This window comes from Arthrobacter sp. 1088 (genome assembly GCF_031455315.1).
Taxonomy (GTDB): domain Bacteria; phylum Actinomycetota; class Actinomycetes; order Actinomycetales; family Micrococcaceae; genus Arthrobacter.
The window spans coordinates 1-82,802 of the sequence record NZ_JAVDSM010000017.1 but is presented as its reverse complement, the minus strand read 5'-3'; the positions used below and the strand labels follow the sequence as shown (position 1 = coordinate 82,802).

Sequence of the window (82,802 nt, the reverse complement as noted above, 5' to 3'; positions counted from 1 at the left end):
CGAGTGGCTCCATGCCTACAATCACCACCGAGCCCACACTGCCCTCAAGGGTCAGACACCGGCCAGCCGCGTCACCAACCTCTCAGGTCAATACACCTAGCCCGGGTTCCCCGTTCAATCCGGCGTATCGGGATGCAGGAATCCACGAAATGGGCATCCTCGTGTTAGTGTCTTTGTCGCTGTTACGGAGAAAAGCGAAACACTGTTTCTCCGAATCACCCTGCGCGGGTGGCGGAATGGCAGACGCGCTAGCTTGAGGTGCTAGTCCTCGAAAGGGGGTGGGGGTTCAAGTCCCCCTCCGCGCACAGGAAACCCCTGGAAGATCGCTGATCTTCCAGGGGTTTTGTCGTTTCCCGGCTTTGATTGGAGGCTCCGGTCAAGAGCCGGGCCGCGGCGCGAACATGATGATCCCGACGCCCACAATGCAGAGCACTGCGCCAACCACGTCCCAGCGGTCCGGCCGGAAACCATCGACGAGCATTCCCCATGCGAGGGAACCGACAATGAAGACCCCTCCGTACGCGGCGAGGACGCGGCCGAAGTGGGCGTCGGGTTGGAACGCCGCGACAAAGCCGTAGATGCCCAACACCACCACCCCGAGACCGGCCCACCACCAGGCCTTTCCCTCACGGACCGACTGCCAGATGAGCCAGGCGCCACCTATCTCTGCGACGGCGGCAAGAATGAAGAGGATGGTGGACTTCAGGACGGTCATGCTCCCAGTATTCACGGTCGCTGGACTCAGTTATCCACATACGTCGATTGGCAGGTTCCGGTCGTGGATTCCACCGAATAGCTTTGAGTGCAGGAGATGCACTAAGATATTGAAGTCTGTGTTGCGCCCTCCTTCCGAGTCTTCGGCGGGGGAGCGAGCCACAGCATCGCAAATGAACCTCCTGTTACGGAAATACCGTAACCGCTTAGCCCAAAGGAGGTGGGTTCACATATGCGTCCTTACGAATTGATGGTAATCATCGACCCCGAGGTCGAAGAGCGTACCGTAGAGCCGTCGCTTCAGAAGTTCCTCAATGTCATCACCACCGATGGTGGAACCATCGAAAAGGTTGACATCTGGGGCCGTCGCCGTCTGGCATACGACATCAAGAAGAAGTCCGAAGGTATCTACGCAGTGGTGAACTTCACCGCTGAGCCGGCTACCGCCAAGGAACTTGACCGCCAGCTGTCTCTTAACGAGACGATCATGCGCACCAAGATCATCCGCCCCGAAGACCAGAAGGTCGTTGCTGAGTAATCAGCCCCTTCCAGATCTTTACACCGCAGGAACGAACAAGGAGGCAGTAGATGGCAGGCGAAACGACTATTACGGTCATCGGTAATCTCACCAATGACCCGGAGCTGCGGTTCACCCCGTCTGGCTCAGCAGTAGCGAACTTCACCATCGCTTCTACTCCCCGGACCTTTGACCGTCAGTCGAATGAGTGGAAGGACGGGGAAACCCTGTTCCTCCGCGCTTCCGTCTGGCGCGAAGCTGCCGAGAACGTGGCCGAGTCCCTCACCAAGGGCATGCGCGTCATTGTTTCCGGCCGTTTGAAGAGCCGTTCCTACGAAACCAAGGAAGGCGAGAAGCGCACCGTTATCGAGCTTGAGGTCGATGAAATCGGCCCGAGCCTGCGTTACGCAAACGCCAAAGTCAACCGTACCCAGCGCTCCGGTGGCCAGTTCGGCGCCGGAAACGGTGGCCAGGGTGGCTTCGGTGGCGGTAACGCCGGTGGCTTTGGAGGAGGCGCTGCAGCTGGTGCAAGCCAGGGCGGCAACTCCGGTGGAAACTGGGGCGGCAACCAGCCCGCACAGCAGGATGACCCCTGGGCTACGCCCGGTGTCAGCAATGCAGGCGGCTGGGGCAACGGCCCGGATTCCGAACCTCCCTTCTAAACACCAAGAAAAAGTCCGACGCCGGAACCCGCCGGGACTGCCGCAAGGCACCCGGGCGACTACCGCCGTCGAACACCACCATCCCGTGGATCAATATCCACGGGCTCCATAGAAAAGGAGCTCCACGATGGCTAAGGCTGAACTCCGTAAGCCCAAACCAAAGTCCAACCCCTTGAAGGCCGCTGACATCACTGTCATCGACTACAAGGACGTAGCACTGCTGCGCAAGTTCATCTCCGACCGCGGAAAGATCCGTGCTCGTCGCGTTACTGGCGTTACCGTTCAGGAACAGCGCAAGATCGCCCAGGCAATCAAGAACGCCCGCGAAGTTGCTCTGCTGCCTTACTCCGGCGCTGGCCGCGGCTAAGGGAAGGGATTAACTAACATGGCAAAGCTCATTCTGACCCACGAAGTAACCGGTCTCGGTGCTGCTGGCGACGTTGTCGAGGTCAAGGACGGTTACGCACGTAACTTCCTGCTGCCCCGCGGCTTCGCTCTGACCTGGACCAAGGGTGGCGAGAAGCAGGTTGAGTCCATCAAGGCTGCCCGCGCTGCTCGTGCCCACGCTTCTGTTGAAGCTGCACAGGCACAGGCTCAGGCTCTGTCCTCCAAGAAGGTCAAGCTTGAGGTGAAGGCCGGCGAGTCCGGTCGTCTCTTCGGCACTGTCAAGCCTGCTGATGTCGCTGCTGCTGTTGAGGCCGCTGGCCTTGGCGCCATCGACAAGCGCAACGTTGAACTGCCGAACCACATCAAGTCTGTCGGTTCGTACCAGGCCAACGTTCGCCTGCACGAGGATGTTTCCGCTGTTATCGACCTCGAGGTCGTAGCAGGGAAGTAGTCTCTGACTGCTAAGAAGGACCCCCGTCACCGGTTTCCGGTGGTGGGGGTCCTTTTGCTTTCGAGGTCGGCGTGTGGAGCTCCGACATGACGTGTTGGTAGCCCGTCCTGATCATTTCTGCGAGGACCTCACGGTCCACGTCGTCCAGCCGGTTGATGTACAAACATGCAGCCCCGGTCTTGTGTTTGCCCAATTCAGGAAGCAGTCGATCGGCGTCGGGACCGTACGTGAGGCCATAAAGTGCCAGGTTTGCCTTGCGCGGTGAGAATCCGACGGCGGCGGAGTCACCTTCGCGTCCACTCTCGTATTTGTAGTGGTAGCTGCCGAATCCGACGATCGTCGGCCCCCACATGACGCCTTCCTTTCCAGTGATCTCCTGCATCATCCGCCGCAGCTCCAACCCGTCGGCGCGCCGGCCGGGGTGCTCCACCGCGGACAGGAATTCATCCACGGACATGCCCGTGGGCTGGGTCTTGTTCTCTGCCATGGTCGTAGTTTCGCAGACACGCGGTTGGCCGGCCACCCAGTGATAGCCTGCAGCGGTGACTTCAGAATCCTTGCGTATCCGCCCCTTCCACCAGGTCGACGTCTTCTCGGCCCAGCCGTATCGCGGTAATCCCCTCGCAGTTGTGGTTGATGCAGAGGGACTGAGCAGCGAGACAATGCAGCACTTCGCCAACTGGACCAACCTTTCCGAGACCACCTTCCTTCTTCCTCCCACGGATCCGCGTGCCGATTACCGTGTGCGCATCTTTACTGGCAGCGAGGAGTTCCCGTTCGCCGGGCACCCAACCCTCGGTTCCGCCCACACCTGGCTGCAGGCCGGTGGAGAGCCCAAGACGGATGGCGTGCTGGTGCAGGAATGCGGCGCAGGTTTGGTTCGAGTGAAGCACGACGCCGGAAGGCTGGCTTTCGCTGCACCACCACTGACCCGCTTCGAAGCAGTGGACGCTGCCGTTCGTTCCCAGCTGGCAGCCGGTCTGAGGCTTTCGGAGGACGCCTTGCTGGACGCATCATGGCTGGTAAATGGCCCGGAGTGGGTTGGTGTCCTGCTTGAGTCTGCAGAACAGGTCCTGGCGATCGAACCGGATCTCGTGGCGATGGGTGACCTCAAGGTCGGGGTGATCGGCCCACACGAGCCTGGGTCCGACGTCGACTTTGAAGTGCGCACGTTCATTCCGGGCGACGCCATGGTGGAAGATCCCGTGACCGGAAGTTTCAACGCCGGTGCAGCGCAGTGGCTGATCGGCACGGGGCGGGCACCTGATGAATACGTGGCGGCGCAGGGCACTGCCTTGGGCAGGGCGGGGCGCATCCATGTGAAGGCTGAGGACGGTGACATCTGGATCGGAGGGGCATCGGCTACGTGCATCCAGGGCACCGTGCTGCTCTAGCCCCCCAAGTAGGTAGCAGCTGATGCCCTTATGAACGCTCAAAACGGCATCATCTGCTACCTACAACTTGGGGGATGGATTGGCGTCCCCCCGGGCGAGCGTTTAGCGTGAGACTTATGTCAGCATCCGATGCTTCCGCGAAGGCCAACGGCAACCCTTTGCTTGTCCTTGGCAAGATCACGTCCATCCTGGACGCCTTCTCCCTGTCGAAGCCGGTGCTGCAGCTGAGCGACATTCGTGAGCACACGGGGATGCCGACCTCCACGGTGCAGCGTCTCGTCACCAACCTGACGTCCCAAGGATTCCTGGACCGGGAAGGCGACGCGTACCGCATTGGCATGCGGATGGCGTATTGGGCAGCTCCGGCCACCCGTGGCATGGAAGTGGTTGACATTCTAAGCCCGCTGCTCAAGACGTTGCGCGATACTACCGGTGAGACTGCGTGCTTCTTCAAAGCAGAACAGCACTACCGCGTTTGCGTCGCCATGGCAGATACCCGTCACGCGCTCCGGCGCGAGATGCACCTTGGCAAGATCATCCCGCTTCATGCGGGTTCGGCGGGAAGGGTCCTGCTTGCTTGGTCTCCTGAACTGATGGAGGCTGTCCTTCAGGACCCGTTGGAGCCGATCACGGACTACACCATCACCAGTTCCGAGGAATTGGAGACAGCAGTCAAGAAGACGCGGGCGGATGGCTTTGCTATTACCGTGGGGGAGCGGGAAGACGGTGCCTCCGGGCTATCGGCGCCTGTGTTCGATTCAGCTGCTGCCCTGGTGGGAGCAGTCACCATCAGCGGCCCGACGCTGCGGATGCCGCTGGAGACGTGCCAGGCGTGGGTGGAACCTTTGCTCGCAACAGCGGAACACATGACCAGACTCATCGGCGGGCGGTTCCCGGGGGAGTCGTAAGGGCTATTAAGAGCTAACGGGTAGTAACCAAACGGGCGTACACGCAAGGAGCACATTATGCATTCTGCACGGAATTTTGAATCGATCGCCATTATTTTCAATCCCAACAGCACAGGTGATGCACCCGAACTGGCTGAGCAATTACAGGTCAAGCTGAAGGACATGCTCTCCTACGCCCCAGAGATTACCCTGCAGCCTACTGAACACGCTGGACATGCCGTTGAGCTGGCCAGGACGGCGGCGGCAAAGGGAGGCGACGTCCTGGTTGTCTCCGTGAGTGGTGACGGTGGCTATAACGAGGTTGTCAACGGAGTAATGCAGGCCGGGAACCCGCAAGCCGTGTGTGCGGTCATGGCCGCGGGCAACGCCAACGATCACCGTCGGATCACGGGAACCAAGCCACTGGAAGAAGCTATTGTTGAGGGCCACGTCCGGAAGATTGACCTCTTGAGCATTCACACAGGCCAAAAAGAAGGCCAGCCTTTGGAATATGCGCATTCCTATATCGGATTTGGTCTCACACCTGTTGTGGCCACCGAGCTCGAAAAGGGCAGCAAGGGAGCCCTGACTGAAATGGTCTCCGTCATTAAGACGTTTTCAAAATTCGAGCCATTCGCCATCCGCACATCCGATGGCAAACGCAGGAAATTCGACAGCCTGGTTTTCGCCAACATCCCCGAAATGGCCAAGTACGCCACACTCAGCGAGGCCGAAGATCACCCCTCTGACGGAAAATTCGAAGTCATCGTCTTTCCACACATGCCCAAATGGCGTGTGCTGCTGACAGCCCTCCGCGCAACCACCCAGGGCCTGGGCGATCAGCCGAGCGTGAGCAGCTACGAATTCACTACGCTCAAACCCTTGCCGTACCAGATGGATGGTGAAGTGAAGACAGTGGAAGCCAATGTGAAAGTCAGGGTGGAATGCGCTCCGGCCGCCCTGGCTACGGTGGGCTAAGGCCAGCTTCACTGGGCTGCAAGATCGGCTACATGGATTCGGCGGTCTACTCGTTCATAGTGAGTCTCTGGAACGTGTTCTGCTCGTCCGGTTCTTAGGCAAGAATCGCCGTTCAATGCGTATGAAATTCTACGTGTTGCCATCGATCAAATCTCAACGCTGCGGCACTAACGGTCAAGCTGGCCCGACATGCCATTCGAGCGCATAGGCCGCACTTCCAGCGCGGCCTATGTCTGCCGGTTCTTGAGGGAAACTCCGGCTCGATGATGCCGCAAAAAAATTCTCCTCGATCCTGGGTAATGAGAACTGCGTCACGTTTCCGTGTGCGCGCACACCTAGTAGGTGTCGGCACGTCAGTGTTGGCCTGGTGACGCGGGCGGAGTGAGGCAGTGACGGCCGTATTCTATTGTGCGAAAACTTATATAGGGAATTTAGGTAGTCACGAGTGGCGGGGGTACACGGCGTCCTACAACTTTGGTGGAGGAATGCGGTACTTCTACAGCCACGGTGAAACCATGGCTTGGAACACGTGGTCAAGCTCCTATAACCAGTACTCGACTATTCCAGGGAAAGTCCAGAACCCATGATTTCGGAGCGGCAAATGAAACGTCTGTTGAAAACCCGAACCACAACTGTCCTTTTAGGAGCAATTCTTCTCGGCGGTGCCGGAATCGGAGTTGCCAGCGCTACATCCCAGCCCACAGTCACACCCGAAGTATCGCCCCAATCGCCCGCCGTCGTGTTGAGTGACGCCCCCTTCGAGAAAAATGCCGCTGGACAAACGTATGGGCTTCCAACTGAGGTCGAGGGGGTTTCCGTTGAACCGGACCTGATTCGGGCCTATGCAACCAACGATCGAATTGGGTACGTCAAGAACAGCGAACGAAAAGTAGCAAGTGGCGATCCGTCGCTATTCAAGTCGCCAGAAGAAGCATTGCATTGGCAGGCAAACCGACCGAAGGGTCCGGTGAGTATCCCAGTCTACGACCTCGACGGCGTCACGGTCATAGGTGAGTTCGTCTTCTCAGAGGGGACCGTCACTTCGAGTACTGACAAATAGATAAGGCGGGATTGAACGGCTCACCCCGGAGCGCAGCCAGCTTCGGGGTGACGTCTGTCCTTCCGGCAATCGACATCAAGCGAACCCTCACTTTCCACCGCAGGCCGCCGTCACGAAGTCGTAGATACGCCCACGTAATTCATTCGGTGCTGCAACTTTCAGCACGCCTTCCCGTGCGCCCACCGAAATCCTTAGCGGCAACAGCGTTCCCACCTTATCCTCGGCCACTGCATGCGGGTCGCATCGCGCCGGACGGATCGTCAAGGGTAACTCCCTCATGGCCGCGTCAGAGGCTATCGTGATGTCGCGGGGCCAGGGATCCGCAGGCGATTCGGCCAGCAGGGTGGTTCCCTCGATGGACTTGATCATGAGCTTTTGGGGCGACTGACCGGGGGTGCTCACAGGGGTGATGACAAGACGCACGACGGCGGTGCGGCCATCCGGGGCCACCTCAAGGGCGGGGTCCAAGACGATGGCGGCTACGGAGGCAGCATCGGCTCCCAAACACAGCTCGTCGCTGTTCCGGGGCAGGACGTTGAACGGATCCCGCGCCTCAACCGAGGTTTCCGCGGGTCCCTTAGCTGGTTCCGAATATTGAACGACGGCCGTGACTTGTCCAGTGGGCGACTGCCTGCAATGCGGAGCAGGCAAAGCGGCGGGAAGGCTCTTGGGCTGCCGGGGTGGTAGCTCCAGGACGCCGGTTGTTGGCTCCCAGATGATGTCTTTCCCAAACAACGGGGAAGTCAGCCGCACACCACTCACGGTAAGGGGAGTGTCTGTGGTGTTGGTGAGCTGAATGAGGATTGCTTGCTTGCCGTATTGGTCGCGGGACTGATTGACCTCCACGGCGATGGGCTGATCGCTGGAGGTGGCTGGCGGTTCCTGGTGGGGGACACCGTCACATGACGCCAGAGGCAGCACGGACACCAGAGCTACGCATGCCGCCCAGTAACGCCACTCCCTGATGACCATGCCAACAGTGTAGGCGGGCTATGGCAGTCAATTTGTAAGCATGCTTAGCTTAGTCTCACCACAGATGCCGAAGGCACACAGAAGGGAAATCCATGTCCACCGTTACCCAGCTGTTCAACACAACTGCCGCCGACGTCTGGAATGTCATCGCCGATGGCTGGCTCTACTCCGGGTGGGTAGTTGGCGCCTCAAGGATTCGTGCGGTGGATGATCATTGGCCACAGGTCGGTTCAAAGCTGCATCACTCTGTGGGAGCCTGGCCGCTCCTGCTCAACGACAGCACCAGCGTCACCGCCGTGGAACCTGGACGGAGCCTGGAACTTTTAGCCCGTGGCTGGCCCGTAGGTGAAGCAAAAGTGCGTATTACCTTGAAGGATCTGGGTGGCAACCAGTGCCGCGTTTCCATGGCTGAGGACGCCACCCGGGGCCCGGGAAAGGTGGTGCCGAAGGTGCTCCGGGATCCTATCATCACCGTCCGCAACCGCGAGACACTAAAACGGCTGGAGTTGATGGCAGCCGGCGGAGCGGGGAAGCCAAGCTAGAGCCTTGCGACGGCCAGCCCGGCAGCCCGCATCGCCTCGGCATCAGTCGCTACCAACAGACGCAACCTCAGCTGCCGTAAACGTGCCCTTGAAACTGTCCGGGGCAACCAGAATGCTCATGCTCTGGCGAGAGGGTTGACGGCGTGCAGTGGCAGGTTGCCCTCGGCGATAGCGATCGCGTTGAGGGCGCTGAGCCTGGCCATTTCGGCGCGGACAGGGACGGTTGCGCTGCCGACGTGTGGCAGGAGAACCGTGTTGGGCAGGTCGGCGAGTCCGGGCGAGAGGCGGGGCTCGTCCTCAAACACATCCAAACCAGCCCCGGCGATGACGCCGTTGCGGAGGGCCTCCACGAGAGCAGCTTCGTCCACCACGGGACCTCGGGCTGTGTTGATGAGGATGGAGTCGGGCTTCATCCCTGCCAGAACATCGGCGTTTACCAGGTGTCGGGTCTGTTCGTTCAGCGGAACATGCAAGGAGAGGAAGTCGCTGCGCTTCACCAGCTCGAGCCAAGGCACTTGCCGGACCTTTCCTGCGAACTCGCCGAGTTCCTGGTCGGAGACCGGACGGTCGCCGGGTGGCCGTGGGGCGAAGAGCACTTCGATGCCGAAACCCAGGGCCCGCCGGGCTACGGCGCGGGCGATCCTGCCGAAACCAGCCAGGCCCAGGACGGCGCCTGAGACGTCCCGCCCGAGCATGAACTCCGGTTCCCATCCGAGGAACTTTCCTTCGCGGACAACCCTGTCGGCTTCCACCACGCGGCGCGCAGTACCGAGGATGAGCAGCATGGTGATATCCGCCGTCGCGTCGGTCAGGACGCCGGGTGTATTGCCAACGAGGATGCCGTGCCGGGTGGCGGCTTCGACGTCGATGTTGTTGTAGCCTACGGCGTAGTTTGAAACGCCTTTCACCCGCGCCCCGGCCAGCAGTGGCTCGTCGATGACGTCTCGTAATTGAGTGAGGACAACGTCGTAGTCTCCCGAAGCGCACAAGCTTGAAAGTGTTGCGTAATCAGGCGGCTGGGGAAGGACCGTGACCTGGCCGGCGTCGGAGAGCAATTGCAGACCGGGCTCAGGGATGGCCGTAGTGACAAGGAAGTGGTTGCCCACGGTTAGTCGCTTCCTGTGGAGGACGGGATGACCCAGTCGAAAGCCGCAGCCCGGGAGCGCGCGCCTTGGGCAGCCTTTGAGCGGTTGGGCTCGCCCAGCTCGGCAAGCAGCTTCTCTGACAGGACCACGAGTTCGCCAAACACGTCCGGCGTGAGCCATTCGGGACGTGTGGCGAACAGGATGTCCTCGCTGGAGGTGTTGCCGCTGGCGCCGGGCGCGAACGGGCAACCGCCCAGGCCGCCCAAAGCGCCGTCCACCATAGCGGCGCCCGCCTGGATTGCAGCGAGGGTGTTGGCCACGCCCAAGCCCCAGGTGTCGTGACCGTGATAGACGATCCGCCGGGCAGGGGATTCATCCCGTACCCGCGTGATCAGGCTGGAAACCTGGGCGGGAACGGCCTGCCCCAGGGTGTCGCAAATGACGATGTCCGTGGTGCCCTCGGCCCGGGGATCGTTGGCGATCGAAAGGATCCGCTCCTCCGGAACGTAGCCCTCGAAAGGACAGGTGAAGGACGTTGCGATGCAGAGTTGTATCTGGCCTCCGACTGCCCGGGCGTACTCAACCGCCTCGGGCAAAGCCGCCAGGCTTTCGTCCGTGGTGCGGCCAATGTTCGCCTTGTTATGTGAATTGGAAGCAGACAGGCAGTATTGGAAATTCCGTGCGCCCGCAGCTGATGCCTTGGCAACGTGGCCGGGTGTCGCTACCCAGATCCAGCACTTTTCCAGTTCCTCGGGAGTGAGTGCCTGGACTACTTCCAAGGTGTTCGCCATGGTGGGGACCAGGTCAGCCCGGGCCATGGATCCCAGCTCAATGGCCGGCACGCCCAGCCGCAGTAACTCCCGCACAGTTTCGATCTTCTGCTCAGTGGGCAGGAGTTTGCCGGTGAGCTGAAGCCCGTCCCTCAGGGTGACGTCCCGCAGGATGGTGTTGCCCAGAGTGTTGCCCAGTGTTGTGGCAAGGGGGCTTTCAAAGCTGGTCATGGTCGGAGAGCCTCCTCGCGGCCCGAAGCCGCATCGATTTGCGCAGCATCCAAGTGAAGGAGCCCGCCAAGGATTTCTTCAGTGTTTTCGCCGAGGTCCGGTCCCAGATTGCGGATGGGCAGGGACTGGTCTCCGATCACGGGAACGATGCCCGGGAAACCTACCCCCGGAAGGATCTCCTCGCCAGTGGAAACGTCGAACTTCTGGATCATGTTGCGGGCCGCGTACTGGCTGTCCGTGCTGATGTCCGCGGCTGTGTAGATGGGACCAGCCGGAACCCCAGCGGCATCAAGGGCTGCCAAAGCTTCAGGAGCTGTCAGCTGCGCGGACCATTCGCCGATGGCTTGGTCCAGTTCCTCGCGGCGTGCCCAGCGTCCTGCATTGCTCTGCAGCTCCGGGTCCTTGGCGAGGTCCGCCCGGCCGATGGTTTCCATGTACCGCTGGTAAATGGAGTCCCCGTTGCCGGCCACCACAATGCTGGCACCGTCCTTGCAGACATAGGCGTTGGAGGGAGCGATCCCTTCCATTCGGCCGCCGACCCGCTGCCGGTCCACGCCATAGGCCTGGTAATCCGGAATGAGCGATTCCATCATGGAGAACATCGCCTCGTTCAGCGCGACGTCGATGATGCGCTCGGTGAGCGGCACAGCGCCAGCCGAGTCCCGGCGTCGTGCTTCACGCTGGTACAGGCTCATCATGGAGCCGAAGGCGGCGTAAAGGCCCGCGATCGAGTCTCCGATGGAGACGCCCACGCGGACGGGCGCGCGGTCCGGATCGCCCACCAGGTTGCGGAACCCGCTATACGCCTCGGCGACGGCGGCAAAACCGGGCCGCTCGGACAGTGGCCCCGTCTGCCCAAAGGCAGAGATGCGGGTGACGATGAGGTCCGGATTGGCCTGATTGAGGACTTCGGGGCCGAGGCCCCACTTTTCCAGCGTTCCAGGACGGAAGTTCTCCAGCAGGATGTCGCATTTTGCAACGAGCGCCAGCACGGCCTGCCTGCCCGCTTCCGTTCGGAGATCCAGGACCACTGACTTCTTGTTGCGGTTCAGCGTGCGGTAGAGCATCGACGTGTTGCCCTTGTGGAGGCGCCAATTGCGGAGCTCGTCTCCGGTGCCTGGACGCTCGACCTTGATGACTTCAGCACCGAAATCGGCGAGCAGCCTGCCAGCCGTGGGAGCGGCGATGTAATTGCCGAGCTCGAGGACTCGAACGCCGTCCAATGGGGCGATTGTTTGGTGTGTCATGGTCTTCTCTCGTGCGTGCTTCGTGATGGGACGGTTGGCGGGGCGGTCAGAACAGCAGGCTCAAGGGCAGGATCAGCAAGATCGCGACCACCGAGGCTACCGAAACTCCCACGGTGACCGATTTCAATGCACCCCTCACACTCTGGCCCAAAAGGGACTGCAGGAGCCAGAACGTGTTGCTGGTGACGTGAACCATGAAGAGCGATCCGGCGCCGGCTGCGAGGGCGAGCAGTACTGGATCCAGGCCGATCGCGGGAGCGATGGGTGCCAGCAGGCCGGCTGCCGTAATGGCGGACAGGGTGACAGACCCGACGGCGATGTGCAGCACTGCGGCGATGGCCCAGACCACCAGCAAGGGGGCGACGGTGCTCGCTGAGAAGAAGCCACCAAGGATATCGCCGAGGCCGGCGGCCTTTACCGTGGCCGCCAGGGATCCGCCCACACCGGTGAGGATCAGGATCTGGCCGCTTTCCTTGAAGCCGACAGTGATGGCCTCCTCAACCTTCTTCTGCCCGATGGATGCACGGGTGACAAGGCACGTACCAATGAGTCCGATGAGAAGGGCGATGACGGGTTCGCCAAGCAATTGGAGCCAGGGCAGATCAATCTTGAAAATCTGCAGGATGGCTCCGGCGCCGATGAGGATCAGGGAAGTCAGGAGCGGTGCAAAGAGCATGATCAGCGGCTTCTCTTTGCTCTCGCGTTCGGCAACAGCCACTGCAGCGCCGGTTGGCTTCGTGTTGGAGCCGACTGCGGACTTGCCGGCGGTATTTGTTGCGGGGAGGGGGCCGCTGGTGGGCTCCTCGCCCTCGCTGTCTTCCTCGGCCACGAAGGTGTGGTCCTCGTCCTTGGTTTCATTCCAGAAACCGCGGCGGAAGAGGAACGTCATGATGGCAATGGAAATGATGATGGTCGGAATAACCAGCAACAGGCCGAAGAGCAGCATCTTGCCGAGTGGAACGTTGAGGAGGCCTGCCAAGGCCAGCGAGGCTACGCCCGGAACCGTAAAGACAATGCCGCATTCCAGGGCGATGGCCATGGCGGTTGCCATGCGGGCTGTACCCAGCTTTCCGATTTTCGGGGCGAGTTTGCGGGCCAGCGGGGCTGAGATGACGAGCAGGACGTCAAGGAAGATGGACTGGAGGAGTGTGCCTATTGCCAGGCCCATCGTGTAAGGCAGGCGTTTCGGGCCAAAAGTCTTGAGCAGATGCTCCACAAGGCGCCGGATGGCGCCACTCTGATTGAGGATGGAGCCCATTAAGACGCCGAAGGCGATGAGCAGGCCGACGTCCACCATGATCTCACCGAAGCCGGAGGTGATGGTTTTGACGGTCTCTTCGACGCCGAGGCCGACGGCCAGGCCCAGGTATACGGAGGCGATGACCAGGGAGATGACGGGGTTGACTCTGAAGCGGACGATCAGCACGACGGCGGCCAAGACCGCTACAGCTGTGTTGATCAGAACAGCAATGTCTGACATGGGGGAATCCGATCGTTGGGCCTTCCACTCTGAAGGCTTGGAATTGATGCGCGCCGTGAGACAGGCCACATCACTGATCCCATATTATGAGTTTAAACTCATATTGCAAGCCTCTTCGACAAATTAGACTGAGCCAATTGGGTGGCCGGTCCTTCATGATCCAGCCCCGCAGACTTAGCATGGTCCACAGGTACACCAACTGGGGGAGTGTGTAATGGGGCCATTGGAATCGACTCAAGCCAACGTGACTGGCGGGGCAACAGCCCGGACGGATGAGGGAGGTGGTTCCCCTTTAGGTCCCGGTTCCAGGGCAGCTGTGCAGGCCAAACGACGGCGTCCTGCCCGAGTGAGGAAACTCGACCTCGCCATCATTCTGATCTTGGTCATCCTGCTTGCCCTGTCGGCCACTCCTTGGCCCTCCGCCATGTTGATTCGCAGTGTTTTTGAGCGCGGAGCGCAGTCCACCATTGACGAGATGGCGCCCTACGTCCCGGACACTCCGTTGGAGGAGCGGGCCGGTGTCGTTTATAAGCCCGGTTCTACTTTCGATGTTTTCAGTCCTGCCGGCACTACCGAGGCGCTCCCGACGATCGTCTGGATCCATGGCGGTGCGTGGATCTCGGGGGCTCAAGGCGATGTGGAACCCTATCTTCGGATTCTTGCTGCCGAGGGCTACACGACCATTGGGGTGAGCTACCCGATCGCGCCGGAGGCCGTCTACCCCACCGCGATACGGGACATCAACGATGCGCTCGGCTACATCAAAGCGCACGCCAGTGAATTGAACGTGGACACCACCCGGATTGTTCTGGCTGGCGATTCAGCAGGCGCGCAGTTGGCCAGCCAAATGACCACTCTCACTGTTAACCCCGAGTATGCCAACCTGATGGGGATCCAGCCCGCGCTCCAGAAATCGGACCTCGCGGCCACCATCCTGCATTGCGGTGTGTATGACCTGCGGGCCATGGCCGACCTCAATGGCCTGGTTGCGTGGGGCTTCAAAACCTCGCTGTGGGCCTACACCGGAACGAAGGACTGGTCCTCCACATATGCGGGCAGCACCATGTCCACCATTGATTTTGTAACCAAGGATTTCCCGCCGACCTTCATCAGCGGCGGCAACGGCGATGGTCTGACGTGGCTTCAGTCGGTTCCCTACAGCAATCGCCTGAAGGAAGCGGGTGTTCCGGTGACCGAATTGTTTTGGGCCGCGGACCACGATCCCGAACTGCCGCATGAGTACCAGTTCCACTTGAACTTCGCCGAGGCGCGCGATGCCAGGGACAAGACCTTCGACTTCCTGTCCACGCACGCCGCCAGGTCGAAGTGAGCTAAATGTGGGGAAGAGTGGAGTACGGCCGGCTTGGGAGGTGTCCCGCTGACCATGGCCGAACCGGGGGTTCCAGTGGAATCTCCCCGCGACCGTCGCGGATCACCAACGCCACCGTGCCTATCGCCGCGGCAAGGGAAGCCGCACCCAACAAGACCAGGACAACAACAAAAGCCATAGACATCGCCATGCACCTCTAGCCTTAATTTTACCGTCGTTCGTCGCTCGACGTCCGGATGGGACCTGGCTCTTCAGCTGGGGAAGCCCTGACCGTACCTATGGGAATACTTCGTGATGCTCCCTCGTTCACTCATTTAGATGCATATGCATGTAAGCTGGGAATGAACGAGCAACAGGAGAATGCCATGGAAACCCGCCGCATCACCGTCCTTTCCGCCGGACTCGGCGTCCCGTCGTCGAGCCGCCTGCTGGCGGACCAACTGGCCGCCTCCGCCGAGCGGCAGTTGCGCGCGGCAGGATATGAGGTGAGGATTGACGTCGTCGAGCTGCGGGACCTGGCGGTGGACATCGCCAACAACTTCGTGACCGGCTATGCCGCGCCCCGCCTCGCAGAAGTGATCGCCGGCGTCGAGGATTCAGACGGAATCATCGCCGTCAGTCCCGTTTTCAGCGCGTCCTATAGCGGCCTCTTCAAGTCGTTCATCGACGTCCTGGACCCCAAGTCCCTCGACGGCAAAGCCGTACTGCTTGGCGCCACAGGCGGCACCGACCGCCACCAGATGGTCCTGGACTACGCCATGCGGCCGCTGTTCAGCTACCTCAGGACCCGCACGGCTGCCACCGGCGTCTTCGCCGGGCCCCAGGACTGGGGAAACGACGACGGCGGCTCGCCCCTCTCAGCGCGAGTGGACCGGGCGGCCGGCGAACTCGTGCAACTGCTCAGTGGCGCCCAGCCGGGCCGCAAGGCCCCGGCGCTGGAGTCACTGCCCTTCGAACAGCTGCTGGCCGGCATTTCAGCCGGCAGGTAGTCCGAACTTTTCACCGGGTCCGATCGTTGGGCCAAGCATGAAGTGTCCTGTGGATTCCATTGACCTGGTGATGAGCGAACGAAGCGGCGTGGAGATTGACTATTGCCCGCAATGCCGGGGTGTATGGCTGGACCGCGGTGAGCTGGACAAGATCATTGATCGCGTCGCTGCCGACTCCATGCCGGCCCCTGCGAGGCAGGCGCCGGCCCCGCCGCACCCTCCGATCGCACCGCCGCCCGTCTACAACCCCTTTGAATCGCGGCCCCAACAACCCCGCTACGATGACCGCGGCGATCGACGCGACTATGACCGCCGGGATTATGAGCGCAGGGGTGACTATGACCGTCGCGACGAATATGGCCGTAAACGCAAGAAGAAGGAAGGCTTCCTGGGAGACCTTTTCGATTTCTAGCCGCCGTTAGTCTTCCAGGAGCTCGATGAATTCACGGGCCTGTTTGATGGTGATGTCCGAGTGGCGTGTCAGTGCCAATGCTGCGCCCTCCACATCACCGCTTTTTGCCAAGGTACGGATCCGTCCGTAGATCTCGTCGTTGAGCATGTTGCTGCTCACTTCGCGCGTTACATCGCCCTTGCTGACTATTGCCCGGTACCGGTACGGGAAGCGCTCGGGCTCGTCGTCGTCGTCCGACAGGAGATCCTTGGGCTGCGCCTCCGGCGTGAAGGGCTGGGGGTGTGCGGCCAGAGCGCCCACGGCGTCGCGTGATGCCCGTAGACCCTCACCGGTGGCCTGCAGATACAGCTTGATCGCTGCCATGCCCTGGCCCTGGGCAATAAGCGAGTAGAGCCGCCTGTGCTGTTCCTCGTTCAGCTTCGCCGCCGATTCTTTCGCCAACTGCACTGGATCCTTGGGTGGGTTGGCCGCAGCGGCGCCGGCCTTGGTCTCGGCCGAACGCTTGCTGAAGGAACGCATAAGCAGCAGTACGCCCGCAATGACCGCGATCAAAATTACGAGCGGGATAAACAAGGAATCCATGGCGTTGTCAGAGCCGATCTACGTAGTTCTTAGCAGTGAGTAAGTCTGAATGGGTTGCCTGGCGGAAGACCTTGATGGCTTCGATCTTGCGCCCGCTGCGGACCAGGTTCTGCAAGTCGAAGGCGAGCTGGGGATTGAGCTGGCCATTGGGAAGCACCGCTGGCTGGTGCCCGCTTTGGGCGCCGGCCGTCCTGGCTGCTTGAGCCTGATGAGCAGCGCGGCTTTGTTCCGTCTGCTGGGTGTGCTGGGCCTCGTTCTGGCTTGGCTTGGTGGAAGCCTCGATTTTGGCGCGGGCAGCAAGGGCCGCCTGAACCTGGGAGGCTTGGTGCGCTGCGGACCGGGCCGCAAGTTCGTGTTGATAACGCTCGGCATCCGAAAGGCCTGTGTCGCGCGGTTTGAAAGCCGCTGAAAGCGCCCACAGCAGGCCCAGGAGGACAATTAGCGGAAGGGCAATCATCAGCACGTCACCAAAGTTCATCCCCATGCTTAGAGCTTATGCCAGAACTTGGTTATCCACAGCACATTCCATTCCCGGCATAGACTTCTGAGAGGACAGTGTCAAATTAGGGCCCTCTTTGTAAGACGCATCACATTTGCGGCATGTTTAGCATGGATTTTGGGCTACGACGACCAGCCGGCCGTGCCGGGTCTGTGGATGATTTTCCACCAAAACTTTCTTTGCTCCACAGGCTGTGATGAGTGTTTCCGCAGGTCAGAAGCTAGTTGCCGCAAAAAGAATTTCTCTATCCACAGGGTAACGCACAGACTGTGCACAACGTGGGGGCGGTATTCCACAGGTTATCCACATGTGGGCTTGACAGTGGACTTTGCGCCCGGACTGCGCACCGCTAACGTGGCTCGGGTACCTGTTTCAGTATGGAATTTGCCCTCTCAGTGACCTTCAGGCAGCCGCGCGCAAACGTGCTTGGGGAGACTTCTGTGGATAAGTTGTGGAAATTGGGGAAAGCCGAAAATTGTCGGACCCCCATGGATATAACAGGAGCACTCGGCTGGTCCGGAGGCTCGGGCAATCCATCCCAGGTACACCTGCGCTTTACGCACCACTGAGGACTAACTCTCTGCAGCGGTACACAAATGGAGGACGGCTTTGTCAGTTACGCACTTGGACTCAATCGAGGGCGCACGCGCTTCGGACTCGAGCCGGAAACCTCCGCAGGACATCCCCGCTGAGCAGTCAGTCCTTGGCGGCATGATGTTGTCCAAGGACGCAATCGCAGACGTCGTCGAAATTGTCCGTGGCCACGACTTCTACCGTCCCGCCCACGAGACCATTTACGAGTCGATCATTGACCTCTACGGCCGCGGCGAACCTGCCGACGCAGTTACGGTCTCCGATGAGCTGACCAAGCGCGGAGAGATCAACAGGATCGGCGGACCGGCCTACCTGCACGAGCTCATCCAAACCGTTCCCACAGCCGCCAACGCAGGCTATTACGCCGAGATCGTGGCAGAGCGCGCAGTGTTGCGCCGACTCGTGAACGCCGGCACCAAGATCGTCCAGATGGGCTACGGCCAGGACGGCGAAGTGGAAGACCTCGTCAACCAGGCACAGGCCGAGGTCTACGCGGTTGCTGAAAAGCGTACTGCCGAAGACTACGTGGCGTTGAAGGACGTCATGGAGTCCACCGTGGACGAGATCGAAGCTTCCGGGCATCGCGGCGAAGGCATGGTTGGCGTTCCCACCGGTTTCTATGAGCTCGACGAACTGACCCATGGACTCCACCCGGGCCAGATGATCGTTATCGCTGCCCGCCCTGCCGTCGGTAAGTCCACGTTCGCGTTGGACTTCGCCCGCTCCGCCGCTATCAAGAACAACCTGGCCACAGTCATGTTCTCCCTCGAAATGGGCAGGAACGAGATCGCGATGCGCCTGCTTTCCGCCGAAGCGACCATCGGACTGCAGGACCTTCGTAAGGGCACGATCAAGGACGAGCAGTGGTCCAAGATCGCCACCACCATGGGCCGAATGAACGATGCCCCGCTCTTCATTGACGACAGCCCCAATATGTCGCTCATGGAAATCAGGGCAAAGTGCCGCCGGCTGAAGCAGCAGCATGACCTCAAACTCGTGATCCTCGACTACCTCCAGCTCATGAGCTCGGGCAAGAAAGTGGAGTCCCGCCAGCAGGAAGTCTCCGAGTTCTCGCGTGCCCTCAAGCTGCTCGCCAAGGAACTTCAGGTCCCCGTCATTGCGCTGTCGCAGCTGAACCGTGGTTCCGAGCAGCGCCAGGACAAGCGCCCCATGGTCTCCGACCTCCGTGAATCCGGCTCCATCGAGCAGGATGCCGACATGGTCATCCTGCTCCACAGGGAAGACGTCTACGATAAAGAATCGCCGCGTGCAGGCGAAGCCGACATCCTCATCGCCAAGCACCGTAACGGCCCCACGAAGGACATCGTCGTGGCGTTCCAGGGTCACTACTCGCGTTTCGCCAACATGGCTGGCGATGCCGGTGGTGGCGGCGGGTTCTAGCTGCAGTCGCGGGGCCCCGGCGGGCTGGTCAGGGCCGGGGAAGCACCAGCAGGTACCCGGCGGGGAGCGCACTGCTCCAGCGTCGCGGCTCCCGGACCACGAATTGTGTCGCCAGCTGATCCGGGGTCAGCAGGCTGTTGGGGGCTGGCGATGGCCCCCACTGCCCGCTCCCATACGGATACAGCGGATCCAGCACGCGTACTCCAGTCACCGGAAATTCAGGGAACTGGGCAGGATCGCCGAGTGACTCGAATCCGCTCATTACCCAGGCGTGGCGACCACTCCACATGACCAGCCCCACCGGGCGGCCCGTACTGGCCATGGCCCGCGCTGCAGCCTGCAGCGCATCCTCGTAGTCGGCAATGCTGACAACTTCGTAGGGGCCCATCCTCACCGCGGTCAGCACTGCTGCCCAACCGAACGGGTTGGCGCCGTTGAATGAATCGGAAGACCTCATTCGCGCCATGTCCCATAGCTCGCTCTGCTGGGCGCGGCCGGCCCAGGTACCGCCGCCGGTGTCATCGATGAGATTGTGCATCATCTGTATGCTCGCCGCTACGCACCAGTCGAACGTGTACTGCGGTACGAAGTCGCCCTGTTGGTAGAGGTTAAGGGAGTACGGCTGAGGCGTCGCGACTGGTGCCGGGAGAGGTGCCGGGACTGGTGCCGGCACCGAAGTCGGGCTGGGGGACGCCGGCGGGGGTGCTTGAGTGGCGAGGGCGACTTCCCCTCCGGCTGCATGCGCGGAGTCGGCTGGTTGCGTCGACTCGACTGGCGGCGGCTGGTCGGAGGCGGCCTCGTCCACGCCGTTCGCGGACGAACAGCCTGAAAGGAGGACGGCCAGGGAGAAGAACCAAGCCAGGAGACGGGCGCGGGCACCGGTCATGGTTCAGTTTAGCGCGAGGCAGGAGCGCCCCGAAGGCCTAGCAGCCCTCGAAGTCGCTCAGAACCCTGACCTTCGCGGCCGAGCCGGATTCGGGATCGAACGCGTAGCCGATCCATTCCTTGGCGAGCCGACGCGCCAGCTCCACGCCCACAACGCGCTGGCCCATGGTGAGGACCTGGCAGTCGTTGGACAGGATGGATCGCTCCACGGAGAAGGAGTCGTGAGCAGCGGTAGCCCGGATGCCCGGAACCTTGTTGGCGGCGATGGCCACGCCGATCCCTGTGCCGCAGAACAGGATGGCCCGATCGGCCTTGCCGTCGCGGATCATTTCACCGGCCGCGATGCCCACGTACGGGTAGGGCTTGGTGAAGTCCTCGTCCGCACGGTTCACGCCGATGTCGATAACCTCAGCGATCCGGGAGTCCTCCCTAAGGTCGGCCAGGATCCGGTCCTTGTAATCAACGCCTGCTTCGTCGGCGCCCACAATGATGCGCATGTGATTCTCCTAGTTGCTTGCTGCGAAGTTGCCTGCAGTGGCGGGAACTGCGGTGAAATGCGGCCCGACGGCGGCAAACACCATGGCGAGCGACGTCGCCCCTGGATCCGGCGTGCCGATGCTCTTCTCGGCCAGCGGCCTGGCGCGGCCCTTCAACGGACGGAGTTCTGCCGTGGCCGCAGCTGCCTTGGAAGAGACGTCAGCCGCGGAAGCCCAGGCCTCCTCGGCCATGGATCCGGCGGCAACGGAGGCCGCGAAGGTCGAAGCGAACGGCAGCAGGGCATCCACCATGGTCTTGTCGCCAACATCCGCCTTGCCAAGGCTGGTGATGCGGTCCGCGAAGGCGCGAACAGATTCGGAGAGGACTACCGGCGTCGGGGATTCTGCGTCTCCCAGCCGCTCGCCAAAGGCGCGCAGTCCGGCACCCCACAGGACTCCCGACGTACCGCCGGCCTTGTCGGCCCAGGCGTCTCCGGCAGCAATGAGCAAGGAGCCAGCACCGGCTCCACGTGCATAAGCAACAGATGCCGCTGCGAGGGCTGCCGCGGATCCGCGGACCATGCCGCGTCCGTGGTCGCCGTCGCCAGCGATTGCGTCCATGTCGCCCAGTTTTGTTTCGGAGTCCCGCAACAGGGCGGCAGTAGCGTCCAGGGCGGAGAGGCATTGCCCAGCGTATTCGCGCGATTCGCTGGTGGAGGAGTAGTCAACGGCGTTAGTGGCAGAAGCGTCGACGCCCGGGTCTTCGAACGAAGCAGCCTCGAAGCCAACAGCCCCACGACGGTACGCCGGCGTCAGCGCGGGAGCGGTCCAGTACTGCTCAAGTTCGTCATCCAGACACGTGAGCGTCAGCGAAGCGCCGGCCATGTCCAGGCTGGTCACCAGTTCGCCGACCTCCGGCATGACCAGCGTGTAGCCAGCCTCGCGGAGGAGGGGAGCCACAGTGCGCCAGAGAACGAACAGTTCCTCGTGCTTCGTTGAACCCAATCCATTGAGGATCACGGCCAGCCGCGTTGAACCGGACCCGGGCGTTTCTGCCAGCACGCGCTTCACCAGCTCCTGGCCAAGTTCGACGGCGGACGGCAGCTCGGTATCGAATAGTCCAGGCTCGCCGTGGATACCAAGGCCAAGGCCCATCTGTCCCTCCGGAAGCTTGAACAATGGCTGGTCGGCGCCAGGGAAGGTGCAACCACTGAATGCCGTGCCGATGGTCCTGGTAAGGCTGTTGGCCTTGCGTCCCACGCGGACCACCGACGCGAGGTCGAGCCCGGATTCGGCAGCTGCACCCATGACCTTGAAGACCACGAAGTCCCCGGCAATACCGCGCCGCTTCTCGATTTCCTCGGGGGAGGCGCTGGCGATGTCGTCCGTGACCAGCACGTTTTCCGCCGGGATGCCTTCGGCGTTCAAGCGTTCGCTGGCCATGCCGAAGTTCATGACATCCCCGGCGTAGTTGCCGTAAGTGAAGACGACGCCGGCTCCGGAGTTGGCAGCCTTGGCCACGGAGTATGCCTGTTGGGTGGAGGGCGAAGTGAAGATGTTGCCCACCACGGCGCCGTCAGCGAAACCCGGTCCGATGATGCCTGCGAAGGCCGGGTAGTGTCCGGAGCCGCCGCCGGTAATGACGGCGACCTTCGGTGCTGCCGGGCGGTTCCGGCGGACTGCGCCGCCTTCTACCTGGCGGACGAGGTCCGAGTGGGCGTCACAGAAACCGGCGAGGGCTTCGTCAGCGAAGTCGGCGGGATCGTTGAAGATTCTGGTCATGGTGGGTCCTGGGTTTCCTTCGAGCAGCTCGAATTAGTGGATGTGGCTGCCGCCGTTGATGTCGATGGTGGTGCCCGTCAGGTACGCGGAGTCCTCGGAGGAGAGGAACGTGATGACGGCGGCAACTTCCTCGGTGGTGGCGTTGCGGCCCAAGGGGATGCCTGCGTTGATGGCAGCTTCCTGCTCTTCGGTGCTGCCGACGCGGATGTTGGTGTCCACGGCGCCGGGGGTGATGGCGTTGACGGTCACACCGGTCTCGCCGATTTCGCGGGCAAGTGCCTTGGTGAAGCCGAGGATGGCGGCCTTGGCCGCGGAGTAGGGAACCTTGCCGAACACGCCGCCGCCGCGCTGGGCGGAGACCGAGGACATGTTGACGATGCGGCCCCAGCCGTTGGCGATCATGTCCGGAAGGAATGCCTTGGTGACGAGGTATGTACCGGTCGCGTTGACGTCCATGACCTTGTGCCACAGCTCGAGGGTGGTCTCCAGGAACGGGATGGGCGAGGTGATGCCGGCGATGTTGGCAAGGGCGCCCACGGGCGGGAGGTTCCCGGCGGCAACTTCCGCGGCGACGGCTGCCTGGGCTGCGGTGACGGAGGCTTCGTTGGCCACGTCGATTTCGTAGCCGAACGCGGGGACGTTGAATTCGTTGGCTATATCGGCGGCAACCTTGGCGGACTTCTCGCCGTCGAGGTCCAGAATGACGATGCCCCAGCCTTGGTTGGCGTAGCGGCGGGCGGTGGTCAGGCCGATGCCGCGATCGGAGGTAGCTCCGGTGAGGACGGCGGTGCGCTGGATGGTGGTCATGGTGCTCCTTGAATGGTGGTTGGTGGAAAAAGTTCAGATGAGGTCTGTGATGTAATTGGCAGCTTTGGCTGCGGCTGCCGGGCGTTCATCATGGGTGACGTCCCTGGTTTCGAGCTCCAGGGAGAAGTGGCCGGTGTAGCCAACTTCCCGCAGGGCTGCGAGTCCGGCAGGGAAGTCGGCCTTGCCATTGCCGATGCTGAGGTTGATGTTCCCCGGTTCGTTTTCCGTGGCGGGCACAGCGTCCCGTAAGTGGACGTGTTTGATGCTGGCGGAGAAACGATTGACGAAGTCCAGGGGGTCGCCTCCGGAGGCGACGATGTGGCTGAAGTCCATGACGATTCCGACGTCGGAGCCCGCCAGGCGGTCGGCGAGCAGTTGGGCGCGCTCCGTGTTCCAGCACAACCGGTAGTAGTGCAGGGATTCGGTCCACAGCTCGACGCCGAACTCTTTGGCGCGGGCAGACGCGTGGATCAGTTGAGCTGCCACAGCGTCGATGTCCTCTTCCAAGCTCTTCACCGGGTCATGGTCGATCGCGCCGCACGGCAGGACCAGAGCCTTCGCGCCGGTCTTTGCCGCCAAGGCGAGCAGCATCTCCAGGTGCCGATCGCGCGCTTCCTGCGCACCGCCGTCGAGCAATGCGTTCAGGTCCCCGACGTCGCCGTTTACCGAGCGGACCCGCAGGCCCGCGTTATTGACGACGGCGGCGACCGTCTCGACTGCCTCAGCGTCCAGTACGTAGGGCACGTGGTCGCAAACGCCGGGCAGCGCGCCAAGGTCGATTTCTTCGAAGCCGAGGGCGCCCATGGCTTTCAGGGCAGTCGCCAAATCCTGGTGTCGGAAGCTGATGGAAGAACAGCCCAGTCGGTGATGGAACATCGTCGTTGATCCTCAAGTTAGGGCCCTCGCCGGAGAAGGCCTTAGTGATGGAGACCACGTTAGCCGGGTTGACTGTTGACAGTCAACCTTTGAAGTTGACTGTTGACATTGCTGGTGTCCTCCGTCACAGTTGACGTATTATGTTGACTGTCGACAGTGAAGTTGCCTAAGAAGCGCCTCACTCTTCGAAAGGGAAATACACAAATGAGCAATGAAGCTCTGACCATGCGTGGTCCGGTTCATGGAACCAAGGAAGCAAAGCGCGTTGCCGTCGGTTCGGGCGTTGGCGCAGTCATCGAAACCTACGATTTCATCGGTTTCGGCACCGCCGCTGCACTGTACTTCGGTACAGCGTTCTTCCCGGGCGCCGACCCGGTGACTGGCACCCTGGCCTCCTTCGCGACCCTCGGCGTCGGCTTCGCTGCCCGTCCGTTGGGTGGCATCATCGGTGGCCACCTCGGCGACAAGCTCGGCCGCAAGCCGGTCCTGGTGGCTTCGCTCATCCTGATGGGCCTGGCAACCTTCGCTATCGGCCTTCTGCCCACCTACCAGCAGGTGGGCCTCCTGGCTCCCGCGCTCCTGGTGATCGTACGGGTCATCCAAGGCCTGGCCTTCGGTGCCGAGTGGGGCGGCGCAATCCTCATGAGTTACGAGCACGCACCGTGGCGAAAGAAGGGCCAGTTCACGGGAATCGTGCAGGCCGGCTTCCCGGTTGGCCTGTTGCTCGCAAACCTCGTCTTCCTCAGCAGCGTGGGACTCGGCAGCGAATGGGCCTGGCGCGTACCGTTCCTCGCAAGCATCGTGCTGGTTGCCGTGGGCCTCATCATCCGCTCCAAGGTTCCCGAGTCCCCGGTCTTTGAGGACGTCAAATCCAAGGGCGACATCGTGAAGTCTCCCATCGTGGATGTCATCAAGACCGACTGGCGCAACATTGTCCGGGGCATCGGCCTCCGTATTGCCGAAACCGCCGGTTACGCAGTGTCCGTGACCTACATGATTTCCTACCTTCACACCAACAAGCTGGCGGACAAGACTGAAACCCTGGTGGCGCTCTGCGTGGCAGCCGGCATCGGTATCTTCGCCACCAACTTCTGGGGCAAACTGACGGACCGCGTTGGTCGCCGTCCTGTTTACATCTGGTCCACCGCGTTCGCCGTCGTCTTCGGAATCCCGATGTTCATGCTGGTCAACACGGGCCTGTTCCTGCTGATCATCGCGACAATCGTCGTCGCTTACGCCGTGTGCCAGAATTCCCTCGCCGGAGCCCAGGGAGCATGGTTCCCCGAACTCTTCCAGGCCAAGACCCGCTCATCCGGAGCTTCGCTGTCATACCAGATCTCCGCCATGGTCTCCGGCTTCACCCCCTTCATCACCACCCTGCTGTTCGTCAGCATGGGCTGGATGGGACCGGCGCTGCTGTTCAGCTTCTATGCAGCCATCGGCCTGTGGGCAGCACTCATCACCCGGGAAACCTGGGGCAAGCGTGAGCGTGCGCTCGCCGAAGAAGCCGCCAGCAAAACTCCCCAGACGGTAAACGCCTAAGCAGCCATCGACGTCGGGCGCGTACTCCCCATCGGCGCGCGCCCGGCTCCGAAAGGAAACCAGTGACTCTCTCATCAGTTGAAACAGCCACGGCCGCTCCCGCGGCCGAGCGGGTAGAGCGCATCCGTGCCGCCGCCTACCGCATCCGCCACCACGCCCTGACCATGGGCGAGGTCCAAGGCCAGGGTTACGTTGGCCAGGCCCTCGGCGCGGCTGACATGCTGGCTGCCGTCTACGCCGACCAGCTGACATACCGTGCCGACGACCCGCACTGGGAGGGACGCGACCGCTTCCTTCTCTCCACGGGTCACTACGCAATCGGCCACTACGCAGCATTGGCCGAAGCCGGAATCGTACCTGTCGCTGAGCTCGAAACGTACGGCTCCGACGATTCCCGCCTCCCAATGTCCGGGATGTCCACCTACACGCCCGGCATGGAGATCTCCGGCGGTTCGCTGGGACACGGCCTGACGATCGCCGTCGGAATGGCTTTGGGCCTGCGTCTTCAGGGCTCCGCGTCCCGCGTGATCAACTTCCTCTCCGATGGTGAGCTGGATGAGGGCTCCACGTGGGAGGCCGCCATGGGCGCGCACCACCACCAGCTCGGGAACCTCACCGCCATGGTGGACATCAACGCCCTGCAAGCCGACGGCGCCACGGATACCGTGCTGCGCACCGAGCCGGTCACCGAAAAGTGGGAAGCGTTCGGTTGGTACACGCAGCGGGTGGACGGGAACGACGTCGGTGCGCTGCTGGCAGCGTTCGACAACATCAGTTCGCAGTCAGCTGCTGTCGGGCGGCCATCAGTGATCCTCTGCGACACCAAAGTTGGGCGCGGCGTGCCGCTCTTGGAAACCCGCGAAAAGGCGCACTTCATGCGCATTGAAGAACACGAATGGCAGATCTGCCGCGAGCAGCTGACCGCAGGATACGAAGGGACGGCTTCCGTATGAGCACAGTTACGACGGCGGCGGGTGTGGCGGGTTCGGCCGGCCTGGCTGGTTCGGCGGGTTCGCCGGGTTCGCCGGCCAAGCCGAAGCTGAAGACCTCGGCCATGATCGCGTCCTTCGCGGACCCCGGCCAGAAGACGACTTCGGCGCCGTTTGGGCACGCGCTCGTCAAGGCAGCTGAGGCTGACTCCAGGATTGTTGGACTCACCGCCGATCTTGGCAAGTACACGGACATGCACATCTTCGCCAAGGCCTTTCCGGACCGGTTCTTCCAAATGGGCATGGCGGAGCAGCTACTCTTCGGAGCCGCAGCAGGCATGGCGGAGACGGGGCTGATTCCGTTCGCGTCTACGTATTCGGTGTTCGCGGCCCGCCGCGCGTACGACTTCCTGTGCTTGGACATCGCCGAGCCGAACCTTAACGTCAACATTGTTGGTGGGCTTCCCGGCCTGACCACAGGGTACGGGCCGAGCCACCAGGCCACCGAGGACATGGCGATCTTCCGCGGCATGCCCAACCTGACCATCGTGGATCCCTGCGACTCGGTGGACATTGAGCAGGCTGTCCCGCAGCTTGCGGCCTCGGACGGGCCAACGTACCTGCGCTTGCTGCGCGGCAACGTGCCCACCGTCCTGGATGAGTACGATTACTCGTTCGAGCTCGGCAAGGCCAAGGTCCTGCGAGGCGGCAACGACGTCGTGTTCGTATCCTCCGGCCTGATGACCATGCGTGCCCTGCAGGCTGCAGATGCGCTTGCTAAGCACAACGTGGATGTCGCCGTGGTGCACACGCCCACCATCAAGCCGTTCGACTCCCACACCGTGTTGGCCGAGCTGAACACCGACCGCCTGGCCGTCACGCTGGAAAACCACACGGTTGTTGGCGGTCTGTTCGAAACCGTTGCATCCGCCGTCGTAACCGCCGGTCTCGGCAAGCGCGTGGTTCCCATCGCGCTTCCGGACCAATTCCTCGACGCCGGTGCATTGCCAACGCTGCACGAGCGGTACGGGCTGTCTGTTGACCGGATCGTGGCGAAGGTGCTGGCTGAATTGGGCTGAAGTCTTGTTCGGACAGCGGTGCGGGATCGGCAATTACTGCCGGTCCCGCACCGCTGCCCGTAGTATCAACAGTTAACACCGGACTGTTAGCAGTCGCCAATAGAATTTGAGGACACACACGATGGCCGTCACCGCATCCCTGCTGGGACTGGAGAAGAAGAGCCTGCGCGAGCAGGCACTCGCCGCTCTGCGTAGTGCGATCACCAGCGGTGAGCTTGAGCCTGGGCGGCACCTCGTGGAAACCGAACTGTCTGAAATGCTCCAAATCAGCCGAGGCACACTCCGGGAAGCCCTGCGCCAACTGGAGCAGGAAGGCCTGGTCTCCGCCGGTGCCCGGGGTCGGCTTTCCGTGCGGCACCTCGACGTCAAGGAGATTCGCGACATCTTCGCGGTTCGAGGAGTCCTTGAATCACTCGCCGCCCGCACCCTGAGCGAGATGCCGGACAAGGAGACCGCGCTCGCGGAACTGCGTGCCGCCGTCGACAATATGGACAAGGCAGCGAAGGCATCCTTGGAGGAACGGATCGAATCCGACCTCGAATTCCACCGCACGCTCTGCCGCCTGTCCGGAAACGAGACACTGCTGCACTCGTGGGAATCCCTGGAGGGCTCCATCCGGATGTCCATCATGTTTGCCGGGTTGGAGCGCGCCACCCGGAACATGAGCGTCGGCCGGCATCACGACATTGTCGCTGCGATCGAAACCGGTAATGCCGCGAAGGCGCGGGAGACCATCATTTCGCACATGGATGGTGCGGCGGAGAATCTGGTGGGGTAGGGATAGCCACGGCTGGCGCCTGGTGCGCCGCGGCGCTTCGGTGGGAAGGTGCCCGCCGATGGAAAGATGCCCGCCGTTCCTCCGCTGCCGGGTGTGCCGCTGCGCCTATTTTGAACAGGTGACTCTGATTAGGGTGTCAGGTTAGGGGCTAAGACACCGTTCGTGGGGTGTCAGAGAATTGCGGTTTGGATCCTTGCCTGACGTCCTATCGAGGCGTGGCCGACGTCAGGTTGGGGTGTGGTGGTCCAGGCTGTTAGGCGGGCGGCGCCCCCCGCACCTAACTCCGCCGTCGTGCAACATCAGGCGATTGACAGTGTGCTGGCGAGGTCAAGGTCCGAGGGTCCGCCGGTTGCACCAGCATCTGCGAGCAGCGTTGCACCGAAAACTGCACTCCAGAAGGTTCGGGTGTCACGACCGGCACCGCTGGGACTCGTCCATCCGCGCTCGTTCATGACCCGGTCAAGGTACCGTTCCGATTGCCGGAAGAGGAGCGCAAGCAGCAGCCGGATGTGTTCTCGCTGCCCATCATCGCTTCCAGTCGCGGACAAGGCCCGGACAACGAGCACTGACGACGGCATTGACAGGGCGGTCCTTGCAAGAATCTGCCGGAACATTTGAGCGGACCCGGCACGCCGGCCTGCAGCCTGCAGGCGCATGGTGTCACGCAGGAACAGGCTGAATGCTGCGTCCAGCATCAGGCGGTCCTTCGAGCCGTAGTGATGCGTGATCTGGTTCGGATAAACACCAGCAGCGCGTGCGATCTCGCCTACAGTGACCGCCCTGGCGCCGCTTTCCAGCAGTTCTGCCGTGGCCGCGAGGATCTTGGCCCGCGTCGCTTGACCCCGCCTGGCTTGGGGGCCATCTGATGTGATCGCCATATTTCGATTGTACGTGATACAAATAGACTTGTTTAGCATACAAGAAGGGGTGCGTGTGGAAATTTCAGTTACGGGCTACGGTGCGGTGTCCCCGTTTGGGCATGGCGTGCGGGCGCTCTGGGAAGCGTTGCTTGGAGGAAAGTCCGGCGTACGAGTGCTACAGCAAGTAGGGCCGCTGTGGGAGCAACTTCCGGTTCGCGTTGGGGCTGAGGCGGCCCTTGATGCAGACGCAGCCCTCGGGCGGGTCCGCGCCAAGCAACTGGACCGCAGCCAGCAGCTCGCGCTCGTTGCCGCCGGCGAGGCTTGGGCAGATGCTGGGGCTCCCGAGGTCGAAGGCGACCGTCTGGCTGTTGTGGTGGGAACGGGCGTCGGCGGGATTGGAACTGTTCTGGGTGCTCACGACCGTATGGGCACATCCGGTTCGCGCCGAGTCTCACCACGTACAGTGCCGATGCTCATGGCAAACGGGGCCGCTGCCCAGATCAGCATTGCCTTCGGAGCCCGCGCCGGGGCCTACACTCCGGTTTCAGCTTGCGCGTCCGGGGCCGAGGCGATCGCGACAGCGGCGAGGCTCATCGTTACCGGCGAGGCCGATGTTGTTATTGCCGGTGGAACCGAGGCAGCCGTCACGCCGGTGACGCTGGCCGCATTTGCGCAATCGCAAGCCCTGGCCAAGCTCGGTGACCATGACCCCACAACGCTCTCGCGGCCGTTCGACGTCAATCGTCGCGGGTTCGTGCTCGGTGAGGGTTCCGGAATCGTCATTCTGGAACGCGCAGACCATGCCGCCGCCCGGTCGCACCGCTCCCGCGCCACGCTCGCCGGATGGGGTATCACCTCCGACGCCTCCCACATCACGACCCCATTGGCCGACGGCAGTGAGCAGGAGCGTGCCATGACAGCAGCGATCCGGATGGCGAAACTGACCGGAGCCGACATCGACCACGTCAACGCGCACGCGACAAGCACGCCCGTAGGCGACGTCGGAGAGGCCCATGCAATCGCTCGGGCAGTCGGAAGCAGACCGCTGGTCACAGCACCGAAGAGCGCGATCGGGCACATGTTTGGCGCAGCCGGGGCCGTTGAATCGATCCTCACTATCAAGGCACTTGAGACCGGCTTGGTACCGCCGACCCTAAACCTCGAGGAATTGGATGCGGAGGTGAACCTTGACGTCGTTACCGGCAAGGCCCGTCCGGCGAGGCTTCGAGCGGCGCTCAACAATTCTTTCGGCTTCGGCGGCCACAACGCCTCACTGGTGTTCACCGTGAACTGACACTCCCTACCGGCTGGCTCCTCACTACCGCTACCGAGTCCGAGTCGACACACTTTCGCCTGTGGCAAGCCCACTGCTTTACGCAGGGTGGCAAGCATGACATGGCCCGGTCAGTGGTTTCCTTCGAAGGGGGCGTTGATGCTCTCGGCTGGACTCCTGTCGTAACGAACCCCGCAGTCGTTGAGAGTGTCCCGGTTCCGGGTACCGGTCTGGCGTATTTCCGGTCGATGCACCAACGTTTCCATAGCTCCAGAGTGGAGCAGCCGGGCGGGCTACGATATGCGAGATCGCGGACGTTCGGGTACGTGCGAAGAACCTCAGGAAGAAGATAGGTTTCGGTACACGGGCTGGAATAAGAGCGAGTTCCTAGGTATTCGGTCTATTCCCGTGGCGTCCGCGTCTCTTACATGCTAAGGCTGCCCCTGAAATCAGAGTCTCTATGTCAGCGTTTGATGGTTTTCATGGTGAACCGGGAGCTGACTTTCTGGATGCCGCGGAGGGTGAGAACACGGTTGCTCAGGAACTCTTCGTACGCTTCCAAGTCAGCGACGGCGATTCGCACAAAGTAGTCAGGCGACCCGAAGAGCCGGTGTAGTTCGATGACTTCGTCAAAGGCCGCAAGTGCGTCCTCGAAGGCATGGACGCTGTCCTTGTCGAATTGGAGCAGGTCGACATCAAGGATGACCTCGAAGCCGCGATCGATTGCTGCGGGATTAATCCTCGCGCTGTATCCCTGGATGGTTCCTAAGGCTTCGAGTCGCTGTACGCGGCGCAGGCATGGCCCGGGAGTCAGGTTGACCTGATCCGCGAGGTCCACATTCGAGATCCGTCCGTCTCTCTGGAGGACTTTGACTATTGCTCGATCAATGGAATCCATATAGATATATTGCTCTATGAGGCCTGTGGCTTGCAATCTTTGCAATCTTAGGGTGCAGCTGCCGTGGAAAAATTATGGGGTGAAAGAACCAATGCTCCTGTCGGACGCCGGACCGACATCAACGAACCGCGGTGAAGTGGCCAAAGGTCTCAAGGACTCCCTTGCCGCAGGCTTGGGCATGTTTCCGCTGGGCGTCGCTTTCGGACTCATGGTCATGCAGTCCGGATTGCCCTGGTGGGTTGCGCCGGCCTTATCGATTGCCGGATTCGCAGGTTCCTTGGAATTGCTGCTGATCGGGATGATGCTGACCGCAACACCCTTAGCTACCATCGCCTTGACGACCTTCTTGGTCAATTTCCGCCATGTCTTCTACGCCTTTTCCTTCCCGTTGCACATCGTCCGGAACCCAGCGGCCAAGTTCTATTCGGTCTACGCATTGATCGACGAGGCCTACGCCGTCACTGCAGCCTCATCCGATACTTGGACATCTAGGCGACTGTTGTCCATGCAGCTGGCGTTCCAAAGCTATTGGGTCGGAGGTGGACTCGCTGGGGTTCTCCTCGCGGCACTGCTTCCTGGCCACATTCAAGGTCTGGAGTTTGCCCTGTGCGCACTGTTTGTGACGCTGACCCTGGACGCGGCGGAGTCCCACAAGCACATCCCCTCGGTTCTCCTGGCGGGCCTAAGTTTCACCGTGTCACTGTTGCTAGTTCCTGACCAGTCTCTTTTTGTCGCCTTGTTGTTGTTCCTGACCGCATTGATGGTCCGCTACGCCATTGGCCGACGACGCGCCAAAGTGGGAGGCGACCGTGCCTGAAGTCAGCTACATCCTCGCCGTCCTCGCTATTGTCTTCACCATCACCTTCGCCCTCAGGGCCCTTCCGTTTGCGGCGCTTACGTCCCTCCGGGAATCGGGACTGGTGAAAGTTCTGTCGCGGTGGATGCCGGTCGGCATCCTGGGCATCCTCGCCGCATCCACGCTTCGTACAACCATCATTGCCGACCCGACGCACTCGCTGGTGGCACTGGCGGCGGTCTGTACGACGGCGGTCACCCACCTTCTCTGCGGCCGCCGGACTTTGGTGAGCGTCGGCGTCGGCACGTGCTGTTACGTGCTGCTGGTGAACCTCTTCTGACGAATCCGGACTTAGTTCGTGCCTGCGGCCGGTTAATGAATGCCACGCCGGTTCACGCCTAGGTTCGAGGGGCTCGGGCCCAACGTTCCGGGGTTCCGATGTGGTGGTGATGCAGGTGGCAGGCGGACCCGCAGTGGAACAGCCGCCAGAGCGCATGTTCCGAAAGACATCTTGCGGTACCGGATTGTGTTTTTCCACATATCGAACCTGACGTGACGGGGAGCACATAATCGATACAGGCGCTGGTCGGACCTGACCGGTGACACTGTAGAAAGGGTGAGACGCAAGACCGGCAAGGACTTCGACGAACATTTCGTGCAATGGCGCATGGGCTCTGGATTTTGCGCTCGGCATCGCGAATGCCGGGACGCGGCACGCCAGGATTTCCCTCCCGCGCCAGACCACAACGTGTCTGCTCCGGACTTTCCTCAGTGGCCCTCACGTGGCGGCTCACCGCGCCTTCCCTACTTCGACAACATTCCGAGGAGTCCCATGCCTTCCGACGCTTCCCTGTTTGACCCCATCGCGCTCGGCGCCTTCAAGCTGCCCAACCGTTTGGTGATGGCTCCGCTCACGCGGACCCGCTCCCGCGCCGACGGTCGCCCTGGTCCGAAGGCCGAGCTCTACTACTCCCAGCGTTCCAGCGCCGGGATGATCATCTCCGAGGGGACCTGCATCTCGCCCCAAGGTGTGGGCAATCCCGGAGTCCCGGGACTTTGGACCGACGAGCAGGTTGAGGCTTGGAAGCCAATCTCGGATGCGGTACACACCGGGGGAGCCGTTTTCGTTGCCCAGCTCTGGCACACCGGCAGGGCATCGCACCCGACGGTTCAGCCAAATGGTGAGACGCCGGTTGGGCCGTCGGCTATAGCGGTATCGGGTCTGGGCTATGCACGTGATGGCTGGGTGCCGTTCGTCACGCCCCGTGAACTGGAGATCTCAGAGATCCCAGCCATTGTCGCCGACTACGGCAGGGCCGCCGAGAACGCAATCCGTGCCGGATTCGATGGTGTTGAACTGCATTCGGCCAACGGATACCTCATCGACCAGTTCCTACAGGACAACGCCAACCACCGCACCGACGAATATGGCGGCTCGATCCCGAACCGCGCACGCCTTCTCTTGGAGGTAGTCGAAGAATTGATCAACCGGGTCGGAGCAGACCGGGTTGGCGTCAGGCTGTCGCCCAGCAGCCCATTCCAGGACATGGCCGACTCAAACCCACAGGAACTTTTCAATTACGTCCTTCGCGCTTTGGAGCCCCTGGGACTTGCCTATGTGCACCTGATTGAACCGGGCATTTCCGGCTACCAGAGCAGCAACAGGCCGGCAGAGGCTATCAACAGCGAATGGGTCCGCCAACGCTACAGCGGTGCGCTCATCGTTGCTGGCGGTTACAACAAGGAGTCTGCCACGAACGTCCTCGCCGCCGGCAACGCCGACGCGGTCGCCTTTGGCCGCGATTTCATCGCCAACCCTGACCTTCCGCGCCGCCTTGCCGAGGACGCACCGCTAAACGAAGCCGACCCGGAAACGTTCTACGGACGCACCGACGAAGGCTACATCGACTACCCGGAACTGGCGGGATAGCCGCGCGGCGGTACTGCCCCCAGGCCCCAGCAATCACCACCTAACGCAAAGTTCCTTGCGGCTGGTCAGGAAGCCGCAGCAGCATACTGCTGCCATTCTGGCCGGCCGCCGATGTCCGGAGGAGCGATCACAGAGCGCTCCGTCCCATCGGCCAAGAGGTCCCCACTCGTGGCCTCTGCGAGAACGACGGATAAATATCACTCGTCAATGACTGACTAGAAGGAGAGCACCATGTTCAGTCGGAAGAAGCCTACGACGAAAAGCCCCGGATCCAGCAAGCCAGAGTGTAAACATGCCGTGGCGGACAACGTGAAGCAAAAAACCTTTCGCGGCATTGACGACCTGGTCGCGTCGCCTTGGATAGGCCTGTATTTCAGGCACGAATTTGCCTTGCACCATAGTCACGAATTGCTGGAACAACCCGAAGCGGCACTGCGCCCTGCCGCCTGACCGGCACCAGACTTCTTCAGTCAGATAACCGACGGCTCTACAGCCGTCGGTTATCTGCGTCTATCCGCTACTCAATGAACCAATTGCCAAGATTTATGTTCCTTGGCACATACCGGAGGCGCTCAGTGTATTTTCGGGCCCATCGTTCAACTGTGATTTTGATCGCATACTCGAATGCAACACCTGTTCCGGTCGTAGGGGGAACCGTTCGGGACAGGTATCCAATTCGCATCTTCATCGAATGTGCGTAAGTACTGCAGTAAGGAACAAGGACGTTGGCTGTACTGGAGGTTAAAGGGCTCGCCAAAAGATACGGCGATGCCATCGCTTTGCGCGACGCTGCCCTAAGTCTGGAAGCCGGCGAGGTTCATGGCCTCGTCGGCGAGAACGGAGCGGGAAAGTCCACACTCGTCAAAGCCCTGTCGGGCATGCTCACCCCCAACGCCGGCAACGTTACCGTCGGCGGGGAGGACATGAAGCTGGGTGTCCTGGCGGCATCCCGGAATGCCGGGATCAGGACCGCTTTTCAGGAACTGTCGTTGCTTCCCAGCCTGACGGTGGCGGAGAACCTGATGTTCTCCGAGCTGCCGACGCGCGGCGGCGTCGTGCCGCGGAAGCTCGTTGAGGCGCGGGCCGCCGAAATTTTGGCGCGATGGGACGTCCACGATATCGATCCCGGGGCGTTGGCCAGCCAGTTGCCCCTGAGTGCGCAACAAAGGTTGGAAATAGTCCGGGCCCTGAACCCGGAGCCGAGAATCCTCATCCTCGATGAGCCGACGGCCTCGCTGCCGCAGACGGACTGGCTCTTCGGCCAAGTCCTTGCGGCCAAGGCCCGGGGCGCCGCGATCCTTTACATCTCCCACAAGCTTGCCGAGATCGAGGAACTGTGCGATCGCGGCAGCATCATGCGCAACGGCCAGATCGTCGGAGGCTTCACGCGGGATAGCTTCGACCACGACTCGCTGATTTCACAAATGATCGGCCGTTCCATCGAAGTGGCCTTCCCTCCGGTGCTCGGAACCTTGGACGCTACCGCCGCACCACTGCTTGAGGTAGTGGACGCAGTCGTGGAGCAGCGACTGCGTGGTGTCTCTTTGAATGTCCGCCCTGGGGAAATTGTGGGCGTTGCCGGTCTGGAAGGGCAGGGGCAGAAGGAACTGTTCTATGCCATCGCCGGCGCCGGCGACCTGTCGGCGGGAAGTATCACCGTCGACGGCCAAGCCGCCAAGTTCTCGTCGCCGCGCGACGCTCTTCGCTGCGGGCCGGGCATCGCCTTGGTTCCGGAGGAGCGTAAACGCGAGGGCATCTTTGCCGACATGACCTCGGTCAAGAACATGTCCGTGCCCGTGCTGGGTAAGCTGTCCAGATTCGGGCTGATCAACTCCCGTGCCGAACACGCCACGGCCCGGACCGCGGGCCTGGAGCATTATCTGCGCGAGGACTATCTCACGAAAGACGTTGGGCCCCTCTCCGGCGGCAACCAACAGAAGACGATCATCGCCCGCACAACGTTGACCGGAGCGCGCATCCTTCTCATGTTCGACCCCACCCGGGGCATCGATCCCGCCGCAAAACTTGAGGTCTACAGGACCCTGCGCCGCGCAGCAGCAGATGGAGCCGGCATCCTTCTCTACTCCACCGAAATCCCCGAACTCATTGGCATGAGCGACCGCATCGTCGTTCTGTACGGGGGCAAGGTCGCTGCAGAACTGGCAGGAACCGACATGCAGGAATCCACCATCATGGCAGCTGCAGTTGGCCGAGCCAGGCCAAGCACCGCACCACTCGAACCCATTGGTTCCACTCCAAGCGAGGTTGCACTATGAAATTCTTTGGAGCCACTGCCGCTGGTTGGCTGCGGAACGGCACCTTCCGCGCCGCGCTGGTCCTCACAGTCTTTCTCCTGGCGTGGGCATCACGACAGCTGGGCGGACTGAACATTTTCCTGCTGAACAGTTGGTTGGTGCTCTCGTTGCCGTTGGTCGTCGCAGCCATTGGCGTCACGCTTGTCATCTTCACACGCCAGTTCGATCTCTCGGCCGCCGGCGTTGTCACGCTCACGAACGTCCTGATGACAACAACACTTAGCCAGCAGAACGTGTGGGTGGCTGTCGGCCTTGTCCTCGTCCTCGGCGCAGCGATCGGGGCACTCAACGCGTTGCTGGTGATCGTCGGTAAACTGCCCGCTATCGCTGTGACGCTGGCCGTCCTCATCATCCTCAACGGACTTGCGCTGGTGATCCTTCCAGCCCCGGGCGGCAAGATCTCAAAAGACCTGGTCCAGCTCATCACCGGGCCGCTGGTTGTACCGAGGAGCCTCATCATCATCGTCATCCTGGCACTGGCCTGGCTGGTCTTCCGCCGCACCAAGCTCGGGATCTACATGTTCGCCGTCGGCCAGGATCAGGAAGCGGTACGCCTGTCGGGGGTCTCCGTCACCAAGGTCCAGTTTGCATCGTTCACCATCGCCGGTGCCCTCTACGCCCTGGCCGGAATCGTGCTCAGCGCCGCCATCCAGACCGGTGACGCTTCGATCGGATCCACCTATCTGCTGCAAACGTTCGCGGCAATCGCGATCGGCGGCACAGCGTTTATCGGTGGCAGCGGCTCAGTGATCGGAACCATCCTTGGTGCACTGACACTGACCGTCATCCCGAAGTTCCTCTTCGTGGTGGGAATCAACGGCTGGGCGCAGACCATCTTCACCGGAGCCCTGATTATCGTGGCCGTTCTGGTCGGCGCTGTCTCTGCCCGCAGCGAGGGCAAGAAGAAACAAAATGTCCAAGTCCCACCCCAGCCCGTGCCGCCGACGACACCGGCCGAGCCCTCCCCAGCACGTGTCCCCGAAGGAGCAGGACGATGACCACCATGCAAGACACAATTGTCACGTCCGTGCCGGAGAAGCGGCCGCTGCTGACTCCGGGGCTTGCCCGGCCGCTGGTGCTGCTTGTTATCTCCATTGCCGTACTGGTCGGGGGCCGTATCTTCAGCGACGGACTGCCTTCGTTCTCCGCGGGGGAGGCGATCCTCACCCAGAGCCTGTTCGTAGCGGTCCTCGCCTTCGGGCAGGGCCTGGTGATGTTGATCGGTGGCCTGGATCTGTCCATCCCTGGCGTCGTCGCCTTGTCGGCAACGATTCTCGCTCTTTGGACGAGCGTGCTGGGCCACGACGTCTTCACCGGAATCCTCCTGGCCCTCGGCGCCTCAGTGGTGGTTGGCCTGATCGACGGCTACCTGATCGCCAGATTCCAGATCCCGGCCTTTATTGTCACGCTCGCCATGGGAGGCATTCTCACCGGCACCACCATCGGGGTCACGTTCGGCAGCAAATCACCAGCCGCGCCGGAGGCGATCATCAGCCTTTTCAGCGGCAGCGGCAAGCTCTTCGGCATCGGCCTGCCCGTCGTCATCTTTATCATCGTCGGAGTCATCGGCTACTTCATCCAAGCCCGCAGCAACTGGGGACGAACCGTGCAACTGTTCGGCAGCGCCCCAGCAGCCGCGCGCATCTCCGGACTGCCGGTCCGGCGCGTCGAGATCAGCGTCTATGTCGTCGGCGCCCTGGCCTCCGGTGTCGCCGGAATCATGCTGCTCGGCTTCTCCGGCAACGCCCAACTGAGCCTGGGGGACGAATGGATGATGCCCGCCATTGCGGCGGTCCTCGTCGGTGGGACGGTGATCGGCAGCGGCCGCGGATTCTGGCAGGCCACCTTCATGTCCTGCATCCTCCTGACCACCATCACCGTGGTCATCCAGGCCACCGGGTTCTCCCAAGGTTGGAAGAACGTCCTGTACGGCGCCGTCGTCCTGCTGGCCCTGCTCCTCATGCGCCGCGGAAACCACCCTCTATGGAAGCGCATCAAGAGCCGCTTCTCGCCGGAAAGGGCCTGACCGATCCACCATTCGTACGCCGTCGCTCCGTCGGCGTTCTTCAGAGAAGGCAAAAGGGCTTCAAGGATGAAGCCAGGAAAGGAACAAGAATGCGCAAATCCACCCGCAGGCTTGGGGCAGTGGCTGTCATAGCCGCCCTCGGCCTGTTACTCGGAGGCTGTTCCGGCGGCGCCAGCGGAAGCTCGGAGGGCAGCGCCTCAGCATGCGTCCCCAGTGGTGGCAAAGCTCCACGGGCAGGCGGCGAGAAGTACGTCGTCTACATGTCAGCGCTGAACATCGGCAACGCCTGGCAGGAAGAAGCAGCCAACCTGGGCAACTCTGTAGCACAACTGAGTCCGTACAACAGCTGCGTCGAAGTCCGCAAGGAAATGACCCAGCCAGATCCCCAGGCCCAGATTTCCCAGATCCAGTCCATGGTCGCAGCGGGCGCCGACGCAATCGTTACCTACCCGCTCTCGCCCACTGCCATCAACTCGGCGTACCGGGACGCGTGCAGCCAAGGCGTGACCGTGGTTTCCTACGACGCCACAGTCACCGAACCCTGCGTGTACAACGTCTCCTACATCACCAGCGTCCCGGACGGCGCCAAGTCGCCCTTCATGGGCTATAACGCCATGGAGACACTAACAAAATTGCTCGGCGGGAAGGGGAACATTTTCGTCTCCCACGGCGTGGTTGGCACCTCGACTGACAATGTGCACTACAATTCTGCTCTGGCGGCGCTGAAGAAGACCCCGGAGGTGAAGATCCTCACCGAATACGAGGGGAAATGGGACAGCGCCCAGCAGCAGAAGGAGACTTCAAAGTCCCTCGGTTCGTTCCCAAACGTGGACGGAATCTTCTGCGGCTATGGTGAATCCGGCTGCGTCAAGGCGCTGACTGCGGCCGGCAAGAAGATCCCGGTCAGCGGGGAAACCTCGCAGTACTTCCGGGAGCAGTTGCTCGCCGGCTGGCCTGGCGTCAGCATTGGCTCACCGCCAGCCCAAGGTGGAATCGCCATGAAGGTTGCCTTGGCTGTGCTGCTCAAGGGAGCTGAGGGCATCCCGATGGACATCGAGGTTCCTTACAAGATCGTGACGTCCGAAAACGTCAAGGTGTGCGAGCAGGACACTTACACAGAAGGCTGCAACGTATTCAAGCCAGGAACCGTGGGCGATGAGGAAACCGCGGACATCTTCAACGTCATGCTGCCCGAATCCTCGCTCAGCGCATCCAAGAGCGGCAACCCCTCGGCCGGCATGACGGCCGCGCCGTTCACCGCGCAGGACCTGCAAAAGTACGAGCAGGACGCTTCCCGTCGCTACGTGACGCGGGAAGCCTGCCCGGACGGCTGGCAGAAAGCAACTCTGCCCGAAGGCGTCGAAGGCTGCGCCAAGGGCTGATTCAACGGGCCGGGGAAAGGGCACGATTCCCCTTCCCCGGCCCACATCCGTAACTTTTTGTCGATGAAGAACCGGAGAAGACATGACTGATGACCGTATACACGTGGCCATGATGAATCTGTTGTGGCCCCGGCACGGAGTTGACCGCCAACTCTTCTACGACTACTGGTCCGGAGCCCACACTCAGATTTCCTCCCGGCTGCCCGGCATCCACCAGTACTTCCAACACCATCTGGACACCGAATCCGGACTCCTGTTCCCAGGCCTATCCCAACTCGTCGAAGCCTCCGCACCATTTCCCGGTTTCTACGGCGATGCGGAGATCACCTTCGCCACGGATGATGCGTTGGAATCCTTCGCGGACGCGCTTGCACCGTTGATGGAGGACGAGCAGAACGTCTTCCAGAAGACCATCTCCTATCAGGCAACAGGGCAAAACACGAAGACCGTTGTGGACCGAACCCCCGACCATTCACCCAACGGCGACCTCGGTATCTCGGAAAAGTACTTCCTATACCTCAGGCATGCGGGTCAGGACATCGAGTCATTCCGCCGGACCATCAAGGACGCCGCCGATGTCCTTGCGGGAAATTCGGATGTGGCGAAGGTTCGGTACCGCCTTCCGGAGCATTACGACAATGACGCCGTCACCCTGTCCGCACCAAATGTGAGCAACCACGAACCCGATTCCAACCAAGTGCAGGGGAGCCTGGAAATTGCCTTCGCCGACGCGATGGCGCGGCGTGGCTACGCCAACTCGGCGGACAGCACCCGCGTGGCGGACCTTCTCGGTAGTGCCTGCCGCAACGTATTCCCGACCCGTGCCCTGCGGACCTATACGGTGTACAACCACGGGAAGATTACGGTTGCCGGCCTGCGCACGCCCCAGATGGCCGCGCAAATCGCGTCCATTGGTGCCGCGAACCAAACGGACAAAGCAGTCTCGGAGCTGCTTCTGGCACGGCATACTGCAGTTTTTGCGCCTGCCTGAAGAACTCTGTCACCTTTGTCAGATACGGACACCACCATCTCAGGAAGGGGCCCGCGCGTGGAGAGAGGGCCCCGTTCTCGTTGATCGTTGTGACGGCCTGTACCGGGGCCGCGTCCATGGCGGCTGGGTCCTAGGTTGCCCTTGCATTGATGACTGCGTCGATGCTTAGCGCGGTGCTGATGTGGGTCAATGCGGCAATACTGGTCAGCTGAACTCCGAGCAAGTCCTCGATGCGACGGCGTCGCTGGTCGACAGTGTTCTTATGGATGAACAACTCCTCGGCGGTCACTTTGGCGTTCAGGTCATTCTTGATCAGAGCAGCCAGCGTCGGCAAGAGCGCGGTGCCCTGGGCGTGGTCATAGGCCCGAAGCGGGCCCAGCGCCTGTTCGCAGTACCACTTCAGGCGTGCGCTGTCCGGTATTTGGAGGAAAAGCCCCGACATGCCGAGATCCGACAGGACGAGGGTTCGTGTGGGCAGGTCCCTAATGCCTGCAAGTTCGACGGCACCGCGGGCGATCGCGAAGGACTCCGGGTAGTCGGCAGGACTGTTCACAGGTCCCGTGATCACGGAAGTGGCGGACCTGGACGTGGCTGCATTGCCAGTGAGGCTGCGCCGGATGTCCTCGCTGACGGCCCTGGCGCTCTCAAGCGGTTGGCCACTGAGAGGCCAGAGAGCCACAACATAGCCCTCGTGCATTCCAAGCAATGGCTTGGGCGTGGCATTTTCGCTGAGCCGCATAAAGGTCGAGGCCAGACGGTACTGCAACGGTCCTTGGTTGGTGCTTTCATAACGGGAGACAATGACCGCATGCGCCTGCGACAGGTCGTGCCCGAGGCTTGCCGCCTGATTGATCAGTGCTGTGGACCCGCGGACGGCTCCGCTGAGCAACCCGGAGAGAATCTCTCCCGAATGCCGCCACGCCGCTTCTGCGGCTGTTCGGCTCCGAAGGAGCTCCAAAGCCATAACGGTCGCGGCGTGCTCAATAGTCCGTCGATCCAACGCCGAGATTGACTCGAACCGGCCCGTGGTCCAGATCCACGCCACGACCTCGTCCTTAATCATGACCGGTGCCCGCAAGACAGGGAGAGGGTTGCCGTTGTCTGAGAGCACCTGGGTTTGGGCGAGCAAAGGAAACTGGGGACCCTTGGCATCCGGTTCAGTATGTTGGTAGGTACTTTCCCTGGTCAGTTGGGTGGGGAGTACGTCGCCGCCGAAGACGGCGTTGCACAGGAGGGCGCCGTTTCCGCCCCTTACGGTCACCGGACGTGACAGAAGTTCGGCAAGGGCTGACGCTACCGCCGGAACGCCCCCGCCTTCCAAGGCCAGGGCAGTCAGGCGTTGGTGGACCTCGGCGCCTTGCCGTTGAAGGTCGTACTGCTCCTCCAGTGTCGCGTTGGTGACATTGAGGTGTTCGATGGTTCGGGCCTGATCGGACTTAAGCCGGGCCGTGGTGATGGCGATGGCCGCCTGATCGGCAAGCATGGTCAGGAGGGACTCTTCTTCTTTGGTGAAGTTGTGCGCAATCCGCGTATAGCAGTTCAGGGTTCCGAGAGTCTCTGTTGCCGTATTCAGGGGTACAGCGATCATGGAAATAAATCCCTGGTCCTTGGCTACGCCACCCCACGGCCCGAACGACGGGTTCGTCCGGGTGTCGGCTACTTGCACAGCGACGCCGAGGGTGAAGGCCTGGCTTGATGGTGCAGGGTTGGAAACCCCGTGCAACCGAATGGGATGGGTCGCGTTGACATCCTGGACGTATTCATCCGACAGGCCAAAGGAGCCCTTGATCAGCAGCACCCGATTTTCCGGATCAGGGAGAGTAATCCCGCAGAAATCGTAGGACATCAGCCTGCAGGCTGTCTCGGCAATGACCTTGAGCAGGGCGTCCAGGGAGACGCCCTGGTTAACAGCGGAGCCGATGTCCTTGACTGACTGCAGCCAACCCTGCAGCTGCTCAGCCAACCGATCCGTTCTCACTTTCACTCTCCAATTTTTCCACTTTTCGCACCATATTCACCCTGTTTCCAGGTCGGTTGGATTCTCAACCTTCCCTCACTGAACCACCATTCGGCAATGTGCTCCGAGCCACAGCCTAAGATTGTTCTATGTTCCATGGCACCTACTTGCGGGGTGCCGCACTCGGCACCTAGTAATGACGATCACTGTCCCGCTGTCCGGCCGTCAACAAGGGGCAAGGCGGACTTCTCCGCCATCGGGTCTGCGCTGCAAGGCGTCCCGTGAGCGACGGCCGACCGTAACCTGTGGACGTTGTCCGTGGACTACCATCCATTCAGTCATGGAGCACGTCTGCAAGCACATTCTTTGGCCCCCTGTTGGGAAGACCTGTCAGTTGATGAAGTACAGGAACTCGGCAACGAGTCGGCGGCAAAGGGGCTCCCCGGGGAACAGGCAGGTTCCAAGAACGGCCTTTGACCCCGCCAGCTCTCCTGATGATGGTGTTGCCATCGGTACTGGCCTGCCTCTGGGAGGCGGCGGACGGTTGGCAGCCGCGGGGTCCCTCGATGTTTATCACCACCGCAGTCTGCGGCAGCTTTGCCTACTTCATCCTTTGCGGTCAGTGAACTCATCATGCAGGGCCCGCCCCGGATCATTCTTGTCCGGTGGCCGGGAAATCCTGGGAGAGAACACGGCCTGCGTTGGTGGATGATGCGGTTTCCGCTTTGGAAAACAACATGCATAGCCGACGTCACCGCCATCGCACTTTACGTTCGTTTTCCTCCGCCTTCGCTGCCGCTCCGCGATTGCTCCGTGCCCCGGCAACCGGCGTCCTGATCCTGGGCCTCAACTTTGACGTGATCCTGGAAGTGGCCAATGAGCTGGCCGGTGTTGGTGCCGACAACATCAAAGAGGAGCAGCGTTCGTGCCCTTTCGCACGAAGGCTGCGCCTCGTCGGTTGATGGCGCTATTTTGGGCGTCCGGTGCTCAGTAGGCTTTGCTGCGTTGGTCGGCAACCAAGTGGATGAGCGCGAAGGTGCCACGTTCGCGAATGGCCGCCAGAGCGGCGTCGACGGCAGCGGGAACGTCGACATCGGCTTTGGCGTTAACGCCGAAGCCGCCAAAAGCTTCGGCCATCAGCGCGAAGGCCGGGTTCTTCAGTTGAGTTCCGGAGATACGCATGGGATAGTGCTTTTCCTGGTGAGTGCGGATGGTTCCGTACTACTGGTTGTCCATGACAATGACCAGGGGAGTTGCCCCGTGCTGTGCTGCTGTAGCGAGTTCTAGGCCGTTCATGAGGAATTCGCCGTCGCCGGCAATCGTCACTACCGTCCTGCCCGGATAAGCCAGTGAGGCGGCCACAGCTGACGGGATGGAATAGCCCATTGATCCGTTTCGGGCGCTGATCATGGCGGCGTAGGACTCGGTGGGGAAGTACCGGTGGGCCCAGTTGGTGTGGTCTCCGGCGCCGAAAGTGACCATGGCGTCGTCGGGCAGCTGGGGAACCAAGCTGGCCATGAGGGTGTCCATTCGGGCCTTTCCACCGACAGGGCGGGAGGCCGGGAGAGCAGCGAAGATCTCCTGTTCGGCGCGCATGCGCTGGGTCCATGCCTGCCATTCGGGCTTTACCGGGAGGGTCAAGGCAGCGAGGTCCCTGACGAAGGCGTCGGGCTTGGCCAGGATCTGGTCCGTCACCGGGCCCGACCGGCCCCTCAAGGAAGGGTCGATGGTGACAAGGAAGTTTTCCTGGTCCAGTCCTGGCGGTACAGGAACCCGTCAGTGATGACATCGCCCGGCACGGTGCCGACGAACACCAGCAGGTCTGTTGCTTCCAACAGGTCGTACGTGGGCCGTGGCCTTCCGTACCCGATCGGGCCCACGTAGGAAGGGGAACTGAACGGAACAGTGCCCTCGGTCCGCCACTCGGCGGCGGCTGGAATGTGGTGGCGTTCCAACCACCGGGTCAGTCCTTCAGCGCCCGCGGTGGACCAATCGTTGCCGCCGGTGACGAACAGCGGTTTCCTGGACGCTTCCAGCGCCTCGGACAACGCGATCAGGTCGGTGCCGGTCATGCCTCCGGTGCCACTGGAATGGGCGGGTGCAGTTCACTAGGAACCAACTGCTGGATCACGTCCTCGGGCAGACCGACGACGGGACCCGATCTGCCACTCATCGCGGCGAACATTGCTTCGGCTACTATTTCGGACGCCCTGTCCGCATGGTCCAGGACCATGACGCGTTTGGCGCCGGTATCGAACCAGGCTTTGATGTCGAATTCCTGGAAGGCCTCGCGATCCCGGTGAGCAAAGGGAATGAGACCGACGAATAGGACCATGGGTGTGGAGTCCTGCCAAACGGTGTGCAGGCCAACATGGGCGTTGGCCGCTCCCGGTCCGCGGGTGACCATGGCGACCCCGGGGACCTGGTTCATCTTTCCGTCAGCTTCGGCCATGTAGCTCGCGCCGTCTTCATGGCGGCAGGCGATGGTCTGGATGTCGGCGTCGTGGAGCCCGTCGAGGACATCGAGATAGCTTTCGCCGGGCACAATGTGGACCCTCTTGACCCCGTCCGCACGCAGGAACCCTAGGGGAGCAACGTGAAAGGCTCCGGGCTCTCCATCAAGGAAATGCCCGGAGCCTTTCTATGTGTTGTTGCTAGTCGCTCAGCGGCAAGGGCGCGTTGTCCGAGTTCAAGTGCTCGACCGTGGTGAAGATGATTTCATTTTCACCAATGTTTTCGATGTCGTGGAGGAGGTACTCTCCTGCGGCGAAGTGGAAGTGACGGGTTTCGCCCGGCTGATAGGTGACGTCCCTTGTAGTGCCGTCAAAGGTGTGCTGACGGCTGCGGCCGGCGTTGACAGCGGTCCAGAAGTAGTCCAGCACGTGGCGGTGGGCGTGCCAGCGCTCTCCCGGGGCGAGCCGGATTTCCCAGACCCGGACGCGGTCGTTTTCGCTGAGGAGCTTGGAACCCACTGCGCCGTCGAAGGCGTGCTCTTCGAATTCGCGTTTGAGTTCCTCGGACCAACCTTCAAAGTTGGTGCCGATGAGTTCTCCTGCGAGGGGCAAGTCGGAAAGGAATCGGGTTTCGGTCATGCGCTCAGCACCACTTTCAGGGCGTCGGTATCGGCTGCGTTCTTGAAGATGTCATATCCCTTTTCCATGTCCGAGAGTTTCAGACGGTGGGTGATCAGGGAGGTGGGGTCGAAGGTGCCCGCAGCGATGGCCTTCATGAGGCTCGGGACACTCAGAGCGGACGGGATGCCAGTAGTGAGCGTGATCTGCTTGGCCCACAGGGTTTCCAGGTGCAGGGTAGCCGGTTCCTCGTGAACACCAATGTTGGCGATGTGTCCGCCGGGACGGACCAGGGCCGCGGCCAGTTCGAATGGTTTCGGGAAGCCAGCTGCTTCAATGGTGACGTCGGCACCCAGGCCGCCCGTCAGTTCGGCGACCAGGTCGTGGACTTCGTCCGGGCCGACGGCGTGCGTGGCACCCATCTGCAGAGCAGTCCGGCGCCGGTTTTCGACGAGGTCAACCACCACGATGTTGGCGGGAGAGTACAGCTGCGACGTCAGGACGGTCGACAGGCCCACAGGGCCTGCGCCGACGATGACGATGGTGTCGCCTGGCTTTACCTGTCCGCGGAGCACACCCACTTCGTAACCGGTGGCGAGGATGTCGGTGAGGAATATGACCTGTTCGTCGCTGAGTTCGTCCGGGATCTTGTAGACGCTGTTTTGCGCGAACGGGATGCGTCCGTATTCGGCCTGGAGGCCATCGACGAGGTGGCCGAGGGCCCAGCCGCCCGAAACCAAGCACTGCCCGTACATGCCGACCGTGCAGAAACGGCACGAGCCACAGGCCGAGACGCAAGTGGCCAGGACACGATCGCCGGGTTTGACGTTGTGGACTGCCGAGCCGACTTCCTCCACGACGCCCACGCCTTCATGGCCGAGGACTGTGCCGAAGGGGGTGTCGGGGACGCCGCCTTTGATAATGTGGGTGTCCGAGCCGCAGATGGTGGTTGCGGTGACCTTCAGAATGAGATCGGTGTCTTCCTGGATTTTGGGATCCGGGTGGTTGCGCCACTCGATTTGTCCGGGACCGTCATAAACGAGAGCCTTCATGGCTTTCCTTTCAGGTTGTTGTGTTACCCGTGCCGCGCCGGTGCCCGCACGGGAGTATTGCTTGCCAGTGCTACTGGCCGGGGCCGTAGAGACCGAAGCGGAGGTCCGGATCCCCGGGAGTCCAGGTGTTGTGGAACTGGGAGCGGGCGCCCATGATGGTCACGCGGTCGATGAGGTTGTTGCCGACATGGAGCTGGCCGGGTTCCCACTTGGCCAGTGCGGTGGTGACGCTGTCGTTTTCTTCCAGGGCTGCGGCTAGTGCCCATGCATCCGCCGCAGCCTTTGCCGCCGCTGCTGCCGCGTGCGGGCGGGCGGCGAAGGCGGCGTCTCCGATCAGTGCTACGCGTCCCTCGACCATGCGTGGGGTCCGTACGTCGAGCACAGGCTGGATGTAGGGCTCGGCGGTGAGGTTGACGAGTTCGGCTGCGGCCGGGGCTAGGAGTTCTTTCGCGGCGTGCTTCATTTCCGTGATGAAGCGGTCCTGTACTTGGCCGGGGTGGACGGAGACCGGGCCGGTGAAGCCGCGCTTGTCGGTCAGAATCTCTTCGAGTTCCGGTCCTTCAGCGACGTTGCGGTACCAAACGTAGTTGAGCAGGCGCTTGCCAACCTCGAAGCCGTTGTCCGGGCCAGGGATGGGGTACATGCAGATTTGCGTGTTGGGTCCGATCGAGTATGTCAACGAGCTTCCAAGCAGTTCGGCCGTTTCTGGGGAGACCTCGCTCTCCAGCACAGTCCCGCGCCAGCCAATGTAACCGGAGTATGAGAGGCCGGCTTCCGGGTAGAGGCGCTTGCGCCCTACGGAGGTGATGCCGTCCGCGAAGACCGCAAGATCGGCGCGTTCGGTACGGCCGCTAACAAAGCGGACGTCGACGCCTTCGGCGTCCTGGTCGAAGCCGACGGCGTATTCGCCAAGCACGTAGTTTTCGCGGCCGAAGTCCGAAAGAAGCGAGTTGTACATGACGGACCAGGAGCTGTAATGCCACTCTGCCTGCTCCTCGAAGAGCACTTTGTTGCCCTCACCGATGTAACGCAGGAACTGGGTGGAAGTACTCACAGCCTCCGGGGTAATGCTGCTGCGTTCCCGGAACCAGCGCAGGGTGTCGGGCTGGAGGACAATGCCGCCGCCCCGGTTTCCCAGCTCGGTGAATGTCCGCTCGAAGATCGAGACATCAAATCCCAGATCCTTCAGAAGCAGGCCTGCGGTGAGTCCGCCAATGGACCCGCCTAAGATCAGCGCGCGCTTGCCACTGTGGGTAGTCATACTGATAGCTCCTTTGCCAATCTGTTGCGTCATTGGTGACCGCAATCACTACATCCAGTGTGCTGGGAGCACCACTGAGGGCAAAGGTGCCGCAAACCATAAAACCTCTATTTTGAGTGTTTGCCGGCACATAGCATCCTGCGTGTGAGGTGGCACGATGGATAGTGAGGCCCTGACGCCCTACGGGTGCGCGACCCTTCCTAGATAGCACTCGATCTGTTCGCGGCTGTGGGTCAGGAACTCAATGCGCGCCTGGAGGTTGGAAATCTCTCCCCGCAGCAACTGCTCCATCTCGCCATTGACCTGAGCCGGCAGTTCGGCGTCCGGGCCTTGGACACACGGCAGAAGTATTCGGATCAACCGCGTGGGAAGGCCGGCGTCCAGAAGCCCTCGGATTTGCTGCACGAGCTCAAGGGACTCCGGCGCGAATTCGCGGTAGTTGTTCGAGGAACGGATGGGGTGGAGCAGGTCCTGCTCCTCGTAGTAGCGGAGCTGGCGGGTGCTGACCCCGGACTTGGCAGCAAGTTCTCCAATGCGCAATATGACGAACCTTCCCTCAGCAAGCTTGACCTTAACGTCAATGTGAAAGCTTACGGTGGACCCATGATTGAAACAACAACCATCGATGTGCAAGTGAAAAACCCCCTCCCTTGGGCGGACCATCCAGGCTTGTCCGGCGCCTACCGGGCCAACGGAATGACCATTGGAGTCATCTCTCCCCTCGAAGGCTTCGACGGACCCGTGCCGGGCATGGACAACCATGTTGGATTGATCCAGCAGGCAGAGCGCGCCGGCTTCTCAACTGTCTGGGTCAGGGACGTCCCGCTCCTGGATCCCAGCTTCGGCGACACCGGCCAGGTCTTCGATACGTGGTCCTACCTTGGATACCTCGCCGCCAAGACGGAAACCATAAGCCTGGGCACCTCCAGCGTTGTCCTCCCGCTGCGCCACCCCCTGGACACCGCAAAGGCGGCGTCCAGCATCGACCACCTCTCCGGCGGACGATTGCTGCTGGGCGTGGCCACCGGCGACCGGGCCGTGGAATTCCCCGCTTACGGGGTCGAACATGAATCCCGTGGCGAACGCTTCCGGGAATCCCTGAGCGTAATCCGCCAGGTAACAGAGAACCGCTTCCCCAACCTTGATTCCTCGCTGGGGACCATGCGCGGGACGGACCTGCTGCCGAAGCCGACACACGGGCGGCTGCCGGTGTTCATGACCGGCCGCGGACGCCAGGAACTGGAATGGATCGCTGCCAACGCCGACGGGTGGCTCTTCTACACGCTTCCCCTCGATCAGCAAGACCTGAACATCCAGCTCTGGCGCAGGCTGAGCGCACAGCGAGGGGAGGCCGGCTACAAACCGTTCAACCAAGCCACCTACATTGACCTGTCCGAGAACCCTAACGCCATGCCCCGTGCCATCCACCAAGGTCTCTCCCTGGGCAGGGAGCCGCTGCTGCAGTACCTCAAGGCATGGGAGAAAATCGGTGTGGATCAGCTCATGATCAACTTCAAGCACAGCCGCCGACCCGTGGCGGATGTGATGGCTGAATTTGGTGAGCACATTCTGCCGCACTTCCCCGCAGGCAACCACGTGGCGGAGGGCAGGTAGCATGACGGCGATGGCCAACGAAGTCGAATCAACAGGCGCTGACTATGCGGCAGCCTTGTCGTTATTCGCCAACATCCATACGGCACTCGAGCAGGGGGACTCGAAGGGCCTGGCGGATGCTTTCGTTCCTCAAGCCCAAGCCTTCCTCAGCCACCTCGGCGAGGCCTGTGGCGCCCAGAACGTGGCCACCTTGCTCAGGCAGATGTCTTTCTCGGAAAAGCTGGTGAGGTACAGGCTGGTCAATCACTACGTGGCCATTGACGGTGGCCGGGCATCCCACAGCGCCTACCTTTTGGGGACGGTGGGCACGCCGACGATTACTGGCGGGCTCCATGCTTTCCTCTTCGGCGGACACTACGTCACCACGTCCGAAAGGATGGCCAGCGGTTGGCGCCTGGCCACAATCAGGTTCCAGCTCGACTGGCACTATGGCGATCCAGACCACGTCCCCGGGTGGACCCTGGACTCCGCGGCTGGCCGCGGGACCGCCAGCACCTTGATTGTCAGTGAACTAGACGCCCCGTGGCGGACGGTGCCGCGGCCGGATCAGGGTAAAGCGACCGAGCAATTGGTCGCCGAAGCCTATGTGCGCTACGCGTGGGGACTTGACCAAGCCGATTTCGGCCTCCTCGCGTCCGCCTTCGCCGACGATGCAAAGGCCGACATGGTGCCTTTTGGACCCATGACAGGTCAACGGGAAATCGTGGGCAAGCTCAAGGATCTACGCAACGGCCAGCCCTTCATGCAGCATGCGGCCTCCGATTTCGTCGTTGACGTCTACGGCGACCGGGCAACCATGCAGATCCACCGGATCGTCCCCTTCATGCCCACGCTGGAGACGCTGGACGCACGGGTCTTCGGCGCCCGCTACGAGAGCAGTCTCCGCTTGGATATCGACGGCCTGTGGAAATTCGAATGGCTGCAGTATTTCCCCGGTTGGATCAACCTCGACGAGGGGCCTGCGGAGGTCAACCAGTGAATCTCCCCGCGGCCGTGGCAAGCAAATTGACCACAGACGCCATGAAACGTACGGCTGGAACCTTCCCCACCGGCGTCGTTGTCGCAGCTGCGACTACGGCGGATGGTCCGGTGGGCCTGACCTTGCAATCCTTCGTTTCCTTGTCACTGAACCCACCGTTGGTTCAGTTGTCAGTGGCATCGACGTCGGGTAGCTGGCGAGCCATCAAAGCAGAGGGCGGCTTCGCCGTCAGCGTTCTGGCCCAGGATCAGGCGGAGCTGGCCGTTGCCTTTGGCACGAGGAGCCGCGACAAGTTCGCCGGCGTAGAACTTGCCGGCGCATCTGCCACAGGACACCCTGAGATCCAAGGGGCCCTCGCGTGGTTCGACTGCGAGATCGCTGCTGTCTATCCCGGAGGGGACCACGACATCGTGGTGGCCACTGTTCTGGACGCAAAGGTCGACGACCGGGCGGGGGAGCCGCTCGTCTTCCACCGCAGCGGGTTCCGGCACCTCGAACCGGCCCCGCGGACAGCAAACACTCCACGCCCGAGCCGCAGCTCCGGACGGCTGAATCGCCTGGGAACGAAACCATCATGGACAAGGGAGAGCGCATGAACGCCGTGATTATTGGTGGATTCGTCGCAGGGCTGGCCACAGCCCACGAACTCCGCTGGGCCGGGCTGGATGCAAGAGTGTTTGAACGCTCGCCAGGCACCATGGAAGCCCGCGGCGCCGGAAAAGTCATGCAGCACGAAGTGGAGGAACTGCTCCGGCGTCTCGGCCTCACCGCCGAACAGGTCAGCGTGGAACTCCTCGAACGCCAACAACTGCACCGCAACGGCAAAGCAACAAGCTACTTCGCTCCATAGCTCAAGACCCCTCGTGGGACACCTTGTACCGCACGCTCCTGGAACACCTGCCCGCAGACACCTACCGGCTCAACAGCAAGCTGCAGCAAGTCCACACGGACGGGAACCACGTCGTGGCGGAATTTGAAGACGGGCATACGGCCGGCGGGGACTTCCTGATTGGTGCTGACGGTATCGGCTCCGCGACGCGGAACCTCACCGATCTCAGCGCGGGCAGGGCCTTCTACGCCGGATACGTGGCATGGCGTGGGCTGGAGCCGGAAGGAACGGTTCGCCGGCACTTGGTCGAGCTGCTGTCCGGACGGTTCACCTTCTATGGGGCCAATGGACTGCAATTCCTGAGCTACCTCGTCCCTGGGCCCAACGGCGAACTCGAAGCAGGAAAAAGGCGCGTCAACTGGGTCTGGTACATGAACGGCCCCGAACCGCAGCTGACGCGCCTTCTCGCAGGCAGGTCCGGCAAGAGGTACACCACGTTCGCCCCATACAGTGTCTGAGCCCTTGTCGGCGAACGTCGCTAGAGTGTGTTGCGGTCTTGCTACGCCTGCAGCTAAGCCCGGTCGGAACACGAAATCCAACGCCGTTGCCGGGCCATTCGTCAAGCTGAAAAGTGACTATTGCTTCTAATACAAGATCGCGTTGAAGTCAGGGTTGGGTGTGGTTCATTGGAACAGCCAGTTGCCATGGGCGTGTACCGAAAATTGGTCTGCATCGTAGGTATTGGCGATGTAGACGCCACACGGCGCATTATGTGGCACGCTGTTTGCGACGCTGCCCAATACTCGGCCGAGGCCCTTCATTCTACGATTTCCGACCACAATGATGCTTGCGTTCCTTTTGATGGCCTCCCCGTTAAGGCGTCTGCCGGTGTGCCGCGAGCAGCTGAATAGGTCACTGTAATTAGGTGTCCTAAGGATTCAGCGACAGTTCGGGCAACCGGCTCGGCAGACTCGGCGTTAGAGACAAACCATTCGTCGCCGCCTATTCCTACTACTTGCGTGCGGTCTGCGTCGAAGGATGTGACGACATGAAGGCAGGCCTTGAGGCCGCAGCGATATCTCGCGCCGATTCGGCCGCCCTCCTTGCCGTCTTGCTACCGTCTACGCCTACGAGAATGGTTCCGCTCATATCTTTGCTCCTTTGCATAATGCGGCGGTTTGAACGCTATGCTGGATCCTTGTTCCCTGCTTCGTCCCGGCTCAGGTTTCCGGAAGAGCTTCGTACGCTGTGGAATTCGTTTTTATGAACGCATCCATCTCCAGAGTTAAGCCAAAGGGAACCTTGGGATGGAGCTCAAGAGTAAATTTCCCGGGAGCATGGCGAGTAACCATGATTCCTCTGTCCCGATGGATCATCGCCGTTTCCCGCAGGCTGGCGATAGATTTGTCGAGTTGGAGGTCTAGGTCTGCTTTCGAGTCGGCGTGGACTGTCAGCCGCGCTGGTGCTGGAACGGCATTCATGGAACGGTGTTTCCTTTAGTCAGGGGATGTAGGATGGGCCGGTTTTAGAGTGGCATGAGTGGATCCGCATGGCAGTTGCAATATCCCTAGCCCCGACCGGGTGGACAATCCCATGAATTTGCCCGGCGGTGAACCACTCTGCCGATGTGGGTATGAAGGTATCCGGACCGGCACACTTGCTTAGAAGGTGCGCGAACCAGGATGTTTCTCGCTGTTTCGGCTCGTGGACTGGTGAGGATCCTTTTGCCCTTGAACTTCTGGAATTCGACAACCGGAAGAGGAAGTGGACGTGATTGAACAATGCGACACTCCTGTTACCTGGAGAATTTAGAGGCTGAAAACGTTGCGAGCCTCTTGTCATCGCGAAGAGCATTCAACAACAAGAGGCTCGCTGTCGTGTCCTAGAGCACTTGACTAAGGAACTGGCCGAGGCGCTCCGTCTTGGGTTTGTCGAAGAGTTCCTCCGGTGATCCGGTTTCTACCACCGCACCCTTGTCCATAAAGATGACGCGGTCCGCCACATTACGGGCGAAGCCCATTTCGTGCGTCACCACAACCATCGTCATACCTGACCTGGCCAAGGCAGCCATCAAGTCGAGAACGCCTTTGACCAGCTCCGGGTCCAGTGCGCTCGTGGCTTCATCAAAGAGCATGACTTCGGGCTCCATCGCCAGCGCACGGGCAATGGCGACGCGCTGCTTTTGTCCGCCTGAGAGGCTGGCAGGACGGAAATCCGCTTTTTCCTTCAGCCCGACCTCCCCGAGCCTGTCCAAGGCAATGCTCTTTGCCTCGTCCTTGCTGAGTTTGCGCACCTGGCGAAGTGGCAAGGTGATGTTCTCCAGGACTGTTTTATGTGGAAAAAGATTGAAGTGCTGGAATACCATCCCTACGCGCTGGCGCAGACGGTCGACGGAACCGTGGGAAACGTCCTCGCCGTTGAGAATTACGGAGCCGTCGGTGATTTCCTCCAGCCGGTTCATGCATCTGAGGACCGTGGATTTTCCGCTGCCAGAGGGTCCAATGATGCAGACGGTTTCGCCCTTGCGGATTTGCAGGTCTACTCCATGCAGTACCTCTAGGTCCCCGAAGCGCTTTCGAACACCTTGAAGTTCCAGGGCTACGTCATCCTTGGTTATCTCGGCGGCACCCGCTGGATAGGTGGTTTCTGTTGACACTTTACTGCTACCTCTTTATCGGGCTGGGACCGGTGGTCAGTTCTTTTGCAGGGTCGAGGGCGACCCGGACTTTCTTCCCGACACGCATCTTGCGGTCAACCAGGTTCACTACATGCGTGAGGGGAATCGTGATGACGAGATAGAAGCATCCGGCGACGACCAAGGGAGAGAGGTTGCCGAAATTAATTGAAGCGTCCTGACCAATGCGGAACAGGTCGCGCTGTTCTGCCAAGAGACCGAGGACGTAGACCAGCGAACTGTCCTTGACCACACCGATGAACTGGTTCATCAGTGAGGGAAGAACTTGACGGACCGCTTGGGGAACGACGACGAGACGCATGGAGGGGCCGTAAGACATTCCCAGTGCTCGGCTTGCTTCCATCTGTCCTTTATCGATCGATTGGATCGAAGCGCGGAAGATCTCGCCGATGTAGGCCCCGGAGATGAGGCTAAGCGCGATGATGGCCAATAGGTAGGGATTTCCCCCCGTGACCCCATATAACGGCTGTGCCAAGGCAGAGCCTATAAGGAGGATAGTGAGGATGGCCGGCAGACCGCGGAGGATATCGGTGTAGACGCGGGCAAACCAGCCAGCAACCCTGTTCCCGCTTACGGCCATAACCGCAATGATCAGCCCGATGAGAATACCCAGCGCGGTGGCCGACAGGGAGATGATGAGCGTGTTGACGAGCCCATAGGTGAGGATGTTGGGCAGCACCTGCAGCATGAGCTCGATGTTGAAAAAGGAACTTATGAAGTCATTCATGACGCTTCCTTATGGGGTGGAACGTCGCTTGCAGGGACGATGATGAAAGAACGACGTATCAACGTTTTGCGCTTACTTTTTCGGCTGGTACTCCGCCGGGAGTTTGATCCCCGCGAAGTACTTCTCGTAGATGGCCTTGTACGTACCGTCCTCAATCGCCTTTTTGACGCCGGTGTTGAGGGCATCGGTCAACTTGGTGTTGCCCTTCTTGATGGCATAGCCAATGGGAGCATCGTCCGCTGCGATCTCGTAAGTGGTCTCGAAGGGAACATCGGGGTTCTCCTGGACGTAGCCTGCCGCGATAGGCAGATCAGTAAATAGAGCGTCAGCAGTTCCGTTCTTGACAGCGAGGAGCCCCACGGTGTTGTCCGTGAATTTCACCAACGACGATTCGGTGAAATTCTTGGTAGCCAAGGTCTCCTGGTAGGAACCCTGAGTGACTGCGATCCTCTTGCCCTTCAAGGAATCCTTGTCGCTGGTGATACCGCTGCCCTTCTTGTTAAGCACCGCATAGCGGGCGACGAAGTATCCATCGGAAAAGTCCACCGTCTTCTTCCGCTCATCTGTGATCGAGATACCAGCGGCTCCCATGTCGTACCGCCCCTGTCCCAGCGCCGGGAGGATCGCTGAGAATTCCTGTCCGGTGTAGGTAACCTTCAAATTCAGGTCGTTCGCGATGTGGTCGAGAAGTTCTTTATCAAAGCCGGCTGGCTTGCCGTTGTCCATGTAGGTGAACGGTTTAGCATCCGAGTTGATCACGACTTGGATTGTTCCGGGCTGCTTCAAGTTGTAAGGGTTGTCGGTCGCGCCGGTTGCTGTGCTCGCAGACGACGCGCAGGCGCTCATGGAAGCTGCGAGTGCCAGTGCTCCAGTGAAAGCCAAGGTCCGCATGATGAATTTCAACTTTGTCTCCTGTGTGTAGTGCAGATGTCCTGCTGATGGGGGTGCCGGGTACTTCGGTGTACTGGGCACTGGTTGAGCTGGTAGTCCGCGGGGCCGATGGTCCACGCGGACCGGTGTATTGCAGTCGCGCGTTAGGGATGTTTTGTCAGACGTTCTTCAGCCATGGCATGGGCCACGTCTTGGGCTGTGGTACCTGTTGCCTTGGCGCGTTTGAGGCACTCGTGCACACGTCCGTAGATTCCGCGGACACTTTGTTCTGCGCGCTCAAGGTTGAATCCGCCTTCCTGGCGGGAGTCGGCATCGCAGATGATGCCGCCTGCGTTAGCGATGAAGTCCGGTACGTACGTGATGCCGCGGGCATCCAGGGCTGGCCCATGTGAGGGTTCAAGCAGGATGTTGTTGGCTGCACCTACAACGATCCTGGCCTTCAGGGTTGCAATGGCGAAGTCGTCGATGATTCCGCCGCGCGCGCAGGGGCAGAAGACGTCGACGTCCTGGGAGAGGATATCTTCGGCGTCGACCCACTTGGCGCCAATGGATGAGGCGAATTCTGCCATCTGGGGGCGAACATCAGTGGCGATGACTGTGGCGCCGCGCTCGACAAGCATTTGAGCGACCTTGGCCCCGACGGCGCCCAGGCCCTGAACTGCAACCTTTAGGTTGTTGAAGTCCTCGAAGCCCTCGTGTTCAATGGCTGCGCGCATGGCTTCCACGACGCCAAGTGCCGTGCCCCCCGAAACGTCACCGCCTCCACCAATGCGTTGTGGCCGTGTCAGGACGAAGTCGGTTTCTTCGAGAAGGATTTCCATGTCGTTGAGAGTGGTTCCGATGTCGAAACCTGCCAGGTATTCTCCGCGGAGGCTCTGGATCTTGCGGCCCATGGCACGAATGATCTTTTCCTTGGATTCGCTGGTTGGATCCCCGATGATGACCGATTTGCCTCCCCCGAGGGCTAGCCCTGCGGCCGCGTTTTTATAGGTCATGCCCCGCGCGAGACGCATGACGTCATTGAGGGCCTCTTCTTCGGAGGCATAGGGGTACATCCGTACTCCTCCGCCTGCAGGTCCGAGGACGGTTGAGTGGATAGCGACAATGGCGCGGAGCCCCGAGTCGGGGTCGGTGCAGAAGACGACCTTTTCGAAGCCTTCGTGAGTCATTCGTTCAAGCAGCATTTCTTGTCCTTTTGAGGTTGTGATTGCACCACCACGGCGTTGTGGCGGTTGGGGTGCGGTTCGCGCCCTGGTGGGCTCAGATTGGATGCGAGTTCAGCCCGTAGGTCTCTTACCAGTGGATGAGGTTGTGGTGCGGGTCGATTTTGATGTCGAGGAATACCGGGCCGGTCAGGCCGTTCGTCCAGAGTTCTGCTGCCTGTTCGATGTCTTCAATTGAGCGGATAGTGCGCGCGCGCATGCCCATGCCTGCCGCCAGGGCAGCAAGGTCTGAAAAGTCGTTGCTGGAGTAATCAGCGTCGAAGCCGTAACGCTCCAACCTAAAGTGTTCGAAGCCATATGAATCGTCGTTCCAGGCAGTCACGATGACAGGGAACGACTCGCGGACAAGGGTGGCGAGCTCGCCGACGCCCATCATGAGACCGCCGTCGCCGACGGCGAGGAGAGTCGGCTTTCCTGGCCGTGCAGCCGATATGCCGGCTGCTCCGCTGATGCCCAAGCCAAGGGAGGCAAAATAGTTCATGGTGAGCAACGCTTCCGGCGAGGCGGCGTGCAGATACGGCCATGTGCCGACGTTGAACCGGCCAACGTCGGACACGAAGGCAATATCCGCTGGCAATACCTTGTTGAGCGCCGTTGCTGCTTCCCTGATGTCAACTGTTCCGGGGCTCGTGACCGCTGGCGTGAAAGAACTTGCTGCTGCCGTCGATGTTGCGGGAGTCATCCGATCTAGCCAAGCCGACCTCTCAGGTTCCATGTTCCCGGACAATATCTCGTTCATGGTCGCCGCCACGGCCCGTACGTCCCCGACAACGCCGCAGTCAACGGGTGTGTAGGCGCTGATTGCGGCTCCGTCTTGGTCAATCTGGACGACCCGTTTGCCCTGCGTGATGGTGCCGTCGAAAGAGGTCCAGTTGTTCAGTGCTGCTCCGAAGGCGATGAGGCAGTCGGAGTCAGAGAGGATTGCCGCGGCGCGTTCGTCGGATAGGCCACCCACGATGCCTATAGATCGAGCATTTGAGCGGAACAGTTCCTTGCCAGCGATAGTCGTGCCCAGAAGGGCGCCGGTTTGTTCGGCCAGTTGGGCCAACTCCTCTTCCGCCTCGGCGACGACTGCACCACGGCCGGCGATGATGATGGGGCGTTCCGAGGCGAGAATGAGCTCCAATGCCGGCACAACTTCTGCCGCGAACGGCCTACGGGGCCTTTGTGCGTGCGGCATGTGCGCTATCTGGGGGGTTTCAAGTTCCCACGACTGGAAGTCGGAGGGGACGTCGAACAGAACGGGAAGTCGCGATGTCTTCATGCGCTGAAGGGCCCTGGTCAGATCCCGCCCGATGGTTTCCGGCTTGTAGGCGCGCTCGTAAAGCGCGCCGGCTGTTGCGGCTATCTGCGCCAGGTCAATTCTTTGCGGGTTGGTCGGTTCTGCTGGGGTTGATCCTGAGATGACGAGGACCTCGCTGCGGGCGCGTGCGGCTTCAGTCAGGGCCGTCATAGCGTTGGTAAGGCCCGGCCCGTGGGTGATGGTCGCAAGTCCGGTGCGGCCACTGCTGCGGTGGTATGCATCTGCCATTGACACTGCACCTGCCTCATGCACAGTGCGGATGTACCTTCCGCCCGCTTTGCGGTAGTCACAAATCATGTGCAGGTTGGCGTCTCCCATCAAACCGAACAGCACTTCGCTGTCCAGCTTGGCGATCATGGATGCCATCGCCTCGTACAACTTCATTCATTCCCTCGATTCATTGTGCAGACGTGAGCGTTCTGCTGAGCAGTGGGTTGGACAGGAACCGCCCGTGCCCCTTACGAGAAGTCGCGGTGAGAGCTTCGTCACGCTCTGGGTTGGGTGTCAGCCTAGGTGAAACCAACGGGTTGCGCAATGCCCATTGCGTGCCAACTAGGGAAAATCTACTCATCTAGCGATCTTTTAGCGCGCAGATTACGTGAGAACGTCGCATTTAACGGCTATTGCTTCTCATGTTTGAGTGCCGCTGCTTCACCAGCGCTCGTACTCGAGGCAGAAATCGTTAAGGAGGTGTCGGCACGCCAGCCAAGGCACACCCGCCCCCAGGCCAGCGCAGTGGCTTCAGAGCCTGCGCCCGGGAGGAGTACAACCTGGGGGGACATGGGCCCAATTCCAGGGCCCGCTCACATGTGAGCGTGGTTCCGGAGGTTGTGGGTCAGTCCGTGAACTTCGCCTCAAGCGTAGGTGTTCGCAGCAGACTGAGGACGGACAACGACATGACCCGCCGGGTCTCCTCTTCAGAGAGTCCTCGGCCAAATCGGAAATCGAGGTAGACGCGTTCGTCGAAGATTGTCGCCCACAGCAGTATCGCTGCCTCTTGGTCTTGATCTGGCACGATGCCGAGCTCGATGAGGTTATTGAGTACACGCTCGAGGACGCCGTAGTTCCACCTGATGGCCTTGTCCCCCTCGTGGTAGCGCTCAAGGTATCCGCGGGGTGACCGGATCATGGACGCGGGGCGGGCCCAGGCCACATAGTGATTGAGGATCCTTCCGCAGACCTCGTTGAAAAGGCGAAAACCGGAGAAGTCTTCAAAAATGCCCTCGAGATCTTCCATGAGCTGGACGTACGAGCGGTGGTAGAACTCGGCCTGCAGCTGCTGAATAGCGTCGAAGTGCCGATACGCTGTCGCGGTGCTGACCCCTGCTTCCCGTGCAAGTTCAGGAAGAGAGAAGTTAAAGCCCCTGCTTTCGGCCAGGCGTCCGGCACTGTCCAGTAGCCGATCCCGGGTGCGCTGGGTGTCGGCGCGAAGCTTGCCTGCCATCAAAATCCCTTTCGCTGATTGCAGCGGCCAATGGTGCCTAACGCTGGAGGGCGTACATCTGAAGCCGGACATCGCGGGCACCGCGCATGTGCTTCTCGGCGATCAACGCCGCAGATTCAGCGTCCCTGGCCGCAACGGCATCAACAAGCCGTTCGTGTTCCAGGACAGCCTCCTCCCAGCGTCCACCAAACGTGAGCGTAGTCGAGGGGTAGCGGATCAAGTGGACGTTCAACCTGTTCAAGAGGTCAACAAGAGTGGGACTGTGGCTGGCGGCCCAAATGGCTTCGTGAAAGACCCTGTTCGCCTCTGCGCGTTCCCCGCCTGCCACGCTGGAGAGATTCTTCATTGCTTCGTGCGCTGCCCGAATACGGATGAGGTCCAATTCAGATCGGCGTTCGGCCGCTGCGCGTGAAGCTGCCCCTTCAAGTGTGATCCGAACATCGTAGATGTCGAGAATCTCTTCGGGAGTCGAAGTCTTGACATGCACCCCCCGCGGCGTGCGGACAACAAGCTGCTCGTGCTCGAGCCTCTGCAGAGCCTCGCGGATGGGGGTGCGGCTGATGCCATAGCGGCCCGCAAGCGCATTTTCGGCCAAGGCGTCTCCTGGCTGAAAGTGGCCAGACATGATGTCTGACCGGATGCTTTCGTAAACACTCGTTGCCAATCCTGCTGCGCCCCTTTTGTTGTATGCAGATGTCTACATTTAAGCACGCCCTCCGCGAGCGGCAGTCAGAACCGGGAAAAAACTGATGGGAGGGCTGACAAATGGATTGCACCAGCGTAAGGTATACCTCTGTATACAGCTACATGCAGGAGTGGATGAGGACATGGAAAACGGGAATACTTTTGGCAATCGGCCGACGGGCGAGCAGCCTGATGTAATCGTCGTTGGCGGTGGCAACGCCGGATTCACGGCTGCGCACGCTGCCGCAGTGCGGGGCCGCAAAGTCGTGTTGCTTGAGCGCGGTGTGGAGGACATGGCTGGCGGCAACAGTTTCTACACTGCTGGCGCCACGCGCATCAGTCATGCCGGCTTGGAGGACCTAAAGGACTTCGTGGAACCGGACGACCGGCACACCGTCACCGAAGTACCGCCCTACAGCGAAGCGGATTACGCCGCCGACCTGGAAAAGGTCACGGAAGGCCGCAACGACCCTGCGTTGACGAAAGTGCTTGTGGCCGAAAGCCAGCCAACCGTCCGCTGGCTCCAGTCGCTGGGCGTCAAGTACCGCCTGATGTACGAGCGTCAGGCCTACGAGCGCGAAGACGGGACCTTCCTGTTCTGGGGTGGCCTGCACGTCGGTAACGTCGGCGGTGGTGAAGGGCTCATCGCTGACCACACCCGGGTAGCCGCCAAACTCGGTATTGAGGTCCGGTACGGCCAGCACGTTACTGAACTCCTCGTGGACAGCAACCGGGTGGTTGGAGTCGCGATCGACGGCCCTGACGGGCGCGAAGAACTTCGTGCGGAATCGGTCATCCTCGCCGCGGGGGGCTTTGAATCGAACCGCCAATGGCGCCGGGAACATTTGGGCGAGGGCTGGGAGAACGCCAAGGTCCGCGGAACGCCCTACAATAACGGTGACCTGATTCAGGCTGCGCTGAATATTGGGGCTGCCAAGGGCGGTGACTGGGGCACGGCTCACAGCGTGCAGTGGGATGCATTCTGCGCCACGAACGAAAGCAACCGTGAGCTCACCAACCGTTTAACCCGCCAAAGCTATCCCTTGGGCATCATCGTCAACTCCGAGGGGCGCAGGTTCCTGGACGAGGGGGCGGATTTCCGCAACTACACCTACGCCAAGTACGGAAAGGTGATCCTCCAGCAGCCGGGGTCCATCGCCTACCAAATCTTCGACAGCGAACTTAGGCCTATGCTCCGCACCGAGGAATACGACATGCCAGGCATCTCGGTTACGGTGGCCGATACTTTGGAGGAATTGGCAGCCAAGATCGATGTCGATACCGAGACGCTGGTGAAGACGGTTTCGGAGTTCAACGGATCGATTGACCGCAGCGTGATCTTTGATCCGACCGTCAAAGACGGCCGGAAGGCACAGGTCGATCCGCCCAAGAGCAACTGGGCAGCGCCGATCGAGAGGGGTCCGTTCTACGCCTACGCGGTGACCTGCGGAATCACGTTCACCTTCGGTGGGCTCAAGGCAGACACGGATGGCCGTGTTCTGAATGAGCAGGGCAACCACATTCCCGGTCTCTATGTCTGTGGCGAGATGCTCGGTGGCCTGTTCAGCGGCAACTACCCGGGCGGCTCCGGGCTGGCAGCGGGTATGGTTTTCGGCCGCCGCGCCGGGAACCTCGCGTAAGGAACTGCACGGCGGGCCGGACGGTGCCGATGGCAGTCTCCGGCCCGCTTGCTGCTTTCAGAATTCAGCATGATCGTCAGGGAGTCCTTCATGAATGACACGTCAAAAACAGTCCAACCAGCCGATCCATCCCCGAAGGATAGCGCGGCATGCCTGGAGCAGCAGGCCCGCGGTCCGCTTGAAGGCCTCCGCGTCCTGGACATCAGCACGGTGTACGCGGCACCAATCACAGCCATGCTGATGGGGGATTTCGGCGCCGAAGTCATCAAAGTGGAACATCCCAAGGGTGACCCCGCCCGCTCCCACGGTGCCAACAAAGACGGGCAGGGCTTGTGGTGGAAGGTTATTTCACGTAACAAGCAGACGGTGACACTCAACCTCAGCACAGCAGAAGGCCAGAAGATTCTTCGTGACCTGGTGACCACGGCAGATGTGCTCGTAGAGAACTTCCGGCCAGGCGTACTGGAAAGATGGGGCCTGGGCCAGGACGACCTGCTGACGATAAATCCCCGTCTTGTCATGCTCCGTGTCACCGGCTTCGGCCAAACCGGACCCTACTCCCAGCGCCGCGCCTTTGGCACCCTGGCCGAAGCAATGAGCGGTTTCGCCCACCAGACAGGCGAAGAAACAGGACCGCCTACCCTCCCGCCCTTCGGCTTGGCAGACGGCGTGGCGGGCATCACCGGAGCGTTCGCAGTTGTGACTGCAATTTATGCGCGCAACTCCAGCGGCAAGGGCCAGGTCATAGACATGTCCCTTTTGGAGCCGCTGCTGGGGATTCTCGGTCCCGGCCCCACCGCCTATGACCAGCTGGGCACCATTGCCGGACGGCACGGCAACAAATCACCAAACAACGCCCCGCGTAACACCTATCTGACGGCGGACAAGCGGTGGGTCGCCATTTCTGCCAGCGCAACCTCCGTGGCTGAACGTGTGATGCGACTTGTGGGAAGGCCTGACTTTGTCGAGGAACCCTGGTTCTCCTCAGCCGGTGAACGGAGCCGACGGGGCGACTTGCTCGACGCCGCGGTGTCAGCGTGGATCGCTGACAGGACACTTGACGAAGTCAGCCGTGAGTTTGAGCGCGTGGGCGCCGCCTTGGCCCCAATCTACGACGTAGAACAACTGATGCATGACCCGCACGTCATTGAACGCGAATCGATCACCACAGTAGAGGATGAGGATCTGGGTCCAGTGCGGATGCAGAACCTCATCTTCAGGATGCTCGGCACACCCGGACAGATCAAATTTCCAGGCCGCAGACTTGGCCAGGACAACACAACCGTTTACGGCGACCTTCTCGGCTACGACGCAGAGCGCCTCGATCAACTCAGCAAGGAAGGCGTGATCTGATGACAAGAAGCTGGCTCTTCGCCCCCGGACACAACGAAAAACTGCTCGGCAAAGTCTTCGACCGTGGCGCCGACGAGGTCATCCTGGACCTCGAAGACGCAGTACCGCCCACGGACAAGGCCCGGGCGAGGGAGCTTGTTGTGGCGGCACTGCACCAACACCGGGCATGGGTGAGGATCAACGCCGCGGGCACCAGCCTCGCCGAAGAAGACCTGCGGGCTGTCTCCGCCGCAGCATCTGGAATACGGATCCCCAAAGCCGAAACTGTCGAGGACGTCCGCTGGGTCGCCGAAAGGGCGCCGGGTAAACCAATCATCTGCGCGATCGAGTCCGCCAAAGGAGTGTTGAACGCATTTGCGCTGGCAAGTGAACCGCAGGTCGCCCATCTGGCCCTGGGCGGCATCGACCTGAGGACTGATTTGGGAACAGGTGAGGGTGCCGTTCCCCTGCAGTATGTGCGGTCCCATTTGGTGGTCGCCTCTCGCGCCGCAGGCCTGGCTGCACCGATCGACAGCGTGTATCCGGACTTACAGAATCCCGACGGGCTTCGCAGCGAAGCCGAGTTGAGCCGGGTTCTAGGTTTCGGCGGCAAATCGGCCGTTCACCCTAACCAACTCGCCACCCTGCACTCGGTCTTTACACCAAGCGAACGGGAAGTGGCCTGGGCATTGGAGGTCACCAAGGCGTTCACGGACGCCAACGGCGAGGCCATCCAGCTTCCCGGAGGAGAATTTGTCGATCTTCCCGTCGCTGAGCGGGCCCGGAAGATTTTGCTGCTCGCAGAGCACAGAGGGTGACTTACGTGACAACGACTGCAGCACACCCCGAATCGACAGCGGACACCCGCCAGACCGGCGAAGGCTTTTGCTGTGGTTGGGGGACCGACGGCGATTGCCACTATTGCACGGGTCCGGAAACGGACTAACCACCTCAGTCAGACTCCGGGCGCCCGGAGCTCAACTCACAGTAGAGGCATGCAATGCGTTCAACAGGTCGCGGACATTCGGGGCGGGAGGCCCGCAACAACAAGAAGTGGAAAACCGTCATCGGTGAGAAGGTCGAGGTGTGGCTCGAAGGGGAGATGTACCGGCACGGGCTGGTCGATGATGTCATGCCCGATGGCTCCGGTTTATGGCTCGCATCCGAAGGGCCATTTCATCGGGAGTATGTGGACGTTGCATCCGGTTTTGAGGTTCGGACCGGGCATCTCCCTGGCCTCTGACCCGTCCGGGCGGCAGTCAGCGCCGGAAAAAGCCACGCAGTGTACCGCTCTGGGCAACTAGCACAGCGATGATGACTACCAAGCCGCCGGCGACCTCATACCATGCCAGTCTTTCCCCCAGCACCGTGATTCCGAGGACCACCGCGACCAGCGGGGTCAGGTAGGTGACAGTGGAGGCCAACGTTGCCCCCAACGCGTTCATGACATTGTTATACCAAACGTAGGCAATACCGGTTCCTATTGTTCCCAGGAGCAGCATGCTGACAACGACGGGAGGGGAGAGGGTAACTGCGTCCCTGGCAAGGAACGGCGCCAGCACCAGCATGATGACGGCTGCGGAGCTTATCTGGCTCGCCGCCACCGTGCTGGAGTCGTACTCGTGTGCACGGAAGAAGCGCCGTGAGTAAATAAAGCCCACTCCGTACATGACACTTCCCATGAGGCATGCAAGTTGCGGGAGGACAGAGGTCGAAGCAGCAGCGCCCCACAACTGCCAGGGGGCGAGCACGAGGATGATGCCGCCGGCAGCGGCAAAAAGCGCGATTGTTTTGGCTCTGGTGAGCCGTTCGTCGGGCAACACCGCAAGGGCGAGAAGCAGGGTAGCTATCGGGGTCGTGGCATTGAAAATGCTGGACAAACCCGAGGGAAGAGATTGCGCGGCCCAGGAAAACAGAAGGAACGGTGCAACGCACATGATGAATGCCATCGCAAAGAAGTGAAGCCACACCGTTCCTCTGGGCCATTTCCGTCCCGTGACGAGCATGAGGAGGGCCAAGAGCATTGCTCCGCCCACCAGCCGACCCAGCACTACCTGTGCTGGCGACAACCCGCTCACAGCCACCTTGATGAACAGGAAGCTAGCACCCCAAACGGCCGCCGTGCAGGCATACTGCAAGAGGGTTGACAAGGCGTTTCCTGGCCCGCCAGGCCCTAGATTCGCCTTGGTCAATGCAGGCGCGATGCGTCATCCAGCAACGCAAGCTCCTCTGGGAAAAGGCGCAAGTCTGCATGGGCAACCAGGGCTGTCAGCTGTTCTAGATTCCGTGCGCTGGCAATGGGGGCTGTAACTGTGGGCTGAGCTGCCAGCCAGGCGAGGGCAACCGTTGCGGGCGCCACGCCGTGCGCACGCGACACCGTTTCAAGCGCATCCATCACCTTTTCGCCGCGACCGTCCAGGTAAGCCTGTGCGGCGCCGGCGCGCGGGCTGTTTACAGGCTCTCCACTCCTGTATTTCCCGGTGAGGAAACCACGGGCCAGGCTGTAGTACGGCATGACGCCGAGCTTCGCCTGCTCCGCCAGCGGAAGCAGGTCATACTCAATGCCCCGTTCCATCAGGCTGTACTGGGGCTGCAGGGCAACGGGGGAGTGAAGCCCGTTTTCGCGGCAGATGTCCAACCATCGCCGGATGCGCTCGGGGGAGTAGTTGGAGATGCCGATGTACCGGACTTTGCCCTGATCAACGAGGGCGGACATGGCAGCGGCACTTTCCTCCAGCGGTGAGTCGGAGTCATCGAAATGGGCATAGTAGAGATCGATGACATCGATGTTCAACCTTGACAGCGATGCTTCCGCGCCCGCGGCCACCGTAGAAGGAGCCATCCCCCTGTACCTGGGGTGCTGGCTGACCTTAGTCGCAACGACGATGTCGCTCCGGTTTCCTCTGGACTTCATCCACTGTCCGAGAATCAGTTCCGATTCCCCGCCTTCGTTTCCCGGCGCCCAGAAAGAGTAAGAATCGGCGGTATCAACGAAGTTTCCGCCCGCTTCCGCATAACTGTCCAGGACGTTGAACGATTCGGCTGTGTCTGCCGTCCAACCAAAGACGTTACCGCCCAGTGCCAGGGGGAAAACGTCCAGGTCCGAGGCACCGATCCGGTTGCGCTGGGCGGTCATGAGGCGTCCGTGGTTCGGGCGGCTGGATCGAGGAGGATCTTCACTGCCTGACGGTTTCGGAGCAGTTCGATGGCGGCGCCAAAGTCGTCGAAGCCGAGCCGATGGCTGATGAGGCGTTCGAGCTGGGGCGCGGCGGCGAGCCTTTCTCCCATGATCTTCCAGGTCGAGAGGTCGTAGGCCCGGGAGCCGACGATGTTGATCTCGCGTCGGGCCAGGTCTGCCGTGTCGACAGGGGTCGGTTGTGCCGGCAGCCCGACACAGACGACGGTTCCCCCGTCAGTACACGCGGCTACGGCTGTTGCCACAGCGCTGTGGTGTCCGGCCGCCTCGATCACCACATCAAAGGCCTGCTCTACCGAGTCGTCAGGACCGATTGCAAGGCAGGCGGTGGCACCCAAATCGCGAGCGAGGGCCAGCTGGTCGGCGTCCGCCGGTGTGCCGATCATAGTCACCGGATACTCCCCGAGGGCGCACTGAACCAAAAGTCCGACCGTGCCCGGACCCACTACGGCGACCCGGGGAAGATAGCCCGGCGGAAACTGATCGAAGTTGGCCCGTTCGACGGCGTGGACTGCCACAGCGAAGGGCTCCGCCAGTGCCGCCGTTTCGTCGGTGACGGAGTCAGGAACCGGGACGATATTGACGGCCGGGACGACGAAACGTGAGGCGCAGATCCCGTCGATATCAAGGCCAAGGACCTTGAGGTTCTCGCAGAGCATCGACCGGCCCGAAAGGCATCGGCTGCACCGCCTGCAGGTGACGTGGCTTCCGCCCACCACACGCTGCCCGGGCTGCAGGCCCGGGTCGGCGTCGCCGTTCCCGATCATGTCAGGAACGGCGGATCCCAGTTCGACAACCCGGGCTACGAACTCATGGCCGAGGGTGAGTGGAAAGCTGGGACGGTAGCCACCGCGTGCCGCGGCGTCCCGGTCCACCATGGCAACATCAGTGTGGCACAGGCCTGCGTAGATAAGCTCCACGAGAACATCCCGCGGCCCGGGTGTGGGTTCCGGCAGCCGGGCCACGCTCACGTTACCTAGGCCAGGGCTGGGGTCGGATTTGACGAGTGCCGTGATGGTGCCGACACTGCTCTCTGTGCCGGCACCATGCTGGGTAGCTGTACTCACGAGACGACTTGCTCCGATCGGGACGCCAGGATGGCTGTCGTTGTTTCGGCCAGGCCCTCCTCCAGGGAGGTTTTGGCCTGCCAACCAATTTCACTATAGATGCGGTCGCAGTCCATGGCTCCCTTGTGGGCTGCCAGAACGCCCGGTGCCAGCTCCAGCGCGCCGGCCCCCAGCTTTACCTGCCAGCCCGGGTTCTGCTCCCGGATGATGTCCGAGAGCTGTCGAACCGTTACAGAGCGGCCCGTAGCGACGTTATAGGCCCGGTGCCGCAGCTGGGGGGCCTCAAGCAATGCAAGGACTCCATCCAGCGCATCGTCGATGTGGGTGAAATCGATGAGCTGGTCTCCGCCCCTGGGCATGTCACTTTTGACGCCTGCTGCGGCGTCCTCCAACCAGCTGTTCGGGACCCGGTTGCGGGGGAACCCGGGACCGAACACCCAGCACAGCCTGGCTGCTACGTAAGGCAGATCATGGTGGTCCGCGTAGTAGGTGCCCAGCTGTTCGACGGCAAGCTTGGAGATGCCGTAAGGGGAGATGGGTGCCCGGGTGGCATCTTCGGTGATTGGGTTCTGGGTGAAGTGTCCGTAGACCTCCTCGGAGGAGAGGTCTACCAGGCGACGTACGCTGCCGGTCTCTACGATGGCGTCGAATACCGCCAGCGCACCGTTGATGTTGATTCGCACGGCATGGGAGGGGCCGACCGCGCTTGCGGCGACACCTACGACGGCCGCGGCGTGGACAACTTCCGTGACTTGGTTTTGGCGGATGATAGTGGCGATTGCGGCCGAGTCCGTCACGTCGCCTTCGGCGATGGTTACCAGATGGGCCAGTTCAGGTCCGGCGACTTCGTCAGCGGTCCTGACGGACTTGTCAAAGGCAACTACTTTCTTGCCCTGCCTTGTGAGGGCCTTGACGATATGGCTGCCGATGAATCCGCAGCCGCCGGTGATCAGTACAGTCATCGTGTGGTCCTTGCTTTCGTGGAATGTACGGGTCCTGCGACCGGCTCCCCTTCCTCACCGAGGTCACGGCGTACGGTCTCCCTGGCCAGAAGCACTGCGACGAATGTGATGGTGCCGGCGGCGATGAGGTAGATGGATACCGGCCATGAGGCGCCGGCAGTAGCCGCGACCAGGGCAGCGGCGAGGAACGGGGCCGGCCCTCCGCCGAAGACAATCGACAGGTTGTAACCGAGGGAAGCTCCGGTGGTGCGGATGCGTGTGGGGAACAGTTCTGCGTAGAAGGATGCTGCGACAGCCCACATTGCTCCGTGTCCCAGGACGAAGGCAAGGATGATGCCCAGCCACAGGAGGGGAGTAGATCCCGTGTTCACGAGCCAGAAGAACGGGAAGGCGAAGACGATCCAGAAGAGGGCTCCCATCATGTACACCTTACGGCGGCCGACCTTGTCCGAGAGTGCGCCGAAGATCGGGACAACGATCACTTCAAGGGCTGCGGCGACGGTGATGGCGGTGAGAATCATGGATGCCGAGTAGCCCATGTTCTTGCCGTAGCTGACAATGAAGGTGCCGGCGATGTAGAAGCCGATGTCGGGGGCGAAACGGGCGCCCATGGCAACGAGCAGGCTGCGCCAGGACGTGCGGAACACTTCTACCACCGGTATTTTGCGTTCGGCGGAGTCCTCCAGCTTGAGTTCTTTCTTTGCCCGTTCGAATTCGGGGGATTCAAGGATGTTCAAGCGAATGTACAGGCCGATAGCGACGAGGGCGAGGCTGGAGAGGAATGGAATCCGCCATCCCCAGGCAATGAGCTGGTCTTCGGGCAACTGGGTGATGAGGGCGAACATGCCGGTGGCCAGGAGCAGGCCGGCAGGGGAGCCGATCTGGACGATGCTGCCGACCAGGCCGCGTCGTTCCGGCCGGGAGAATTCTGTGGCTAGAACAGTTGCCCCGCCCCATTCACCGCCGACGGCGAAGCCTTGGCAAAGCCTGAGGACAACCAGGAGGATGGGCGCCCAGACCCCGATCTGATCGAAGGTTGGCAGCAGGCCCATGCCGAAGGTGGCGAAGCCCATGAGGAGCAGGGAGGCCACGAGCATCTTCTTGCGTCCGACCTTGTCAGCGAGGTGTCCGAAGACCACGGCGCCGAAGGGGCGGGCTACGAAGCCGACACCGAAAGTGGCGAAGGCGGTCAGTGTGCCGATGAGCGGGTCAACGTTGGGGAAGAAGACTTTGTTCAGCACTAGGGCAGCGGCCGTGCCGTAGATGAAATAGTCGTAGAACTCGACAGTAGTTCCGATGGCGCCGGCCATCGTGACCCTTCGGATCATTTTCGCGGTAGGCGCCGCGGATGCCTCTTGTGTATTCACAGGATCCTCACTTCATTGAGAGAAAAAATTGTTGGGGATGAATCAGGAGCTGGTGGGGGACAGGGAATGTTATGCGTCGGGCCAGCCGAAGGACGGTGTGGGGGCGGACAGCGGCGGCAATTCCCACGTGGCGGCCGAGGGAAGGCCGATGGAGTCGTCCACCCGGACGTCGATAACCACTGGTCGGTTCATGGCGATGGCGGTCTGCAGTGCCGAGGCCAGGTCGGAGGGGTGGGTGACCGTAATCCCTTCGCCTCCCATGGACCGGGACATGGCAGCGAAGTCGCTCTGGTGCGGCTCTCCGGTTGCGTCCATGCGGAAGGTGGTGGCCAGTTCGCGGTCTTTGCCGAAGTAGAGGCGCTGCTGGTCGCGGATTGACATGAAGCCCCCGTTGTTCCAGACAACCCAGACGGCGGGAATGTTGTACTGGACTGCTGTTGCGACGACGCTGGGCAGCATCATGAAGCCGCCATCGCCTACGACGGCGACCGCAGGGCGGTCCGGGGCAGCAAGGTGGGCGCCGATGACACCGCCGAGGCCGAAGCCCATGGAGGCAAATCCCCAGCTTTGCAGCAGGGTTTGCTTGGTGCCGGGCCGCCACTCCTGCACAATCCAGTTGTGGTGGACGCCAACGTCGCTGATCAGGATTCCGTCTGCAGGCAGCGCGCCGCGGAGTTCGTGAAGTACCCGCTCCGGGCGGATGGGAACAGCATCGGAGGTGCGGTTGGGTGCGATGTGGCTCTCCCAGCTTTCCCGCCAGACCTTGATGTCGTTGAGCCACTCCTGACGCGAGGTCGAGGTCTCGGAGAGGTCGAGGCCGGCCTGGAGCTCACGGATCAGCTGGCGGACTACCTCGCGCGGCGAGGCCGCGACACCTACCGTTGGCGGGAAGTTGCGCCCGATTTCGGTGGGATCAATGTGCACGTGTACGAGCTTGGTTTTCGGGAAGGAATAGGTGTAGCCGGGCAGCCAAGAGCTCGTTGAGCGGTCATCGAAACGGGTTCCGAGAGCGATGACGAGGTCGGCGTTGCGGGTAGCCCGGTTGGCCTGGTAGGTGCCGTTGCGTCCTGTGGCGCCAAGGGACAGTTCGTCATCTGCATGAATGGCAGACTTGCCCAAGGGCGTAGTCGCCACCGGGATGCTGGCCAGCCGGGCCAGCACCAGCAGGTCTTCGGTTGCCTCATCGAGCTCGACGCCGGACCCAGCGACGATCACGGGTCGGCGTGCTTCTGCCAGAAGTCTGGCAATTGCAGCGACGTGTTCCGCGGAGGCTCCTACGCGGGAGCTTCCGGTAGTGTCCCACAGAGCAGCATCTTCGACTTCGGTGGTGGTCTTTTCGACGAAAACGTCCAAGGGCACGTCCAGGTGGACCGGACCGGGGCGGCCGTTACGCATGGTGGCAAATGCCTGACGCATCATCAAGGGAAGTTGTTCGGGGCGGGTCGCCTGGTAGCTGCGCTTGACGTAGGGCCGCATGACGCTGGTGAAGTCCGCCTGGTAGTGGCGGCCGGTTTCCTGGAAGGGTCCCCGGTTGAACTGGCTGGTGGCCACATTGCCCGTGATGGCAAGAAAAGCGGAGTCATCCATCAGGGCTGAGCCGAGTGCAACAGGCATGTTGGCGGATCCCGGGCCACACGAGGTGAACGTGGCCAGGGGTTCGTGCTTGATGCGGTAGTAGGCATCCGCGATGAAGCCGGCAACCGATTCATGATGCACCGAGATGGTCTTGATTTCATCCTGGCGGTCGTAGAGTCCGTCCAGTAGTCCGAGGTCGCCGTGGCCGCACAGGCCAACGACATAGGGCACCTTTTCCCGGATTAGATGTTCGGTAATTATTTCTGCGCCGTTGCGTTCCACTCTGAGTTCCTTTGCGTAATGGGCAATCCCTTGCGTTATAGCCAACATAGGGTAGTGTGAGTCACATAGTCAAGCTCTTAAATGGATCGAAGGAGATCGAATGGAAACCGGAAGAACCGGGTTGCTGATCGACGGACAGTGGCAGGCCCCGTCCAACGTCGTTACCGTCTGGGACAAGTACACGCAGCAGGAAATCGCCAAGGTTGCTGTTGCCACCCCGGCAGATGTCGACCGCGCGATTACCGGAGCACAGGCAGCAAGCCGCACGGTTCTGCCGGCCGCCCGCCGGCAGGAGATTCTGCTCAAAGCAGCGGACCTCCTCGTGGCCGAGCAGGAAGAAATCGTCGCGCTGTACATCGCGGAAACGGGCTTCACCCGCACGGACGCTGTTAACGAACTCAAGCGCACCGCCGATCTATACCGGCTGTGCGCCGGCGAAGCGGTCCGTATCGCCGGCGAGGAAATCCCCGTGGCGGCCACTCCGGGCAGTGAAAACCGCATGGCCTTCACAACCAGGGTGCCCGTTGGGATCGTTGGTGCCATCGCACCCTTTAACGCTCCGCTTTCAACCGTTGCCCACAAGGTCGGACCGGCTCTGGCTGCCGGCAACGCCGTCGTCCTCAAGCCGGCTGAAGTGACACCCCTGTGTGCCATGGCGGTCGCGGACATCTTCCAGCGCGCCGGACTGCCGGCCGGATACCTTCAAGTAGTGTGCGGCTCGGGCCGGACGACGGGAGACGCCCTGGTGCGCGACAACCGCATCCGTTTCTTCACCTTCACGGGGTCGACGGCGGTTGGACGCATGATCAAGGCAAATTCCGGTATCGCCCGTGTCCATCTGGAGCTTGGGGCCAACAGCGCTTCGATCGTGGCCAACGACGCGGATCTCGACCTTGTCGCCCGGCTGGCAACCAAAGCCGGTTACCGCAAGGCAGGGCAGGTTTGTACAAGTGTTCAGCGCCTGCTTGTGGAGAAGGGCGTCTTCGACGAACTCACCGAAAAAATGCGCCGCAACGTTGGTGCGCTGCGTTTTGGTGACCCCCGTGCGCAGGGGACCGATGTAGGGCCGATGATCGCTGCGAAGGAAGCCGAACGTGCTGCGTCTTGGATTGCTGAAGCCCGACGCGGTAACGACAACGTCATGGGCGGCCAGCTGGACGGGTCCGTCCTTGAGCCCGCCCTCATTATCGATCCGCTCCCGGACATCCGTCTGCTCAACGAGGAAGCGTTTGCCCCTGTCGTCACCCTGGTCCCGGTTGATTCCGTGGACCAGGCGGTACAGCAAGTCAATGACGGTCAGTACGGGCTTCAGACGGGCCTGTTCACCCGGGACCTGGACCGGGCCTTCCATGCCGCCAAATCCCTCCAGGTGGGCGGGGTCATCATTAATGACACCTCCAGCTACCACGTCGACTCAATGCCCTACGGCGGCGTAAAGGACAGCGGCATCGGCGTTGAAGGACCCAAGTTTGCTGTACAGGACATGACCGACCCGAAGCTCATTGTCCTGAACCTGAACACACCCAAAGCCTCAAAGGAAGGTAACTGATGAGTACCGAAATCCAGGACGACGCCACCACTCCAGCGACTTCCCAGGAGCTTCTGCCCCTCAGCGGCTGCAGCTTTTCCTGGTTGCACCAGGCCCCATTGATCGATGCCCTGCGGGGGTTGGCTGAAAACGGATTGAGCACCTTCGAACTCACGACGGCTCCTCCGCACCTTTTCTCCCCGACCTTCAGCCCCTATGAACGCCACGAGCTCAAGCGCAATATGGCCGCCATGGGCGTACAGCCCATCTCTTTGAACCCCAGCTTCGTGGACCTGAATCTCATCAGCACCAATCCGCATATTCGTGAAGTCAGCGAACAGCAAATGCGTGCCGAGATCGAACTCGCCCACGACCTGGGAGCCAGTTTCGTCGTCCTTATTCCCGGCCGCCGACATGGACTGGCACCAGCTCCGGCGGAAGCCGTGCACTGGGTCCTCGACGATGCACTTGAACGGCTTGTCGGAAGGGCCGTGGAACTGGGCATCACGATTGCTCTGGAAAACAGCCCCTACGGCTTCCTTGGCTCCGGCGCAGAATTGCTTGAAATCGCCGATCGGATCGACTCACCCAACCTCGGAATCACCTACGATGTCGCCAACGCCCTCGCGTTGGAGGACCCTTCCGAAGGGTTGCGGCGGGTAGCGCGCCGCCTCCGCCTGGCGCACATCAGCGACACCTGGCACGATCACTGGGCCCATACCTCCGTGGGACGAGGGGACGTCAATTTTGCGGCCTTCGCCGCGACGCTTCGCGAAATCGGATTCACGGGCCCGACTGTCTACGAACTCGTCGACAACGAATCCCCCGACGGCAGGCTGGCAGCCGACATTGCTAACCTTGCTGCAGCCGGATGGTCGGCAGAAGTCGCGCCTACGCTGGAGGTCACCCGATGACACACGAGTCCCTGCGCCCGAGCGGCGTCGACGTTGTTGTCGCCGGATCCGGTGCGGCCGGCCTGGTTGCCGCCATAACCGCCGCCCACAGCGGCGCCAATGTCCTTGTCCTGGAAAGCGCTGATGAATTCGGCGGGACCACCGCCCTCTCCGGAGGACGTGTTTGGATCCCCGGTTACCGGTCAACAACTGACAACATCGAGACCGGACTTCAGTACATGCGGCAAATCTACAGCCCCAAGTATCCGGAAATGGTCGAAGCTTCCGCCCGCACGGCGCCCGAAATGGCTGACTTCGTCGAGGCGACAACCCCGCACCGTTGGGTCGCATGCCCGAATTACCCGGATTACCACACCGATCTCCCGGGCTCACGCGCCGGCGGACGCTGCTTTGACATGGTCCCGCTGGAAACCGATTCCCTTGTCCCCGAAGCCCGCCAAGTCCGCATTCCACCGGGATACACGCCCATTACCCATGAGGACTGGGAAAGCTGGAGGTACCCGTCCTACTACGACCAGGCACAAATCGAGGAACGGCGTAACCGTGACATCCGTACGGCCGGCGTCGCCTTGGCTACAGCACTCGTCGACGGCGCCGTGCGGGCAGGCGCTCAGCTGGTTTCCTCCGCCGCCCTCATCGGAGCACATGTGGATAAGGAAGGGGCAATCGAATCCGTAGATGTTCGGGTCGCAGGGGTCAACGGCATCGTCAGAATCCAGACCCGTGCTCTGGTCCTGGCCACCGGCGGCTACGACCAGGACCCGGATCTGAAGAACCAGCTGCTTCCGGAGCCATTGGCAGTGTCCGCCGCTGCACCGGAAAACACCGGAACCACGTTGAAGCTGGCCGGCAAACTAGGTGCCGCACTCGACAACACCGAAGAAGGCTGGTGGATGCCGATGGTGCAGGTGCCGGGGGAGACCCTCAAGGGAGCCGAGTACCCGCGCGGATTGGTCCGCGAACGGGGTGCGCCACGTCAGATCCTGGTGAACCGGCAGGGTCGCCGCTTCGTGGATGAGGCAAGTCCTTACAACGAGTTGGGCAAGGCGCTGCATAAGCGCGCACAGGACGGCACCTATCCCAACCGCGATGCGTTCCTGATTTTCGATGAGGTTTTCCGGCAGAAGTACGCCTTGCCCGGTCTTGCCCCCAGCGGCGAAGTGCCGTCGCATGTCACACAGGCCGAGTCGCTTGAGAAGCTTGCTTCGGCCGTCGGAATCGACGCGAACGGTCTGCAGGAAACGGTTACGCGCTGGAATGAGTCGTGCAAGAATGCCGTGGACCCTGACTTTGGCCGGGGCAGCAACGCCTATGACAGGTACTACGGTGACCCGGCACAACCCGAGGCCCCTAATTTTGGACCGATTGACCGTGCCCCCTACTACGCGGTCCGGATGCTGCCCGGGACTATTGGCTCCAAGGGCGGACCGGTCACCGACGTGAACGCCAACGTTCTCCGCCCCGATGGCACGGCAATCGCCGGCCTGTATGCTGCGGGCAACGCTGCCGCGTTCTGGACAGGCGATGGTTACCCGGGCCCTGGAGCCACTCTGGCAGTGGGTATGACGTTTGGATACCGGGCAGGGAAGGCCATCGCAAAACAAATGGCCTACCCTTCTATTAAGGCCTCTGTGGCCTTAAACGGCAGCTAGGGAGTAGCAAATGTCCGTGGACAGCGATATCAAGGGTCCCGAATCCACAACAAAGAACGCAGGCGACCGTCGAGTCGTGGGCTCGTTGTTGCACGGCCTGGAGATCCTACAAATGTTCAGCCGTGAACGGCGGATCATAGGGATCGGGGAAATGGCCTCCCAGCTGGGGCTGCACAAATCAAGCGCGTCCCGACTCGCGTCGACCTTGGCATATGCAGGTTTCCTGGAAGCGGACGTTTTGCCTGGTACGTACCGGGTAGGCAGCAAGATAGCGGCGCTGGGAACACTCGCCGAGCAGGACCTGGACATCGAACGCACCGTCCTCCCTTATCTCCGCTGGCTTACCTGGCGTACTGGCGAGACCGGTCACCTTGCCATCCTCGAGGGGGGCAATGCCAAGACGATTGCCATCACTGATGGCTGGCACACTGTGAGGATGCACTCATGGGTCGGAAAGTCGGCGCCGGCGTATGTCAGTTCAATGGGCAAGGCCTTGCTGGCAGGGCTGAACGCGGACGAGCTTCACAGCCTCTACCGAGACGAGGACTTCGTTCCGAAGACAGATCAGACGGTGAAGAACTACGGGGAGCTTGAAAAAGACCTAATGAAACTCCGCGGTCAGGGCTACGGCTTTGACAACGAGGAGCTCGAATACGGACTCCGCTGCATCTCAGCCCCCATTGTGGGTCCCGACAATACCGTTGTGGCAAGCATCAGTATTTCCGGCCCATCCCAGCGCATGACTCTGGAGCGGATCGCCCAAGTCGCGGCGCAGGTACGTTGGGCCGCCCGTGGTGCCAGCCTCGCACTTGGATCAGCAGGTACCCCATCCGGATGGAAGGCGGCCCCCGGATCGGCGCCCGAACCGTTGGCCTGGGTTGAAGAAATCCGCAGCCCCGAGCGCATCCCGGAGCCTCAGGAACCCATTTGGATCAGCGCGTAAGCCGACGGACGGACGAGTAGGAATAACCGGCTGAAACCCCGAAGGGTCTGCCCGAGCCGCCGTGGCCGGGCAGACCCTTCGCCGCGTCAGTGTTGCGGCAGTCAGGAGAGCCCCAAGGGTCCACAGCACCTGACAACACGGCATGCACGCGGTTATCGCGGCTACGACCGTGAGCGGGAGCATCGCGTCTTGGCCGACGAAGTACTATCTGCAGGGGAGCGATCGTTTGGAACACGAATGGTTACGATTGTTGGCCGGAAACGCGCCGCTTGCCGACTTCGAAGATGCCGCCGAGCAAGGCGATGAACGGGGTGCTGAGCTCGCTTTGCGGATTCGCAGCCGTCTGCTGGAGGAGCAACGAAGCAAAGATGAGTTGCGCTCGGTCAATACGCTTGCAGCCGGCCTAACAGCGATTCGCCCAACACCCGATTTACTACGGGAACTTGTTCAGCAAGTCAGATCACTTCTTGCAGTAGATGTCGCGTATTTTTGTTTGCTGGAGGGCGATACCCTCTACACTCCTGCGGCTGCAGGAGCCATCGGAGATGAACTGACAAGCCGCCCGGCTCCGGCTGGGCACGGCATCGCAGGACGGATCTTCGAAAACCGGCATCCTTTCAGCACCCTCGACTACCTCGCCGACACCCGGATAAGCCACACGAGCGTCAGCGACCGGCAAATTCTTAGCGAAAACATCGTCTCCGTCCTTGGCGTACCACTGATCTTCGGCAACGATCTCTTGGGAGTGCTGTTCGCAGCTCACCGCAGCTCCCGACATTTTCAGAAGGCCGAAATCGAGCTCCTTACGTCGGTCGCGACACACGCCTCGATCGCCGTTCACAACGCTCGCCTCTATGAAGCGGGGGAACGGACAGCCAAGGAATTGGCATCGGCCCACTCGCAAGCTTTGGAGGCTGCGGAACGAGACCGCCGCATAGCCGAATTTCATGCTGGACTGGCCAGTATCGCGCTAGGAGGAGGGACAGTTTCAGAGCTCGCTGAAGCGCTGGCAGCAGCGCTGGACGCTCATGTGGTGATCCAGGACCCCGGCGAACGAAGTCCCGGGCCCGACCCAGCCCCAAATCCAAAAATACTACTTCGAGACCTCGCTGCCGGCGCGGAAACAATGGGCCGCTTGATTGCAAGAAAGGACGCCGGATTCTCTTCACAAGATGTCCGGTTACTCGAAGAAGGCCTCACCGTCCTCTCTCTTCTCCTTCTTTCCGACGCAGCCGTAGCCCGCGCCGAGAGCGCTGCAAAGACAGATTTTGTCCATGCTTTGTTGAGCCCCGACGTCAACGACCCTCAGTCCACGGAGCGGATGGCGCGCCGTCTCGGTTTGGACCTAACCCGACCTATCTCGGCCGGCTTCGCCATGAAACCTGAGAGCGGCAGGGCCGGCCAGGACGACGCAGCCCGCGTTGCCGCCGCCCTAGGCGGTATTTCCGTTGAGTACCTGGGCGGTTGGCTGTTGCTTTTTACAGAATCCAACACTGAGAAAGCTATTGCCCGCGCAAAGGCACTGCTGGGACCCGGATCTCCAACCAAACTGGCTCTCGCTCCCCCCGTCACAGGACGAACGGAACTCGTCAGGTCGGTTCGCAATGCGCGCCGGGCAGCACGGATCCTGGCAGTGTCCCGCACCGAACCTGCGGTCGAGGACTGCCGAAGACTAATGATCTACAGCTTCCTCTTTGACTCGGCCGCTAAAAGCGAATTTCACCACTACGTCTCTACCGTCCTCGGACCCCTCCTCGAGCATGACAACGACCATGGCAGCGACCTCGCCGGGACGCTGTTGACGTTCTTCCAATCCGGTCAGTCAAACGCTGCGACAGCCGAAAAGCTTCATATCCACCCCAACACCCTCTATCGCCGGATGGCCCGGATCGATACCTTGCTGGGTCCCGGTTGGAGGTCAGCTGATCGGTTGATTGAGCTGGCCATCGCCCTGCACGTGCGCAACCTGGACCGCGCCGTCCGTGGGAGCTGACATGGGTTAGTCCACGTATCCGTTCCAAATGACACCCAAGTACAGGGTGATGTCCCTACCCGAAGGCACCAATGTGTGGGCAATTCCCACCTTCTGCGGCTCATGCGCTGAACCATAAAGTCTTAGCCATGACGACGATCACACTCAATGAAGAGACCACCCGCAACGCAACCTCTGCCTCACCAATTGAAAACGTTCGGCGGGCCTTCCCTCAAAGTGAAGAGCGCACCGTTGAGCAGGAACGGCTGATTCGCAAACAGGAACTTGCCGCAACCTTCCGTCTGTTCGCTAAGTTCGGATTCTCCGAAGGCTTCGCAGGACACGTAACGGCACGGGATCCCGGCGACCCCAACAAGTTCTGGGTTAACCCGCTCGCCATGAGCTGGAGGCTTATCAAGGCCTCGGATCTCATTCTCGTCGACCACGAAGGCAACGTAGTCGAAGGAGACAAGCCGGTCAACGCTGCGGCCTTCGCCATCCATTCCAAAGTCCATGAAGTCCGCCCCGATGCTGTCGCTGCAGCACATACACACTCCGTATATGGAAAGGCCTTGGCCAGCCTGGGTATTCCGCTGGCCCCGATCACCCAGGATGCTTGCGCCTTCTATAATGACCATGGCCTTTACCGCGAGTACGGTGGGCCCGCTCTCGACGAAGAAGAGGGCAAGCGCATTGCGGCGTCACTGGGTGGGGGCAAGGCCTCCATCTTGGTCAACCACGGCCTGCTGACGGTCGGCCAAAGTGTCGCCGAGGCAGCTTGGTGGTTCATCACGATGGAACGTTCTTGCCAGGCACAACTGGCAGCTATGGCGGCCGGGACGCCACTTGAGATCGAGCCCGAGATCGCGCAAAAGACTTTCGAAGAAGTCGGAAATTCGGAAGTGGGGCGACTCAACTTCCGTCCCTTGTGGGACGCGATCATCGCCGAACAGCCCGACCTTCTCCAGTAACTACGAGAACCGGAAAATAATGATGAGTGGACTCACTAAGTCGGTACCCATCTCCGACGTGGGCCGGTCGGCCTACCGCAAGATATACAGACGCATCGTTCCGCTGATCATGGTCATGTACCTCCTCAGCTGGATGGACAGGGTCAACATCAGCTTCGCGGCGCTAAGCATGAACAATGACCTTGGGCTAACAGCCACGGCGTTCGGACTGGGCGCAGCTCTCTTCTTCGTCGGATACGTCCTCTGCGAGGTCCCGAGCAATGTCATCATGCAAAAGGTCGGCGCGCGGATCTGGCTTGCAAGGATCATGGTCACGTGGGGTCTGGTAGCCTCAGGGACGGCTTTCATCGTCGGTGAGCAGAGTTTCTACGTCGCCCGCATCCTTCTTGGTGTCGCCGAAGCCGGCTTCTTTCCCGGTGTCCTGCTCTACCTCACGTTGTGGGTCCCAAGCCAGATGCGGGGACGTATCACGGCCCTGTTCCTGATGTCCGCGCCGATCGCCACCGTTATAGGTGCTCCCTTGGCCTCGGCCGCTATGGTGGGCCTGAATGGCTTCCTGGGGCTGGCAGGCTGGCAATGGCTGTTTCTGGCCTTTGGTATCCCTACGGTGGTCGTGGGAATCGCGGCGTTTTGGCTCTTGCCCAGCACACCGGCCCTGGCGGGCTGGCTGAGCAATGAGGAACGTTCCTTCCTCGTTGACCAGCTGAATAGGGAGCGCCAAGAATCCATCGGGCACAAAGCAGCAGCCTCGGCGCTCTCTGCCTTGCGCAATCCCCGCATCATAGGCTTTGCCCTCGCTTTCATCGGCCTCTCTTGTGGCAGCTACATCCTCAGCTTTTTCCTGCCACAGGTTATCGACTCCTTCCAATCCCGGTACGGCGTCAAATTTTCGGTCATGGAGATCGGGCTGCTCACCGCTGTTCCTTTCGGTATTGCTGCCATCACCATGTTCTTTGTGGCACGGGACTCGGACCGGCGCCAAAAGCGCCTTCGATACGTGGTTGGCGGAGAACTCGTTGCTGCAGCAGCATTCGTATTGGCCACATTGGTGGACACGCCAGTACTGTCCATGGTGATGCTGTCGATTGCCGCAAGCGGAATCTATGTTGCAATTCCGCTCTACTGGGAGCTTCCGGGTCAGTATCTTTCGGCAACGACAGCCGGTGCAGGGCTGGCGCTCATCAATTCCACAGGTAACATCAGTGGCTTTGTCGGGCCATATGCAACCGGGGCGCTTAAGACTGCGACCGGATCGTTTGACAGCGGCTTGATCCTCGCCGCCGTCGCCCTCACGATCGCAGCAGTCGCGGTGAGCTTGGTTAGCAGGCGACCACGGAGACGGCTTAGCGAATCGCAGAGCGAGCAAGTGGAGTCTTCTTATACCGAGAGTCCCCAGGGCGTGTAGAGGAAACTGTTGAGCTACGGTGGCGGCACTGCTGAGGCGGGGCCGCCACCGTAATGTCTCAGCCAGACAGTACCTGGAGCAACAGTACGTAAGCCCCAGTGCCGATGCCCACGCTGAGCAGCGTACGCCGTCCGCCCAGCAGGTGCGTGGCCGCTGTTACAGCGACAGCGGCGAAGGCTGCAGTCGTCTGGGCGGGTTCTGCGTGAATGCTGCTTTGCAGAGTCGAGGCCATAAGGATCCCGAGGATACCCACGGGCATCCACGCGGCCAGCACCTTGACCACGGCCGATTCCTGCAGCCGGCCAAGGACCGCGAAAGGGACGGCCCTCAGACTCAAGGTGATAACAAAAACCACGGCGCACACGGCGAGTATGTAGCCCGCGTCAGGCATGTTCCGAGTCCTTCCGCGAGCAGGAGCACGGCCCTGCAGTTCGTCGGAGCAGCGCGTAACGGCACAGAAGCAGGGCCAGGAACAGCAGGAGCGCCGCAAAGAGGGATTGCCCGGGAAAAACGAGTACGGCCACGCCGAAGCTCGTTCCGGCAAGGAGGATTGAGGGGACCTGTTGGCGGTTTCGTGCAGCGTCCAGGGTGAGTGTGACGAACAGGGCGCAAAGCGCGAACTCCAGGCCGTGAATTGGGCCGGGCAGCAGGGACGCCACCATCACGCCCGTCAGGCCGCCACCGACCCAGTAGCTGTGGAACGCGAGCTGCATGGTCACTAAACGCCATGGCGTCCACGTATCTCTGGATGCCGCTGTCACGGCATAGGCCTCGTCAATGAGCGCATACACCGAGTAAGCCTTCGCCACCGCATGAACGGGTATTCACGAGCCGGGAATAGCCCCAACCTGCCGCACGACGGGACCCAACATTCGCGCAAAATAATAGAGGAAGAACAAATGATTCAAGCGTCCAGCACGATCCGCCGGGTTATCACGGCGGACGCCGCCCGGATTGACGATCTTCTGAGCTCGACTGTCGACAGAATCATCCCCGACGCCCTTGCGCTGAACCACGGCATCAGAGTGACCCGACTCGGACCAGGAGAATACACTGTCGAAACCACCGCGGATATTGCTTGCGGGTACACCGTCTATGAGGACTGTGTATGAGCACCGTTGATGACGACTGTGGTTTGGGGAATCCGTCGCACTCGCCGACCACAGTAGGTAGCAGTAACAGCAACCTAGATCGTGGAAACATGCATTAGATGCCGGAAACCTACAACGGCCAGGGATCCAAGGGCAAAGCCAGCCTCAACCTGCGAGCACGACGCGTTGCAGCAAGGCGTGACTGACCTGCGGAAACGTCGGATTTACATGGGGCGGGAGTTATTGCAGCTACTTCCACTCCCGTACTTTAGACTGGCAGCGGGACGTGTTGACGTGGGACGAGTTAGGGCCTTGGCATTTCGCGCGTCTGCTGGTGCGATCGCATCTACACTTCGGTTATGGAAT

General features: G+C 61.2%; 83 protein-coding genes, 1 tRNA gene and 2 pseudogenes. 46 read left to right on the top strand and 40 right to left on the bottom strand.

Going from position 1 to position 82,802, the window contains the following annotated elements:
• The first annotated feature begins 222 nt into the window (after nucleotides 1-222).
• A tRNA-Leu gene (locus J2Y41_RS21180) sits at nucleotides 223-305 on the top strand.
• A 71-nt stretch (nucleotides 306-376) separates the two neighbouring features.
• Here J2Y41_RS21180 and J2Y41_RS21175 read toward each other — a convergent pair.
• Complete coding sequence (locus tag J2Y41_RS21175) at nucleotides 377-715, bottom strand: YnfA family protein (protein ID WP_224165892.1); 339 nt, start codon at nucleotides 713-715, stop codon at nucleotides 377-379.
• Nucleotides 716-946: 231 nt separating this feature from the next.
• Between J2Y41_RS21175 and rpsF the strand changes: the two genes are divergently transcribed.
• From rpsF to rplI, 4 genes are all read left to right on the top strand, one after another.
• A complete protein-coding gene (gene rpsF / locus J2Y41_RS21170) occupies nucleotides 947-1,252 on the top strand; it encodes a 30S ribosomal protein S6 (RefSeq protein ID WP_021473324.1) in 306 nt (101 codons plus the stop codon).
• Nucleotides 1,253-1,302: 50 nt separating this feature from the next.
• A complete protein-coding gene (locus tag J2Y41_RS21165; RefSeq protein WP_216924481.1) occupies nucleotides 1,303-1,893 on the top strand; it encodes a single-stranded DNA-binding protein in 591 nt (196 codons plus the stop codon).
• 127 nt (nucleotides 1,894-2,020) lie between these two features.
• On the top strand, nucleotides 2,021-2,260 hold the full coding sequence (gene rpsR / locus J2Y41_RS21160) for a 30S ribosomal protein S18 (protein ID WP_003800144.1): 240 nt from the start codon (nucleotides 2,021-2,023) through the stop codon (nucleotides 2,258-2,260).
• Between the two features lie 18 nt (nucleotides 2,261-2,278).
• Entirely contained in the window at nucleotides 2,279-2,731 is a 453-nt protein-coding gene (gene rplI / locus J2Y41_RS21155; RefSeq protein ID WP_223935139.1) for a 50S ribosomal protein L9, read from the top strand.
• A 10-nt stretch (nucleotides 2,732-2,741) separates the two neighbouring features.
• Here rplI and J2Y41_RS21150 read toward each other — a convergent pair whose 3' ends face one another.
• Complete coding sequence (locus tag J2Y41_RS21150) at nucleotides 2,742-3,218, bottom strand: DUF1801 domain-containing protein (protein WP_309931481.1); 477 nt, start codon at nucleotides 3,216-3,218, stop codon at nucleotides 2,742-2,744.
• A gap of 55 nt (nucleotides 3,219-3,273) precedes the next feature.
• Between J2Y41_RS21150 and J2Y41_RS21145 the strand changes: the two genes are divergently transcribed.
• From J2Y41_RS21145 to J2Y41_RS21130, 4 genes are all read left to right on the top strand, one after another.
• Entirely contained in the window at nucleotides 3,274-4,125 is an 852-nt protein-coding gene (locus J2Y41_RS21145) for a PhzF family phenazine biosynthesis protein (RefSeq protein WP_224092534.1), read from the top strand.
• A gap of 116 nt (nucleotides 4,126-4,241) precedes the next feature.
• Nucleotides 4,242-5,033, top strand: coding sequence for an IclR family transcriptional regulator (locus tag J2Y41_RS21140; protein WP_224092536.1), 792 nt, complete (start codon nucleotides 4,242-4,244; stop codon nucleotides 5,031-5,033).
• A 57-nt stretch (nucleotides 5,034-5,090) separates the two neighbouring features.
• A complete protein-coding gene (locus J2Y41_RS21135) occupies nucleotides 5,091-5,990 on the top strand; it encodes a diacylglycerol kinase family protein (protein ID WP_309931478.1) in 900 nt (299 codons plus the stop codon).
• A gap of 601 nt (nucleotides 5,991-6,591) precedes the next feature.
• Entirely contained in the window at nucleotides 6,592-7,050 is a 459-nt protein-coding gene (locus J2Y41_RS21130) for a hypothetical protein (RefSeq protein WP_224165889.1), read from the top strand.
• A gap of 87 nt (nucleotides 7,051-7,137) precedes the next feature.
• On the opposite strand, the gene J2Y41_RS21125 is transcribed toward J2Y41_RS21130, so the two are convergent.
• A complete protein-coding gene (locus J2Y41_RS21125; RefSeq protein ID WP_309931475.1) occupies nucleotides 7,138-8,022 on the bottom strand; it encodes a hypothetical protein in 885 nt (294 codons plus the stop codon).
• A 92-nt stretch (nucleotides 8,023-8,114) separates the two neighbouring features.
• On the opposite strand from J2Y41_RS21125, the gene J2Y41_RS21120 reads away from it, so the two are divergent.
• On the top strand, nucleotides 8,115-8,564 hold the full coding sequence (locus J2Y41_RS21120; RefSeq protein WP_224165888.1) for an SRPBCC family protein: 450 nt from the start codon (nucleotides 8,115-8,117) through the stop codon (nucleotides 8,562-8,564).
• Between the two features lie 116 nt (nucleotides 8,565-8,680).
• Here the strand turns inward: J2Y41_RS21120 and J2Y41_RS21115 are convergent, their stop codons facing one another.
• The 4 genes from J2Y41_RS21115 to J2Y41_RS21100 are packed head-to-tail and all read right to left on the bottom strand — an operon-like array spanning nucleotide 8,681 to nucleotide 13,377.
• Complete coding sequence (locus J2Y41_RS21115; RefSeq protein WP_309931473.1) at nucleotides 8,681-9,670, bottom strand: D-glycerate dehydrogenase; 990 nt, start codon at nucleotides 9,668-9,670, stop codon at nucleotides 8,681-8,683.
• A gap of 2 nt (nucleotides 9,671-9,672) precedes the next feature.
• The gene (locus J2Y41_RS21110) at nucleotides 9,673-10,650 is read right to left on the bottom strand and encodes a hydroxymethylglutaryl-CoA lyase (RefSeq protein WP_309931470.1); all 978 of its coding nucleotides are present in this window, start codon (nucleotides 10,648-10,650) and stop codon (nucleotides 9,673-9,675) included.
• A complete protein-coding gene (locus J2Y41_RS21105; RefSeq protein WP_224092553.1) occupies nucleotides 10,647-11,897 on the bottom strand; it encodes a CaiB/BaiF CoA-transferase family protein in 1,251 nt (416 codons plus the stop codon). The genes J2Y41_RS21110 and J2Y41_RS21105 overlap by 4 nt, the downstream gene beginning before the upstream one ends.
• Before the next feature lie 46 nt (nucleotides 11,898-11,943).
• The gene (locus J2Y41_RS21100; RefSeq protein WP_309931465.1) at nucleotides 11,944-13,377 is read right to left on the bottom strand and encodes an SLC13 family permease; all 1,434 of its coding nucleotides are present in this window, start codon (nucleotides 13,375-13,377) and stop codon (nucleotides 11,944-11,946) included.
• Nucleotides 13,378-13,723: 346 nt separating this feature from the next.
• Here J2Y41_RS21100 and J2Y41_RS21095 point away from each other — a divergent pair, with 346 nt between their 5' ends.
• Entirely contained in the window at nucleotides 13,724-14,707 is a 984-nt protein-coding gene (locus tag J2Y41_RS21095; RefSeq protein ID WP_309931463.1) for an alpha/beta hydrolase, read from the top strand.
• A gap of 1 nt (nucleotide 14,708) precedes the next feature.
• On the opposite strand, the gene J2Y41_RS21090 is transcribed toward J2Y41_RS21095, so the two are convergent.
• Entirely contained in the window at nucleotides 14,709-14,885 is a 177-nt protein-coding gene (locus tag J2Y41_RS21090) for a hypothetical protein (protein WP_224165881.1), read from the bottom strand.
• 187 nt (nucleotides 14,886-15,072) lie between these two features.
• On the opposite strand from J2Y41_RS21090, the gene J2Y41_RS21085 reads away from it, so the two are divergent.
• Nucleotides 15,073-15,696, top strand: coding sequence for an FMN reductase (locus J2Y41_RS21085; protein ID WP_224167597.1), 624 nt, complete (start codon nucleotides 15,073-15,075; stop codon nucleotides 15,694-15,696).
• A 49-nt stretch (nucleotides 15,697-15,745) separates the two neighbouring features.
• On the top strand, nucleotides 15,746-16,108 hold the full coding sequence (locus J2Y41_RS21080) for a zf-TFIIB domain-containing protein (protein ID WP_309931460.1): 363 nt from the start codon (nucleotides 15,746-15,748) through the stop codon (nucleotides 16,106-16,108).
• A 6-nt stretch (nucleotides 16,109-16,114) separates the two neighbouring features.
• On the opposite strand, the gene J2Y41_RS21075 is transcribed toward J2Y41_RS21080, so the two are convergent.
• Both J2Y41_RS21075 and J2Y41_RS21070 read right to left on the bottom strand, forming a co-directional pair.
• Nucleotides 16,115-16,690, bottom strand: coding sequence for a hypothetical protein (locus tag J2Y41_RS21075; protein WP_224092578.1), 576 nt, complete (start codon nucleotides 16,688-16,690; stop codon nucleotides 16,115-16,117).
• A 7-nt stretch (nucleotides 16,691-16,697) separates the two neighbouring features.
• Nucleotides 16,698-17,168, bottom strand: coding sequence for a hypothetical protein (locus tag J2Y41_RS21070; protein WP_224093934.1), 471 nt, complete (start codon nucleotides 17,166-17,168; stop codon nucleotides 16,698-16,700).
• Between the two features lie 630 nt (nucleotides 17,169-17,798).
• Here J2Y41_RS21070 and dnaB point away from each other — a divergent pair.
• Nucleotides 17,799-19,184 carry a replicative DNA helicase gene (gene dnaB, locus J2Y41_RS21065; protein WP_224092586.1) on the top strand — a complete coding sequence of 462 codons (1,386 nt, stop codon included), beginning with the start codon at nucleotides 17,799-17,801 and terminating at the stop codon, nucleotides 19,182-19,184.
• 28 nt (nucleotides 19,185-19,212) lie between these two features.
• On the opposite strand, the gene J2Y41_RS21060 is transcribed toward dnaB, so the two are convergent.
• Genes J2Y41_RS21060 through J2Y41_RS21040 form a run of 5 tightly spaced genes read right to left on the bottom strand, consistent with a single transcriptional unit; the run spans nucleotide 19,213 to nucleotide 24,010 of the window.
• Nucleotides 19,213-20,070, bottom strand: coding sequence for a hypothetical protein (locus J2Y41_RS21060; RefSeq protein WP_309931457.1), 858 nt, complete (start codon nucleotides 20,068-20,070; stop codon nucleotides 19,213-19,215).
• A gap of 37 nt (nucleotides 20,071-20,107) precedes the next feature.
• The gene (locus tag J2Y41_RS21055; protein ID WP_309931455.1) at nucleotides 20,108-20,566 is read right to left on the bottom strand and encodes a ribose-5-phosphate isomerase; all 459 of its coding nucleotides are present in this window, start codon (nucleotides 20,564-20,566) and stop codon (nucleotides 20,108-20,110) included.
• 9 nt (nucleotides 20,567-20,575) lie between these two features.
• Nucleotides 20,576-22,327 carry a dihydroxyacetone kinase family protein gene (locus tag J2Y41_RS21050; protein ID WP_309931453.1) on the bottom strand — a complete coding sequence of 584 codons (1,752 nt, stop codon included), beginning with the start codon at nucleotides 22,325-22,327 and terminating at the stop codon, nucleotides 20,576-20,578.
• 33 nt (nucleotides 22,328-22,360) lie between these two features.
• Entirely contained in the window at nucleotides 22,361-23,134 is a 774-nt protein-coding gene (locus J2Y41_RS21045) for an SDR family NAD(P)-dependent oxidoreductase (protein WP_224165876.1), read from the bottom strand.
• A 33-nt stretch (nucleotides 23,135-23,167) separates the two neighbouring features.
• A complete protein-coding gene (locus J2Y41_RS21040) occupies nucleotides 23,168-24,010 on the bottom strand; it encodes a sugar phosphate isomerase/epimerase (RefSeq protein ID WP_224165875.1) in 843 nt (280 codons plus the stop codon).
• Nucleotides 24,011-24,214: 204 nt separating this feature from the next.
• Between J2Y41_RS21040 and J2Y41_RS21035 the strand changes: the two genes are divergently transcribed.
• The 4 genes from J2Y41_RS21035 (at nucleotide 24,215) to J2Y41_RS21020 (ending at nucleotide 28,338) form a co-directional block, all read left to right on the top strand.
• The gene (locus J2Y41_RS21035) at nucleotides 24,215-25,552 is read left to right on the top strand and encodes an MFS transporter (protein ID WP_309931449.1); all 1,338 of its coding nucleotides are present in this window, start codon (nucleotides 24,215-24,217) and stop codon (nucleotides 25,550-25,552) included.
• 62 nt (nucleotides 25,553-25,614) lie between these two features.
• A complete protein-coding gene (locus tag J2Y41_RS21030) occupies nucleotides 25,615-26,505 on the top strand; it encodes a transketolase (protein ID WP_224165873.1) in 891 nt (296 codons plus the stop codon).
• On the top strand, nucleotides 26,502-27,560 hold the full coding sequence (locus J2Y41_RS21025; RefSeq protein WP_396133574.1) for a transketolase family protein: 1,059 nt from the start codon (nucleotides 26,502-26,504) through the stop codon (nucleotides 27,558-27,560). The genes J2Y41_RS21030 and J2Y41_RS21025 overlap by 4 nt, the downstream gene beginning before the upstream one ends.
• 121 nt (nucleotides 27,561-27,681) lie before the next feature.
• Nucleotides 27,682-28,338, top strand: a complete 657-nt coding sequence (locus J2Y41_RS21020) for a GntR family transcriptional regulator (RefSeq protein ID WP_224165872.1) — start codon at nucleotides 27,682-27,684, stop codon at nucleotides 28,336-28,338.
• A gap of 299 nt (nucleotides 28,339-28,637) precedes the next feature.
• On the opposite strand, the gene J2Y41_RS21015 is transcribed toward J2Y41_RS21020, so the two are convergent.
• Complete coding sequence (locus tag J2Y41_RS21015; RefSeq protein ID WP_309931445.1) at nucleotides 28,638-29,216, bottom strand: TetR/AcrR family transcriptional regulator C-terminal domain-containing protein; 579 nt, start codon at nucleotides 29,214-29,216, stop codon at nucleotides 28,638-28,640.
• A 55-nt stretch (nucleotides 29,217-29,271) separates the two neighbouring features.
• Here J2Y41_RS21015 and J2Y41_RS21010 point away from each other — a divergent pair, with 55 nt between their 5' ends.
• The gene (locus tag J2Y41_RS21010; RefSeq protein WP_309931443.1) at nucleotides 29,272-30,492 is read left to right on the top strand and encodes a beta-ketoacyl-[acyl-carrier-protein] synthase family protein; all 1,221 of its coding nucleotides are present in this window, start codon (nucleotides 29,272-29,274) and stop codon (nucleotides 30,490-30,492) included.
• 442 nt (nucleotides 30,493-30,934) lie between these two features.
• Here J2Y41_RS21010 and J2Y41_RS21005 read toward each other — a convergent pair whose 3' ends face one another.
• Complete coding sequence (locus J2Y41_RS21005; RefSeq protein WP_309931442.1) at nucleotides 30,935-31,369, bottom strand: Lrp/AsnC family transcriptional regulator; 435 nt, start codon at nucleotides 31,367-31,369, stop codon at nucleotides 30,935-30,937.
• A gap of 79 nt (nucleotides 31,370-31,448) precedes the next feature.
• Between J2Y41_RS21005 and J2Y41_RS21000 the strand changes: the two genes are divergently transcribed.
• The 9 genes from J2Y41_RS21000 to J2Y41_RS20960 all read left to right on the top strand — a co-directional run bounded on the left by J2Y41_RS21000 (nucleotide 31,449) and on the right by J2Y41_RS20960 (nucleotide 40,809).
• Nucleotides 31,449-32,186 (top strand): AzlC family ABC transporter permease, encoded by a 738-nt coding sequence (locus J2Y41_RS21000; protein ID WP_309931440.1) that lies wholly within the window; start codon nucleotides 31,449-31,451, stop codon nucleotides 32,184-32,186.
• A complete protein-coding gene (locus J2Y41_RS20995; RefSeq protein ID WP_309931438.1) occupies nucleotides 32,179-32,505 on the top strand; it encodes an AzlD domain-containing protein in 327 nt (108 codons plus the stop codon). Before J2Y41_RS21000 ends, J2Y41_RS20995 begins: the two co-directional genes overlap by 8 nt.
• 492 nt (nucleotides 32,506-32,997) lie before the next feature.
• Nucleotides 32,998-34,095: an alkene reductase gene (locus J2Y41_RS20990; protein ID WP_309931436.1), complete on the top strand. Its 1,098-nt coding sequence runs from the start codon at nucleotides 32,998-33,000 to the stop codon at nucleotides 34,093-34,095.
• A gap of 231 nt (nucleotides 34,096-34,326) precedes the next feature.
• Nucleotides 34,327-34,545, top strand: a complete 219-nt coding sequence (locus J2Y41_RS20985) for a hypothetical protein (RefSeq protein ID WP_309931434.1) — start codon at nucleotides 34,327-34,329, stop codon at nucleotides 34,543-34,545.
• A gap of 275 nt (nucleotides 34,546-34,820) precedes the next feature.
• Nucleotides 34,821-36,371, top strand: coding sequence for a sugar ABC transporter ATP-binding protein (locus J2Y41_RS20980; protein ID WP_309931432.1), 1,551 nt, complete (start codon nucleotides 34,821-34,823; stop codon nucleotides 36,369-36,371).
• Nucleotides 36,368-37,408 carry an ABC transporter permease gene (locus J2Y41_RS20975; protein ID WP_309931429.1) on the top strand — a complete coding sequence of 347 codons (1,041 nt, stop codon included), beginning with the start codon at nucleotides 36,368-36,370 and terminating at the stop codon, nucleotides 37,406-37,408. Before J2Y41_RS20980 ends, J2Y41_RS20975 begins: the two co-directional genes overlap by 4 nt.
• Complete coding sequence (locus tag J2Y41_RS20970; RefSeq protein WP_309931427.1) at nucleotides 37,405-38,436, top strand: ABC transporter permease; 1,032 nt, start codon at nucleotides 37,405-37,407, stop codon at nucleotides 38,434-38,436. Before J2Y41_RS20975 ends, J2Y41_RS20970 begins: the two co-directional genes overlap by 4 nt.
• 89 nt (nucleotides 38,437-38,525) lie before the next feature.
• Nucleotides 38,526-39,818, top strand: a complete 1,293-nt coding sequence (locus J2Y41_RS20965) for a substrate-binding domain-containing protein (protein ID WP_309931425.1) — start codon at nucleotides 38,526-38,528, stop codon at nucleotides 39,816-39,818.
• Nucleotides 39,819-39,900: 82 nt separating this feature from the next.
• Entirely contained in the window at nucleotides 39,901-40,809 is a 909-nt protein-coding gene (locus tag J2Y41_RS20960; protein ID WP_309931423.1) for an EthD domain-containing protein, read from the top strand.
• A gap of 130 nt (nucleotides 40,810-40,939) precedes the next feature.
• Here J2Y41_RS20960 and J2Y41_RS20955 read toward each other — a convergent pair whose 3' ends face one another.
• Nucleotides 40,940-42,793 (bottom strand): GAF domain-containing protein, encoded by a 1,854-nt coding sequence (locus tag J2Y41_RS20955; protein ID WP_309931420.1) that lies wholly within the window; start codon nucleotides 42,791-42,793, stop codon nucleotides 40,940-40,942.
• A gap of 710 nt (nucleotides 42,794-43,503) precedes the next feature.
• Here J2Y41_RS20955 and J2Y41_RS20950 point away from each other — a divergent pair.
• Nucleotides 43,504-43,728, top strand: coding sequence for a hypothetical protein (locus J2Y41_RS20950; RefSeq protein ID WP_309931418.1), 225 nt, complete (start codon nucleotides 43,504-43,506; stop codon nucleotides 43,726-43,728).
• A 25-nt stretch (nucleotides 43,729-43,753) separates the two neighbouring features.
• On the opposite strand, the pseudogene J2Y41_RS20945 reads toward J2Y41_RS20950, so the two are convergent.
• The 5 genes and pseudogenes from J2Y41_RS20945 to J2Y41_RS20925 form a co-directional block, all read right to left on the bottom strand.
• Nucleotides 43,754-45,344, bottom strand: a pseudogene (locus J2Y41_RS20945) (thiamine pyrophosphate-dependent enzyme).
• A gap of 76 nt (nucleotides 45,345-45,420) precedes the next feature.
• Nucleotides 45,421-45,858 (bottom strand): hypothetical protein, encoded by a 438-nt coding sequence (locus J2Y41_RS20940; protein ID WP_309931417.1) that lies wholly within the window; start codon nucleotides 45,856-45,858, stop codon nucleotides 45,421-45,423.
• The gene (locus J2Y41_RS20935; RefSeq protein ID WP_309931415.1) at nucleotides 45,855-46,889 is read right to left on the bottom strand and encodes an alcohol dehydrogenase catalytic domain-containing protein; all 1,035 of its coding nucleotides are present in this window, start codon (nucleotides 46,887-46,889) and stop codon (nucleotides 45,855-45,857) included. Before J2Y41_RS20935 ends, J2Y41_RS20940 begins: the two co-directional genes overlap by 4 nt.
• 70 nt (nucleotides 46,890-46,959) lie before the next feature.
• Nucleotides 46,960-48,150: an FAD-dependent monooxygenase gene (locus tag J2Y41_RS20930; protein WP_309931412.1), complete on the bottom strand. Its 1,191-nt coding sequence runs from the start codon at nucleotides 48,148-48,150 to the stop codon at nucleotides 46,960-46,962.
• A gap of 180 nt (nucleotides 48,151-48,330) precedes the next feature.
• Complete coding sequence (locus tag J2Y41_RS20925; protein WP_309931410.1) at nucleotides 48,331-48,690, bottom strand: MerR family transcriptional regulator; 360 nt, start codon at nucleotides 48,688-48,690, stop codon at nucleotides 48,331-48,333.
• Nucleotides 48,691-48,753: 63 nt separating this feature from the next.
• On the opposite strand from J2Y41_RS20925, the gene J2Y41_RS20920 reads away from it, so the two are divergent.
• From J2Y41_RS20920 to J2Y41_RS20900, 5 genes are read left to right on the top strand one after another with little or no spacing between them, the layout of a single operon-like run.
• Nucleotides 48,754-49,764, top strand: coding sequence for an LLM class oxidoreductase (locus tag J2Y41_RS20920; RefSeq protein ID WP_309931408.1), 1,011 nt, complete (start codon nucleotides 48,754-48,756; stop codon nucleotides 49,762-49,764).
• Between the two features lie 10 nt (nucleotides 49,765-49,774).
• A complete protein-coding gene (locus J2Y41_RS20915; protein ID WP_309931406.1) occupies nucleotides 49,775-50,743 on the top strand; it encodes a nuclear transport factor 2 family protein in 969 nt (322 codons plus the stop codon).
• Nucleotides 50,740-51,339, top strand: coding sequence for a flavin reductase family protein (locus tag J2Y41_RS20910; RefSeq protein WP_309931405.1), 600 nt, complete (start codon nucleotides 50,740-50,742; stop codon nucleotides 51,337-51,339). Before J2Y41_RS20915 ends, J2Y41_RS20910 begins: the two co-directional genes overlap by 4 nt.
• Nucleotides 51,336-51,593: an FAD-dependent monooxygenase gene (locus tag J2Y41_RS20905; protein ID WP_309931403.1), complete on the top strand. Its 258-nt coding sequence runs from the start codon at nucleotides 51,336-51,338 to the stop codon at nucleotides 51,591-51,593. Before J2Y41_RS20910 ends, J2Y41_RS20905 begins: the two co-directional genes overlap by 4 nt.
• Nucleotides 51,594-51,616: 23 nt before the next feature.
• Nucleotides 51,617-52,090, top strand: a complete 474-nt coding sequence (locus J2Y41_RS20900; protein WP_309931401.1) for a hypothetical protein — start codon at nucleotides 51,617-51,619, stop codon at nucleotides 52,088-52,090.
• Nucleotides 52,091-52,255: 165 nt separating this feature from the next.
• Here J2Y41_RS20900 and J2Y41_RS20895 read toward each other — a convergent pair.
• From J2Y41_RS20895 to J2Y41_RS20855, 9 genes and pseudogenes are all read right to left on the bottom strand, one after another.
• Nucleotides 52,256-52,721: pseudogene (locus tag J2Y41_RS20895) on the bottom strand (universal stress protein).
• A gap of 71 nt (nucleotides 52,722-52,792) precedes the next feature.
• The gene (locus J2Y41_RS20890) at nucleotides 52,793-53,053 is read right to left on the bottom strand and encodes a hypothetical protein (protein WP_309931399.1); all 261 of its coding nucleotides are present in this window, start codon (nucleotides 53,051-53,053) and stop codon (nucleotides 52,793-52,795) included.
• Between the two features lie 401 nt (nucleotides 53,054-53,454).
• Nucleotides 53,455-54,189 (bottom strand): amino acid ABC transporter ATP-binding protein, encoded by a 735-nt coding sequence (locus tag J2Y41_RS20885; RefSeq protein WP_396133575.1) that lies wholly within the window; start codon nucleotides 54,187-54,189, stop codon nucleotides 53,455-53,457.
• A 46-nt stretch (nucleotides 54,190-54,235) separates the two neighbouring features.
• Nucleotides 54,236-54,994 (bottom strand): amino acid ABC transporter permease, encoded by a 759-nt coding sequence (locus tag J2Y41_RS20880; protein ID WP_309931397.1) that lies wholly within the window; start codon nucleotides 54,992-54,994, stop codon nucleotides 54,236-54,238.
• A gap of 72 nt (nucleotides 54,995-55,066) precedes the next feature.
• Nucleotides 55,067-55,897, bottom strand: coding sequence for an ABC transporter substrate-binding protein (locus tag J2Y41_RS20875; protein WP_309931395.1), 831 nt, complete (start codon nucleotides 55,895-55,897; stop codon nucleotides 55,067-55,069).
• Nucleotides 55,898-56,028: 131 nt separating this feature from the next.
• Entirely contained in the window at nucleotides 56,029-57,069 is a 1,041-nt protein-coding gene (locus J2Y41_RS20870) for a Glu/Leu/Phe/Val dehydrogenase dimerization domain-containing protein (protein ID WP_309931393.1), read from the bottom strand.
• 109 nt (nucleotides 57,070-57,178) lie between these two features.
• On the bottom strand, nucleotides 57,179-58,795 hold the full coding sequence (locus tag J2Y41_RS20865; RefSeq protein WP_309931390.1) for a thiamine pyrophosphate-binding protein: 1,617 nt from the start codon (nucleotides 58,793-58,795) through the stop codon (nucleotides 57,179-57,181).
• Nucleotides 58,796-59,246: 451 nt separating this feature from the next.
• Complete coding sequence (locus tag J2Y41_RS20860; RefSeq protein ID WP_309931388.1) at nucleotides 59,247-59,855, bottom strand: TetR/AcrR family transcriptional regulator; 609 nt, start codon at nucleotides 59,853-59,855, stop codon at nucleotides 59,247-59,249.
• Nucleotides 59,856-59,892: 37 nt separating this feature from the next.
• On the bottom strand, nucleotides 59,893-60,519 hold the full coding sequence (locus tag J2Y41_RS20855; RefSeq protein WP_309931386.1) for a GntR family transcriptional regulator: 627 nt from the start codon (nucleotides 60,517-60,519) through the stop codon (nucleotides 59,893-59,895).
• A 163-nt stretch (nucleotides 60,520-60,682) separates the two neighbouring features.
• On the opposite strand from J2Y41_RS20855, the gene tcuA reads away from it, so the two are divergent.
• From tcuA to J2Y41_RS20835, 4 genes are all read left to right on the top strand, one after another.
• Entirely contained in the window at nucleotides 60,683-62,179 is a 1,497-nt protein-coding gene (gene tcuA, locus J2Y41_RS20850; protein ID WP_309931384.1) for an FAD-dependent tricarballylate dehydrogenase TcuA, read from the top strand.
• A gap of 90 nt (nucleotides 62,180-62,269) precedes the next feature.
• Complete coding sequence (locus tag J2Y41_RS20845) at nucleotides 62,270-63,532, top strand: CoA transferase (protein ID WP_309931382.1); 1,263 nt, start codon at nucleotides 62,270-62,272, stop codon at nucleotides 63,530-63,532.
• Complete coding sequence (locus tag J2Y41_RS20840) at nucleotides 63,532-64,329, top strand: CoA ester lyase (protein WP_309931380.1); 798 nt, start codon at nucleotides 63,532-63,534, stop codon at nucleotides 64,327-64,329. Before J2Y41_RS20845 ends, J2Y41_RS20840 begins: the two co-directional genes overlap by 1 nt.
• Before the next feature lie 182 nt (nucleotides 64,330-64,511).
• On the top strand, nucleotides 64,512-64,754 hold the full coding sequence (locus J2Y41_RS20835; RefSeq protein ID WP_309931378.1) for a hypothetical protein: 243 nt from the start codon (nucleotides 64,512-64,514) through the stop codon (nucleotides 64,752-64,754).
• 16 nt (nucleotides 64,755-64,770) lie between these two features.
• On the opposite strand, the gene J2Y41_RS20830 is transcribed toward J2Y41_RS20835, so the two are convergent.
• The 6 genes from J2Y41_RS20830 to J2Y41_RS20805 all read right to left on the bottom strand — a co-directional run bounded on the left by J2Y41_RS20830 (nucleotide 64,771) and on the right by J2Y41_RS20805 (nucleotide 71,960).
• Complete coding sequence (locus tag J2Y41_RS20830; RefSeq protein ID WP_309931374.1) at nucleotides 64,771-65,661, bottom strand: DMT family transporter; 891 nt, start codon at nucleotides 65,659-65,661, stop codon at nucleotides 64,771-64,773.
• A gap of 38 nt (nucleotides 65,662-65,699) precedes the next feature.
• A complete protein-coding gene (locus J2Y41_RS20825; RefSeq protein ID WP_309931373.1) occupies nucleotides 65,700-66,647 on the bottom strand; it encodes an aldo/keto reductase in 948 nt (315 codons plus the stop codon).
• The gene (locus J2Y41_RS20820) at nucleotides 66,644-67,774 is read right to left on the bottom strand and encodes an alcohol dehydrogenase catalytic domain-containing protein (RefSeq protein ID WP_309931370.1); all 1,131 of its coding nucleotides are present in this window, start codon (nucleotides 67,772-67,774) and stop codon (nucleotides 66,644-66,646) included. Before J2Y41_RS20820 ends, J2Y41_RS20825 begins: the two co-directional genes overlap by 4 nt.
• On the bottom strand, nucleotides 67,771-68,736 hold the full coding sequence (locus tag J2Y41_RS20815; RefSeq protein WP_309931367.1) for an NAD(P)-dependent oxidoreductase: 966 nt from the start codon (nucleotides 68,734-68,736) through the stop codon (nucleotides 67,771-67,773). Before J2Y41_RS20815 ends, J2Y41_RS20820 begins: the two co-directional genes overlap by 4 nt.
• Nucleotides 68,733-70,103: an MFS transporter gene (locus tag J2Y41_RS20810; protein WP_309931365.1), complete on the bottom strand. Its 1,371-nt coding sequence runs from the start codon at nucleotides 70,101-70,103 to the stop codon at nucleotides 68,733-68,735. Before J2Y41_RS20810 ends, J2Y41_RS20815 begins: the two co-directional genes overlap by 4 nt.
• Before the next feature lie 69 nt (nucleotides 70,104-70,172).
• The gene (locus J2Y41_RS20805) at nucleotides 70,173-71,960 is read right to left on the bottom strand and encodes a thiamine pyrophosphate-binding protein (RefSeq protein ID WP_309931363.1); all 1,788 of its coding nucleotides are present in this window, start codon (nucleotides 71,958-71,960) and stop codon (nucleotides 70,173-70,175) included.
• A gap of 100 nt (nucleotides 71,961-72,060) precedes the next feature.
• On the opposite strand from J2Y41_RS20805, the gene J2Y41_RS20800 reads away from it, so the two are divergent.
• The 7 genes from J2Y41_RS20800 to J2Y41_RS20770 all read left to right on the top strand — a co-directional run bounded on the left by J2Y41_RS20800 (nucleotide 72,061) and on the right by J2Y41_RS20770 (nucleotide 81,345).
• The gene (locus tag J2Y41_RS20800; protein WP_309931360.1) at nucleotides 72,061-73,509 is read left to right on the top strand and encodes an aldehyde dehydrogenase family protein; all 1,449 of its coding nucleotides are present in this window, start codon (nucleotides 72,061-72,063) and stop codon (nucleotides 73,507-73,509) included.
• Nucleotides 73,509-74,402: a sugar phosphate isomerase/epimerase family protein gene (locus J2Y41_RS20795; RefSeq protein ID WP_309931358.1), complete on the top strand. Its 894-nt coding sequence runs from the start codon at nucleotides 73,509-73,511 to the stop codon at nucleotides 74,400-74,402. The genes J2Y41_RS20800 and J2Y41_RS20795 overlap by 1 nt, the downstream gene beginning before the upstream one ends.
• On the top strand, nucleotides 74,399-76,054 hold the full coding sequence (locus tag J2Y41_RS20790) for an FAD-dependent oxidoreductase (protein WP_309931356.1): 1,656 nt from the start codon (nucleotides 74,399-74,401) through the stop codon (nucleotides 76,052-76,054). Before J2Y41_RS20795 ends, J2Y41_RS20790 begins: the two co-directional genes overlap by 4 nt.
• Nucleotides 76,055-76,064: 10 nt before the next feature.
• Nucleotides 76,065-76,997: an IclR family transcriptional regulator gene (locus J2Y41_RS20785; RefSeq protein ID WP_309931355.1), complete on the top strand. Its 933-nt coding sequence runs from the start codon at nucleotides 76,065-76,067 to the stop codon at nucleotides 76,995-76,997.
• Nucleotides 76,998-77,139: 142 nt separating this feature from the next.
• Nucleotides 77,140-78,990 (top strand): GAF domain-containing protein, encoded by a 1,851-nt coding sequence (locus J2Y41_RS20780; RefSeq protein WP_309931353.1) that lies wholly within the window; start codon nucleotides 77,140-77,142, stop codon nucleotides 78,988-78,990.
• 128 nt (nucleotides 78,991-79,118) lie between these two features.
• A complete protein-coding gene (locus tag J2Y41_RS20775; RefSeq protein WP_309931351.1) occupies nucleotides 79,119-79,940 on the top strand; it encodes a class II aldolase/adducin family protein in 822 nt (273 codons plus the stop codon).
• A gap of 22 nt (nucleotides 79,941-79,962) precedes the next feature.
• Nucleotides 79,963-81,345 (top strand): MFS transporter, encoded by a 1,383-nt coding sequence (locus J2Y41_RS20770; RefSeq protein ID WP_309931349.1) that lies wholly within the window; start codon nucleotides 79,963-79,965, stop codon nucleotides 81,343-81,345.
• Nucleotides 81,346-81,403: 58 nt separating this feature from the next.
• Here the strand turns inward: J2Y41_RS20770 and J2Y41_RS20765 are convergent, their stop codons facing one another.
• Nucleotides 81,404-81,736: an AzlD domain-containing protein gene (locus J2Y41_RS20765; protein ID WP_309931347.1), complete on the bottom strand. Its 333-nt coding sequence runs from the start codon at nucleotides 81,734-81,736 to the stop codon at nucleotides 81,404-81,406.
• Nucleotides 81,729-82,136 carry a hypothetical protein gene (locus tag J2Y41_RS20760; protein ID WP_309931345.1) on the bottom strand — a complete coding sequence of 136 codons (408 nt, stop codon included), beginning with the start codon at nucleotides 82,134-82,136 and terminating at the stop codon, nucleotides 81,729-81,731. The genes J2Y41_RS20765 and J2Y41_RS20760 overlap by 8 nt, the downstream gene beginning before the upstream one ends.
• A gap of 108 nt (nucleotides 82,137-82,244) precedes the next feature.
• On the opposite strand from J2Y41_RS20760, the gene J2Y41_RS20755 reads away from it, so the two are divergent.
• Nucleotides 82,245-82,457 (top strand): hypothetical protein, encoded by a 213-nt coding sequence (locus J2Y41_RS20755; RefSeq protein ID WP_309931343.1) that lies wholly within the window; start codon nucleotides 82,245-82,247, stop codon nucleotides 82,455-82,457.
• Nucleotides 82,458-82,802 lie beyond the last annotated feature (345 nt).

Bases quoted from the DNA above. Each gene is read 5' to 3' on its own strand.
- J2Y41_RS20865 (WP_309931390.1), bottom strand. From the start codon at position 58,795: ATGAAGTTGTACGAGGCGATGGCATCCATGATCGCCAAGCTGGACAGC.
- J2Y41_RS20790 (WP_309931356.1), top strand. From the start codon at position 74,399: ATGACACACGAGTCCCTGCGCCCGAGCGGCGTCGACGTTGTTGTCGCC.
- J2Y41_RS20770 (WP_309931349.1), top strand. From the start codon at position 79,963: ATGAGTGGACTCACTAAGTCGGTACCCATCTCCGACGTGGGCCGGTCG.
- J2Y41_RS20920 (WP_309931408.1), top strand. From the start codon at position 48,754: ATGATTGAAACAACAACCATCGATGTGCAAGTGAAAAACCCCCTCCCT.
- J2Y41_RS20965 (WP_309931425.1), top strand. From the start codon at position 38,526: ATGCGCAAATCCACCCGCAGGCTTGGGGCAGTGGCTGTCATAGCCGCC.
- J2Y41_RS20935 (WP_309931415.1), bottom strand. From the start codon at position 46,889: ATGAAGGCTCTCGTTTATGACGGTCCCGGACAAATCGAGTGGCGCAAC.
- J2Y41_RS21060 (WP_309931457.1), bottom strand. From the start codon at position 20,070: ATGACCGGTGCCCGCGCCCGTCTCCTGGCTTGGTTCTTCTCCCTGGCC.
- J2Y41_RS20905 (WP_309931403.1), top strand. From the start codon at position 51,336: ATGAACGCCGTGATTATTGGTGGATTCGTCGCAGGGCTGGCCACAGCC.
- J2Y41_RS20795 (WP_309931358.1), top strand. From the start codon at position 73,509: ATGAGTACCGAAATCCAGGACGACGCCACCACTCCAGCGACTTCCCAG.
- J2Y41_RS21070 (WP_224093934.1), bottom strand. From the start codon at position 17,168: ATGAACTTTGGTGACGTGCTGATGATTGCCCTTCCGCTAATTGTCCTC.
- J2Y41_RS21020 (WP_224165872.1), top strand. From the start codon at position 27,682: ATGGCCGTCACCGCATCCCTGCTGGGACTGGAGAAGAAGAGCCTGCGC.
- J2Y41_RS21110 (WP_309931470.1), bottom strand. From the start codon at position 10,650: ATGACCAGCTTTGAAAGCCCCCTTGCCACAACACTGGGCAACACTCTG.
- J2Y41_RS21105 (WP_224092553.1), bottom strand. From the start codon at position 11,897: ATGACACACCAAACAATCGCCCCATTGGACGGCGTTCGAGTCCTCGAG.
- J2Y41_RS21150 (WP_309931481.1), bottom strand. From the start codon at position 3,218: ATGGCAGAGAACAAGACCCAGCCCACGGGCATGTCCGTGGATGAATTC.
- J2Y41_RS20915 (WP_309931406.1), top strand. From the start codon at position 49,775: ATGGCCAACGAAGTCGAATCAACAGGCGCTGACTATGCGGCAGCCTTG.
- J2Y41_RS20815 (WP_309931367.1), bottom strand. From the start codon at position 68,736: ATGACTGTACTGATCACCGGCGGCTGCGGATTCATCGGCAGCCATATC.
- J2Y41_RS21090 (WP_224165881.1), bottom strand. From the start codon at position 14,885: ATGGCTTTTGTTGTTGTCCTGGTCTTGTTGGGTGCGGCTTCCCTTGCC.
- J2Y41_RS20775 (WP_309931351.1), top strand. From the start codon at position 79,119: ATGACGACGATCACACTCAATGAAGAGACCACCCGCAACGCAACCTCT.
- tcuA (WP_309931384.1), top strand. From the start codon at position 60,683: ATGGAAAACGGGAATACTTTTGGCAATCGGCCGACGGGCGAGCAGCCT.
- J2Y41_RS21100 (WP_309931465.1), bottom strand. From the start codon at position 13,377: ATGTCAGACATTGCTGTTCTGATCAACACAGCTGTAGCGGTCTTGGCC.
- J2Y41_RS20950 (WP_309931418.1), top strand. From the start codon at position 43,504: ATGCATAGCCGACGTCACCGCCATCGCACTTTACGTTCGTTTTCCTCC.
- J2Y41_RS21055 (WP_309931455.1), bottom strand. From the start codon at position 20,566: ATGCGCATCATTGTGGGCGCCGACGAAGCAGGCGTTGATTACAAGGAC.
- J2Y41_RS20940 (WP_309931417.1), bottom strand. From the start codon at position 45,858: ATGACCGAAACCCGATTCCTTTCCGACTTGCCCCTCGCAGGAGAACTC.
- J2Y41_RS20845 (WP_309931382.1), top strand. From the start codon at position 62,270: ATGAATGACACGTCAAAAACAGTCCAACCAGCCGATCCATCCCCGAAG.
- J2Y41_RS20835 (WP_309931378.1), top strand. From the start codon at position 64,512: ATGCGTTCAACAGGTCGCGGACATTCGGGGCGGGAGGCCCGCAACAAC.
- J2Y41_RS20960 (WP_309931423.1), top strand. From the start codon at position 39,901: ATGACTGATGACCGTATACACGTGGCCATGATGAATCTGTTGTGGCCC.
- J2Y41_RS20870 (WP_309931393.1), bottom strand. From the start codon at position 57,069: ATGCTGCTTGAACGAATGACTCACGAAGGCTTCGAAAAGGTCGTCTTC.
- J2Y41_RS20840 (WP_309931380.1), top strand. From the start codon at position 63,532: ATGACAAGAAGCTGGCTCTTCGCCCCCGGACACAACGAAAAACTGCTC.
- J2Y41_RS21140 (WP_224092536.1), top strand. From the start codon at position 4,242: ATGTCAGCATCCGATGCTTCCGCGAAGGCCAACGGCAACCCTTTGCTT.
- J2Y41_RS21040 (WP_224165875.1), bottom strand. From the start codon at position 24,010: ATGTTCCATCACCGACTGGGCTGTTCTTCCATCAGCTTCCGACACCAG.
- J2Y41_RS20785 (WP_309931355.1), top strand. From the start codon at position 76,065: ATGTCCGTGGACAGCGATATCAAGGGTCCCGAATCCACAACAAAGAAC.
- rplI (WP_223935139.1), top strand. From the start codon at position 2,279: ATGGCAAAGCTCATTCTGACCCACGAAGTAACCGGTCTCGGTGCTGCT.
- J2Y41_RS20765 (WP_309931347.1), bottom strand. From the start codon at position 81,736: ATGCCTGACGCGGGCTACATACTCGCCGTGTGCGCCGTGGTTTTTGTT.
- J2Y41_RS21135 (WP_309931478.1), top strand. From the start codon at position 5,091: ATGCATTCTGCACGGAATTTTGAATCGATCGCCATTATTTTCAATCCC.
- J2Y41_RS20985 (WP_309931434.1), top strand. From the start codon at position 34,327: ATGTTCAGTCGGAAGAAGCCTACGACGAAAAGCCCCGGATCCAGCAAG.
- rpsF (WP_021473324.1), top strand. From the start codon at position 947: ATGCGTCCTTACGAATTGATGGTAATCATCGACCCCGAGGTCGAAGAG.
- J2Y41_RS21035 (WP_309931449.1), top strand. From the start codon at position 24,215: ATGAGCAATGAAGCTCTGACCATGCGTGGTCCGGTTCATGGAACCAAG.
- J2Y41_RS21045 (WP_224165876.1), bottom strand. From the start codon at position 23,134: ATGACCACCATCCAGCGCACCGCCGTCCTCACCGGAGCTACCTCCGAT.
- J2Y41_RS21120 (WP_224165888.1), top strand. From the start codon at position 8,115: ATGTCCACCGTTACCCAGCTGTTCAACACAACTGCCGCCGACGTCTGG.
- J2Y41_RS21015 (WP_309931445.1), bottom strand. From the start codon at position 29,216: ATGGCGATCACATCAGATGGCCCCCAAGCCAGGCGGGGTCAAGCGACG.
- J2Y41_RS21005 (WP_309931442.1), bottom strand. From the start codon at position 31,369: ATGGATTCCATTGATCGAGCAATAGTCAAAGTCCTCCAGAGAGACGGA.
- J2Y41_RS20800 (WP_309931360.1), top strand. From the start codon at position 72,061: ATGGAAACCGGAAGAACCGGGTTGCTGATCGACGGACAGTGGCAGGCC.
- J2Y41_RS20860 (WP_309931388.1), bottom strand. From the start codon at position 59,855: ATGGCAGGCAAGCTTCGCGCCGACACCCAGCGCACCCGGGATCGGCTA.
- J2Y41_RS20930 (WP_309931412.1), bottom strand. From the start codon at position 48,150: ATGACTACCCACAGTGGCAAGCGCGCGCTGATCTTAGGCGGGTCCATT.
- J2Y41_RS20970 (WP_309931427.1), top strand. From the start codon at position 37,405: ATGACCACCATGCAAGACACAATTGTCACGTCCGTGCCGGAGAAGCGG.
- J2Y41_RS21085 (WP_224167597.1), top strand. From the start codon at position 15,073: ATGGAAACCCGCCGCATCACCGTCCTTTCCGCCGGACTCGGCGTCCCG.
- J2Y41_RS21125 (WP_309931475.1), bottom strand. From the start codon at position 8,022: ATGGTCATCAGGGAGTGGCGTTACTGGGCGGCATGCGTAGCTCTGGTG.
- J2Y41_RS20880 (WP_309931397.1), bottom strand. From the start codon at position 54,994: ATGAATGACTTCATAAGTTCCTTTTTCAACATCGAGCTCATGCTGCAG.
- J2Y41_RS21025 (WP_396133574.1), top strand. From the start codon at position 26,502: ATGAGCACAGTTACGACGGCGGCGGGTGTGGCGGGTTCGGCCGGCCTG.
- J2Y41_RS21075 (WP_224092578.1), bottom strand. From the start codon at position 16,690: ATGGATTCCTTGTTTATCCCGCTCGTAATTTTGATCGCGGTCATTGCG.
- rpsR (WP_003800144.1), top strand. From the start codon at position 2,021: ATGGCTAAGGCTGAACTCCGTAAGCCCAAACCAAAGTCCAACCCCTTG.
- J2Y41_RS21165 (WP_216924481.1), top strand. From the start codon at position 1,303: ATGGCAGGCGAAACGACTATTACGGTCATCGGTAATCTCACCAATGAC.
- J2Y41_RS20890 (WP_309931399.1), bottom strand. From the start codon at position 53,053: ATGAATGCCGTTCCAGCACCAGCGCGGCTGACAGTCCACGCCGACTCG.
- J2Y41_RS21130 (WP_224165889.1), top strand. From the start codon at position 6,592: ATGAAACGTCTGTTGAAAACCCGAACCACAACTGTCCTTTTAGGAGCA.
- J2Y41_RS20755 (WP_309931343.1), top strand. From the start codon at position 82,245: ATGATTCAAGCGTCCAGCACGATCCGCCGGGTTATCACGGCGGACGCC.
- J2Y41_RS20990 (WP_309931436.1), top strand. From the start codon at position 32,998: ATGCCTTCCGACGCTTCCCTGTTTGACCCCATCGCGCTCGGCGCCTTC.
- J2Y41_RS20975 (WP_309931429.1), top strand. From the start codon at position 36,368: ATGAAATTCTTTGGAGCCACTGCCGCTGGTTGGCTGCGGAACGGCACC.
- J2Y41_RS21050 (WP_309931453.1), bottom strand. From the start codon at position 22,327: ATGACCAGAATCTTCAACGATCCCGCCGACTTCGCTGACGAAGCCCTC.
- J2Y41_RS20780 (WP_309931353.1), top strand. From the start codon at position 77,140: ATGCACGCGGTTATCGCGGCTACGACCGTGAGCGGGAGCATCGCGTCT.
- J2Y41_RS20825 (WP_309931373.1), bottom strand. From the start codon at position 66,647: ATGACCGCCCAGCGCAACCGGATCGGTGCCTCGGACCTGGACGTTTTC.
- J2Y41_RS21175 (WP_224165892.1), bottom strand. From the start codon at position 715: ATGACCGTCCTGAAGTCCACCATCCTCTTCATTCTTGCCGCCGTCGCA.